Below are 115343 nucleotides of genomic sequence, written 5' to 3'. Positions count from 1 at the left end.
CCTCAAGGACCTTGTCCGCCTCCCCCGGGGTGCGGCAGAAGGGCACCATGACCACCACGTTCGTGAAGCCCAGGTGCTCGCGCACCCGCACCAGGGCGCGGCATTCGAGCTCGAAACCCGCTCGGTAGCGCTCGTCGTAGTAGCGGGAGGCCCCGCGGAAGCCCAGCATGGGGTTCTCCTCGGGCCGCTCGAACCCCTCTCCGCCAAGCAGGTGGGCGTATTCGTTGGACTTGAAGTCGCTCAGGCGCACGATCGCCGGACCCGGGTGGTAGGGGGCGGCCAGCCGGGCAATGCCCTGGGCCAGCGTGTGGACGAAGTATTCGATCGGGTCGGCGAAGCCGGCCGCCAGCTCGCGGATGCGCCGCAGGGCCTCGGCGTCCTGGACGCGTTCGGGGTGGACCAGGGCCATCGGGTGGGCCTTGATCAGGTTGCCGATGATGAATTCCATCCGGGCCAGGCCGACGCCGGCGGCCGGCAGGCGCCACCAGCGGAAGGCGGCCGAGGGGTCGGCGATGTTCACCATCACGTCCGTGCGCGGGTGCGGCAGGGCGCCGAGGTCCACGTCTTCGGTCTCGAAGGCCAGCGCGCCGGCATAGATGCGCCCCCGCTCGCCTTCGGCGCAGGAAAGCGTGATCGCGTCCCCGTCCGCGAGGGCCGCGGTGGCGTTCCCCGTGCCAACGACGGCGGGAACACCCAGTTCGCGGCTGACGATCGCCGCATGGCTGGTGGGGCCGCCATGGTCGGTGACGATGCCGGCGGCCCGGCGCATCACCGGGACCCAGTCGGGGTCCGTCATCTCGGTGACCAGGATGGCGCCGTCGCGGAAGTCCGCGAGGTCGGCCGGGCTGCGGACCAGGCAGACCCCGCCGACCGCGATCGATTCGCCCACCGCGCTGCCGGTGAGCAGCACGGGCCCCTTGCCGGTGAGGTGGTGGACGGTGAACCGGTCCCCGCTCCGGCGCGCCTGGACGGTTTCCGGCCGGGCCTGGACCATAAAGAGTTCGCCCGTGGCGCCGTCCTTCGCCCATTCCAGATCCATCGGGCGGCCGTAGTGCTCCTCGACGGCGACCGCCCAGCGGGCCAGTTGGAGGACCTCCGGCTCGTCGAGGACCTGCGCGCGGCGTTCCTCGGGGCTCGTGGCGACCGTGAGGGTGCTTCCGTCCTCGGCCAGGACCATCTTGCGTTCCTTGCCGCCGATGGCGGCGCCGATGATGGGGGCGGCCTCCGGGCGGGCGAGCAGTGGCTTGAAGACGGTGTAGCGGTCAGGGTCCACGGAGCCCTTCACGACCGTTTCGCCCAGCCCCCAGGCCGCGCTGACCACGACGGTGCGCGGGAACCCGGTGTCCGGGTCGATGGAGAACATCACGCCGGCGGCTCCGACGTCGGAGCGGACCATACGCTGGACTCCCACGGACAGCGCGACGTCGAGGTGGCCGAAACCCTGCGCCTGCCGGTAGCTGATCGCCCGGTCGGTGAAGAGGGAGGCGTAGCAGCGCAGGCAGGCCTGGAGCAGGTCCTCCTCCCCGGTGATGTTCAGGTAGGTTTCCTGCTGGCCGGCGAAGCTGGCGTTCGGCAGGTCCTCGGCGGTGGCGCTGGAGCGGACGGCGACCGCCGGCCGGTCCGCGCCGGCACGCCCGGCCAGGCTGCGGTAGGCCTCGCGGAGGGCGCCGGCCAGGGCCTCCGGTAGCGTGGAGGCAAGGATGAGGCTGCGCAGGGCAGCACCGGTGGCCTGCAGGCCGGCCCGGCCGGCCCGGAGTTCCTCGAGCAGGGCCGCGAGCCGGGGCTCGAGCCCGTTGGCGGCCAGGAAGGTGCGGTAGGCGGCGGCGGTCGTCGCAAAACCGTCCGGAACCCGCACGCCGGCCGTTGCCAGGGTGCGGGTCATCTCCCCCAGGGACGCGTTCTTGCCGCCGACCTGCGCGATGTCGCCGAGCCCGACCTCATCGAACCACAGGATGTGCCGATGCCCCATGCTGTCAGGCTACGCCGCGGAGAGGGCAAAAGCACCGGTTCCGGCGCCGCCCGCCACGGCAGCGGACTTGCCCGAAAAGCCGTGAGTCGCGCCACAGTTCCCGAACGGGGCGTGTGATGTCCATTACATTACGAGCATGGCTGCAGGAATGGACGCGAAACAGGCGGACGCGAACCACGGAAACGGCGGAGCTCCTTCGGCGCGCCCGGACGGCCCGCCGGGCGCGGGGACGGCCCAGAAGCCGCCGCGGCCCGAGATGTCCAGCACGGCCCCGGCCCCCATCCGCGCTTCCCCGCCGCCGCCGCGCGTGGTCCAGGCGATGCGGCTGGCCTGGGTCACCAGCATCGTTGCGGGCGTCGCGGCCTGCCTGGTCGCCTACTTCTCCCGCGATGCCACGCTGGCGCACCTGAAGGGGCTCGTCACCCAGCGTCAGCCCGCCGGGGCCGAAGTGGCGGTGGATGCGCTGGTGTCGACGCTGTTCTGGGTGTGCCTGGGCACGCTCTTGTTCGTTATGGCCCTCCAGGCCCTGCTGGTGAAGGGGATGATGAACCGGCACGGCCGCCTGCGCTGGGCCCTTCTGGCGGTCCTGCCCCTGCACGGGTTCGCGGTCCTCCTGGTGGACGGTTTCCTGGTCCTGCACTCCGCCGCGGGGACGGCCCTGAGCGTGTTGCTGCTGGCGCAGCTAGCGCTGAGCGGGGCGGCGCTGGTCCTGGGTGTGCTGGACGGGGCCAGTGCCTGGTTCCGGGCGAAGTAGGACCCGGGCCGTCCCGGTGTTCCCGGGGGCGGCCTTGGAGGCCAGCAGGGCCAGCGTGGCCTCGCAGCTGCGTATGACAATCCGGTAGTCCTCGACGGCTGCCTGGTCCGCCCGCGGGTTCCCGGCGGCCTTGCGCCACCGGTCCAGGCGCTCCAGGGCCCGGGTGCGCAGTTCCTCGTCCGAGGCGCCCTCCGCCGCCTGCCCGGTCCCGTCCCCCAGCCGGTCCTCCGGCGCGTCGCCGCGTCCGCCGACGAGGCGGCCCGCTTCGGCGGCCAGCCACGGTTCCACGGGGAGCCGTCCGCCGTGGACCTTCGCGGCGATCCGCAGTTCCTGGAAGTCGTGGGCGTTGGCTCGGACGCGTTCGAGCGACTCGGCCAGCCGGATCGTTCCGGCACGCGGGTGCGCGCGGATCAGGGCCTCGATGCCGGCGAGAATCGCGCACGCCTTCAGCCGGGTGCCGTGGGCCACGAAACCGGCGAACATGAGATCCATCAGGTCGGCCAGCCCGCTGCGCCGGGCGAGTTCGCGGGCCAGCGGAAGCGGCCTGCGGATCCCTCCGCGGATCAGCGCGGAGGCCAGCCGGATGCCGAAAAGACCGAACCGTTCCAGGAGAATGGCCCGCAGGTCGGGGCCGATGCCCTCCGGCTCGTCCGCGCGGACAAAACGGTCGGCGGAGAGCAGGAGCCGCTCCCGCGTGGTCCGGTCCAGGCGGGACACTTCCACCAGTGCCTCGAATTCGTCCTTGCGCAGGGTCCGTGCCGCCCGGGCCACCAGCCCGGCAACCGGAACCACGCCCAGGGCGAGGTCACGCAGCGTGCCCTCACGGGCGTACTCCTCGGCGCAGGCGCGCGCGGAGATGAGCGAGTCGATCCGGCCGGCGCCGATCTCGTCGGCCCGGGAGAGCACCACCAGGGCATTGGAGGCGCCGGTGGCGGCCGCGTCCCGCAGCGCACGCAGGTAGTCCAGGTCCGCCTCGCGGGGATGGCGCATGAGGTACACGATCGCGTCGGCGTCCACGGCAACGGCCGCAGGCACCGGAAGACCGGCCATCCCGGCAGGATTGGTGGGGCTGGCCGGATCGGTGGAGTCCGGAGGCGAGGCCGGACCGGGGGTGTCGATCAGCGTCAGGGCGCGCAGCCCTTCCGCCGGCCATTCAATGACCAGCCGATCCACCTCGTGCGCGGCCAGTGAACCCAGGTCCGCAACGAGCCGGCCGTCCTTCCGGTCCAGGCGCAGCGTCCGCGCCTGTCCCGAAACGGAATGCGCCGTGGCCCTCGGGGCGGGCCCATGGCGGTACCACACCACCAGGTGCGGGTGCCGGCAGGCCTCGGCGAGGGCAATCCCCTCCCCCGCGATGGCGTTGAGCAGGGTGGTCTTGCCGGCCTTGGCCATGCCCGCCAGCGCCACCCGCACCGGCTCGCCCAGGCGTTCGGCGTACCCCTGCAGCAACGAGCACGCGGTCGGGTCGTCCCGGTAGACCTCAAGCGTTTCCCGAAGAAGCTCGCCCACGGCCCCGCGGAGGGTCGCGTTCGTGCCCGTCCCGGCCCTGCCGGCCTCGATCATGCCCGTTGCGTTCATGCCTGCCCCCTTCCGGCTTGTTCCGCCGGTGCGGGATCGCCGCCCGCAGCCGCCAAGCGGGCCTCCAGCGCGTCGACGCGCTCCAGCCTGGCCCTGATCCGCCGGATGCGCTCCTCGCGTTCAAGGGCGAAAATATCGGCCGCTTCCTGGGCGGCGTTCGAGGAGTCCGCCAGGGACCGGTGGTGCTCTTCGGCGATGTCCATGAAGTGGTCCCGCGTCTCGCGCTGGACCAGGCGGAGTCTGTCCCTGAGCTGCTTGCCCACCTGGAAGACGACGTCGTCGACGTGCCGGCGCACCAGCGCCTTGGCGTCGGCCTGGCGGCGCTTGAGGCGGGCCCTCCGGTCCTCCTGGTAGGCCCTGGCACCCAGGAGCACTCCGGCGCCGACGGAGATCGGATTGATCAGCGGCATTCCGAACATGGTGGTGAGGAGGCCGAACATCAGGATGCCTCCGTAGGAACCGCGCATGCCGATCAGGACCTTCTGGAAGAACCCGACGTAACCCTGGTCCAGGTCGGGCACATCCGCAACGGGATCAAGCACGCTGCCCGTGTCATCGACCTGCAGTTCCGGCAACGGAACCCCGTCCTCCGCGAAGTGCTCGGCGACCCCGCGGGCCAGCCAAGCCGCCCGGCCGTCGGTCCACACGAAGGTGTCCGAGACCGCCGCCGCCACCCGCTGCTGCAGCCACGCGGAGAACTCCGACCAGACGGGCCCGGGATCGCCCTGATCGATGGACTTTTCGGCATCCCGCTGGATGTGCCGCAGGCGATCGCGAAGGTCGTGTTCGAGATCCGAGATCAGGTCGCCGACGCCGTCGTTGAGCGTTGTCTGCCAGCGGGCCGACCGCCGGCGCAGCTCGTCGGCCCGCTGCTTGGCCGCCTCCAGTTCGGCGAGGCGCCGGGGCGTCGTTGCCGGGTTTTCCAGGGAGTCCAGTTCGGACCGCAGGGACAGCCGAAGGTGCTCGATGACCGATCGCAGGTCCTGGGCCGCCCGGCGGTGCCGGGTGCGTTGGGCCTTCCCCAGGACCTCTTGGCGCAGGTAGGCCACCAGCGGCCCGTACCCGGATTCGGCATGCAGTTCGCTGTCCTGCAGCCGGGCCGCGTGCAGGCGCAATTCGGCGGAAACGGGAAACAGCCGTATGGCCGGATCGATGCGGTCCAAATGGCCCCTGTTCGCGGCCGCCACTTCGCGCCACTGGGGGTAGATGTCGGTCTTGGCCACGACGCAGGCGACGTGGGGCGTCATCTGGAGCCCGTGGCGCAGGAACCTGAGTTCGGACTCCGTCAGTTCCTGTGACGCGTCGGTGACCAGCAGCATCGCGTCCGCGCTGCCCAGGGAAACCAGGGTGGCCAACTCGTGGGCGGAATGCTCGCCGCCCACGCCGGGAGAATCAACCATGACCAGCCCGTCGGCCAGGATTTGGCGCGGGACGGAGACTTCCGCCCCCACCAGCCGCATGCGGTTGCCGGCATTGCCTTTCGCCGACACGTAGGTCCCGATTTCCTCCAGCCCCACCGGCCGGCGCTGGACGGTGGCCCCGCCATCCGCGGACGGGGCACCCTCCTCCGGGACCAGGACGGCTGCGGACGCGGTCTCCCCGTAGCGGACCTCGGTGGGCACGGACGTGGCGACGGCATCGTCGACCGGACAGACGGGCGCGTTGACCAGGGCGTTGACCAGTTGGCTCTTCCCCTGTTTGAACTCCCCGACAACCACCACGCGGATGCTCGTTTCCAGGAGCCTGCGGCGCGTGTTTTCCAGCCGGCGGCGCAGGTCGGGCCGTCCGGCCGGATCCGCCTGGGCGATGCCGTCCTCCAGCAGTTCCACCAGTTCGGCCACGTTTCCTCCTTGCGCTTGCGGACCACCGCCTGTTGGGCCTGTCCGGCGGGCGGATGCTCCACCCGACGGACAGGCCGGGGCCGGCGGGGCCCCGGTTCCCTACGGGGCGTCCGCGTCGTCCGCGTCGGGCAGGTCCACGTCGGTGTCGATGTCGTTGTCCTGCACGACGACGGAATCGTCGATGTCGGTGAACTCGGGTTCGTAACGCTCAACCTCGACATCCACCTTGTTGTCCTCGACCTTCGTGCGCGAGGTGCCCGCGGTGACGGTGTTGCTGCTGCCCGAGGAGTGCACCTCGGTCGAGGAGTCCGTCCTGACGTCGGCCTTGGAGCTGCCGCTGACAGCCGCGGAACCGGCGCCGGAGGAGGACGCGGAATCGTCGCCCGAGGTCGTCACCGATTCGTTGTCGAAGTGTTGGGTGACGTCGCCGTTGGACCAGATGTTCTGGTTGACCGACTGGTCCGTGATGGTGTCGCGGTCGTCCACCTTCGAGGAGTAGTTGTACTCGTTGACGATCTTGGTGATCTGGTCCCTGGCAGCGCCGTAGTCGCCGCCGCCGCCACTGCCGCCGGCGCCACCGCCGCCACCACCGCCCCCTCCGCCGCCGCTGCCACCGCTGCCGCTGCCGCCGCTACTGCCGCCGGCGCCACCGCCACCGCCGCCACCGCCGCCGCCGCCACCACTACCGCTGCCGCCGCCATCCCAGCCGCCACCGCCGCTACCGCCGCCATCCCAGCCACCGCCACCCCAGCCACCGCCACCCCAGCCACCGAGGTCGAAGTCGTTCTCGGGGTCGTTGCCCTTGATGGTGGCATCGTTGCCGCCGGTGTCGTAGTCGCGGTCGAAGGAGACGTCGGAGAAGTCAACGAGGCTCGGCAGGACCGCATCCACGTCGGAGGTGCAGACATTGCCGAGGCCGGCGGCACTAAGGGACCTGTCGGGGTCCTCCTGGAAGGCCGCCACGGCACCTTGGTCCTTGAAAAGGTTCATCATGAAGTCGAGCAGAACGGTCGAAACGTTCGTCATGCGAGGCTCCTTCAGGCCGAAAAGTCTTCGGAATAGCAGGCTGTCGGACGGGTGCCCGGCACCACCAACGTATGCGGACGCGGCCGGACCCACATCGGGACCACTCCCCTATCGGGGAACCCCGGGATAGGGGGTACCCCCTCCCGCAATAGGGGGTGCAATAGGGGACGCCAAGGCTTGACATCCGCCCCTTGCGATGCCCTCCGGAAGGCCCTGCCGGCACCAGGAAAGTCGCCGGGGCAAATCCCGCCGGCGACGCGTGGCGAAGGGGCTCGGCATCAACGGGATCCGGCCTCCGCATCGCCTCCGTCGTTGGTTCCGGCGTCGCTCCCCTCGGTGTCCAGGACCAGGCGGAGCCGGTCCAGCAGTTCGGTGCGCGTGGCCGCCCCAAGCCGGCTGCGGATGCGGGCAATGTGGTGCTCCGCCGTGCGGGGCGAGATGAACATCGTCTCCCCGATCTCGCGGTAGGTCTTGCCCTGCAGGACCAGCCGGGCGACATCCCGCTCGCGGGGGCTGAGCACCCCCTCGGAGGGCGCCGTGTTCGCAGGGGTCGCGGCGGCGGGAGTCTCCGGCCAGGTCGGCGGGCCGGAGGCCTCGGGGCTTCCGCCGGCTGCCGGGCGGACTCCACGGCGCAGTTCGCGGGCGCAGGAGAGCAGCCGGTTCATGTCCCTGCGGTCGTCCACGCGGGCCGCCGCGTGTCCGGCCAGCCGGGCCCCGTCCCAAGCCAGTCCGGCACTGGCCAGTCCGTTCGCGGCGGACACCACGGCGGCGACGTCGGCCTCGCCCGCCAGCACGGCGACCCAGACCTTCCCGGCGGTGGCCAGCCGGGATGCCAGCCGGGACACCGGCCCGTCCTGTGCGGCGGCGCGGACCAGCGCCGCCGCATGCGGGGCAAGGTCCTGCGGGCGCTCGGCGAGGAGCGCGGCCTGCACCGAATACCAGTGCAGCGGGAGCGACCACAGCGGCGGGTCCCCCAGCCGTCCAAGCACGGCCCAGGCTTCCTCCAGCTGCGGCTGCAGCAGGGCGCCGTCGCGCAGCCGGGCGCCCGCGACCGCCAGTTCGCCCAGCGGCAGGAGGCAGTACAGGTCGGCCACGACATGCATCTGGTAGTCGCGCGCCTGGCGCCAGGCATGCACGAGGGCCGGAAGGTCGTCGGTGCGGCGGGCCAGGCCCACCGAGAGCGCGTGAAGGAACAGCTTGTCCCGCGGCGTCACGAGGTGCTCGTCCCTGGTGGCTTCGGCGATGTGGGCCCGGGCCCGCTCCGGGCGGTCCAGCAGCATCTGGGACCAGGCCTGCAGGAGCAGGAGCCGGGGCCGGACAGCCGCGCCGCCTTGGCCGCCCGCCAGGGCGGCGGCAAGGATCGATTCCGCCGTGCCGGGTTTTCCGCAGTGGAAGGCCACCAGGGCGGCCAGCACCGCCGGCTGCTCGGGCAGCGGAGCATGGACACCGGCGGCCGTCAGCGTGTCCGAGGCCCGGACAAGCGCCGAGAGGGCCTCGTGGGACCTGCCTTCCACCGCGTCCAGGCTGCCCTGGCCCATCAGGGCCGACGCCACGGACGGGAGGGTGGGGGATCCTGGCGGCGCCGCGGCCCCCAGCATGGTCCGCGCACCGGCCAGGTCACCGACACCGATCAGGGCAACGGCGGCCAGGGGCGACGATTCCCCCGCCCTGGCCGGCCCGAGCCAACGGTAAACGTCGGCTCCGCGGTTGAGCAGCCCGCGCCGGGACCATACGGCGGCGGCGGCATTGGCCGCCCTTTCCGCGTCCGGGGGGTCTTCCAGGGCCAAGAGGCCGTCAACGGTCCGCCCGGCCCCCTCCAGGTCCCCGTCCGCCAACGCCGCTTGGGCCCGCCGGGCCGCCAGGCGCAGGCCGTCCGCCCCGGCGGCTTTCGCTTCGTCGTACAGTTTCAGCGCGCGGGCGGGATCGGCACCCAAGGCGTCGTCACCGGCTTGCTCCAGGGTCCGGGCCACCCGGATGTCCCGCACGCCGCTGCGGGCCAGGTCTCGGGCCACACCGTCGAGCGCGCATCCGGTGGCCACATAGCCATCCACCAGCGTCCGCTGGAGGCTGCGCAGCCGGAAACGCGGCATCGTACTGATCAGTGCCTGGCGCACCAAGGGGATGAGCCGGCCGTCGGGCAGCAGCAGCCCGGCGGTGCGGGCCTCATCCACCAGTTCGTCGATGGTGTGCCCGGCGAAGTCCGGCCATGGGGGTTCCACCTCGGCGGAGTCGAAGCCTGCGGCCAGCGAGAGGAGCACCTGCCGCAAGCCCGGGTCGACCCTCTGCAGGTCGCGGCCGAGGTGTTGGGCCACGCCGTCCATCCCGTGGGGGTCGAGCAGCACGGCGTTCCCTTCCCTGCGCACGGCCGCCAGCGTTCGGGCAACCAGCCAGGCCATGCCTCCGGTCGTTTCCAGCACGTCGGCCACCAGCGCCGCCGGCACCGGGGCCCCCGTCACGGCCGCGATCCGGGCCTCGACGTCCCCCCGGTCCAGGGGGTCGAGGAGGACCTGTGGCCGGTGCCGCTCCAGGGCCCGCACCAGCTTGTCCAGGGCCGGGGTCAGCGGCGAGCTCCGGTAGGCGATCACGAGGTCGATGTGGTGTCCCTCCACCAACGAATGCAGGCGGCCCAGGTCCGTTTCGCCGAGCCGGTGCGCGTCGTCGACCAACACGGCCGACGGCGCCGCGCGCCCTGCGGGATCCACGTGGCCGTGGTCGCGGCTGACCGGAATGCCGCTGGCGCGGTACGTCTCCTCCAAGCGATCCAGCAGGGCGGTTTTCCCCGAGCCTCCGGCACCCGCGATGCCCACGAGCAGGCGTTCCTTCGGACGTGCGGAAACGTCAGCAAACAGGGTGGCCGCGTGCGTCCGGTCCAGTGGACGGGTGGCGGCCATGGCGTGGATCCTCCGCTCCATGCAGGCTCACGCTCCCGACGGCGAGGCCACGGCGCCGGCTGCCGTCCGCGGCCGGGGCACGGGAATGTAGAGGATGCCCCCGGCCTCCACCGTGGGTGCCCCGGGTGCCAGCAGGCCAAGGTCGTGCGGATGGGGCCGGGCCGCCGTTCCGTGGACCGTCAGGACGCTGGCCACGACGGCCTGCGTGCCGACGCCGGCCCGGAGATGGGCCGCAGCGGCCAAGGCAGCGCCCCGGGCGGTGACGGACGCCGGATCGGCGTCGACGACGACGCCGGCTCCGGCCTCCTCCGCGAGGATCCGTTCCGCCAGCGGGATGCGGGCCGATCCGCCCGTCAGGATGACCGCGGCCAGATCCTCGACGGCGACGTCCGCCGACTGCAGTGCCCTGCCCAGGACGCCCGCGGCCTCCCGCAGGAGGTGTTCGGCCCTGGTTTCGAACTCGGTGCGCGTGAGGGGCACGTGTTCCCGCAGGCCGGGCAGGACCACCTTGACGGAGGCATCGGCGTCGCGGGAGAGCGCCTCCTTGGCTGCGGTGCAGTCGCGCCGAACCTGCCAAAGGGCGGACACCGCCTTGGGATCGTCCATGTTCAGCGCCTCGACCGGTCCGCCCACCGCCTCGAGGACGCGCCTGAACACGACGTCGTCCAATCCGGCACCCAGGTCGCCGCCGTCGGCGCGGCCCCCTGCCTCGAAACCCAGGGTCTCGAATTCCGCCGTGTCGCGGTCCGCGCCCGTGTCCTTGTTCTGGCGCAGTACGTTCTGGCCCAGCACGTTCCGGCGCAGCACGGTGGCTTCGACGCTGCCGCCCAGGTCGCAGACGGCGATGATGCTGCCGGGGTCCAGGGGGTTCCCTGCGGAATGGTGCAGTGCGGCCGCTTCGGGTTCGCTCAGCAGGAAGGCGTGGGCCAGTCCCGTCTCCGCCAGCGCCCGGCGGGCAACCGAGACCCGGTATCCGCCCCATCCGCGCGGATGGGTCAGGGCCACGGCCGCGGCGGGAGCCCCCTCGCGGGCCTCCACGGTGGTGACCACCCACCGGGCCATCGCCGCGAACAACTCCTCCGGCGGCACCAGCGTCTGCCCCACGGCGAGGGGGACCGAATCCCCCAGGCGGGACTTGAAGCCGCGGGCCAGGCGTTCGGGGCATCCCCGACCCGCGGCGGCGGCGGCATCCCCTGCAAGGACGCGACCGTCCTCGGCCAGGAAGAGGGCGCTGGCCGCCCGCGCCGCCTCCGAACCGAGATCCAGCGTGGCGGCGTCCGCTCCGCCACCGATCCGGACGATGGCCGCGCCGGTGGAGCACGCGCCTATGTCAATGCCAAGAACGTACGTCACAATTCCCCCCAAGGAGTGACTTGAAACCACTGCCCACACGAACCTGTTCGGGCGCGCTCAGGCTAGCATCCGATTTCGTGGACCGGAATGGGTGCGTCGCCGCGGCCGGGTTTCGCCGATGCGGGGAATGGCCTCGGGGGGTTACCATCAGGCATGGCCACCAGGCGTGGGGACCGGGGTGCGCCGGTCCATTTCCAGCAGCTGGACCAGTCCAGCCAGCGCCGCCTTATCTACCTCGTGGCGCTGCGGATCGTGGGCCTCGCTGCGCTGATCTTCGCGATCTACTTCCTGATTCCGGTGGGCGGATTCAACGACCCGAATCCTGCGGCCGCCTGGATTCGGCTCGCGGGCCTGGCCGCGGTGTTCCTGGCCGCCATGGTGGTGCAGATGCGCCGGGTGGCCGGTGCCAAGGTCCCGCAGGCCCGCGCGGTGGAGGCCGTGGTCCACGGCGTCCTGTTGTTCGTGTGCCTCTTCGCGCTGTTCTACTTGTCGATGTCGGTCACGGATGCCGCATCCTTCAGCGAACCGCTGAACCGGGTGGATGCACTGTACTTCACGGTCACCACGTTCGCCACCGTCGGCTTCGGGGACATCTCTGCCGTCAGCCAGCTGGCCCGCGCGGTGGTCACTGTCCAGATGTTCGCCGGCCTGGGCCTGCTCTTCCTGGTCGCCAAACTCAGCTTCTACGCCGCCCGCAGGAGTTTGGGCGGCACGCCCTAGGCCGCGGTGAATCGGCGCCCCTTCCGCGGCGCCGATTCACCGCGGCCGCGGTCACTCCGGGGCAAAAGCGGCCCGCAGGGCCTCTTCCTCCTCGTGGCTGAGGTTGGTCTGGATCAGTTCCATCTTGCTGCCGCTGAACGCCTCGGTCACCTTGTCCAGCACCCCTCCGGTCGTCATCACGAACAGGGCGGAGGTGCCGGGCGTGACCTTGTCGCGCACGCCGTTGATGAACGAATCATCGATGCCCACGTCCGTCAGGGCCCCGGCCGTCGCACCGGCCGCCGCGCCCACGGCGGCGCCGAGCAGCGGGACAAAGAAGATCAGGCCGAACAGCAACCCCCAGAACGCCCCGCCCAGGGCCCCCGCGCCGGTCACATTGTGCAGTTGGCGGGTCTTGGGCTTCTTGGCTTCGGGCGCCCAGGAGACGACGGCCGCGTCGCGGACCTCGATCAGCCCTTGGGTCTGCAGGGAGAGCAGGGTCCTTTCCGCCTCTTCGGCCCCGGTTGCGTCCTCAAATTTCCATACCGACAGGGTTGCCATGGTGTGCCTTTCGCTGACCGACCGGATACATCCGGTCCCGACCGAGCCGCACGGCCTTCGCACGGCGCCGAACGGGGCGAGCGTACCCACGCAGGGGGCACCGCAACAAGGCCGGTGCGGCCGGTGGGGGCACGTTGGGGCCGATTTCATCCGCAAAGGATGATGTGGCCCTCCCGGGCCCGCCGAAGCATGTAGTTACCAGCCAATGGTGACGCCCGAGCCGCCGAGAGCCGGCGGGTTGTGCACGACGAGGAGCCTCCGATGCCGAAAATACGCCCGTTCATTGCGGGATCGCTGGCGTTCGGGGCGGCAGCCGCCCTGATCGCGGGTTGCGGCAGTCCCAGCCCGCAAGAGAACGTGTCCCAAGCGTGCACCGCCTCCGAAGCCTTCGGCGCCGCGCTGAAGACCTTCCAGGACACCCTGACCACGGACGCCACCGTCGAAGAGATCCAGGCCGCCCGGGAGGGCGTGCGGGGCACCTACGCGACCCTGGTCAACGAGGTCGGGGACGTCGCCCGCGACCGGATGGCCGAAGTGGAAACCGCCACGAACGAACTGAACGCCGCCGTCGACGCGGTCCCCAGCGACGCCGCGTTGTCGGACGCTTTGGGATCGCTGAAGAACGAGGCAACCGACGTTGTGAACGCACGCAACGACCTCGACAACGCACTCAAGTGCTAGCCCTCCAACCCCCGGCATGTCGGTGTGTCCGACCCCGACCGGTGCAAATTCACTCGCAGCAGGTTTACCCGCATTCAAGAGTTAGGAAGGGATCATGAGTATTTGGGAAGACTTTTGGGACATTGTCTGGTGGTTCATCTGGGTGTTCGCGTTCGTCGCGTACCTGTACGCACTGTTCGCCATTATCAGCGACCTGTTTCGGGACCACACCCTCAACGGGTGGCTGAAGGCCCTGTGGCTGATTTTCCTGGTCTTCGTCCCCTTCCTCACGGCCCTGATCTACCTGATCGCCCGCGGACGCGGCATGGCCGAGCGCTCGGCCAAGGAGATGAAGGCCTACCAGGCCTCGACCGAGGCCTACATCCGGGACGTGGCCGGAGCGAGCCCCAGCGAGGAGATCGGCAAGGCGAAGGCCCTTCTGGACTCCGGAGCCATCACTGCCGAAGACTTCGAGAAGATCAAGAACAAGGCCCTGGCGGCCTGACCGCGCCCCAGCCGAGCCGGACGGGGGGTCCGGTGGGCATGGGGCCCAGCCGGCAGTGGGGTGGCCGTCGCCCAGGCATTCTTCGGGCGACGGCCACCCCACTGCCGCGTGGAGGCTGCGACCTTGTTCGCCGTCTGGCCTGCACCTAGCATGTGGCTCGTGAAGGAAAATTCAGCCTCCGGCTGGTTGTCCGGAACGGAATTGAACGTGCCTCCGTCCGCGGGCACCGTTGGCGCCTTGGCGCGGCCGCGCCTCGACGCCGCCTTCGCCGCGGCCACCGGCTCCCACCGGATCACCGTGGTGGATGCGCCCGCCGGATACGGAAAAACCACGGCGCTGGCCGGCTGGGTCCGCCGCAGCGGCGTGCCGTACGCCTGGCTGGCGGTGGATCGGTTCGATGCCGGCCCGGCCCGGCTATTCCGCCGCGTCGTTGCCTCGCTGCAAGCCGCGGCCGAACGGCTCCCCCTCCCCGACCGCACGTCGCTGCTGGCGCTCGAGCACGACCTCGACCCCGATCCGGCCCGCTCGTACGATCGGGTGCTCGAAACCTTGGGGAACCTCACCGAACCGGTGGTGCTGGTCCTCGACGACCTGCACCTGCCCGGACGGAAAGTGGGCACGGGGATCCTGGGCGTGCTCGCGGTTTCGGGACCGTCCTCCTTGCGGCTGGTGTTCTCCTCCCGCGGCGTCCCTCCCCTTCCGGTGGAACGGATCAGGCACGGGAAGGGCGTCTCGGACCTCCGCATGCCCGACCTGGCTTTCACGCGGGACGAGGCCCGTCAACTGGCCGCCTCGCTCGGCCCGACGGCCACGGGCGACGTCGACGCCCTGTGGAACGAGGCCGCCGGCTGGCCGGTCGCCCTTCACCGGAGCCTCGAGGCGACGGCGCGGATCAGCGGCCCGGGCGCGCGGGCAGCCCCGGACCCGCCGCCTGGCACCGCGTTGACCGGCTATGTTGCCGAGGAGGTGCTCGACCAGTTGCCGCATGCACTGGCGGACTTCGTGCTCCGGGCCACGATCACCGACAGGATCAGCCGCCGGCTCGCCGTCGAATTGTCCGCCAAGCCCGGCGGTGGCCACATGCTCCACGACTGCCTGCGCCGCTCCCTATTCATCGAGGAAAGGGAAGGCCCCGGAGGCGAATCCGCCTACCGGTGGCACCCCCTGTTTGCCTCACAGTGCCGCCACATTCTGGAGGAGCGGGATCCGCTTCTGCATGAATCCCTCCACCGCATCGCCGCCCGGCACCACCAGGACACCGACGTGGTGGCCTGCGTGGCGCACGCGCTGCGGGGCCGGGACCCGTTGCGGGCCGTGGCCGCGCTCGGGGCGCATTGGCTGGAATTCGTCCTCCGCGACGATACGGAGGCCCTCGAGGGGTTGTGCCTGGAACTGCCGTACCCGTGGAGCGACGATGCGGAAATCCTCGCGGTCCGATCGGCCTGCCGCAGCCTCGCCGGCGACGCCGCCTCCGCGGCCGATCTCCTCCGCCGGGCCCAGTCCAGGGCCCACGCCCTGGATGCCGAACGCCACAAACGGTTCCACACCAGTCACGGGCTCTTCGAACTGTTCGTCGGCGAGCGCAGGCCCGATCTGCGTACGGCGGCCGACGCCGGCCGGCGGCTCCTGGATGCCGATTCCGAGGGCATGTGGGCCCTCCAGGCGGCGGGTGTGTTCCTGCTGGGCCAAGCCGAAGTCCGCCTCCAGCGGGACGGCGCGGGAGCCATCCACCTGTTGCGGACGGCGGCGGCGGCCGGCGCGGCCAACCGGCTGGAGGCGGTCGAGGTGTGTTCCTCCGCTGAGCTCGCCCTGGGACTCGCCGTGGCCGGCGACCTCGTGGCGGCGCAGGAGGCTGCCACGCATGCCCTGGAACGGGCCACCATCGTGGGGTGGCAGTCCCAGGGACAGTTGGCCCCGGCGTGGCTTGCCCAAGGCATCGCCGGCTACTGGAGGAACGACGCCGAAGAGGCCGCCGTCCACCTGAGCCGGGGCATCCGCGCCGGCCACGGGGCATTTCCCCTCGGGGCGCTGCTTCGCCTGTACCGGGTGTTGGCCGACTGCACCATTAACGACCCGACCCGTCTCGCCGAGGCCCACGCGGACCTGGAGGCCACGGAAGACTGGGAGGCCCACGGGTTGCCGGGGACCGAACTGCACACCGTCGCGGCGGCCAAGGTTGCCGAGGCCATGGGCGACCTGGACCGGGCGTTGGGCCTGGTCCGGCCGCTGGTCAATGGCGGGACGTCGCCGTTGGTCACCATGCTCGTAACGGAGCTGCTCCGCCGTGGCGGAGAGGGCGCGGCGGCACGGCGCGGCGCCCAGTCCCTGGCCGCCACCCGGGGCACCCCGTACATCGACACCGGCCTGGCGCTGACCGAAGCCCTCCTGGCCGACGCGGCAGGCGACTCGGCCACGGCGCATGAACGGGTGGAGCACGCGGCCGCCGTCGCGGAGCGGCAATCCATCCTGCGTCCGTTCATCGAACGCAGCGCCGACCTCGAAGACCTGCTCACCCGGCACCTGGCGTGGGGCACCGCGCACGAGTCCTTCATTGCCGCACGCACGGCACAACACGGGCACGACCACACCCACCGGCCGCCGTCGTACTGGGCGCTCACGGAACGGGAGCTGGAAGTCCTCACGTACATGCGCTCGATGATGACGGCCGCTGACATCGCCAAGGGCCTGTTCGTGTCCGTGAACACGGTCAAGACGCACCAGCGCTCGATCTACCGCAAGCTCGGCGTCGCCAGCCGGCGCGAGGCCCTGCGCATCGCCGTCGAACGCGGCTTGACGTAGCCGGAGGAGTTTCGCCCAGCCGAAGGAGGCACCGTGTCCGGCCCGCAGCCCCCACGGAGCCGTTCAACGGGAAACCTCCCCTGCCGCTGGCGATGACACTGCCCCACACCCTGCTTCCGATCATCACCTTCTGGGCGGTGATCGGCGGCCTGGGGAGGTTCGGGATCGCCATACTCGCCGGCCTGCTCACCTCGTTCCGCATGATGCGGCTCCCGGCCCCGCAGCCTGCCGGCACGGGCGAAGGGGGTCGGTCCTGGGCTGAGCCCGAGCCGGCGCTAGCCGGGGATCAGCCCGGCGCGGGGACGAACGGGAAGAGGTCCGCCTCCCCGCCCTGCACCACCACGCAGGTGGACTCCGGGATCTCCTGCCACGCCCCCTGCAGGTCGCCCAGCGGCTCGGACACCACGATCCGCGTGTCGTCGGAAAGCCCATGGAGCATCGGGTTGTCCGGGTACTGGACCCTGAGGGTGGCGACGTCGGTGTTGTGGAAGAGCGTGCGGGAGTGGCCCTCGCTCGAGTAGCGGAACGCCCAGGTGGCCTCCCCGTTGGTGGTCGCCACCGTCATCTGCAGCGGGTGCTCGATGCCGTGGCGGCGGCCGGTCCCTTCGATGAGTTCGACGGCGGTGGCCACCGCCGCGCGCGGGTCCTGTTGCAGCCCGAAGGTCAGCGCCAGGTAGAAGAACAGTTCGGAGTCCGTCGATCCCTCGATGAGGGGAAACAGCGCCGGATCGACGGCAAGCGCCAGGTCGCGCTTCACTGTCGGGAAATTGGCGATGAGCCCGTTGTGCATCCACAGCCACCGGCCGTAGCGGAAAGGGTGGCAGTTGGTTTGCTGGACCGCGGTGCCGGTGGTGGCCCGAATGTGGGCGAAGACCCGCTCGGCGGAGGCGTGGGACGAGAGTTCGCGCAGGTTGCGGTCGTGCCAGGCGGGTTCGGTGCTGTAGTACACCCCGGGAATCGGGTCGTTCCCGTACCAGCCAACGCCGAAGCCGTCCCCGTTGGTGGTCTCGACGCCCAGCCGCGAGTGTTTGCTCTGCATCACGAGCGAGTTGACCGGCTTGTACAGGAGATCGTCCAACCCCACCCGTGAACCGGAATATGCGAGCCAGCGACACATGGCATCCTCCTTGTCGTCTGGATGCCATGGGACCACGGACCGCCGCCGCGCGGATCATCCCCCGGGGATGATTCGGCCGGCCAGGCAGGGGTGGCGTGTCGCGTTTTGCCCAACGCCGCCGCCTTGCCGCTAGTGTGGTTCACACAACAAGGGCCCGCCAGGGCGGCATCATGCACGACCGACAGCGCAATGGTTTGGAGAGAGTTCATGGAAGTTTGGCCCGGAGACGCCTATCCCTTGGGGGCGACCTACGACGGCACCGGCACCAACTTCGCCTTGTACAGCGAAGTCGCCGAAGCCGTTCAGTTGTGCCTGTTCGACGACGCGGGCACCGAGACCCGGATCGACCTGAAAGAGGTCGACGGGTACGTCTGGCACTGCTACCTGCCCCAGATCATCCCCGGACAGCGCTACGGCTACCGCGTCCACGGCCCGTACGATCTGGCCCAAGGGCTGCGCTGCAATCCCAACAAGCTGCTGCTGGACCCCTACGCCAAGGCCGTGGAGGGACAGGTCGACTGGGACCAGGCCCTGTTCGGCTACAACTTCGGCGACGAGGACTCCCGCAACGACGACGACTCCGCGCCGCACATGATGCTCGGCGTCGTCGTCAGTCCCTTCTTCGACTGGGCCGGGGACCGCAAGCCGCGCACCCCCTACCACCAGTCGGTCATCTACGAGGCCCACGTCAAGGGCCTGACCGAACTGCACCCCGAGATCCCCGAGGAGCAGCGCGGCACCTACGCCGGCGTCGCCCACCCGGCCGTGATCGCGCACCTGCAGAAGCTCGGCGTGACGGCGATCGAACTGATGCCCGTGCACCAGTTCGTCAACGACTCCACCCTGCAGGACAAGGGGCTCTCCAACTACTGGGGATACAACACGATCGGCTTCTTCGCCCCGCAGAACACCTACTGCTCCACGGGCGACCAGGGCCAGCAGGTCCAGGAATTCAAGGCGATGGTGCGCACGCTGCACCTGGCCGGCATCGAGGTCATCCTCGACGTCGTGTACAACCACACGGCCGAGGGAAACCACCTGGGCCCCACGCTGTCCTTCCGCGGCATCGACAACGCGTCCTACTACCGGCTGACGGATGAGGACAAGAAGTACTACATGGACTACACCGGCACCGGGAACTCGCTGAACGTGCGCAGCCCGCACTCGCTGCAGCTGCTCATGGACTCCCTGCGCTACTGGGTCATGGACATGCACGTGGACGGGTTCCGCTTCGACCTGGCCTCCACGCTGGCCCGCGAGTTCTACGACGTCGACAAGCTCTCCACCTTCTTCGAACTCATCCAGCAGGATCCGGTGGTCTCCCAGGTCAAGCTCATCGCCGAGCCGTGGGACATCGGACCCGGCGGCTACCAGGTGGGCAACTTCCCGCCCCAGTGGACCGAATGGAACGGCAAGTACCGGGACACGGTGCGCGACTTCTGGCGTGGGGTGCCCTCCACCCTGGGCGAGTTCGCCTCCCGCATCACCGGTTCGGCGGACCTCTACGAGCAGTCCGGCCGGCGCCCGGTGGCATCCATCAACTTCGTCACCGCCCACGACGGCTTCACCCTGCGCGACCTGGTCTCCTACAACGAGAAGCACAACGACGCCAACGGCGAGGACAACAACGACGGCGAGTCCCACAACCGCTCCTGGAACTGCGGGGCGGAAGGTCCCACGGACGATCCGGAAGTCCAGGCGCTGCGGGCCCGCCAGCAGCGGAACTTCATCGCCACGCTGCTGCTCTCCCAGGGCGTGCCGATGATCGCCCACGGCGACGAGCTGGGCCGATCCCAGAAGGGCAACAACAACACCTACGCCCACGACTCGGAGCTGAGCTGGATCCACTGGGACGAGGCCGACCAGCCGCTGCTGGAGTTCACCGCCGCGGTCAACAAGCTGCGGGCCGAGCATCCCACCTTCCGCCGCCGCAGGTTCTTCGACGGACGGCCCGTCAAGCACCCCGACGGCGCCAAGCTCCCTGACATCGTCTGGCTCGGGGCCGACGGGAAGGCCATGAAGCCCGACGACTGGGACGCGGACGTGGCCCTGTCGATCGGCGTCTTCCTCAACGGCCAGGGCATCGGCGGAACCGATTCCCGCGGCCAGCGCGTCACCGACCTGAACTTCCTGCTGTTCTTCAACCCCCACCACGAGGACGTCGATTTCAAGCTCCCCACCCGCAAATACGGGGCCAAGTGGGAGCAGGTCATCGACACGGCCGGCACCTACGCGGACTCGCCGCCGGTGGCGGCGGACAGCACGCTCACCGTGCGCGGCCGCTCGATGGTCGTGCTGCGGGCCGAGAACCCGGAAGAGGAACCGGCGCCGGACCACTCCGTCGCAGCGTCCCTCGCGGCGCTTGCGGGAGCGAAGACGCGCGAAACGATGGTCTGACCCGCGCACGCCGCGGGCCGGGGCTGCTGGAATGGAAACAACCGAATCGGGGGATCGAATGCACACGCACGGCAAGACACCGGCCTCGACATACCGGCTGCAGATCAGGCCGTCCTTCACGCTGGACGACGCCGCCGGCCTGGTTCCCTACCTGCGGGATCTGGGCGTGGACTGGCTCTACCTCTCCCCGATCCTTACCGCGGAAAAGGGATCGGACCACGGCTACGACGTCGTTGATCCCGCCACGGTGGACCCGGACCGGGGCGGCCGCGAGGGACTCGTCCGGCTCGCCGCCGCGGCCCACGGCGCGGGCATGGGCCTGCTCGTGGACATCGTGCCCAACCACATGGGGGTCGCCACGCCTCGGGCAAACGGCTGGTGGTGGTCGCTGCTGCGCGAGGGCCGCGGCTCGCGCTACGCCGAGGCCTTCGACGTGGACTGGGACGCGGGAGGCGGCAGGCTGCGCCTGCCCGTTCTCGGCGACGGGGATGACGAAGAGGCCGCGCTGCGGCTGGTGCAGGACGACGCCGGCGGGTTCGAGCTGCACTACTACGACCACGCCTTCCCTGTCGCCCCGGGCACCGCGGCGGCGGGCGACGAGCCCGCCGGCGTCCATGCCCGGCAGCACTACGAGCTGGTGAACTGGCGCCGGGCCGACGCGGAACTGAACTACCGCCGTTTCTTCGGCGTCAACTCGCTGGCCGGGGTGCGCGTGGAGGTGGACTGGGTCTTCGACGAGACCCACGCGCAGATCAAGTCCTGGTTCGACGACGGGCTGGTGGACGGGCTGCGGATCGACCACCCCGACGGCCTCGCGGACCCCGTGGGCTACCTGCGCCGGCTGCATGAACTCACCGGCGGCGCCTACGTGCTCGTGGAGAAGATCCTTGAGCCCGGGGAGAAGCTTCCGCCCGACTGGGACTGCGCGGGAACCACGGGCTACGACGCCCTCGCGGACGTGGACCGGCTGTTCGTGGACCCCGACGGACGCGAGGCGCTCAGCGACGTGGTGCCCGGCGACGTGGTCGCCGGCCCCGCACCGTACCGGCAGATGATCCACGACACCAAGCGCGCCATCGCCGATGGGCTGCTGCACTCCGAGGTCCAGCGGCTCACCCGCCTGGTCCCCGCGGACGCCGGACTGGACCGGTCCGCCGCCGCCGACGCCCTCGCCGAGATCCTCAGTTGCTTCCCCGTCTACCGCAGCTACCTTCCGCACGGACGGGAATACCTGGAGCAGGCCGTGATCGCCGCCCGCGTGCACCGCCCCGACCTCTCCGAGGCGATCACGGTGCTGCACCCGCTGCTGGGGCCGGAGGACGGCGGACCCGCGACCGAACTGGCCGTCCGCTTCCAGCAAACCAGCGGCATGGTCATGGCCAAGGGCGTCGAAGACACCGCCTTCTACCGCTACACGCGGCTGACCTCCCTGAACGAGGTCGGCGCCGACCCTTCCGAGTTCGCGGTGGAACCGTTCGAGCTGCACACCCGCTTCGCCGTGCGCCAGCTCGAGTTCCCCGAGGCAATGACCACCCTGTCCACCCACGACACCAAGCGCTCGGAGGACACCCGCGCGCGCATCAGCGTGCTCAGCGAGGCCGCCGACGCGTGGGCCGAGTTCCTGCCGCGGTTCGAAAGCAAGGTCCCGATCGATGACCTCCCGTTCGCCGACCTGCTCTGGCAGGCCGCGATCGGCGCCTGGCCGCTCAGCCGGGAGCGCTCCCACGCCTACGCCGAGAAGGCAGCCCGCGAGGCCGGCAACAGCACCTGCTGGGCCGATCCGAACACCGAGTTCGAAGCGGGCATGCACGCCGCGATCGACCAGGCCTTCGACGATCCGGCGGTCAACGAGGCGGTCGCCGAGATGGCCGCCCGCCTCACTCCGGCCGGCCGCTCCAATTCGCTGGCCGCCAAGCTGGTCCAGCTGACGATGCCCGGAGTTCCGGACGTCTACCAGGGCACCGAGTTCTGGGACTACTCGCTCGTGGACCCGGACAACCGGCGCCCGGTGGACTTCGCGGCCCGCGCCGCGGCGCTGGCCGAGCTGGACGCCGGCTCCGCGCCGCCGCCGGTTGACGCGGACGGGCGGGCGAAGCTGCTGCTGGTCAGCAGGGCCCTGCGGCTGCGGCGCGACCGCCCCGAGCTGTTCACGGGCTACGAGGCCATCGCGGTGGAGGGGCCCGCCGCACAGCACCTCTTCGGCTTCGACCGGGGCGGGGCCCTCAGCCTGGTGACCCGGCTGCCGCTGCGCCTGCAAGACGGCGGGGGCTGGCAGGACACCGCCGCCCTGCTCGCCCCCGGGTCCTACCGGGACGTGGTCACCGGCCGGCTGCTGCGCAGCGACGGACGGCTGGCCGCCGAGGAGATCTTCGCCGTCTACCCGGCGGCACTGCTGGTCAGGGAGGATGCCTAGCATGGACATTCCCGGCAGGGACACCCGCTTCGATGTCTGGGCCCCGCGCGCCCGCACGGTGCAGCTGGCCGTCGGCGGCGGCCGCCTGCCGATGGAGGAACGCGGCGGAGGGTGGTGGCGGCCCGCCGCCACGGTCCCCGCCGGCCAGATCCCGGTCGGCGAAGCCGACTACGGCTACCTGCTCGACGGCGACGGGACGCCGCTGCCGGACCCGCGCTCGCGCCGCCAGCCGGACGGCGTCCACGGCCTCTCGCGCACCTTCGATCCGTCCGCGCACCGGTGGCAGGACGCCGGATGGGTGTCCCCCGGCCTGGCCGGCGGGGCGATCTATGAGCTGCACGTGGGCACCTTCACCCCGGAGGGGACGCTCGACGCCGCCGCGGCCCGGCTGGGCCACCTCGCGGACCTGGGCGTGCAGCACGTCGAACTGCTGCCGGTGAACGGCTTCAACGGCGTGCACAACTGGGGCTACGACGGCGTGCTCTGGTACACCGTCCACGAGGCCTACGGCGGCCCCGCCGCCTACCAGCGCTTCGTCGACGCGGCCCACCGGCACGGCCTGGGCGTGGTGCAGGACGTCGTCTACAACCATCTGGGCCCCAGCGGCAACTACCTGCCGCGCTTCGGCCCGTACCTCGTGGAGGGCAACGCCAACACCTGGGGCGACGCGCTCAACCTCGACAAGGAGGGATCGGACGAGGTCCGCGCCTACATCGTCGAGAACGCCCTGATGTGGATGCGGGACTACCACGTGGACGGTCTGCGGCTGGACGCCGTCCACGCCTTCCGCGACGAACGCGCGGTGCACCTGCTGGAGGAACTCGCCGCCGCGACCGACGAGCTGTCGGCGAGCACCGGCCGGCCGCTGTTCCTGGTCGCCGAGTCGGACCTGAACAACGACCGGCTGATCCATCCGCGCGACGTCAACGGCCACGGCCTGGCCGGCCAGTGGAGCGACGACTTCCACCACGCGGTGCACTCCAACCTCACCGGCGAGGATGGCGGCTACTACGCGGACTTCGCCTCCGTGGGGGCCCTCGCCAAGGTGCTGCGGGACGGGTTCTTCCACGACGGCAGCTACTCCTCGTTCCGGGGCCGCCACCACGGCCGGCCGGTGAACCACGCCCGCGTCGAACCCCGCCAGCTGGTGGTCTGCACGCAGAACCACGACCAGATCGGCAACCGCGCGGCCGGGGACCGGGTCACCGCCGCCCTGGGCTTCGACCAGCTCGTCCAGGCCGCCGTGCTGAACCTGACCTCGCCGTTCACCCCCATGCTCTTCATGGGCGAGGAGTTCGCCGCCTCGACGCCGTGGGCGTTCTTCACCTCCCATCCCGAGCCCGAGCTGGGCAAGGCCACCGCGGAGGGCCGGCTGCTGGAGTTCGAGCGGATGGGCTGGGACCCGGCCCAGGTGCCGGACCCCCAGGATCCGCAGACGTTCCAACGCTCCAAACTGGACTGGAGGGAGGCCGGGCGCGGCGACCACGCCCGGATGCTCGAGGTCTACCGGCGGCTCCTTGGGCTCCGCGCCGCGGAACCGGACCTCGCCGCGACCCGCTGGCCGGACGCCGTCGAACACGGCGAGGAGGAGCGGTGGCTCTCCTTCCGCCGCGGCTCGCTGGCCGTCCTGTTGAACCTCTCCAGGGACGAGCGGAAGGTCCCGCTGGGCGGCACCGCCGACGAGGTGCTCTTCGGCACCGACGGGGTCAACCACCCCGGACCGGACGGCACGGAACTGGCGCTGCCCCCGGCCGGTGCCGCCATCGTCCGCCTCGGCCGCGACTGAAGGAAGCCCGACCGAGGGAAATGGGCCGAAGCGGGGTCCCGGCCGGCGGCCGGGACCCCGCCGCGCATCAGGCCGGGAAAGGCTCAGGCCCAGAAATCGTCCGACCGGGCGGAATCCTCGGAGAACTCGCGGCCCTCGACGATCTTCCCGTCGTGCAGGACGAACACGATGGCCGTGGCCATGTCCAGGGTCTTGCCGTCGCTTTCGGCATGGGTCTGATGGATCCCCACGGTGTGGTGTTCCCCGCCGAGGACGTCCCGGACGGTCGCCCGAAAGGACCCCTGGGACTGCTCCCCCAGTTCGGCGAAGTAGGCCAGGACTTCATCGCGTCCCAGCTTCGTCCCGGACAGCGCGCCGCTTCCGACGGCATGCCACACCACGTTCTCCGCGAACAGGTCGCGCAGCGCGGACAGGTCGCCCGCGTTGAAGGCCTTATACCCCCGCCGGACCACTTCGGCGTTTTCCGCAGCTCCCATGGTGCGCACCCTTCCGTCGTCCTTGTCGGTCATGCTGGGATAACTTAAGGCTATTCCCGGCCCCAGGGCGTGTCGATGGGACAGCCTCGGCGCGTGGCACGTGGGGAATGGGCGGTCGGAACCGTCGCCGGGGCCGGTCGGAAAATCCGTGGCCCCAGGCCGCGAGGGCTCAGGCCCAGAATTCGTCCGATTTGGCGGGGTCCTCGAAGAACTCCCGGCCCTCGACGACCACGCCGTCCCGCAGGACGAACACGATGACCGTGGCCATGTCCAGGGTCTTGCCGTTGTTTTCGGCGCGGGTCTGCTGGATCCCCACCGTATGGCTGTCCCCGCCGACGACGTCCTGGACGGTCGCCTGGAAGGACCCTTGGGAGCGCGCTCCCAGCTCGCCGAAGTAGGCCATGACCGCGTCGCGCCCCTGCTTCGTCCCGGACAGCGGGCCGTTGCCGGCGGCGTACCAGACCGCGTCCTCCGCGAACAGCTCGCCAAGCGTTGCCAGATCTCCCGCGTTGAAGGCCTCGTACCCCCGCCGGACCACTTCCGCGTTCTCCGCAGCTCCCATGTCGGACACCTCTTCCGTCATCCTTGTCGGTCATGCTTGGACGGTTCAAGGCTATTCCCGGCTCCGGGACGTGTCGATGGGACATCCCCCGGCATTCGGGACCGCGTTCCGGCGGCTCGGCCCGGTGCCCTAGAACACCGGCAGCCCGCCCGTGACCCCCAGGACGGTGCCGCTGACGTAGCTGGCCTCGTCGGGCGAGGCCAGGAAGACGTAGGCGCCGGCGAGTTCGGCGGGCTGGCCGATGCGGCCCAACGGCGTGTCGCGGCCCATCTTCGCCACCGCCTCGGGTTCCTTGGTCGCCGGCTGCAGGGGCGTCCACACCGGTCCGGGGGCCACCGCGTTCACCCGGATGCCCTCGGGCCCCAGCTCGGCGGCGAGGTTCGCGGTCACGTTGTTCAGGGCGGCCTTGGTCGCGGCATAGTCGACCATGGTGACGGAGGGCTGGTAGGCCTGCAACGACGTCGTATTGATGATGCAGTCCCCCCGGCCGAGGTGCGGCAGCGCGGCTCGCGTGGTCCACAGCGTGCCGTAGAGATTGGTGCGCACCGCCCGCTCGAGGTCCTCGGTGCGCAGCCCCTTCAGCCCGGCCTCGCCGCGCGCCCAGTGGTAGCCGGCGTTGTTGACCAGGATGTTCAGCCCGCCCAGCCCCTCCACCGCCCGCTCCACGATGCGTCCGCAGGTCTCCTCGTCGCGCAGGTCGCCGGGGACCAGCACGGCGGTGCGCCCGGCCTCTTCGATCCAGCGTGCGGTGTCGCGGGCATCCTGCTCCTCTTCGGGCAGGTAGTTGAGGGCGACGTCGGCGCCTTCGCGCGCGTAGGCGATCGCCACGGCCCGGCCGATCCCGGAATCCCCTCCGGTCACCAGGGCCTTGAGCCCCGTCAGGCGGCCGCGTCCGGTCCAGGTTTCCTCGCCGTGGTCCGGCACCGGGTCCATGGGCCCGGTCAGGCCCGGCGGCTCCTGCTGCTGGGGGCGCATCCCGCCGTCCTCGGCGGGGAGCCGGGCGGCGCGGCGGGCAACGTCGGACTCTGGCATGGTGCGGCCTTTCCGTGGTCGGGCAGTGCTCGTGTCCCCACCCTACGGAAGCCTGCCGCGCCTGTCAGTTAGCCCGGGTCTCCGCAAAGGGACCTCGGGCGCACTGCCCCGACCCCGCCGGTGCGGCGTAGGGTGGGGCCTGTAGGTCTGGACCGTTTGAACTGCTTGACCACCATTCGAGGAGGAGCCATGACGGACAACCACGGTGCCGGCGACACTCGGGACTTCGAAGATAGGGACTTCGAGGACCCCCTGGCCGACCCCGACGAGGAGGGCGTGGTCCCCGGCGAAGCCCCGCACCAGGACCGGGAGGGCGAGATTCCGGTGGCCGGCAGCGAGGCCCTCGCCGAACGGATCGAGGAAGAGGCCGACGGCGACCGCAATGGGGACGGCGAGCCGGACGGCCCGCAGAACGTCCCCTTCCCCGGGTAGCCGCGCCACGCGCAGGGGGTCTGCGGTTCCGGCCCGCCTCTTCAGCGCTTGGCCTCTCAGCGTTTCGGGGTGAGCCTGACCAGCTCCAGAAGGTCCTCCAACGGCGGCCGGGGACTCCGGTGAAGGACGATGCCCGGCGGAAGCCCGCTGATGGACGCCCGGGGTCCGGAAACATCCAGGATGAGCCGGGTGGTGCCCAGCGGCAGGTTTTCGGTGTGGAGGTCTCCCCACTCCTCGGGCAGGTGGGGGTCCACCCAGACGCCGCCGCGGGGGACATCGGCACCGTAGCTCAACAGGCTCCGGACGATCATCACCGGGGCGGCCGAGGCCCAGGCCTGCGGGGAACAGGACGTCGGATAGGGCACCGGTGCGGGGTACTCGGAGCGGGTGAATCCGCAGAACAGTTCCGGCAGCCGGTTGTCGGTGATCTCGGCGGCCTCCATCAGCGCCACGGCGAGCCGCTGGGCCTCCTTGACGAAGCCGTAGCGCATCAGCCCGGCCACGATCAGGGCGTTGTCGTGCGGCCAGACCGAGCCGTTGTGGTAGCTGACCGGGTTGTAGGCGCCCATGTCGGTCGCCAGCGTGCGCACTCCCCAGCCGGAGAACATCTCCGGGGACATCAGCCGCCTGACAACCGAGGCAGCCTTGTCCCGGTCGACGATCCCTGACCACAGGCAGTGCCCCATGTTGGAGGCGCAGGCGTCCACGGGCCGCTTGTCCCTGTCCAGGGCGATCGCGTAGTAGCCGCGCTCGGGCAGCCAGAAGCGCCGGTTGAATTCCTCCTTCAGCCGGACCGCGCGGTCCCGCAGCTCGGCCGCCAAGGCGAGGTCGCCGGCGTCGTACGCCATCCAGGCGCGGGCGATGTAGGCGCTGTAGACGTAGCCCTGGACCTCGCACAGCGCGATCGGGGCCTCGGCGAGCCGGCCGTCGGCGAAGTTGATGCCGTCCCAGGAATCCTTCCAGCCCTGGTTGACCAGCCCCTGGTCGTTGAGCCGCTCGTACTCGACGAAGCCGTCACCGTCCCGGTCGCCGTAGTCGCGGATCCACTCCAGGGCCCGGTCGGCATTCGGCACCAGGGCCTCGACGGCGTCCGCCGCCACGCCCCAGCGGCCGACCTCGCCCAGCAGGGTCACGAACAGCGGGGTCGCATCGGCGGTGCCGTAGTAGGCCGACTTGCCGCCCAACGCCAGGCCCGTGCCCACCCCGAGCCGGACCTCGTGCAGGATCCGCCCGGGCTGTTCCTCCGTGAGCGGGTCCACCACCTTGCCCTGCCGGCTGGCCAGCGTCTGCAGGGTGCCCAGCGCCAGGGACGGGTTGATGGGGACCAGCATGCAGGAGGCCAGCAGCGAGTCCCGGCCGAAGAGCGCCATGAACCAGGGCGCCCCGGCGGCCACCACCGTCCGGTCCGGATTCTCCGGATCCACGATCCGCAGCGCTCCCATGTCATCATGGCTGCGCTCGATGGTCCGCGTGACCGAGGAACTGCCGAGGCGGGTCGCCGTGATGGAGGCGGTCCAGGCCTGCTGCCGCCGGTCCTGCGGCGTGACGGTGTCCGGTGAATACTCCACGGGAGGCGCCGCCGGCCGGCCGTCCAGCAAGGGCGTAACGGTCACCTGCACGGTCCACTCGCCGTGCGCGGGGATCATGCCGCGGAACAGCAGGCCCTCGGGGCCGACGTCGGCTTCCGGGGCGCGGACGACGACGCCCTTCCGCACGCCCTGCCAGCGGCCCTCGATGGAGACCTCCCCGCGGCCGGAGCGCCGTGCCTGCTCCCACTGCCGGCGGGCACGTCCGTCCTTGACTTCGAACAGGTCGGCGAAATCGGCGTCCACGGACAGCGCGACCACGCACCGCGCCGGCTCGAGGGCGTAGTTGCGGACCGTGATTTCCTCAAGGATCCCGGCGCCGATCAGCCGGCGCCGTTCCACGGTCAGCGGGCTGTCCGCCCGGCCGTCCGCGCGCGCGGCCCTGCCCACGAAGATGCCTTGGTAGGGGGCACGGTTCCAGCCTGCCAGCGGTTCCAGCGGCTTGCCATTGATGGTCAGGCGCCAGTCGGAGACGATCCTGGTGTCCTGGAAGAACACCCCGTGCGGATGGTGGGGAACGATGTCCCCGCTCTGCTGCGAGATGCAGAAGGACGAACCTTCCACCAGCGTTACGGCACCGGCGCCCATGGGACCGGCCGCGTTGTCGGCATTCCATCCGGCCATCGCTGGCTCCCTTGAAGTTCAAGCATCCTTCAGCTTGAAATCTACGCCCCTGCCCGGACCCGCGCCACCATGTTCGTCATCCGCCGCCCGCCGGCGGCTACTTCTCAACGACAAGCTTGTCGGGGGTCCACGAGTGGACCTTCCGGGTAACCGGACCGCCCCCGGGCCCGGGGATCCCGATCCGCGCCTGCCCATTTCCCAGGTCCTCCCACCGGCCCGGAACCGCCTGCCCACGGTCGTCCGGGCCGCTGCCGTGCCAGATGCAGGTACCGTCCGCCCGCAACTCCATGGCGTCCCGCCAGCGGGAGGGCGGGAAGGCGTAGGCGCGGGGGCGGAAAACCATCGTCGAGCCGGTGTCTTCCTCGTGGGAATGCAGCCAGATGCCGAGGAGTTCCGCCGGGGGCCCGCTCACGGCTCGCCCGACCCGGCGCGGGCCGTCATTGCCTGTCCGCCGCTTTGGCCGGCTCGCCGTTCAGCGCGGCGCGGATGCCGTCCAGGAGCGACGTCAACTGCCGGTAGTCCTCGCGGAGCCGTTCGACTTCGTCTCGAAGCGCCTGCAGTTCGCCGTCTCCCGCCTGTCCCGCAGCAGCCGGGGCCGCCTGCGGCGCGGCTTCGGGCCTGGGCGGGACGGCCACTGGAGTCTCCGCCCCGGTGGCGGACAGGGCGAAAACCGGCGCGGTCAGCAAGGAGGCCCGGGCACCCTCCAGACACGCGGCCATCCGCCGCGACTGGCCGGGGGTGAACATGAACATGGCGTCGTCGTCGGTGTAGTCCATGTAATTCATGAACATGTTCCCGTCGGGTCCGTTGTTGCAGCTGAACTGCGGGAACGTCGGCTTGCCGAAGGTGGGGTCGGCCTGGTTGGGCGTGTCGGAGACCAGGTCGCTTCCGCTGCAGGATCCGCGGTCGTCGCCCCAGATGTGCCGCAGGTCCAGCCAGTGGCCCACCTCGTGCGTCGCGGTGCGGCCGAGGTCGAAGGGGGCTTGGGCCGATCCCTCCGTGCCGAAGCACCAGTTCGCGATGACGACGCCGTCGGTGCTGGGAGGGCCGCCGGGGAATTGCGCATATCCGAGGATCGAACGCCCGATCGAGTCCCTGAGGTCGCCGCACACCCAGACGTTGAGGTAGTCGTCGCTGGGCCACGGGTCCGCGCCGCCCGTCGCACTCGACTTGACGTCGTCCCGGTCGGTGCTGAAGGACGGCTTCGTCGATTCGGTTCGGGTGATCCCCTCGGTGGAATTGCCGTCCGGGTCCTGGGACGCCAGCCGGAACTCGATGTTGCAATCGGCCACCCGGTCCTTCCACACGGCCGGCACCTTCGACGCGTCGGCGTTGCCGGCCCGGAAATCCTGGTTGAGGACCTCGAGCTGGCTATGGATCTGCGCCTCGCTGACGTTTTGGGAGGGCTCGTCCGGATGGTGCACCACGTGGACGACCACCGGAATGGTAACCAGGCCGGTCCGCGCCAGGCCGCGCGCCTGGCTCTCATACGCCATGGCCCGGTTCTCGATCAGGGCGCGGCGTTCCTGGTAGGTGATGCTCTCGGTCATCAGCCGGCGGTGCACATCCATGGTTCCGCACAGTTCACGGGTGCGCGGGTTCGTGAGGTCCGGCAGCGGGGTCTCGGTCATCGTAGGTTCTCCTTCACATGGTCGGTCCAGCAATACGGATGTCTCCATCCAGGGCCCGCGCAACGAACAATCCGTTCATCCGCAGGATCTCCAGTGCGAGGTCGATGTCGAGGGTGTCGAGCGTGTCCCGTGCGGTGTGGACGCGGTCGTTCGCCGAGTCGGCTCCCTCGATCGTCAACACGGCCGGGATGCCCAGGTCGATGAAGGGCACGTGGTCGCTGTTGAAAGGGTTGAGGCTGGTCTGGATGGCCAGGGAGGTATGCGTTTGGGCAATGTCGGCGAGCGCGTCGATCACGGCCTGCGAGACGTCGGCGCCCTCAAGCAGCACTGTCGCGGTGCCGGTGTTCAGGCAGGCGATCATGTCCATGTTGATGACGGCGCTGATGCGTGCGCGTTCGGCCGCGGCGAGCCCGCTGACGTAATGGCGGCTGCCGAACAGTCCCTGCTCCTCCCCGCCGAACAGGATGAGCCGCAGGTCGTGCCTTGCCGGCCGGCCGGCGAGCGCCCGGCCGATGGCCAGGACGCCGGCGCTGCCCGACGCGTTGTCGTCGGCACCCGGCGCGGCCGCCGTCGTTCCCTGGAGGTTGACCGAATCCAAGTGCGCGGTGACCAGCACGAGTTCCCGCTCATCGCCCTCCCCCGGGCGGTCTCCGATGAGGTTGCGGGTCGTCCGCCCGCCCACCGCCACGTCTTGGATGTGGGTTGCGTAGCCGAGGCCGGCCAACCGGCCTTGCGCCCACTCAAGGGCGTCGAGGAACTCGGCACTGGTCGAGTGCCGAGTTCGCAGGCGGGCCAGTGTGCCGAGGTCTTCCTCATACGCCGCGCGGGACACCTGGTCGGCCAGGACACCAACCTCCTCCACCGGGGTGGCCGCGTCCCTTGGACGGGCGGCCCGCTGATCGAACACCACCGTGTCGGCGGGAAGGGGGCGGACGGCGTAACAGGACGCGTGGGATCCGGCGACGAGCGAGGACGTATCGGGGTCGACATCGACCACCAGGTAGCGGCCCTTGTCCACGATCACCGCAACGTCGGGATGGTCCTCCTGGAAGAGGCGGCCAAGCTGGGTGACCAGATGCAGGCGCCGCTCCGAACCGAACAGCCGCGCGGCCCCCGCCGTCCTGCCCTCAGCGAGGAATTCTCCTGCCCGGGCAGCGGGGGTTCGCACCACGAGGACGTCGCCGAGCCTGGTCCACCTCGCCTCCGTGGCTACCACCCGGTTCATGACCGTGTCGGGCGCATCCGAGGGGATGTCCAGGACAACCGTCTCCACCGGTTCGTCGTCCTCGTCCTCGACGAACGCCTGCACCAGCGGAACGAGTTCGGGCAGCGTTTCCACCTCGCCGTCCGGCTGGCCCGGCCCGCGCACGTGCACGGCTGCCAGCCCAAGGCGGCGGGCGGCCAGCACGTGGCTCCGGTTCTCGGTAATGAACAGGACGTCGCCGAGGTCCAGCGCGGGGCTGAACTTCGAGGCCGCAGCCCGGAAGATCGCCTCGTCGGGCTTGAACACGCCGACCTCCGTAGACAAGGTGACCCGCTCCGCGACGGGCTCGAAGAACGCTCGGATGCCGAGGTCGTCAAGCAGCCGGTAGTACTGCTGCTGGATGATGGGCACGTCCGACGGCGTTCCGGGCATGTCGAAATCCGACATCAGACCCAACAGTGCGGCCGGTTGGCCTCCGTTGCTGAGTGAATCGATGGCTTGGAGCGTGTCCAGTGCCCCGGGCAGGAGGACACCCTCGCTTTCCAGCGTGTTGCCGAGGTCGAACAAAACGAGTTTCACAACCGACTCTCCCTCTGTCGCCGCCCACCGCAACGGCAAGACCCCTGTAGGCCTGCCTTCGCACCGAGTCTCCATCACTAGCGTTATCTGCGCATTACTGCCCTCTATGCGAGGAGCTCGGCCAGCTTGGCAAGGCTCGCGTCGGTATCGAAGAAGCTGATGTGGTCGCACGCGAGCACATGGACGGCCGGGGCCGGGTTCCGGGAGGGCGGCAGCGCCTGGGCGCTCGTGACTGACACCGCAAGGTCATTGGGCTTCCGGAAGAACACGACATCGACCAACTCGTCGGCCATGCGCTGCGGTGAAAGCCGCTGGAGCAAGCGTGCGAGCTTTCCGTCCGCCTGGACGACATCGATCAGTGACCGGTCCCCGACGATGACGTGGTACCGCGTCGCGGGATCGGGGGCATCTGCCAACTTCTTCAGGAAGGGCGAGCCCTGCTGCATCTGGTCGAGCGCGGTGTCGACCTTTTCGAGGGTGCCGAGTATGGCCGCCAATGCCGTAAGGGGCCAGACCGTTGCAGTCAGGCTGTTCACGGCGAGTGCGAGGGCCACGGTGGCCCACTGCTGCACCGTTGGCCATGGCGAACCGCCGTTCGGCGTGCCCAGGGTCACGAGGCGGTCCACGCCGGCTCCTCCATCGCACTCGATCATGTGCCGTGCCACGAGCCCACCCATCGAATGGGCCACGATGTCGAACCGCTTGCCGTGGCCTGAAGACAGGCCGACGTCGGCAAGCATGGACCTGAGCGAGGCCGCATTTTCCTCGATGGGCGTATCGAGGTTCTCGTAGTCAAAGGTCAGGATGACGTCGTAGCGGGGGCCGATGGGTGCCGCGACGCCACTGAGCAGGGAACTCCTCGCCATTCCCCCGGTGTCGCCAATGATCCCGTGCACGTAGAGCAACACGGATTCGGCCCGGCCCACCGCCTGCCGGATGGCCCCTGATTCCCCCTCGAATGTCACTTCGCCGTCCGCGGCCACTGACGCCATGCGGAGCAGCGGGTAGGCGGGCGGCAAGCCCAAGGCCTTGCCGATCAGCTTGCGGAAGAGGATCCGGATGGAACCAGTCAGGCTGCGTTGGGAGGCCACGGGATCGCACAGGCGCTCCACGACGATCTCGGTGCCGGTCCCGGACCGGCGCGCATAGCCGAGGGGAACGTAGAATTCCCCGTCCCAAGCGAACGGCAGGACATGCTCATCCTGGTCCAGTGACCGGTCCAGGCGCAGCACAAGCGGATGCTCCCTGGTGACCACGCCGGCATCGTCATGCGGATCCAAGGTGACGAGGATGGCGTCCGCCTCAGGCTCGCCTCCACGGGTAGCGACCAGGCCGAACGGCATCACCCCCTCGCCCTGCAGTGCTTCGGGAACGGGTGCCGCGGCCAGATCCCTGGTGGCATCCGGCGCGGCCGTCAGTTGCACGGTCGCGCGCAGGCTCGGGTGCGGGGCCAAGGTGACGCCCGGGGCCACCTGGACGTCCTTGTCCGAGGCGCAGGACACGCCGGCACGGGGACGGACCGCCACCACTTGGATGTCACGCGTATACCAGTCCGCGGTGGCCTCCCCCTCCTCCAGCGGCCGGATGAGGCGGGTACCGACCCGCGTCAGCATACGGTCGAGGCTGGACCGAGGGCCTCGGCCGCGCACGGCGGCACGAGGACCGGCGGAGACTTCCAGGTCCCCTTGCTGAAGGCTTCGCGGGTCGAACGCCTCCGTGCTGACTATCAGTTTCAGCACATCAGTCACCTCGATCAGGCCTTGCTGCCATAGGCTTTCCGGCACCTCCGCCGCCAGATTGATGGGCACCGCATGGCCCGGTTCCAGCTGCTGCGAACCGGCGGGAAGGGCGTTCGTGTAGATGCCGTACGTGTCGGTGAGGTCAAGGAGGGCGACCCAGAGGGTTCGTTGGGACGTGTTCGTCAGGGTGACGGTGAACTTTTGCGGCCGCTGCCCTTTGTCCGCGTCCTTGACGTAGACGAAGCGGTGCAGTCCCTGCACCTCCGCCGCAGGGGCCTCCCCCGGATCGGCCTCAGCGTCGACCGACACCGTTACGGCGTCGTGCGGGAGTTCGGTGGCGCTGTTGCGCAACCCGACCACGCGCGTCCAGGCCGCGACGTGCTCCAGGATGCCGACGGCGTCAGCCGCCTCCGCCGTCCTGGGACACAGGGTCCGCTCGCTGCCGCGCCGAGCGACGGCATAGCCGGATGCGTCGCAACTCACCACGACCTGGGGCTCCTGGGCCGGCCAGGCCTCGGCGACCAACCGCGGTCCCCTCTCGTCGCGCGAGGCCAATGCGTCCCGAAGCTCGGGTGCGCCGTCCCCGCCGTCGATCCGGATCAGCAGCGGCGGCAACGGGCTTGCCGTCACGGTTCCCCGATACGCCAGGGAGGGATCGAGGTCACCGGAGGACACGGATATGGTCGCCTCGCCGGCCCGGACAGCGGTGACGGAGGCCGTGGCTACGGACGTGTCGTCCATGTCGCGGATATCGAGCCAGGTCACTTCATCCCCAACAGGGGCTTCTATGCCATGCATCCGCCCGCCGTCGATGGTCCATCCCATCCCGGTGTGGCTGACGACGAAGTAGGGCGGGAGCGCCGCGACGGCACCGCCCAGGAAGGGCCGGTCGAAGTCTTCTGGAGTCGAGGTTTCAAGTTGCGGGCTCTGGGCGCGTACCGCTTGGTGGACGTTCGCGCTGACCTGCCGGTGGATCTCGCGGTAGGTCGGCGCTCCGCCGGATGTGGACAGCACCGTTTCGAGTGCTGCTGATAGTGCGCCCCGGTCGCGTCCGTTGTGGACCACTTCCTTCGCCGTCTCGTTGGAGCGGCAGCCTGACAGGAGCACGTGGTTGGCCTGCGGCAAGGCCCAGCCGCTGTCCCCCAGCGGTGCCCGATCCGCATCCGGCGTGCGTGCAAAGGAATCGACGTGGGAGGGATCGAAAAGGAAGCTGGACAGCGGCCGCTGCCGCCGGTCGGCGGGGGCGCGGCGTCCCGCTGTTCCGTCCTCCAGGGTTGCTCGGGTGCCGCTGCCCGAATGGCAGCAGTCGAGGACGATGAGCACATGCGGTCCCTTGGCGGCAACCTCCGCGATCAGGGCCGCCAACTCCTTGTCCGCGAGGTCCCACTGCCCCGCCAGCCTGCTGTCGTACAGGACCAGGGTCTCGTCCAGATGGTCCGGCTCCAGGTGCCACCATTCCTGGGGCGCAGGCTCCTGGGAACCATGTCCGCTGTAATAGAAGAGCGCAACGTCGTCCTTCTTGGCCTGGGCCAGGTGCTCGCGGAACCCCGCGAGCACCGCGGCACGTGTGGCCTGTCCGTCAAGCAGGGCGCGGACATGGAGGGTGTCCTCCGATGCCCGGGTAGCCAGCAATTCACCAAACGCGTCGATGTCATTGCGGCATCCCCGGAGTGCAGGGACAGGCGACTGGTAGGCGTCGATGCCTACCAGCAGGGCGTAGATGTTGCTTGGCATGGGTCCTCCTCGGTGACGGGGTTCCTGCCCTAGGCGCCATATTCGGTGATGGGGCCACCCAGGCGATATGACGGGTCACCGAATAGCGCGTAGGCGGCCCACGTGATCCGGTCCTTTTGGTTGTTTTCGCAACTGTGCAGCCGCGCCTGCAGCAGTGCCTCACCCACGCGCTGCTTCTCTTCAATCAGCTGCCGGTAGAACTCGACGGACAAATCTGCGGCCGTGTCGTCGAAGACCGGCCACAGGGACCCCACGCAGGCTTGGGCACCGCCATAGACGAACGCGGAGGCCAGACCCTCTGCGTGAGCGACGGTGCTGCCCGTGGGCCGGCCCGGGGACTGGGGTGCTGTCTTGCTCGACTCGCAGGCGTTGAGGAATACCACCGGATGGCCCTCAAGCAGCCGCTGCACCCTGTCGGCGCGGAAGTGTTCGCCGCTGGACAACAACAGGTAGCTGAATTGGGGCCGCTGCGGATCGTAGCCTGCGTGTCCGGCGTAGTGGATCAGGTCGTAATCTCCGAGGCTGAGCTCATCGGTCAGGCGTCGCGCATTGACCTCGGACCCGGACAGCTTCGTCACCACGGGTTCGGGTTTCATCCCCGCCAAGCGTCGCTGGATCTCCTCGATCTCCCTCTCCGCCTGCACCAAGGGTTCCTCGGACACCGAGTGGATCAACAGCACCTTGCTTCGTGTTTTGCCCCCAGGGATGGGTTCCCGGGTGCGCCGGGGAAAGGTCTGTCCTGCGGGCATTCGGGCAAACATCCGCTTGAGGCACAGGAACCCTTCCCCATCATGGAGGAGCTCCCACGGCAACTCCGGGTTATTGGAGGTGACAGTCAGCGGAAACCCTTCGGTCTCGTCGATCAGGCGCTGCATGGCGTCCGGAATGAGTAGGCTGTACATCCGGCGACCGATTTTCTCCAGTTGTCCCGCGGGGTCGAGTTGGCCCAGGTGTTCCTCGGGCCGGGTGCGGCGCACGTTGCCTGCCCCCGCCGCCGGGGGGTTCGGGGCCGAACGGATCCCGTTCAGGGCGGCCTCCGCGATCGAGTTGATGATCTCCTGAAACTGCTTCTGGTCGGCATCGAAGACCTCCACGTCGTCGTAGAGATTCGTTTCCGGCATGTGCTCGTAGCCGGGCCTGCGAAGGAGCACTTTGTATGGGACGCTCATGCCCTCCACGGGATTGCCGGAGATGAGGAAGAGTTCCGTCCGGCGGGTGCGTTTGTCATCCTTCTTCTCCGCATCGCCAATTACTTTCGCGAGATTCTCGAGATAGGACCCGAGCTTCTTTGCATCCACCACTGTCCGGCTGGCAGGTAGCTCCGAGGTGAACTGCGCTTTCGCCAGCGCCTGCCTGGCGTGCTCCACCGCAACGGCAGCGGTGTCGAAGCGGCCCGCCTGGAATTCTTCCTCGGTCAGCCCAAAATTGACCGATACGCTGGCCAACTCCCTCGCCAGCTCGTCGGTCACCTTGACGCCGAGGCGGCCGGCCTGTCCGACGAGGTTCTCAATCTTCTTGAGGTCGACTCGCAGCGTCCGGTATTCCTCCTTGACCTCCCTCACGTATTCTTCAACCTCCTCCTTCCTCGCCGCGAGGTGCTTTCGGGTCTCACGGGCCACGGCCCATACCGGGTCGTCAAGAAGGCTTTCGAGCTTCGCCATACAGCCTTTGGTCCTGTCCGGTGTTCCGTTTGCCATCTGGGCTATTTGCGTGTCGGCCCTCGTGATGTTTGTGGTCAGGGACTCAATCAGGTGTCGCTCGCCGACGACGGCGGTGAGGCGGGTCTTGTCCATCCAGTCCACCTCCTGCCGCATCTCCTCGACCAGCGCCTTGCACTCGGTCAGCCGCCGTGCCGCGGCCGCAAGGCGAGGAACCGACATTCGGCGGGTGGCGGGAGCGTTCACGGCAGGGCTCCCCGGCGCGCTTCTCCCATCCCCTCCACTTCTTCCGCGAGGTGATCGATCTGTTTCTGCACGAATGCCGGGGTAGCCCCTTGCCCGCCCTCTCTCCTGTCCTCGCCCCATTGCGTGCGCAAGGCCCTGAGATTTTCCTCCTTGATTTGGAGCAATAGGCTCGCGGCCGTCTCTGCTTCCGTGCCTGCTTGCGTCGTGGGATTCCGCAGGCCAAGAACGGTGACCATGGTGTCCTCGACGTGGCTCCGGGGGCGGACAATCGAGCCATCCTCGTGCAGGAAGAGGACGGGCTGTGCCCATTCGTCGCCAATGGACTGCGAGAAGCCGATCTGCTGGGTTCGTCCGGAAGCGACCGCTTGGGACAATGTCGCGCCGGCTGCGAGTGCACCGTAGAGGCCTCCCAGGAATGCCTGGCAGCCCGCGTCGCTAATGATTCCGCGGATGCCGATCACGGCGGGGACAACCGGGGCCAGGTGAGCCGCAAGCCGGTCGGTTTCGCATGCCGCGAGGACCACAAGGCGCAACCGCGGAGTGTCCTCCATCGCCTTGGCCAGTGCCTTGCCCGGAAGCACGGTTGGCGAACCCGGCGTGCCCACCACGAGATCCTGCCACCCCTGCCGAGTCTGCTCCCCCGTCCCCATGATGTGCGCGACCTGCGCTTCACCGGCCTCCAGCGCCTCAAGGATCTGTTCGGGACCCGCATCCGGGATCGTCCGCACATCGGGTGTTTGGGGGAACGCTGCCCTAATGATTCCGGGGTCGCTGTCCTGGTTCACCCCGGTGACGGCCGTTGTCATAACCAGGATCGCCAGGTCGGGTGCCGGCACTGGGGCACCGATCCCGGGCATGGCTTCCTCACCGGAGGCCGGCACGTCGCGCAACACGGACCAGCCCTCCGAGAAAGCGACGTATTCGGAGGACGTCGGGGCCGGGTCCGACAGCAGCTCCCAAGGCAGGGCATGCAAGGCGTATGAGGAACTACGGATCAGGATGTGCAATCCGCGTTGCCGCCCTCGTTCGACCGCCTGCGCCCAGCAACGGCTAAGGGCTCCGGAGAAGAGGTTACTGAAAAGCTGGGTACCGAGCTGGGCGCGTGGGGGCTCGGCCGGATAGATCTTGGAAGTCGGGAACGGCGCGTTGGCGTTACGCCACTCGGGCCGCGCAACGAATTCGCCTGTCATGAGTTCGCCGTCGTCATCAACCTGAGCCGTAACGTCATACCGGTCCGGGCTGCCCTGGACAGGCGTAAACGTCACTACGAGCCGTGCGGGATTCACCCGTCCAGGTGTCACATACTCGGACACATCGTTCTTGAACAACGCCATGCCGGTCTCTCCTCGGCCTCGGCCCATCCCAGCCCCTCCCGGAGACATCTCCGGCCGGGTGGGGAGCGAAGCTACACCGCCAGTGTGTGGCAGTACCGTTACAGGAACGCTACTGCGTTGAAGGCCGGCGGTTAAGGCCTCGAGTTTCGCCTCCCGGCCAATCCTGCCGTTTCCCGACCCCCGACCCTGCCATTGCACACCGCCGGATGTGCCATTGGCGATATGGCTCCTGCGGAGCCCCGTCCGGGAAGGAGAACGGCGGACGGACCTTCGGTTGTGCCTGCCGTGCCAAGTGCAAGGTGGGTGCAAGGTGGTGAGGGGGCCGGGGACGTCTTCCACGTGCCAGTCGCCGTAACGGCGCAGTAACGCCGGCATCGTGTAATGGGACCACCGATTTCGTTGTCCGACGGGAAGATGCAGATGAAGGGTTTTACGCTTACGGGCGAAGGCATAGAAGCGCGGTACAGCGCCGATGACGGCGTGCTCTCGGTCCGGGGCGAGGACCTGCCGGGCACGCGCCGCGAGTTCTCCGGCGGCAATCTGAAAATCTCAACGTCCGAGCTGGGGACGATGCTGACGGGGATTCTCCTCGAGAGTACAAGGGACGTCTCCCAGCTCCGGTTGTCCGTGCTGGTTCCCTCGGGGCTCCGGGGGATCGACGAGGCACCGGTGACCGGGGCGCTGATCATTGTCACCGACCGGACCGAGGCAATGGACACAGGGCCCGACTCCCTGCAGGACTACGACGTTCGCCAGTTGTCCGGGACGATGCAGGACTGAAAGCGGAAGTCGACCCATCCCCCGGCAACGCCGCCGAGGCGTCGAGGAACGACCGCATTTTCGACGACTGCCTTTTCCAGGAGGTAGGGACCGTAGGCTGACCGGAGACGGGGATCGGGGCACCCGGTCCCCGTCTCCGTGCCCTACTTCCGCCGCTGCGCTCCTCCGATGTACCAGATGCGTGCGGTGGCGTCCCGGCTGGCCGTGGCCAGGGCGCGCCCGTCAGGCCGGAAGCATAGTCCGGAGACCCCGCCGTCGTGGTGGACCTGCAGCCGCAGGTCTTCGCCGGCACTGTCCCAGAGCCGGACCGCGCCGTCGCTGCAGCCGGTGGCCAGGATTGTCCCGGCCGGGCTCAGGGCCACCGCCCATACCGCGTCGTCGTGGCGGATCTTGGCCAGTTTCCTGCCGGTGGCGGCCTCCCAGATCCATGCGGTCCGATCATTGCTGCCCGTAACCAATCGGGAACCGTCCCTGCTGAAAGCCGCCCCCGTGGCCGCGAGGTCGTGGCGGATGCGCACCAGCTGGGCACCGCTGCGGGCGTCCCAGATCCGGGTGTCCTCGCTGCCGCCGGCCAGGCGCGTTCCGTCCGGGCTGAAGGCCACCGCGTGAACCGGATTTTCCTGGCGGATGTGCAACAGGTGGGCACCGCTTTGGACATCCCAGATATTGATGTCGTCACTGCCGGTGGCCAGGCGGGTGCCGTCCGGGCTGAACGCCACCGCGTTGACCGCACTGTTGAGCCTGATTCGCAACAGCACGATGCCGGTGCCGGCATCCCAGATCCGGGCGGAACTGCCCCAGCTGCCGGTGGCCAGGCGGGCTCCGTCCGGACTGAACGCCACCGTATTCACCACGGTGTTGTGCCGCAGCCGCAGCAGTTCGGCGCCGGTGCCGGCATCCCAGATCCGGGCGGTCTTGTCCCAGCTGCCAGTGGCCAGGCGGGCTCCGTCCGGACTGAACGCCACCGCATTGACAGCGCTGCCGTGCCGGACCCGCAGCAGCTCGGTGCCGGCTTCCGGGACCCGCTGCGGGGTGGGCACCGGGCGAACCGGACCGCCCCCGACGGCGGGTGGAGGGATTTGGGGGCGGGCCTCGTTGCGCGTTTCCCGGCAGGCGTCGCGGCGCGCTTCGGCGTCCCGAAACGCCGGCGCCGTTTTGAGGATCTCCGCGTAGAGTTGCCCGGCCGCGGCCCGATCGCCGGCTTCCTCCGCCAAACGCCCTTGCTCGTAGAGCAGTTCCAGCCGGGCCCGGGTGGCGAGGCCTCCCGGATTGGCCGCGTTCCGGTCCACCGCAGCCAGCGCCGCGGAAAACTCCAATACGACATCCCAGTTGCCGGCCTCGGCGTGCTTGCGCATGCCCACCTGAAGTTCCGCCACGCGCTGGCGCGTCTCGCAGCGCCTGCGTGCGGTCCCGGCGTCGGCGAACGCCGGATCGGCCTGGGCCAAGGTGTAGCCGCGGATCGCGGTCACCCAGTCGCCGGCGCTCTCCGCTGCTTGTGCGCGCCGGTAGACGGAGGCGAGTTGCTGGCGGTGCCCCGCCGTCTCGCGGAGCGCGGCCGCGTCCCGGAAGCCGGGCTCTTCCGCCAGCAGGCTGTCGAGCAGTTCGATGGCCGTCCCGTACTGGTTCACCTGCAGGGCGGCACCGGCCCGGTCGTACAGGTCCTGCCAGCGGATCCGCTGCTTTTCCTGCCGGGCGGCCTCCGTCGCACGGGCCTCCGCCACCCTCTCATCCGACATCTTGGCATCGGCCGCCGGACCCTCGGTTGCCCGAATCTCCGGCGCGGCGCCCTCCGGCTGCCGTTCCGGCTCACCACTGGACTCGGGGCGTTCCGGCTCACGGGTGTGGAGGGGATCGGTCCGCAGCCTGGCGGCGCCCCGGGGTGGGGTCAACGTAAACAGGCTGGTCTCGCTGCCGCGTACGTACAGCACCGGGGTGACCCATTCCAGCGTTGACCGGGAGTTTCCCGTAATGGAGATCCGCCCGTTGCGGGCGGCCTCATCGATCCTGCGGCCGTTGGCAATTGCGGTGTAAAACCCCTGCGCAAACGCAATGGCCGCCTCGTCGCTGACGGTGAACTGCATGGCCGCCACGGCGCTGACCCCGCTGCGGACCAGCGCGGCGGCGGTGCCGGAAAACAATTCCTCCGTCCCGGACTCACCGCTGGAGCAGGAATTGAGCACCACCAGGCGGGGAACCGGCCGAGCCGCGCTCAGCAGGTACGCCAGGCGGGAGGCCTCCACCATGGCCGCACGGCCATGCGCATCCGTCAAGGCGATCAGGCCTTCCCCGGCACGAACGTCGTAGTCCCCGTGCCCGATGAAATGCACCACGTGCCAAGGTCCCGCCAGCAGTTGCTCGTGGACCCCCGCCCAAGTCGCCTCCGGCGCCCAGACCACCTCCACCAGCCCTGCCGCGATCGGACCATCCAATGCCGTCTCCAGGCGTTCCTTTTCCGCGTCCACGTCCAGGGCCGGAAGGCCGCGCGGGGACGAAACCACACCGAGGATCCGCAGCGGCGGGACGACCCTCAGGGCCCGGGGCGTGTAGTCGGGCGCCGGGATGCGCCGCAGCATCGGCTCATTCCGGCAGAGATACGATTCCGTTTCCGGGTCGAACAGCATCTCCCACGGCAAGGCGGCCAGCTCCGGAGCAGCCAGCCGCAGCACCACCCGCAGCTGGTCACCGGCCTGTTGGGCCGCACCAAGGCTCGCCCGGTATGCCCCGCGCACCGGGCCCGCGAACAGTGCGTCGAACAGCTGCTGTCCAGCCTGCCGCACAGGCTCCTCAGCCAGCGGAACCATCCGGCGCGCCGACACGGCCGAAGCAAGGATCGTCTGCTCCAGGTCGGCCCGCCTGTCCAGCATTTCATCAACGTCCAGGCGGAAGGCGGCCCACGGTTCCCCGCCGGCCCGGGCCTGTATCACCCGCACCATGTACTCATCGCGCCCTGAACCTGGACTGATTTCCAGCTCGATGTCCGTGTTCACACGACCTTCTAACCATCAGCGTTTGAAGTTTTCCCTGCCCTCCCACAGGGACTACGCGAAGGGTGCCGGTTGCCCCCATGTGCCGCGAATTAAGATTGATCCACTGAGATGAGAATCACAAGTCCGGCGGTATCATGCAGGAGTAGCCATGGCATGCCGGGGCGATCCGCCTAACTCGCATGTCCGCGTGCGAGGGAAGGGCACCAAGCCCATGTGTGATGTTCCCAAACGGCAGCTGCGGCCGCTGGTGCGGCCAGCGAGGGTCGCCATCACCGCAGCCACGCTCGCCGCCATAGCTGCGGGATGGATCCTGTCCGGCGTTCTCGGCGTCGTCCTCATGGGCCTCGGTATTGCTGCCTTGGTGGGGGTGGTCCTGATTCCCTCCCTTCGGGAGGTGGAGTTCGGGCTCCCTCCCGGCGCAAGGCTTTCCCGGGCCCTTCAGGACCGTCAGGAAGAGCTTCGGATGGCCTTCGAGAGCCAACATGAGGAACTGTCCCTTTGCGCCCAGTTGCTGTGCGACGATCCCGCACGAGCCTCCGCGCTGCTGGAGGAGGCTTGGGCCCGCACCGCCGCCGTATGGCGGGGCCCCGTGACTGCGCAGATCCGGACTTATGCGCTCTGCGACCTGATCCATCTGATCGGCTCCCCTCAGCACGGGACGGCCGCCAGTCCGGAAGGACCATATCCCGACACCCAGAACGGCGGGGCCCTGCACCCCTTGGCATCGCTGGCCTTCCCTGACCGGGCAGCGGTGGTGCTGCATGAGTTTGCCGACCTCTCGGCGGCACAAATCTCCCGGATCACCGGCCGGTCCAAGGCAGAGGTCAGGGCTGCCGTGGATAATTTCCAGCCTGCCGCAGGCGGACCGGACACGGGCGGGGATCCGCGATGAATGCGCCCTTCCAGCGAACCTTGGCGGCAATCGCCGAGGAACGTTCCCGGGACCATCCCGCGGATGCGGAGCGGGCACTCCAGCGGGGCATGGACCGCTACCGGCGCCGGATTCATCTGGCCTACGGCGTTTGTGTGGCCGCCGCTGTCCTGCTCGTCGGCCTGCTGTTCATGGCGCATCAGTTTGCCCCGGACCCAACACTAAAAGACATCGTCATAAGCGAGGTGCGGGAGCTGCCGCCAAAAGCGGAGGTGCAGCTCACTGCCACTGGCATTTACAGCAATGGCGACCACCGCGAGCTGACGGAGTCCGTCAGGTGGGAGTCAGATAACTCGGCCATCGCCACCGTCGACGCCGCCACTGGCAAGATCACAGGCATGAAGCCCGGGGACGCCACTGTCGCCGCCTCGGCGGACGGAATCACGAGGCAGATACGGATCACGGTGACCGCGGCAAAGCTGGAAGGCATCGAGATCCATGATCCGGGCAAACTGGAGCAGGGCAAGACCCTGTCATTGGTCGCCATGGGCAAATTCAGCGATGACACCGAGAGGAAGCTGGGCGCGGGCGCCGTCAAGTGGGACTCAGACAAGCCGGAAGTTGCCGCAGTTGACCCCAAGACGGGCAAGCTCACTGGAAAAAGCCCCGGAGAAGTCACCATCACCGCATCCGCGGACGGAAAAAAGGACAGCGCTAAAGTCACCGTCACGGCGGCTTCCACTAGGACGCCAACCGGATCGCCAGCCTCCAAGCTCGAGCGCATTGAAATCAGCGGGCCGGGCACTGTGATGGAGGGCCGAACCGCCTCCTACAAAGCTACGGGCATGTACAGCGACGGTTCCCAGAAGGACCTGGCATCCGTCACTTGGGAGTCAAGCGATCCGGCCACAGCCAAAATCGACTCCACCGGAGTCGTTACCGGCGTTGTTTCGGGAGAAGTCACCATCACCGCGTCCCAGAGCGGGGTTACCAGCAAGCCCAAACACATCAGCGTAGCGGCGGCCTCCCCGACGTGCACGCCACTGACCGTTTCCCCGAACGCCTACATTGGCCGGCCGGTCGGCGACGTGAAAGCGGAATTGACCGCCCTCGGCCTAGAGCCAGTCCTTGAGGGCCAGACGAATGAGCAAGCAGAGGCCGGCCTGGTACTGGACGTTGATCCGAAATGCACCACGGATGGTTGGCGAATCACCGTCTACTATTCCTCGGGGCCGGCCGGGCCTCTACCAACCGACCCTTCCACACCCTGGCCTTTACCGACCGCGCCACCCGCGCCCTAGATGGTCCCGAACGCCTACGGGCCTCGAGCTCCAGCGAGGCCGGTGGCGGAGAGGTGGTTCCGTATGGTGTCGCTGGTACCCATCGCGCTCCCGCGCCAGTGTTACCGCAGGAGGCCCGCGGTTCCCCGGCATCAATTCCCGCCGAAGCTGTTGAGAGCGCGTGGTCCGGTTAGGCGCCGGGAGCCCGGTACCCCACCTGCGCGGCCTGCCGCAGGGCCTCCAGCGTTTCCTCGACGCTTAGGAGCACCGTCGTTTCCAGCGAGCCAAGGGCCCCTCCCCCGCTGAGCGCCAGCGCCACCGCGGCCATGGACACGTTGTCGGGGGCCTCCCACAGGGTGAACCCGTCGTGCGCGCCGAAAGCGTACCAGAAGCCGTGGAGCCGCCCACCCACCGACTCGATGTAGGACCGGGCCGCCACCCGGCGGTCCTCGGGGTTGGCGATCATCCGGGCCCAGGTCTCCGGCGTGTAGCTGAATTTCGATAGATACAGCGGCATGGTCTTTCCCTCTCGTTGGCCCAGGACTGCGGGATGCGCGGCTGCCGGCGATCATGGGTTGTGCCTGAGCATGCCCCTTGGTGGACTTCAGTGTGAGCCTCCGGTGGGGGCTTGGCTATGCGCGTTGAGGGGGCAGCCCCGGGCGAGGGTGAGCCACACGGGCCGGCCCCGGCCGGCCGAAGAAGCACTACGTATGAGTACTTCAAGGCCCTGCCCATCGATGGAGCCAGATTGCGCGGCTTCTGGCTCATACACGCTGCGCCCGGTTGCCCAGGCCGGCGGGCAGATCGCCGAATTGTCCCTGCTCCGCGGGCTGGACGACTGCCTGGACAAGCAGGTCACCGCCCCAAGCGGTCCAGAGCCAAGTGATGTGACACGGCCAGGCATTTGCGGCCGCCACCTGGGCCCTTTCAGAAATCGCCCGCTTTGCCGTTCGGCAGTAACGGACAAGTAATGTCCGGCCCCTACGGTAATTCCAGCCGCTGGTCCTGGCAGTGGCTGACGAACGGGAGGTCATCTTCTGTATCAGAAGTTCACCGAGGGGAACGTCCGGGCCACCCCAATGAGCGACCGGCTTTGTACAGATCAGTCTTGGTGTGGGTCCGTGCATGCCTCGCAGAGACCTCGTTTTGGGAGGGCAGCCTGGCAATCTCAAATTTCCGGGTGAGAAGGCTGCGGTGGAAAATGACATTGAGCTGGAAATTGGATCCGGTTCCGGCCCCGGCGACTACACCGTCCGAGTGATCCGGGCCCTGGCGGGCGGGGAGCCATCTGCGACATTCACGCTGGACGTGGACGCCTTGCTGGATCGCCGGGCTGAACTCGAAGACGCCGTTTTGACCTCTGCAATATCAACCCGGCGAACCATTTCACGGGCGGAGAAACCGCTGCGTGAAGTGGGGCAGCAGCTGTTTCAGGCACTATTCACCGGCCCGGTGAACGGAACCTACCGAGCAAGCCTGGGCGCGGCCCAACGCTCCGGTCAGCAACTCAGGGTGGTGCTCCGGCTGACCGCATCCGAACTGGCGGGCCTGCCGTGGGAGATGCTGTTCGACCCGGAAACCGAGTCCTATCTGTGCCGCACAAGGCCCCTGCTGCGGCGCATCCCGGCCTCCGACTACAGTCCCGATCCCCTCGAGGTGGTGCCGCCGCTGCGGATCCTCGGCATCGCCGCCTCACCTCGCGACCTGGGGGCGCTAGATATTGACGCAGAGAAACAGCATCTGGCCCGGGCGCTGGCCGAACCGATCGCCGCAGGGCTGGTCGAACTGGTCTGGGTGCCGCAGGCGACCTGGAGCTCGGTTCAGGCACATCTGCTGGGAGGACCGTGGCATATCGTGCACTTCATCGGGCATGGCGGCTACGACCTCCATGGTCAGGAGGGCCACATTGCCCTAATCTCGGCTTCGGGCCGCTCCGACATGGTGGAATCCTCCCGCCTGGTTGACCTGCTTCGGGAAGCCGACCCAACGCCTCAGCTCGTGGTGCTCAATTCCTGCTCGACCGGTGAAGCCGGAGAGGAGGACCTCTTCTCGGGAACGGCGGCAGCCCTGGTCCGTGGCGGCATCAGCGCCGTGGTGGCCATGCAGTTCGCCGTCAGCGACACGGCCGCCGTCGCCTTCGCCCGGGGCTTCTACGACGCGATTGCCCACGGCCGCGACATCGACAAGGCCGCCGGAAGCGGACGGACCTCCATCCTGGGCCTGGCCTCCCTGGAGTGGGTGACCCCGGTCCTGTATGTCCGCGGCAGCTCCACTCGCCTGTTCACGCTCTCCGGCCGCCCCGTACCCCATAAACCCGGCCCCCCGCCCGGCCCCGAGGTGAATCCCGTGTATCTGGCCCTCGGCGGGATGGCGCTGCTCATCGCCGGGCTGACCAACGGCTGGTTCCATTTCTTCCCGATGTCCGGCCAGCAGGCACAGACCAACTATTCCGTCTACGTATTCGCTCACGCAGCTGCGCTGGCGCTGTTCGTGCTCGCCGGTCTACCCGACGGCTCCCGGACGGGACGGATCATCCTGGGGATTGCAGCCTGCGCTGCCCTGCTCACGATCGGGAACAACACGGTAGCCCTCATGTATACGCTGCGCTTCGTCGAAGTAGCCTGCGGACTCTGGGCGGGCGGGCGGTTGGTTCAGGCCAGGACTCTTACGGGATGGCCAAGATGGCTTCTGCTCTTGCTCTTCGTCTCACTGACCCTTGTGACGGTTCTTGAAATGGTAGTACCGCTTGCCATCTGGACCACTCTGCTCTTCACCGCGGCCGGAGCCCTTTTCGTACTCGCCGCCCTCAGGCTGGCCAAGGGGTGCCCCCGCCCGGTCCGCCTTCGGGTGCTCGGTGCGGTGACGGGAACCGCACTAGCCGTGGTGGCAGCAACCGCAATCATATTGTGGGTACCTGGGACAGCTGGAAAGCCGTAAGGGGAGCAATTACCCTCAAGCAGTTCGGCACTTCTGGCGGCCCCTTTGGTGGCTTGGTATGACGCGAAGATGGGTTGGTTATCAAAGTGCCAACGCTGCGGGAGCCTGGCCGTGGGCGAAGGTGACAGCCCCGACGTCGCTGACGGTGAGCTGCATGGCGGTCCTCCCGAGGGGTCGCCGGGTTCTGCCGGGGACGGGTAGGCGGAACGCCCGGCCGCTGGGTTGGGGTAGGGCCCAACCTGACAGGCGCGCGGGCAGCCCAGACTGAGCCATCGACGACGCTGCCTGGCACCCGCCGGGGAAACAGGCCTTCGACACGGGGGTCCTCCACGCCTATGTCTCTACGACCCCGTAGTGACGGAGTTCAAGGCGCGTGGCACCATCGAGCGCCATCTCGAGAGTCGCCGTAACGTGGGCGGGGAAAAGTCGCACTCGTCCGCCAGGCGCGACGGCCCACGCCTTGGCGCAGGCATCAATACCATCGGCATGAAGATCTTCGTACTCGGGGATCCCTTGTTGGGACCACTGCGACGGGGCCATGGCTTGCCCGCAACTCCGAGAGATACGGCAACCAGCACGCCGTCGTTCGGGCGAAAGGTGCCCGCGAGGCCATCAAAGCCGGGGCAGCTTCGCAGTTCTCACGTGTGGGCGGCATTTGGTCCGGTAATGGCGCGGTAACGCATCCCTCGGATGCTGGGGGTGCAGATCCATCCAGGAAAGGCGACACGATGAGTGGACTTCGAAGCGAATGGACGCCCGAGCAGGTGCAGGAAAACCTCGGCGAGGCAAACGAGAACTTGCCCGAAGCCCGGACCACCGACAGGTTTCCGGTGGCAGGCACGGCAAGTGGAATCGACTTGCAAGCGGGTGAAGAGCCCTACGAAGAGGATGCGGCCGCAGCCGCAGGTCTCGGCACCGAACTCCGGATGCCCGCGGACCCGCCGCGACACCCCACGGATCTGGACGGTGCGTGATGGGCCTCTACTTCAAGAACGGCACCTCGGACACTCTCTTCGTGGCCTACGGGTACCACGCTCCCGGATGCGAGGGCGGCACGAACTGGGCCAAGAAGGGCTGGTACCGCATCGCGCCAGGTGGCACCGCAAAAGCCTTCAGCGGATGGGCCGGGCCCGGCAAATACTTCGTCTTCGCCGAGAACGAGTCCCGCACCAGGGCGTGGTCCGGCCCCTTTTTCACGCAGCTGCCCTCCAGGGCATTCGACTGGTGCTGGAACACGGGCAGCACCGACAGCCGCACACTGGGTCTTCTCAAGATCGAGGTGGGAGTGGGGATCCTGGATCACACCGTCCGCTTTACCTGACGCAGAAGCGCGCGCAAGGCGGTGCGGCGTCGTCCCCTTGATCGTGGGAAGGAGGAGCGCAGGGTGACCGTCATGGCACGTACGTGGGCGCGTGACGGCCGCCCGTGACTGAGCGGACCAATTCGCCCAACAAGCACTTGGAGGGCGTCCTAGTCGAATCGCCCGGCGGGCCCAGCACCGCGACTGCTGGCAGTCTGCGGCCCGGGACGCCGAGTAACAGAGAGAGGGGCCGACGTGCCCAGTCCATTCGTGGGTGAACTCTTCACCTTTGAGAATCCCGATGGCTCCAAAGTGACGCTGCGCGGGTGGGGGAACCAGTTTCAGGCCGTCTTCGAAACCCTGGACGGTTACACGGTCGTCCAAGGGGACAGCGGCTACTACGAGTATGCGAAATTGGCGGACGACGGCGAGACCTTGGTCCCGAGCGGCACGCGAGTCGGTGCGGAGGGCCCGGACACGCTCGCCCTTCCCAAACACGTACGGCTCACCCGAGAAGCCACTCGCCGACATGCCGCCGAGGCCCGGGACGCCATGGGACCCCCGCCGCGATGGATGCAGCGGCGGCAAGAGAACCTCGCCCGCCGGAACGCCCGGTCTGCGGAGGGAGCGGAGGCCGCACCTCCAACGGGCAGCACGACGGGCGACTACCTGGGGCTGGTCCTGCTGGTCGATTTCTCGGACTTCCCGCAGACAATCGGCAAGCAGGAGGTCGATGACTTCTGCAACAAGGCCGGCTACTCCGGATTCGGGAACAACGGGTCGGCCCTGGACTACTTCCGGGACGTCTCCGATGGCAAGCTGCGGTACAGGAACCATGTGGCCGCCTACTACCGGGCCGCCCACCCGCGAACCTACTACACCGATCCGGCGATCGCCTACGGCACGCGCGCCCAGGAGCTGATCCGGGAGGCACTGGACAGCCTCGTCGCGAGCGGGTTCAGCTTTTCCGGGCTGACCGCAGACTCCGGCGGGTTCATCCAGGCGCTCAGCGTGTTCTATGCCGGCGCGCGATCCAACGCATGGTCGCAAGGCCTGTGGCCGCACTCGTGGGCCCTCGCCAGCTCCTACTCCGCCGGGGGTGGACGCCGGTTCTCCGACTACCAGATCACCGATCTCGGCAACCAGTTGACCCTGAGGACGTTCTGCCATGAAAACGGGCACATGATCTGCGACTTCCCGGACCTGTACGACTACGACAAAGTCAACATCGGCAACGGCATTGGCCACTACTCGCTGATGTGCTTCGGCGGATCGGACAAGAACCCCACCCAAGTCGAGGCCTACCTGAAGCATGCCGCGGGATGGGCATCACGAGTCACCACCCTGAACAGCGGGACGACCGCGACCGTCGAGGCGGGCAAGAACGACTTCCTCCTCCATGCCAGGAACGCAGCCGAGTACTTCATCCTGGAGAACCGCCAACAGTCCGGCCGGGACGCGGCGCTGCCCGACGCCGGCCTGGCGATCTGGCACGTCGACGTCAACGGCAACAACAGCCACGAACAGATGACCGCCAGCCAGCACTACGAATGCTCCCTCACGCAGGCGGACAACCGGTTCGATCTCGAGCGCCGGGGCAACAGCGGCGACGCCGAGGACCTCTATGGCGGCGCCGCATCCACCTTCGGTGCGGCGACCGCACCGGCGAGCAAATGGTGGGACGGCAGCGCGTCCGGCCTTGAGATCGAGCAGGTTTCCGCGGTGGGTGCCTCGATGACGGTCAAGACCCGGGCCGCTGGAGGCACCGGAGCACAATGGCACTCCAACGTGGGCGTCGACAGCGTGTTCACCAGCCACCATGGCCAGAACGGCTGGGTGAACCTGGCGGGCTTCGGCTGGCGGAAGATCCAGACCGGCGCTCCCGACGGCGTCACCAACATGTCGGCGGTCTTCGCCCTGGCCCGAGCCAAGAACCTCAAGGTCACCGTCAACATGGACACGGCCACCGTGTTCCAAACCTATCTTTGATCCCCACCCATCACGAGAGAAAGAGACGACCATGTGGACCCTGATCAACCAGATCTACGCCACCCACCACTCCCAGAACGCTTGGGCGATCCTCGCCGTGGACGGGGCCTGGCACAAGGTCCTGCCGAACTCTCCGGACGGCGTGACGAACGTGCTCGTGATCCTCGCCGCCGCGAGGGCCAACGGCAAGCAGGTGTACGTCGTGCTGGATGCGGCAAAGAACATCACCCAGGTCTACCTCTAGCGGACGGGAGTAAGCCGATGTCCAACGACGTCACGATTTCCTTATCCCTCGGCTCTTCAGCGGGCGTTCGCAGTTCCGTCGACGCGAGTGCCGACGCGCCGTCGCCGCTCCCTCTTGACGCGCTGGGAACTCCAGGAGGCAAATCAGGGCTTGGCGCTGACCAGTCCTCGAGCCAGGCGCCCGAACCACTGCCCCTTGACCAGTTGCTCGCCCAGTCGCTCCCCGAATCATCCCAGGAGGATTCGGGGGCGTCCGCGCCGTCGCCGCTTCCGCTCGACGCGCTGGGAACTCCAGGAGGCACGTCGGGGCCTGGTGCTGACCAGTCCTCGAGCCAAGCGCCCGAACCGCTGCCCCTTGACAAGCTGCTCTCCGAATCCTCCCAGGAGGACGCTGCGGGGACCGCACCATCATCGCCGCCCGAAGCGCCGTCCTCGACGGACAACGGGGAGGCCCCGTCTCCCCTGCCGCTCGATGAACTTCAGCGGCTCGCGGAGGGAGAGTCGAAGTGAGTCCCCCGGCGATGAGGAGCGTGAGGAATCCATAGTTGTCCTTGCTGCGGACGCCTCGAGCGCTGCGGTGGCGGAGGTCGACGAGGCCGTTGATGGCTTCGTCGACCTCTGCTGCAGCGTCGTGAGTGTCAGGGCAGCAGTAATGCAGAAGTCACGCACCCGTCCCCAGGCTCAGGCCAGGACCGGAAGCAGGGCGGCAGGCCGCTCGCGGGTTCGGGGCGGGAACCGCGGATCGAGACGCGCTGGAGGTCGTCATGCCGTTGAAGAACTACGGGGTCCTCAAGGGAACCCCCATCAACCGGGTGCTGGGATCGGGCAGCAACCCCCACTACCAGGTCCACGTCGTGGACGACACCACGGACTACCGGCTGGCCGTGAACGTCCAGTCGGCGCTGAGCCCCTCCGAGGTCGAATACCTGGTGGATTCGAATTTCCGCCACCCGTTCCTGCCTCAACTCGAGGCGCTGGACCGGGGCTGGCACCCCCTCGCCTCCCAGCCCGCCGGCCCGGCCTTGGATTACATCCGCTCCAACCTGTTCGACCCGCGCCTGATGGTGCCGTTGCCCTTCAACGTCCCGGGCCCGGACAACGACCTGAACGAGAAGGTGGACCACTACATCCAACGGGCCATGGCCGACGAGGACTCGCTGATCTACGCCTTCGGGGAACCTTGGGGTCCCGAGCCCGGCAAGAAGGACAAGATCTTCGGGTTCCTGCCCGGAAACGGGGTCCACGACATCCACATGAACCAAGGCAACGTCGGCCGCTTCACGGACGACGACGGGGTCTACCAGGACGGCGCGCTTCTGCTGCATTTCCCGCACCAGAACCAGTGGGTGGGCATCTTCCTCAAATTCCAGTCCCAGACCTGGCACACCGACGACGTGACCGGCCACCAGATCAGTCCCCCCGTTAGCGGGCCCCCATCGGATGCCGGCATCGAACCCCGCCCCTTCCAACTCGGCGTCCCCCCGACCCCGGAATCACCCGACGGGGCGGTGCGCATCGTGGCGGCCCTGGCCAACCCCACGGCCTCCCCCGAGGTGGAAACGGTGACCCTGCTGAACACGACCGACCGGACCGTGGAACTCGCGGGCTGGAAGATCCTGGACCGGGACAAGAACGCCATGGGACTCTCCGGTTCCGTCCCGGCCGGGGAGACCGTGCGGGTCACCTTGGCTGCGCCGGTGGTGCTGTCCAACAAGGGGGGCCAGATCACCCTGCTCAACCCCGACGGCCTGCGGGTCGACGGGGTCGCCTACACCGGCCCGGACGCCTCGCTCCCGGGCTTCTCCATCGTCTTCCCCTAGCGAGTCGGCCCACCCAGGCGAGTGAACCACCAGCCTGCCCCAATACAGCTTCGTCGTGTTCGGCCTCGCCGTGGGTACACCCGATCCGGCCCGCCAGAACCACGCGCCTTGCCCGGGCGAGCTGCGGATTGCGCGGCTCGCCGCGAGCCTCGGCATCAACAGGCCCCGTCCTGGAGTTCCGTGCCGGCCAGTAATGCCGTGATAACGGGGGCAGGGGAGCATCTACATCCATCCGGGCCGCCCGCCCGGCCAATATGCACGCGAATTCTGGCCGTTCTCCCGGGAGGCAGCAATGGAACACGATGGCCCGTTCGACGGGTCCTGGAGCTACAGAAGCTTCCGGAACGATCCGGACCTGTCCACGGAATTCAACGCCCTGAGGTTCGGGGCCGGGACCCTGGAACTGGCGACACCGGAGTTCGGCCGCCTGGCCGGCAGCCTCGGCGGCGAGGGCTGGCGCCTGGAGTTGGCCGGAGGATACAGCTACGGCAACCCCTTCACCCTGCGCTTCCAGGGCTCCGGGCAGATCGGCGGCGAGCTGTGGGTCTATGACTATCTGGGCTACCTGATCCCCCTTTGGCCCAGCGGTGTCGACCAGCGGTCCGCCATCGCGGGCTCGGTCATCCGGACGGTTCCGCATTCCGGCGGCCAGGCCAAGGCCGGATTCGTCGCCTCGTTCATCGCCGTCAGGCAATCCTGAACCATATGGAGGACAGCCATGCTGGTCCGCAAGAACGTCCGCTCCCTCACCGCCGCGCAGCGGCAGGCCTTCGTCCACGCGCTGCTGGAGCTGAAGGCCCGGGGAAAGTACGACAGGTTCGTGCACTGGCACCACCACGTCATGCAACCGGCGGTCCTTCCCTCCGAACCCCGCGATGCCAACTACCGCAACGGCGCGCATCGGGGCCCGGCCTTCCTGCCCTGGCACCGAGAATTCCTCTTCCAGCTGGAAACCGAACTGCGCGCCATCGATGCCTCCGTGTCCATCCCCTACTGGGACTGGACCGAGGACACCGCCGACCCGGCCGCCTCGCCCGTCTGGGCCGATGACCTCATGGGCGGCACGGGTGTGGAAGCGGACGAATGGCGGGTGGCGAACGGCCCCTTCGCCCACGCGAACGGCAGGTGGCCGGTCCCCGACTACAGTGCCGAAGGCCTGCCCGGCCCGGGCCTGAAACGCAGCTTCGGACGACTCCTCGACAGTCTTCCGGCGCCCGCAGACCTGCAACTGGCGATGGGCGAGGTCTTCTACGACACCCCGCCCTACAGCCCCAGCCCGTTCACCATCGGGTTCCGGAACCGGATTGAGGGCTTCGTCACCCGGCGCGGCGACAACAGGGTGACCACCACCGGCTCCCAGTTGCACAACCGGGTCCACGTCTGGGTGGGCGGGAACATGCTGCTGATGACCTCCCCCGACGACCCGGTGTTCTTCCTCCACCACTGCTTCATCGACAAGGTCTGGGCCGACTGGCAGGAGGTGCAGAAGATCAACAACCCCGACGGTGCCCCGCACTACGCACCGCTGCAGGACGGACCCCGGGGCCACAACATCGACGACGACCTCCGCCCCGGCGCCCACACCATCCGGCAAGTGCTGGACATCACCGCCCTGGGCTATACCTATGAGCAGCCGCCGGCAGCACCGGACCTGACGGACCTGGCCACGGCCGTCCGGCCGGTCAACAGCCCGTTCTGGGTCGACTGACGTCGTCTGCGGGTCTGACAACGACTTGGCCAAGCAGGTCGCCGCCACGGTCGCACGTTGTGCGGCCCGGTGAGTTCTGTCAGCCGGAACCCAACTCGCGCAGTTCGAGGTACAGCTCCCGGTCAGTTTCCACCTGGACACGGAAGCCGTGGAAACCTTGCGGCGCGATGGTCGCGAAGAAGGCCCCCTCGGCGGTTTCCTTGGGTGACAGCCGGAACTGCGGCGTGTCGCGGCGGCCCTGGAATTCCACCGGCACGGCATGGTCGAAGTCCCGGGTCACGTCCTCTCCCACAGGGCGTCCGGCCATGTCCGTAACCGTGCCGGGGACCAGTCGTGCCGCTAACACCTGGTCGAAATCAGGCTTGGCCGTAATCCGATGGACGAAGTGCAGTTGCCCTGCACGCCCGAAGCAGAGGTAGGCCAGATCCTGGTCCGCCACGTGCCCTGCACCGACATCGAGCTTCTTGAAGTACACGACATTGCGGACCTCGGCAACCGCGCGGGCAATCGGCAGTCCCCCACGCTCGAAGTGACCCCGGTAAATAGTCCCCTCGATCGAGGATCGCTCCGGGCCGTCTCCGCCGGGGTCAAGTTCAGTGATGTGGAACTCTTCGGGCTCGAACGTGTATAGGCCTTGGCCGCCGCTTTCGCGGTCAGCGCTGAGCACCTCGCCCGCGGCTTCATCGAATCCGACTTCGAGGATCACTTGGAAATTATGCGGTCTTTGGAACATCGGCAGATGCGACAGGTAAAGGGCCCCCTCGCCAAACAGCAGCATGCCATGGAGACCCATGGTGCCGTCCCCGCCATGGCCACCGTGCCCGCTGCCGTGCTCGTGCTCGTGCTCGTGCTCGTGCTGCTCAGACATCTCCTGCTTCCTCCTTGTTCGTGTGGGTCGCGTAGACGAATCCGTTGCCTGCCGCTCCGATGAGGCGGTACTGCTGCCAGGCCCGGCGGTCGACCCGACGCGGCAGCCAAGCGGTCTTCAGGACAGGGGCCCCACGACCTCGGGACGCTACAGGTTCGCCTCCAGATACGCCGCGAAGCTTTCCGGCGGCTCCACCAGCGGATGCGGGGACCGGACGGGCACCGGCTCCGTCTGGGGTCGGAAGCCAGCTTCGCAATGGGCGGCAGGTCTCCCGCGACCAATGAGGGACCGCCGGTGTTTCGGTAGCGCATAGGCTCAGCCATGGCTTCGGTTTCCCTTCATCAGAGGTGGATTTCTTCTGCGAGTATTCCGTTGTGGCATTACGGGGCCGTTATCACTTTCAGAAAATCCCCGCCAGAACTGGCGAGACGGACCCGTTGCTTGTCACGGGGTGGCGGGGCCTTCGCGACTTCTGCGGGTTCGTCCTTAAAAGCGGCACGGTCGTTGCAACTCCCCAAACGGCGGGTGTTGCAACGACCGTTGGAACCGGCCTGCCGGGCCGGCCGCATCCGCGGCCGGCCCGGTCGCCCCGGTCAGCGCAGGTCGAAGCGGTCCAGCTCCATGACCTTCGTCCAGGCCGCCACGAAGTCGTTGACGAACTTCTCCTTGGCGTCGTCGCTCGCGTAGACCTCGGCCAGCGCCCGGAGCTGGGAGTTGGAACCGAAGACCAGGTCCACCGGCGTGGCGGTCCACTTCAGTTCGCCGGTGGCGACGTCGCTGATCTCGTAGACGTCCTCCTCCGCCTCCGACGCCTTCCACCGCGTGCCCGGGGAGAGCAGGTTGACGAAGAAGTCGTTCGTGAGGACCTGGGGCCTGTCGGTGAGGATGCCGTGGGCGGAATCGCCGACGTTGGTGCCGAGGGCACGCATGCCGCCGACGAGCGCCGTCATCTCCGGCGCGGAGAGGTCCAACAGGTACGCCTTGTCGAGCAGGAGGGTCTCCGGCTGGAGCTTCCCGCCGGGACGCACGTAGTTGCGGAACCCGTCCGCCCGCGGCTGCAGGTACTGGACCGACTCGACGTCGGTCTGGTCCTGGAAGGCGTCGGCGCGGCCGGGCCGGAACGGCACGGTGACGGCGATGCCGGCGTCGCTCGCTGCCTTCTCCACCGCCGCGCAGCCGCCGAGGACGATCAGGTCTGCCAGCGAGACCTTCTTGCCCCCGTCCTGGGCGGAGTTGAACTGCTGCTGCACCGTCTCGATCGCCTGCAGCGTGGTTGCCAGCTGTTCGGGTTCGTTGACCTCCCAGCCGCGCTGGGGCTCCAATCGGATCCGTGCCCCGTTGGCGCCGCCGCGCCGGTCGGTCTTGCGGAAGGTGGACGCCGCCGCCCAGGCCGTGCCGGCGAGCTGCGAAACGGACAGGCCCGAGTCCAGGAGTTGGGCCTTGAGCGAGTCGATGTCCTGTCCGTCGATCAGTTCGTGGTCGACTGCCGGGATGGGATCCTGCCAGAGTTGGGGCTCGGGGACCCACGGTCCGAGCAGGTGCGGGCCGACGGGGCCCATGTCGCGGTGCAGCAGCTTGTACCAGGCCTTGGCGAACGCGAGCGCGAACTCGTCCGGGTTCTCCAGGAAGCGGCGCGAAATCTCCCCATAGGCGGGGTCGACGCGGAGCGAAAGATCCGTGGTCAGCATCGTCGGCCGGTACTTCTTCTCCGGGTCGTGGGCGTCCGGGATGATCTCGGGCGCCTCCTTGGCCACCCACTGGTGGGCGCCACCGGGGCTCTTGACCAGCTCCCACTCGTACTCAAACAGGATCTCGAAGAAGCGGTTGCTCCATTCGGTCGGCTTGTCCGTCCAGGTCACCTCGAGGCCGGAGGTGATCGTGTCCGGCCCCTTGCCGGTCCCATGGGTGCTGAGCCAGCCCAGGCCCTGCGACTCGTGGCCGGCGGCCTCCGGCTCGGGACCGACGTGCTCATCGGCATCACCGGCGCCGTGGGTCTTGCCGAAGGTGTGGCCGCCGGCGATCAGGGCGACGGTCTCCTCGTCGTTCATCGCCATGCGCTTGAAGGTCTCGCGGATGAACGCCGCGGCCGCGAGCGGGTCCGGATTGCCCATCGGCCCCTCGGGGTTGACGTAGATCAGGCCCATCTCGGTGGAGCCGACCTCCTCCGACATCCGGCCTTCGCCGATGTAGCGTTCGTCGCCGAGCCAGGTGTCCTCGGGCCCCCAGAAGATCTCCTCCGGCTCCCACACGTCCTCGCGGCCGAAGGCGAAGCCGAAGGTCTTGAAGCCCATCGACTCGAGGGCGACGTTGCCCGCGAGGACGAGCAGGTCGGCCCAGGAGAGCTTTTGGCCATACTTCTGCTTCACCGGCCACAGCAGCCGCCGGGCCTTGTCGAGGTTGGCGTTGTCCGGCCAGCTGTTGAGCGGCGCGAACCGCTGGCCGCCGTCCCCCGCACCGCCGCGTCCGTCGTGGACGCGGTAGGTGCCGGCAGCGTGCCAGCTCATCCGGATCATCAGGCCGCCGTAGTGGCCGAAGTCCGCGGGCCACCAGTCCTGGGAGGTGGTCAGAACCTGGATGATGTCCTGCTTGAGCGCCTCGACGTCGAGCGCCTGGAACTCTTCGCTGTAGCTGAACGTGGGGCCGAGCGGGTTGCCCGCCGGGTGGTTGGCGTGGAGCACGGAGAGGTCGAGTTGGTTCGGCCACCAGTCCGCGATGGTCCGCGGCCGGTGCGCCTTGGGCTGCGGCGAGTCGATCGCCGGGTTTTCGCTCTCGCTGCCGTGCGAGGTCACGCTGCCATGGGCCACCGGGCACCCGCCCTCGACTTTGCGGTCCAGGCCCTGGGCGCTTCCGGGGGTGGGGATCGGGGGGTGTTCTTGGCGATCGGTCATGCGCTTCCTTCCCTATGGCCGAGGCCGCAGTCGGACTCGGGCAGCCGGTCTAGCCCTCCTATTTGACCATGACCGGACGGTCGGAGGAGAGCCCCCTGACGGACATGACGGCACCGGCGCGGCCGGAATACCTCGCCGACACAAGCGGTCGCCGCCGGCCCTGATCGGTGCAGGGCCGGCGGCGACCGGGTGGATGGAAGTTACCGGCCCCCGCCGATCACCCCCTTCTCCACGGCCTTGGCGGCCCCGTCCGCTTCCGCCTGGGTCAGCGTCCCGTCCTTCACCGCGGCGTCGAGGCGGGTCTTGAGCGCGGCAGCACGTTCGCTCCGTTCCTCCGCATCGATTTCCTCCAGCGCCGCCTTGACCTTCGCCTCCTCGATGCCCAGCGACTTGGCCAGCGAAGCGGCAAGTGCCGCTTCCCGCGCCGAGCGGTCGGGCCTCTGCCCCGAATCGGTTCCGTCGGCGGGCTTGTTGGCCGCCCTGAAGGCCTCCAGCGCTTCGGTCACCTTGGCTTCGTCCACGCCCAGCTTCGATGCCAGGTCCGCCGCGCGGTCCCCGAATCCCCGGTGGCCGTGGCCTCCCCTGCCCGCGTTGTCACCGTTCGCTGGCTGGTCGGCAGCCGCGCTGGACGATGGGGACGGGGTCGAGGTGGTGGCGGCAGAGGCCATTCCGGCGACTACAACCCCGATTCCCAGGGCCAAGGCAGTGGTGGCCGCGCCGGCCGCGATCTTTGTCTTCCCGTTCATGGGTCCTGTCCTCAATCAGCCGCGGTTCCGGCTGCTTTGTCGAGCCGGTCAACCGTTGGTACGGATCCAGCTTCGGGCGCGCAGGTAGGACCAGCCTGTTTCGCTGCTGTGAAAAATCCATGGCCACCCGCCGCTTGCCGAAGAGGTGATCGACGCGGCGGCCCGGGTCAGGGCTTCCTACGCCTCGTCCGCGCGGGCCGGAGCCGGCATGGCGACGACGGCGACGACGGTGAGGGCGGCACTGATCAGCACCGCCAGGAAAACGGCTGCGGAGGCCGACGCAATTGTGTCCGGGTTCGTGCCGCCGTTCGGCGTTCCGGCGTAGACCGCGTTCGCCACGGCGCCGAAAACGGCAACGCCGAGGGCGCTGCCGATCGACCGCGCGAAGAGGTTGGTGCCGGTGACCACTCCGCGCTCGTTCCACTCCACGCTCGTCTGGGCGGCGATCAGGCTCGGGGTGGCGACAAGCCCGAGTCCGAGTCCGACGACAAAGCAGCTGGCCGCGACCAGCATGACGTTGGGCGTGGAGGCGGTGGCGAAGAGGATCGCGGCACCGATGACCGTGACCGTGATGCCGATCAGGGCCGTGGACCGGAACCCGATCCGAAGGTAGAGGCGGCCCGATTGCGAGGCGCTGATCGGCCAGCCGAGGGTCAGGGCCGCGAGCGCGAGGCCAGCGAGGATCGGGGAGGTTGACAGCGTGCCCTCGAGGAACGTGGGGACGTAGGACGTGAGGCCAAGCATGACGGCTCCGACGCCGAAGGAGATCAGGGCCGTCGTTGCGAGCAGCCGCCGCGACGCGATCCACGGAGGCAGTATCGGCTCGGCCGCCCGCCGTTCGACGAAGAGGAACACCGCGAACAGGACGGCTCCGAGCGCGAACACCGCAATGCTGATGGGTGAATCCCAGGCCCATGCCTGCCCTCCCTGGAGTGCCCCGAGGATGATCAGGCTGAGCGAGACCGTCAGAAGGGCCGCTCCGAGGTAGTCCACGCGGTGCCTGGTGCGCTCGATCTCCTCGTGGAAGGTACGGATGAGCATCCACCCCGCCAGGAGGCACAGCGGCACATTCACGAAGAAGATCCCGCGCCAGAGGCCCAGGGAGGCAAACACGCCCCCGAGCGTAGGCCCGACGACGGAGGAGACCGCCCACACGCTCGCAAGATAGCCCTGCACCTTCGAGCGTTCCGCCAGGGAATATATGTCGCCGGCGATGGTGACGGCCATCGGCTGGACGGCTCCCGCACCGAGGCCCTGCACCACGCGGAACGCGATAAGGGCCGGCATGCTCCAAGCGAACCCGCACAGGATCGACCCGAGCAGGAAGAGGCCGATGCCGGTGAGGATGATCGGCTTGCGGCCGGCCATGTCGCAGAGCTTCGCGTAGACGGGTACCGAGACGGCCTGGGCCAGCAGGTAGGCGGAGAAGAGCCATGGGAAGGACGAGAAGCCGCCGATCTCCTCCACGATCGAGGGCACCGCCGTCGCGACGATGGTCGCGTCGATGGCAACGAGGCCCGTCGACAGCATCAGGGCAATGAGGATGGGTCCGCGCTTGGAGCGGAACCCCACTCCCTCGGCTACAGCCGTCATGACGGCACCTCGTTCCAATCGGCATCCAAAACTTGTTGCGCGCAGAACCACCTCGCCGGGTCCGGCACCCGGTACCGGCCGGCATTTTCACGGGGGTGGCCTCGGGGCTTGGCGCGACGAGTGTTGAGGGCCGCGCCTCCATATCGTAACCACTGTCCCGTTCCCCCACCGGCCGGGGCACGCCGCTGCCCGTCCACGGACTGCCCGCCCTCATATACTGTGGGCATGCCGATCACACTCCCCCACCGGGGCCTCCACGCCCAGCAGTCCGCCGTCGAGCCGTGCGGGGGCGTCCTGTGAGCGGCGGTCTCGTCGCCCTGCTGGACGACGTGGCAGCCTTGGCCCGCATAGCGGCAGCCTCGGTGGACGACGTCGCCGCCGGAGCCGCCAAGGCAGGGGCCAAGGCCGCCGGCGTGGTGATCGACGACGCCGCCGTCACCCCCCAGTACGTGTCCGGGGCGGACCCGTCCCGCGAACTGCCGATGATCAAGCGGATCTTCTGGGGATCGCTCCGGAACAAGCTGTTGTTCATCCTGCCGGCGCTGCTGCTCATCAGTACCTTCATCCCGGGGGTTATCCCGTTCATCCTCATGCTGGGCGGCACCTACCTCTGCTACGAGGGTGCCGAGAAGGTCTGGCACAAGCTCCGCGGCCACCACGAGGCCGAACAGGCGCCCGCGGTCGAACGGGGCCCGCTGGCGGAGGCCAAAGTCACCAAGGGCGCGATCACGACCGACTTCATCCTGTCCTGCGAGATCATGGTCATCTCGCTGAACGAAGTGGCAGACGAGTCCCTGTGGGTCCGGGCGCTCATCCTGGTCGTCGTGGCGATCGCGATCACGGTGCTGGTGTACGGCGCCGTCGCACTGATCGTCAAGATGGACGACATCGGGCTGCACCTGACCACCAAGGACTCCGCGGGCTCGCAACGCTTTGGCGAACTGCTGGTCAAGGGCATGCCCGCCGTGCTGGCCGCGATCACCCTCGTCGGGACGATCGCCATGCTGTGGGTGGGCGGCCACATCATGCTCCAGGGGGCGTATGACCTCGGCTGGCACGCTCCGTACGACCTGGTCCACGTCCTTGAGGCCCCGTTCCACGGGATCCCGGTGGTGGGCGGCCTTCTGAGCTGGCTCGTGAACACCCTGTGCTCGGCCGTCCTTGGACTCGCCTGGGGGCTCGCCGTCATGGCCATCCTGCACCCGCTGCTCAAGGTGCTGCCGTTCGGCAAGAAGAAGGGCGGGCACGAAGAGGGCGACGTCCGCGCCGCCCTCGCCGGCTATCGGCGGCCCGAACGCGACGCCGATCAGGCCGTCTAGCTCCTCCCGGAACCGACGTCCGGGGGATCCGTGCACAAAGTGCACGCACTGAACGCAGAAAAGGCCCCGGTCCCTTGATTCACAAGGGACCGGGGCCTGCTCGTGCCCGAGGTGGGACTCGAACCCACACGATTTTCATCGCCGCATTTTGAGTGCGGTGCGTCTGCCAATTCCGCCACTCGGGCCTGCCATGTTGCGCAACAAAACCCCGTTCAGCGGGGAATCGGCGCACAACTGACCAGACTCCGCACACGTCACACTGCGGAGCTGCGCTGAACCACTGTACATGCCAGTAGGCTGAATACGGAAACACCGCACCACGCCCGCACCCGGGCAGCACAGGAGAAACCCAATGACGGAATCCCCCGCCGCGCCCCGCCCCGCCCGCCGCGTTGTGGTCGCCGAGGACGAAACCCTGATCCGGCTGGACATCGTGGAAATCCTGGAAGGAGAGGGCTACGACGTCGTCGCCGAGGCTGACAACGGCGAGAAGGCCGTGGCACTGGCCCGCGAACACAAGCCGGACCTGGTCCTGATGGACGTGAAGATGCCGGTCATGGACGGCATCACCGCCGCCGAGGCCATCGTGAAGGAGCGCATCGCCCCGGTGGTGCTGCTGACCGCGTTCAGCCAGCGCGAACTGGTCGAGCGGGCCCGCGAGGCCGGCGCCATGGCGTACGTGGTCAAGCCCTTCACCCCGAACGACCTGATCCCGGCCATCGAGATCGCCGTTTCCCGCCACGAGGAGCTGCTGGCGCTGGAAACGGAGGTGGGGGACCTGCAGGAGCAGTTCGCCACCCGCAAGCTGGTCGAGCGCGCCAAGAGCGTGCTGACCACCCGGATGGGCCTGACCGAGCCCGAGGCCTTCCGCTGGATCCAGAAGACCTCCATGGACCGTCGCCTGAGCATGCGCGAGGTCGCCGAAACGATCATCAGCCAGGTCAAATAGGGGCCCTGAAACGGGCCCGCCAAATAGGGCCCCGAAGCAGCCCGCGAACGACGGCGGCGGCCACCTTCCGGTGGCCGCCGCCGTCATGTGCGGTAAGTGCCGGGCAGCCGGGCTAGCCCCGCTCCCCCCGCATGCGCTGGACCATCTCCTCCAGCTCTTCCTCGCGCGTCCGGTAGGGCCCGACCTTTTCGCGGTCCGGCGTCTGGTGGCCCTCCAGCAGCTGGCCCGCGTCGGCCAGGTCGCCCACGCGGTGGATGCGCAGGCTGTTGGTGGACCCGGCAACCCCTGGAGGGGAGCCGGCGACCACGCACACCAGGTCGTTGACCTCCGCCAGGCCGGACTGCAGCAGTTCCCGGTCGACCTGGGCGGTCATCTTGTCCGAGTGGTCCGCGTACTCCACCAGCCTGGGCTGGACGCCCCAGAACAGCGTCATGATGTTGTAGGTGTGCTTCGTCGGGGTGAAGGCCAGCACCGGCTTGCGCGGGCGCAGCCGGGACAGGCGGCGGGCGGAGTCGCCGGACTGGGTGAACGCCGCGATGTACTTGGCGTCCAGTTCGTCGGAGATCTCCACGGCCGCGCGCGTGATCGCCCCGCCGCGGGTCTTCGGCCGCGAGCCCAGCGGCGGGATGCGCGGCATCCCCTCGGCCTCGGTGGCCTCGATGATGCTGGCCATGGTCTTCACGGTCTCGATCGGGTATTTGCCCACGCTCGTCTCGCCCGAAAGCATCACCGCGTCCGCCCCGTCCAGCACGGCATTGGCGCAGTCCGAGGCCTCGGCGCGGGTGGGCGTCGGGGACTCGATCATGGACTCGAGCACCTGGGTGGCCACGATGACCGGCTTGGCCCAGCGGCGGGCCATCTCGATGGCCCGCTTCTGGACCAGCGGCACCTGCTCCAACGGCAGCTCCACGCCGAGGTCGCCGCGGGCGACCATGATCGCGTCGAACGCGTCGATGATCTCCGGCAGCGCCGCCACGGCCTGCGGCTTCTCGATCTTGGCGATCACCGGCAGGCGCAGGCCCTCCTCGTCCATGATCTGGTGGACGCGGCCGATGTCGGTGGCGTTGCGCACGAAGGACAGCGCGATCATGTCGACGCCGGCTCGGATGGCCCAGCGCAGGTCGTGCTCGTCCTTCTCGCTCAGGGCCGGGACGTTGACGGCGACCCCGGGAAGGTTGATGCCCTTGTTGTTGGAGACCTCCCCGCCCACCACCACCTCGGTGAGGACCCGGGGACCATCGACCTCCAGCGCCCGCAGGGAGACCTTGCCGTCGTTGATGAGCAGGGTGTCGCCGGGGGCGACGTCCTGCGGCAGTCCCTTGAACGTGGTCGAGCAGATCTCGCGGGTGCCCGGGATGTCCTCGGTGGTGATGGTGAAGCGGTCCCCGGCCTTTAGCGTGTGGGGGCCGTCGCTGAACCTGCCCAGCCGGATCTTGGGCCCCTGCAGGTCGGCGAACACGCCGACCGGCCGTCCCAGTTCCTCGGCGGCCTGGCGCACGTTCGCCAGCGTCTGCGCATGGAGTGAATGTTCGCCGTGGCTCATGTTGAGCCGGGCGACGTCGACGCCCGCGGCGAGCACCGCCAGCGTCTTCTCGTAGCTTCCGATGGCAGGGCCGAAAGTGGCCACAATCTTTGCGCGTCTCACCGTCCCAGCCTAGTACGGATGGGCCCCGCGCAAGGCTCCCGCCACCGAAGACCACACCGCGGGCTCCGTCCGGCCCGGAATGTTAAGCGGCGAAGGCACCTGCCTAGGACAAGTCCTGGTGCAGGTGCCTTCGCCACTGGATACACAGGGGGCTGGCCCCCGGGACACCCTACAGCGGGTTGATGGACCGGTCCGTCGGGGCGACCGGCGCCGGCAGGCGGGTATCGCCCATCAGGTAGCGGTCGACGGCGGCGGCCGCCGCACGTCCCTCGGCGATGGCCCACACGATCAGCGACTGGCCGCGGCCGGCGTCGCCGGCGACGAACACGCCCGGCGTGGCGGTCATGTAGTAGCCGTCGCGGACCACGTTGCCGCGGTTGTCGAACCCGATGCCGGCCTGCTCGGCCATGCCGGCCGGTTCCGGGCCGGTGAAGCCCAGGGCCAGGAAGACCAGGTCCGCGGGGATGACGCGCTCGGTGCCGGCCTTGGGCACGCGGCGGCCGTCCTGCAGGTACTCGGTCTCGGCGACGCGGATGCCGGTCACCTTTCCGTCCTCGCCGACGAACTCGACGGTGGAGGCGAGGTAGGTGCGCTCGCCGCCCTCCTCGTGCGCGCTGGCGACCTCGAAGAGGTTCGGGAACATCGGCCACGGCTGGCTCTGCGGGCGCTCCGACGGCGGCTGCTTGCCGATGGCCAGGGTCGTCACGGACGCGGCCTGCTGGCGGTGGGCGGTGCCGATGCAGTCGGCGCCGGTGTCGCCGCCGCCGAGGATCACCACGTGCTTGCCCTTGGCGTCGATCTGGTCCGCGACCTCCTCGCCGGCGACGACGCGGTTGCCCTGCACCAGGTACTCCATGGCGAAGTGCACGCCGTCGAGCTCGCGGCCCGGGATGGGCAGGTCGCGCGGGACGGTGGCGCCGGTGGCGACCACGACGGCGTCGTAGCGGCGGCGCAGCTGGTCCCAGGAGATGTCCTTGCCCAGTTCCACGTTGGTGCGGAAGCGGGTGCCCTCGGCCTTCATCTGGTCCAGGCGGCGCTCCAGCACGGACTTCTCCATCTTGAAGTCCGGGATGCCGTAGCGCAGCAGGCCGCCGATGCGGTCATCACGCTCGTACACCGCCACGGTGTGGCCGGCGCGGGTCAGCTGCTGGGCGGCGGCCAGCCCGGCCGGGCCGGAGCCGACGACGGCGATCGTCTGGTCGGTGTGCCGGTGCGGCAGGACCGGGGCCACGCTGCCGTCCTCGAACGCCTGGTCGGCGATCGAGACCTCGATCTGCTTGATCGTCACCGCGGGCTGGTTGATGCCCAGCACGCAGGAGGACTCGCAGGGCGCGGGGCAGAGCCGGCCGGTGAACTCGGGGAAGTTGTTGGTCGCGTGGAGGCGGTCGCTGGCCTCCCCCATGCGGTCCTTCCAGACCAGGTCGTTCCACTCCGGGATGAGGTTGCCCAGCGGGCAGCCCTGGTGGCAGAACGGGACGCCGCAGTCCATGCAGCGGCTCGCCTGCTTGGCCAGGGTGCCCTGCTCCTGGCGCTCGTAGACCTCTTTCCAGTCCATGATGCGCACCGGGACGGGCCGGCGCGGCTGCGTCTGGCGTTCGCGTACGTTCAGGAATCCACGGGGATCAGCCACGGGTCGCCTCCAAAATGCGGTTCCAGACGGTGTCGCCGTCCAGGTCAAGTCCTTCTGCCTCGGCCTCCGCGCGGGTGCGCAGAACGGCCGCGTAATCGCGCGGGAGCACCTTGGTGATGCGCGCGGCGGTGTCCTGGAAGTCCAGGAGCAGCTGGGCGGCCAGCGCGGAGCCGGTCTCCTCGCCGTGGCGGGCCAGCAGCCCGCGCACCAGTTCGATGTCCTCGCCCGGCAGCGGCTGCAGCAGCAGTTCGCCCGCCTCGAGGGCCTGGAGGTTCACGGAGGTGCGCACCAGGTCCAGCACGTAGGCGATGCCGCCGGACATGCCGGCGCCGAAGTTGCGCCCGGTGGGGCCCAGGATCAGCGCGGTGCCGCCGGTCATGTACTCCAGGCCGTGGTCGCCGATGCCTTCGACGACGGCGGTCGCGCCGGAGTTGCGCACCAGGAAGCGTTCGCCCACCTGGCCGCGCAGGAACATCTCGCCGCTGGTCGCCCCGTAGCCGATCACGTTGCCGGCGATGACGTTGCGCTCGGCGACGATCGGGCTGTTGCGGTGCGGACGGACGATGATGCGGCCGCCGGAAAGGCCCTTGCCGACGTAGTCGTTGGACTCGCCGAACAGGCGCAGCGTGATGCCGGCCGGCAGGAAGGCGCCCAGGGACTGGCCGGCCTGGCCGGTCAGCGTGACGTCGATCGTGTCGGTGGCCAGCGTCTCGATGCCGAAGCGGCGGGTGACCTCGTGCCCGAGCATGGTGCCCACGGAACGGTCGGTGTTCACCACGTCCAGGCTGATGCGCACCGGCTGGCGGCTTTCCAGCGCGTCGGAGCTCATCTCGATCAGCTTGTTGTCGAAGTGCAGCTCCAGCTCGTGGTTCTGCGTGGTGAGGTTGCGCAGCGGCGCCTCCCCGCCCTCGAACGTGGCGAAGATCGGCTCCAGGTTCAGGCCCTCGGACTTCCAGTGGTCGATCGCCGGCTGCCGGTCCAGCACCTCGGCGTGGCCGATGGCCTCGTCGAGGGTGCGGAAACCCAGCTGCGCCAGGTACTCGCGCACCTCCTCGGCCAGGAACTCGAAGAAGTTCACCACGAACTCCGGCTTGCCGGAGAAGCGGGCGCGCAGCTCGGGGTTCTGCGTGGCGACGCCGACCGGGCAGGTGTCCAGGTGGCAGACGCGCATCATGATGCAGCCCTCGACCACCAGCGGGGCGGTGGCGAAGCCGTACTCCTCGGCGCCCAGCAGGGCGGCGATGACGACGTCGCGGCCGGTCTTCAGCTGGCCGTCGACCTGGACCACCACGCGGTCGCGCAGCCCGTTGAGCATCAGCGTCTGCTGGGTCTCGGCCAGGCCGAGCTCCCACGGCGCGCCGGCGTGCTTGAGCGAGTTCAGCGGCGAGGCGCCGGTGCCGCCGTCGTGGCCGGAAACCAGCACGACGTCGGCCTTCGCCTTGGTCACGCCGGCCGCCACCGTGCCGATGCCGACCTCGGAGACCAGTTTGACGTGGACGCGGGCACGCGGGTTGGCGCGCTTGGCGTCGTAGATCAGCTGCGCCAGGTCCTCGATCGAGTAGATGTCGTGGTGCGGCGGCGGGGAGATCAGTCCCACGCCCGGGGTGGAGTGGCGGGTGCGGGCCACCCACGGGTAGACCTTCTGGGCCATCAGCTGGCCGCCCTCGCCGGGCTTGGCGCCCTGGGCCATCTTCAGCTGGATGTCCTCGGCGTTGGTCAGGTACAGGCTCGTGACGCCGAAGCGTCCCGAAGCGATCTGCTTGATCGCCGAGCGGCGCTCCGGATCCAGCAGGCGCTCCACGTCCTCTCCGCCCTCGCCGGTGTTGGACTTCGCGCCCAGCCGGTTCATGGCGATCGCGAGCGTCTCGTGCGCCTCCTTGGAGATCGAGCCGTAGCTCATGGCACCGGTGGAGAAGCGCTTGACGATCGAGGAGACCGGCTCGACCTCCTCGATCGGCACGGCCGGGCGCATCCCGTCCTTGAAGCCGATCAGGCCGCGCAGCGTCATCAGGTCCTTCGCCTGGTCGTCGACGCCCTTGGTGTAGGCCTTGAAGATGTCGTACCGGCGCTCGCGCGTGGCGTGCTGCAGGCGGAACACCGTCTCCGGGTTGAACAGGTGCGGCGGGCCTTCGCGGCGCCACTGGTACTCGCCGCCGGTTTCGAGGGCGCGGTGCGGCTCGGGGTTGCTGTCCGCCGGGTAGGCGGAGTCGTGGCGGGCCGCGGCCTCGGCCGCCAGCACGTCCAGCCCGACGCCGCCCATCTGGGACTGGGCGCCGGTGAAGTACTGGTCGACGAGTTGCTGGGACAGGCCCAGCGCCTCGAAGGTCTGCGCACCGCAGTAGGAGGAGACCGTGGAAATGCCCATCTTGGACATGATCTTCAGGACGCCCTTGCCGAGGCCCTTGATCAGGTTGTAGTGGGCCTTCTCGGCGGTGATGTCGCCCAGCTCGCCCTTGCTGGCCATGTCCTCGACGGTTTCCAGGGCCAGGTAGGGGTTGATGGCCGCGGCGCCGAAGCCGATCAGCACCGCGACGTGGTGGACCTCGCGGACGTCGCCGGCCTCCACGATCAGGGAGGTCTTGGTGCGGTTGGCGCTCCTGAGCAGGTGGTGGTGGACCGCGCTGGTCAACAGCAGGGACGGGATGGGGGCCCACTGCGCGTTGGAGTCGCGGTCGGAGAGCACGATGTACTGCACGCCGCGGTTGATCGCCGCGGACACCTTCTCGCAGATCTCCTGCAGGCGCAGGCGCAGTTCCTCGGCGCCGCCGGCCGGGCGGTACAGGCCGCGAACCTTCAGGGCCGCCTTGGTGCCCTCGGAGGTCTGGATGTTGGCGATCTTGGCCAGTTCGTCATTGGTGATGACCGGGAACTCCAGGCCCACCTGGCTGGCGGTCACCTGGCCGAGGTCCAGCAGGTTGCCGTTCGGGCCGATCGAGGTGTGCATGGACGTCACGAGTTCCTCGCGGATGGCGTCCAGCGGCGGGTTGGTCACCTGGGCGAACGACTGCACGAAGTAGTCGAAGAGCAGGCGCGGGCGCTTGGAGAGCACGGCGATCGGGGTGTCCGACCCCATGGCGCCCAGCGGCTCGGCCCCGTTCTTGGCCATCGGGGCCAGCAGGATGCGCAGTTCCTCGGTGGTGTAGCCGAAGGTGCGCTGGCGCTGCTGGATGGAGGCGGAGTTGTGCACCACGTGCTCGCGCTCCGGCAGGTCCGCCAGCTTGATGAGGTTCCGGTCCAGCCACTCCTGCCAGGGGTTGGCGGCGGCGATGTTGGCCTTGATCTCGGCGTCCTCGATGATGCGGCCGGCCTCGGTGTCCACCAGGAACATCTTGCCCGGGGAGACGCGGCCCTTGCGGACGATCTTCTCCGGAGCGATGTCCACGACGCCGACCTCGGAGGCCATCACGACCAGGCCGTCGTCGGTGACCCAGAAGCGGGCCGGGCGCAGGCCATTGCGGTCGAGCACGGCGCCGACCTGCTTGCCGTCGGTGAAGGACACGGCGGCCGGGCCGTCCCACGGCTCCATCAGCATGGAGTGGTACTGGTAGAAGGCGCGGCGGGCGGGGTCCATGGTGGCGTGGTTTTCCCACGCCTCCGGGACCATCATGGCGATCGCGTGCGTGATTGGGCGGCCGGAAAGCATCAGCAGCTCGGCAACCTCGTCGAAGGACGCGGAGTCGGAGGCACCCGGGGTGCAGATCGGGAAGAGCTCCTCCGGGACCTCGCCGAGCACCGGACCGGCCAGCTGGGACTGGCGGGCGCGCATCCAGTTGCGGTTGCCCTTGACGGTGTTGATCTCGCCGTTGTGCGCGATGGTGCGGAACGGCTGGGCCAGCGGCCAGGACGGGAAGGTGTTCGTGGAGAAGCGCGAGTGGACGATGCCCAGGCGCGTCTTGAAGCGCGGGTCGGACAGGTCCGGGTAGAACGGCTCCAGCTGCGCAGTGGTCAGCATGCCCTTGTAGACCAGGGTCTGGGAAGACAGCGACGGGAAGTAGACGCCGTGCTTGTTCTGGGTGCGCTTGCGCACGCGGAAGGCGCGGGCGTCGAGGTCCTCGACGGCACCGTCGGCGGGGGCCAGGAAGACCTGGACGAAGCGCGGCATGCAGGCACGGGACATGGCGCCGACGATGTCGGCGTTCACGGGGACCTCGCGCCAGCCGAGGACCGTCAGGGACTCCTGCTCGGCGATGTCCGCGATGCCGGCGCGCGCGGCGGCCTCGGATTCCTCGTCGTCGGGCAGGTAGGCGGTTCCGACGGCGTAGGAGCCGGCCGGGGGAAGGTCGAAGTCGACGACGGAGCGCAGGAATTCGTCCGGAACCTGGGTCAGCAGTCCGGCGCCGTCGCCGGTGCCTTCGTCCGCGCCCACGGCGCCGCGGTGCTCCAGGCGGCGCAGGGCGGTCAGGGCGGCATCAACGATGTCGTGGCCGGGCTCGCCGCGCAGGGTGGCAACGACGGCAAGGCCGCAGGCGTCCTTCTCGTTTTCCGGGCTGTACAGGCCCGACGCTTCAGGCAGATGGGCGAAGCGGGTAAAGGGCGAGACGATTTCGTCGCCGGCTCCCCGCGAAGCAGTCCGCTGGTCTCCAGTCAGTGACATGGCGTCCTTTCTCCGTGTTGGTGCTTATCGGAGGGGACGGCGTTGGCCCCGAGGAATCCGGTGCCGTCACCGGCGCGGATCCTTCAATCGTGCACCCGTCGCCTCCGGGCCGGTTTGTCGCGGCCGAAGGATACGGGCCGCCAGTATCGCGCCGGTCTCAGCGGCGGATCCACGTGGCGGGGTCCACTTCATTGTGTGTGTAGCCGCCCCGAGGTGGTGGGTCGGGGCCGGACTGTTTCTGTAGTCCGGCATGTGAATATGGTCGGGGCCGGACGACGTCGAATCAATAGAACACAATATCATTGCGGCCGGGACCCGCCCGCGCCGAGGGGTGCTTTTTTACGCTTCCACGGGAAAATGTGTCAGCGGTGTTTCGCAGGTGAACGACGGGTTAAATGCGAATCACGGGGTCCAGTGTGACAGTGAGGGGACCATTGCGGGTCCCCTTGTGACGAACGCCACAGGCCGGCGGCGGGACGCGGCCCCGGGACCCTCAGGGCAGGTCCAGCCGGTGCGCGCGCGCGACCGACTCGACCCGGGGGTCATCGGCCGCGACCGTCAGGTCCGCCTCGGTCGCTTCGGCCGTGAACATCTCCTCGTCGACCCGGGTACGCACCCGGAAACCGGCCGGAACGTACCCGCCCGTGTTCACCTTCACGATGACGCGCACGACCGCGTCCCCCTCCGCGGGCGGCCTTTGCTCCGCCTGCCGGGCGTCGTGGTGGGAATCGTCGCGATGGGGGTCGTCGTCGAACCGCAGGACCTTCGGCACGCATCCAGCTTACGCCGGGTCCGCCGCGGGGCCAGAGCACCAGAAACCAGGGCAGCAGGAAGACCAGGGCGGCAGGAAGCTAGAGCAGCGCGATCATTCCCGCGGCCCAGACCCGTCCTGCCCCGTACCGGTCGTCCCAGGCTGCCCCGACGGGCGGATCGGAACGGGCGGCCTGGACCGCCATCGACCTGATTTCGGCGGCGGTGAGCGAGCGGTTTTGCGCGGCAGCTTCGGCCAGCAGCAGGGCCACGCAGCCGGTGACCGCCGGACTGGCCATGCTGGTGCCCGACATCCGGGTGCTTCCCGTCACCGACCGGGACGCGGCGGCCCGGACGTTGTGGCCCGGCGCGGAGACCTCCGGTTTCTGCCGGCCGTCCCGGGTGGGCCCGGCGCTGGAAAACCAGGACAGCGGCAGGGCCGGCTTGTGGGCGTCGTAGGAACCGACCACGATCGTGTTGTGCCCGCAGGAGATCGAGCCGATGGTGTGGGTGTTGTCCAGCGGCGCCTCGAACGTCGACTGGCCCTTGTCGTCGCGCTCGATCCAGGCATGGAACGGGACGGGGTCCCCGGTGGTGGAGGTGAGCCGGAGGACCCACCGGCCCGGGGAGACGCTGGGCGCGACGAAAACGCCGATCGTGTTGTCCCCGTTGTTGGGATCGGACAGCCGGTTGGCCGCAAAGAGGACCACCTGGCCCCCTTGGGATGCGGTGCCGCTCTCCCCCGGTTCGAGGTTGCCCACGCTCAGGCCCTCGGGCGAGACCAGTTCCAGCCGCAGCGCGGCGCTTCCCGGGTACCAGAGTTCCAGTTCGTTCTGGGTCCGGTCGCCGGGGGCCACCACCCAGGCCAGGTCGTGGGAGCCGGCCGCCGGGACGGTCCCGGCGGCGTGGATGCCGTCTTCATGGGAATTGGAGGCGGCAATGCAGACCGAACGGTTCGGCGCCTGGGCCAGCAGGCGGTCGATGCCCTGTTCGACCAGGGTCGATCCGTCATGGGGCCCGCCGTTGGTGCCCAGGCTGACGTTGACGGCGCACGGCGTGGACCCGGCCTCCCGGAAGATGAAGGCCAGCGCCTCGAGCAGCTGGACCGAATCGCCGAAGTTGCTTCCGACCACCTGCGAACCGCTCCACGGGATGTCGCTGTTGGCGACGTCGACGAAGATGAGCCGGGCCTGGGGGGCCACTCCGGGAATTCCGGTCCCTGCGCCGTTGCCTGCCGCAATGTCCATCACGTGGGTGCCGTGGGCGGGTTCGGCGGGGTCCAGCCAGTAGTCCAGGGCGGCGTAGGGATCCCCCGCGCCCAGGAGCGCGGCATCGATGGCCGCCGCCGAATGGACGGCGCCGTAGGCGAAGCCCGGTTCTCCCTGCCCCCTGGCGTTCTGGTCCCACAGCTTGCCGATCCGGGTACCGCCGCCGGCCTCCCGGAAGTTCCGGTGCGCAAAGTCGCAGCCGGTGTCGACGATTCCGACCACGACGCCCTGGCCTCCGTGGGGGTTGCCGGGCGGCAGGTCCTCGGGCCTGGCGTGGATCTCGCCGACGGTGGCCTGCAGCTCCCGCGAGAGGCGTTGCGCCGCCTTGAGGCTGAGGACGAAGCCCCGGCTGCGCACGTGGTCGAGCCTCTGCACGGGTATGCGCGCCGTCACGATGGCGGTTCCGTCCGCGGCGATTCCTCCCACGACCACGCCGGGAGTCACCTCGGACAGGGCCTCGAACCGCGCGACGTCGCTGACCTTGGCGATGACCGCGACCTCGTCCGCGACGGTGCTGGCGGTGGCCGGCTTGGACTGTCCGTGCTGGCGCCAGGCCAGCAGCCGCTGCAGGCGCACGTCCATGTCCACCGGCGCCGCACCGCCGGGACCGCTGAGCGGGGTGAAGCACAGGGGTGCGGGGTCCAGGGGTGCAGGGTCTCGCGGAGTGGCATCATCGGGTACGGGTTCGGAGTGGGGACCGCGGACCATGGCGTGTCAGTTCCTTCGGGGGTGGAGGCACCGGCGCCTCCGGACGGCGTGGCGGCGGACGGGGTATCGGCGGACTGTGTATCGGCAGACAGGGCCTTGGGATTCCTTCCGGCTGGTCACTACGGTCCTCCTCGGCGATCGGGTGCGTCAAACATGCCCCTTCCCCTATCACCCCATTGTTATTGCGCCGTTACCGGCGGCCGGCGGCCGGTTAAAGGCGAACCGCGGGCCCCGTTTCAACGGGACCCGCGGCGCGTGCGGGGGAAGAGGGAGCGAGGCGGCGCGAGCGCGGCGCGTGCCGGACCCTACGGCCGGGCCGTCCCGCTTCCGGGGTTGTCGGCGGCGGCCTCGGGGCGGGCCGGGGTGTCCCCTGCCGCCGGCTCCGCGCCCTCGGCGGTGGCGTTCTTTCCCTCCGCCGGTGACGTTTCCGCCGGCGACGTTTTGGCAGGGGAGGCTTCCACCGCCGGTGCCTTCTCCGGGGAGGCTTCGGCCGGGGCGGCTCCAGTCGGGGCGGCCGCTGCGGCGGCCTCCACCGGACGGCGGCCGGGGAGGTAGATCTCCTCGAGTCCGCGCCCGCGGTATCGGACCAGGCAGAAGACCAGGGCCGCGAGCGAAACGATGATCAGCAGGATGCTGGTCCACACGTTCAGGCGCTGGGTCACCCCCAGGAGGGTGATCCATTCGGCGTCGTCGATGCGCAGGGACTCGATCCAGACGCGCCCGATCGTGTAGTAGGCCACGTAGGCCCACAGCATGGCGCCGTGGCGGAGCCGGAACCGCCGGTCGATCAGCAGCAGCAGCGCGACGCCGAACAGGTTCCAGAGGCATTCGTAGAGGAACGTCGGGTGGAACAGGGTGCCGGCGGCGACGCTGGCCGGGAAGTTCGGACTGGTCGCGTCGATCTCAAGGCCCCACGGGAGCGTGGTGGGGGCACCGAAGAGCTCCTGGTTGAACCAGTTGCCCCAGCGGCCGATCGCCTGGGCCAGCAGCACCCCTGGCGCGGCGGCGTCGGCGAAGGCGCTCAGCCGCACGCCCGCCCGCCGGCAGCCGATCCACGCGCCGACGGCACCGAGCGCGACCGCACCCCAGATGCCGAGGCCTCCGCGCCAGATCTGCCAGGTCAGCGTCAGGTCGCCGGTGCCGTCGAAGCCCGGGCCGAAGTACGCGTCCGGGGAGGAGAAGATGTGGTACAGCCGGCCACCGATGATGCCGAACGGGATCGCCCAGATGACGATGTCCCAGACCACCCCCTCCGGGCCGCCCTTGGCCTTCCAGCGCCGGTTGGTCAGCCACAGGGCCGCCGCGATGCCGGCCAGGATGCACAGCGCGTAGGCGTGGATCGTCAGCGGCCCCAGGGTGATCTTGGACCATTCGGGGGGCGGGCTGGGGATCGAGGCCTGCACCTGCAGGGACAGCTGGGCGGCGGCTCCGGTGACGGCGGCCAGGCTCATGCCCCGGCCTTCGCCCGGCCGGACAGCTCGGCGGCGAGGCGGCCCACGGCCTCCACCCCGCCGTCGCGCAGGGCGGCCACCAGCGCGGTGCCGACGATCACGCCGTCGGCGTAGGAGCCGATCTCCCGCACGTGCTCGGCTCTGGAGACGCCCAGGCCCACGCAGGCGCGCTCGGCGCCGGCGGCGTGGGCCGCGGCCACCACGGACTCCGCGGCGGAGGAGACCTGGTCGCGGGCGCCGGTGACGCCCATGACGGACACGCAGTAAACGAAGCCGCGGCTGGCCTCGACGGTGGCCTTCATGCGCTCGGGGGTGGAGCTGGGGGCCACCAGGAAAACGCGGTCCAGCCCGTACCTGTCGGAGACCTCGAACCACTCGGCGGCCTCGTCCGGAATCAGGTCCGGGGTGATCAGGCCCGCGCCGCCGGCCTCGGCGAGGCGGCGGGCGAACTCGTCGACGCCGAGGCGCATGACCGGGTTCCAGTAGGTCATGACCAGGACGGCGGCGTCGCAGCGCTCGGTGATGCCGCGGACGACGTCGAAGACCTGGGCGACGCGGAAGCCGTCGGCGAGGGCCTGCACGGTGGCGGCCTGGATGACGGAGCCGTCCATCACCGGGTCCGAGTAGGGGATGCCGACCTCGATGATGTCGGCGCCGTTCTCGGCCATGGCGACGGCGGCGTCGATGGTGGTCTGCACGTCGGGGAACCCTGCGGGCAGGTAGCACACCAGGGCCGGGCGGCCCTCGGCGCGGGCGCGTTCGATCGCTGCTGCGGACTTGCTCTGCATTAGTGCTCCAGACCTTCCGGGTTCTCGACGAGGTTGAACCACTCGGCGGCGGTTGCCACGTCCTTGTCTCCGCGGCCGGAGAGGTTGACGATGATGATGGTTTCCTCCGGCACGGCGCCGGCCTCCACCTTGCGCTTGGCCAGGCGCAGCGCGCCGGCCAGGGCGTGGGAGGACTCGATGGCGGGGATGATGCCCTCGGTGCGGCACAGCAGGCGGAACGCGTCCATGGCCTCGGTGTCGGTGACCGGCTCGTACTTCACGCGGCCGATGTCGGAGAGGTAGGAGTGCTCCGGACCCACGCCCGGGTAGTCCAAGCCGGCGGAGATGGAGTGGGACTCGATGGTCTGCCCGTCCTCGTCCTGCATCAGGTAGGAGCGGGCGCCGTGCAGCACGCCCGGGCGGCCCAGGGTGATGGTGGCGGCGTGGCGCGGGGTGTCCACGCCCTCCCCCCCGGCCTCGAAGCCGTACAGCTCCACGGACGGGTCGTCGAGGAATCCGTGGAAGATGCCGATCGCGTTGGATCCGCCGCCGATGCAGGCGCACACCGCATCGGGCAGCCGGCCGGTCTGGGCCAGGATCTGCTCGCGGGCCTCCTCGCCGATGACCTCGTGGAAGTAGCGGACCATCGCCGGGAACGGGTGGGCGCCGGCGGCGGTGCCGAGCAGGTAGTGGGTGTTTTCGACGTTGGCGACCCAGTCGCGCAGCGCCTCGTTGATGGCGTCCTTGAGGGTGCGCGAACCCGCGGTGACCGGGACCACCGTGGCGCCAAGCAGTTCCATGCGGGCCACGTTCAGCGCCTGCCGGCGGGTGTCCTCCTCGCCCATGTAGACCACGCATTCCATGCCGAACAGCGCGGCGGCGGTGGCGCTGGCCACGCCGTGCTGGCCGGCGCCGGTCTCGGCGATCAGGCGGGTCTTGCCCATGCGCTTGGCCAGCAGGGCCTGGCCCAGGACGTTGTTGATCTTGTGCGATCCGGTGTGGTTCAGGTCCTCGCGCTTGAGGAAGATGCGCACGCCCGCGGCGTGCTCGGAGAAGCGCTTGGCCTCGGTCAGCAGGGAGGGCCGGCCGGAGTAGTTCCGGTTGAGGTCCCGGATCTGGGCCACGAACTCGGGGTCGTCCTTGGCCGCGGCGAAGGTGGCCTCAAGTTCGTCCAGTGCCGCGATGAGGGACTCCGGCATCCAGCGGCCGCCGTACTCCCCGAAGTACGGTCCGGGGGCGTTGCGCAGGCTGGTGCCGCCGGCCAGGAAGGCGTCGGCCGCGTCCTTCCCCTGCTCGGGCTGCTGGGCTGGGGTCTCGGTCATGGGCCGTCCTGTCTTGCTGGAAGGGGCTGCTTGCTGGAAGGTGCCGGTTGCCCGAAGGTCCGGTTGCCGGATGGTTCCGCGGTACGGGTGCGCCCCGGAACCATCCGCGGTCAGGCGGTGCGCGCCGGGCGGGCGGCGGTGCCTGCCCCGATGAAGGCGCGCAGGGCGCCGACGGGGTCGTTGTCCTTGACGAGGGCCTCGCCGACCAGGATGGCGTCGGCGCCGTGCGAGCCGTACTCGGCCACGTCGGCGGCGTCGCGGACGCCCGATTCGGCGATGATGACCGCCGACTCAGGGATCCGCCCGGCGAGCCGGGCGAAGTTCCCGCGGTCCACGTCGAGGGTCTTGAGGTTGCGCACGTTGACCCCGATGATGCGGGCGCCGGCGGCGACGGCCCGGTCGACCTCCTCCTCGGTGTGCGTCTCCACGAGGGCCTCCATGCCCAGTTCGCGGGTCAGCGCGAGGAACGAGGCGAGCGTCGCGTCGTCGAGCGCGGCCACGATCAGCAGGACCAGGTCCGCGCCGTGGGCGCGCGCTTCCCAGATCTGGTAGGCATCGACCGTGAAGTCCTTGCGCAGCAGCGGGATCTCGACGGCGGCGCGCACCGCGTCGAAGTCCGCCAGCGAGCCGCCGAAGCGGCGCTGCTCGGTGAGCACGGAGATCACGGAGGCCCCGCCCTCCACGTAGCGGGCGGCCAGCGCGGCCGGTTCCGGGATCTCGGCCAGCGCGCCCTTGGAGGGGCTCTTGCGCTTGACCTCGGAGATCACGCGCAGGACGGTGTCGCGGCCGGTGCCGTCCGGGGTGCCGCCAAGGGCCGCGAACGCGTCGCGTGCCGGGGCGGCGGCCAGGGCGCGCTCGCGGATCTCCACGTCGCCCAGCGCCTCGCGGCGCTGCTGGAGGTCTTCGCGGACCCCGACGATGATGTCGTCGAGTACCGTCACCCCTAGTGTTCCTTGGACTTGGTCTTGCTGCCGCCGACGCCGTAGCCGGCGGCCTTCAGGGCGCCGCCGACAACGAGGCCGAGGACGATCACGGCGACGCCGCCGAGCAGGACCGGGAGGTTCGCCAGGGTGTAGCCGACGCAGCCGATCAGGGTGCCCACCAGCATAACGGCGACGGCGCTCCAGGCGGCGATGCTGTTGCCGTGGCCGGCCGGCTCGGCATGCATCGGGTCGATGGCCGGGGCGTTGTTCGCGGCGGTGTTGGTTGCCATGGTCGGGGTACTCCTCATCACGTCGTTGGCCCGGGACGTACGCCCCGGGCAGAACTTCTTTACATTCTGCCACTGATTCCGCGGCCGGACCGCCATTCGGCGGCCCGTCGCGGGTCAGCCCGTGGGGTCCTCGCCGCGGGACAGGCTGTCCCATCCGTCGATCTCGTCCAGCCGCTCCGAATCCGGGGCCTGTCCTGCGCTTTTGGGCTGGGCACCACTGTCGGACTGGGCACCACCGTCAGGCTGCGCGGCGTCGGACGCCGCAGTGTTGTTGGAAGCCGCAGCGTTGGAAGCCGCAGTGCCGGAGGCCGCCGGAGCGGCCGCATACTTGCGGCTGCCCTTCCAGCCGCGGCCGGCAACGAAGAGCACCACGCCGACCAGGGCCATCCACACGCCGGCGGCGGCGGCGATCCACGGCCACACCAGGACGGTGTACGTGCCGGCGACGGCGGGCATGCCGGTGGCGGTGCCGACGGCCCCGGCCGCCGCGCCCTGCGGGTCCAGGACCACGCCCACGGAGGCGGCCGTGATGCCGGCCCCGGCGGCCACGAGCAGCACGGCGATGATGCGCCGGGCCACGGGGCCGGCGATCGCGGCGGCGACGGCGCCGGCCAGGGCGACAACGGCGAGGGCCGCCACCGCGGTGGCCGCGTCGGATCCTGCGACGTCGATCTGGGGGATGCGCACGGACGCGGCGTCGGGGACCACGCGGATCCAGGTCCGGGTGGTGGTGGCCAGGGCGGCCACCGCTCCCAGCAGCGCGGCGGCGAGCACGTTGCGGCGGGAGGCCAGGGGGCGGGCCCCGCCGTTGCCTGCGGGAGGGCTGCTCACGGAGTGGCCCCGGCCGCCGGACGCATGCTGGATGCGGCCCAGACGGCGCGCATCGGGGCGGCGGACTTGTTGACCGTCTCCAGCGCCTCCGCGTCCAGGTCCGAGTCGGCGACGATGCCGCCGCCGGCCTGCACGTAGGCGCGCCCGTCCTTGAGCAGGGCCGAGCGGATGGCGATGGCCATGTCCATGTCCCCGGCGAAGTCCAGGTAGCCGACCACGCCGCCGTAGACGCCGCGGCGCTGCGGCTCGACCTCGTCGAGCAGGCGCAGGGCGCGCGGCTTCGGGGCCCCGGAGAGGGTTCCGGCCGGGAACGTCGCGGCGAGCACGTCGTAGGCGGTGGCGTCCCCGCGCAGGTGGCCCACGACGTTGGACACCAGGTGCATGATGTGGCTGAAGCGCTCCACCTCCATGAACTGGGTGACCTCGACGGAGCCGGGCACGCACACCTTGGAGAGGTCGTTGCGGGCCAGGTCCACCAGCATCAGGTGCTCGGCCTTTTCCTTCTCGTCGGCCAGCAGGCTGTGCTCGTGCGCCTGGTCCTCGTCGTGGGTGGCCCCGCGCGGGCGGGAGCCGGCGATCGGGTGGGTGACCACGTCGCGCCCGTTGACGGTGACCAGCGCCTCCGGCGACGAGCCCACGATCGAGTAGCTGCCGCCGTCGGCGTCCTCGAGCGTAAACAGGTACATGTAGGGGCTGGGGTTGGTGGCGCGCAGGATGCGGTAGACATCCAGCGGATCCGCGTCGGTTTCCAGCTCGAAGCGGCGGGAGATCACCACCTGGAAGACCTCGCCGTCGACGATCGCCTCCTTGCCGCGCAGCACCGCCTGCCGGTAGGAGCCTTCGTCCCAGCTGTGGGTCACCGCCGCCATGAGTTCGTCGGCGGGAATGTCGGTGCCGGAGTAGGTGGAGACGCGGCCCTCGGCCGGGCCCTCCAGCGCCTCGAGCATGTTCTGCACGCGCTCCACGGCGTGGAAGTAGGCGCCGTCGACGCCGGCCTCCAGGCCGTTCTGGTTGATCGCGTTGGAGATGAGCGTGACGGTGCCGTCGGTGTTGTCGTGCACCACCATGTCCCCGACCAGGTTCATGGCCAGCTCGGGCATGCCGAGGTCGTCGTGCGGCGGGTTGGGCAGCTTCTCCCAGCGGCGCACGGCCTCCCAGCCGACGAACCCGACCATGCCGGAGGTGAACGGCGGCAGGCCCTCGAGCGGTTCGGTGCGCAGCATCGCAACGGTCTCCCGCAGCACCTCCACGGGGTTGCCCGTGGTGGGCAGCCCGGCCGGCGGGGTGCCCAGCCAGTGGGCCTCCCCGTTGCGGGTGGTCAGCGTGGCCGGCGCCCCGGTGCCGATGAAGGAGTAGCGGCTCCACACTCCGCCCGCGGCGGCGCTTTCCATCAGGAACGTTCCGGGCCGGCCTGCCGCCAGCCGGGTGTACAGGGCGATGGGGGTCAGCGAATCCGCCAGGACGCGGATCGAGACGGGGATGACGCGGCGGGTGCGGGCAAGTTCGCGGAATCCCTCGAGCGTGGGGGTGACGACCCCGAGTGCATGCATAGGTGGCGGCTCTCTTGGTTTGACTCTGTCGTGGCGTTTGGCGCTGTCTTGGTTTGACCCTGCCGTGGCTGACACGGTGGGGGCAGGGCGGGGGCCGGGCGCGTCGGCCCGGCGGGGCGGCTAGGCCTCGGGCGTGCCGACGGCGGCGTCCAGGTCGCGGCCGTCGAAGCAGGTCCGGGTGCCGGTGTGGCAGGCGGCGCCGACCTGGTCCACGCGCACCAGCAGGGCGTCGCCGTCGCAGTCCAGCGCCACGGACTTGACCAGCTGGATGTGTCCGGAGGTGTCGCCCTTGCGCCAGTATTCCTGCCGCGAGCGCGAGTAGAAGGTGACGCGCCCGGTGGTGAGGGTCCGATGCAGGGCCTCCTCGTCCATCCAGCCGAGCATAAGCACCTCCCCGGTGTCGTGCTGCTGGCAGACGGCGGCCACGAGGCCGGCCGCGTCCTTCTTGAGGCGGGCGGCGATCCGCGGGTCCAGTGCCGAAGCAGGGGCGGCCGGATCGGTGGCGGGGGCTGGGTATTCGGACATCGCTAGCAAGTCTAGTGCGTCGGGCACCACCCCGGGTGCGATGCGTGCTAGGTTGCCAGCGTGAAGCGTTTCGTGCACCCTTCCCGCGAAGTCCTGGCCGAGGTGCTCCTGGCCGCCGGCCCCGACGAGCCGACCCTGTGCGCCGGCTGGCAGACCCGCCACCTCGCCGCGCACCTGGTGCTGCGCGAGCACAGCCCGCTGGCCGCGGGGATCGTCGCCAAGCCGCTGGCCGCCCGGTTCGAGCGCGCGGTCGAGGAGCTGGCAGCGGAGTCGGCCGGCACGGCGCCGTACGCGGCCCTGGTGGAGCGCTTCCGTTCCGGTCCGCCGCGCTGGTCCCCCTTGGCGCTTCCCCGCGTGGACAACGCCGCCAACCTGGTGGAGTTCTTCGTGCACACCGAGGACGTGCGCCGGGCCGGTGAGCGCTGGGCCCCGCGGGTGCTGGACAACGACTATTCGGAGGCGCTGTGGCACTCCCTGGTGCGCGGCTCCCGCCTGCTCTACCGGCGCAGTCCGGTGGGGATCATCCTGGTCCGGCCCGACGGGGTGCGGCACGTGGCCAAGCGCGCGGCCTCGGCCGTGGCGGTCACCGGGGAGCCGTCCGAGCTGCTGATGCACGCGTTCGGCCGGCGCGGCCACGCGCTGGTCACCTTCGAGGGAACCGCTGACGCCATCGCGCGGCTGGCCGCCGAGGGGCAGGGCACGAAGGACCAGGGCACGAAGGGGCACGACGCCGGCCGGCGGGGTTCTGACGGGCAGGGCAGCACCGCGGGCCCCCGCCACCGCAAGGGCTAGCCGTATTGGGCCAGCACCGTCCGCCGATACAGCTGACGGCTAGGGGGTCAGCTCCCGGGTGCGGTAGTGGTACTGCGTGGCGGTGCTGAACCCCAGCGAGTGGGAGAGCAGGATCGCCCCGACGCGGGTCTCGCGCACCTGCAGCCACACGCCGGCCAGCCCGCGCCGGGCGGCGTCGGAGAGCAGCGCCTCCAGGACCAGCCGGGCGTAGCCGTGGCGGCGGGTATCGGTGCGGGTCACCGCGCAGGAGAGGCCGCCGTACCCGTCGACCAGGGCCATCCGGGCGATCGACTCGGTGTGCCCGTCCACGCGCAGGGACGCGTACACGGCCGGCGCGCCCACCAGGATCCGGCGCAGCACGGCCTGCTCCTCCGTGGTGTACGGGCCTTCCTCCTGCAGGTAGACCCCGAGCCATTCGGGGTCCGGTTCCGCGGCCAGTTCCACGCGCACGTCCGACTCGGCGTCGGCGAAGCGCTGGAGCTCGTCCCCGTCCATGATCTGGACCAGGGTGGGGCTTCCGGCCCGGTAGCCCTTGGTCGCGAGGCGTTCGTCCAGGTCGGCGGGCTGCGTCACGGGGCTGATCTGGAAGGACGCGTCCAGCCAGCGTTCGGCGCTGCGGCGTTCGACCTCGGCCACGGCGGCGTCCAGGTCCTCCGGGGCGGCGAGCGGCAGCACCGAGTTGGCGCGCTGGGTGACCCCCGCGGCGAAGCGCAGGGTCCAGCCGTCCACGGCGCCGCGCTCGATCGAGGGCCAGGCCTCGGCCATCAGGCGGTGCAGGTAGGTGGGGTCAGCGAACAGGGAAACCAGCCTCCTTGATGGCCTGCTTCACCCTCGCAATCATGTCCACGGGTCCGAAGTGGAAGATGGATGCGGCGAGCACGGCGTCGGCACCGGCGGCGATGGCCGGCGGGAAGTCCTCGGGCTTGCCGGCGCCGCCGGAGGCGATCAGCGGGACCTTCACCGCGGCGCGGACGGCACGGATCATGTCCAGGTCGAAGCCTTCCTTGGTGCCGTCGGCGTCGATGGAGTTCAGCAGGATTTCCCCCACGCCGCGCTCGGCGGCCTCCTTCGCCCAGGCCACGGCATCGATGCCGGTGCCGGTGCGGCCGCCGTGGGTGGTGACCTCGAAGCCCGACGGGCAGCCCGGGTCGGTGGTGCGGCGCGCGTCCACGGACAGCACCAGCACCTGGGAGCCGAAGCGTTCGGTGATCTCGTTGATGACCTCCGGGCGGGCGACCGCCGCGGTGTTGATCGAGGCCTTGTCGGCCCCGGCGCGCAGCAGCCGGTCGACGTCGGAGGCCGCGCGGACGCCGCCGCCGACGGTCAGCGGGATGAAGACCTCCTCGGCCGTCTGCGAGACCACGTCGAACGTGGTCTCGCGGTTGCCCGAGGATGCGGTCACGTCGAGGAAGGTGAGTTCGTCGGCGCCGGCGGCGTTGTAGCGCTTGGCCAGTTCCACGGGATCGCCGGCGTCGCGCAGGCCCTCGAAGTTGATGCCCTTGACCACGCGGCCGGCGTCGACGTCGAGGCAGGGGATGACGCGGATCGCGACAGTCATGTGCGGCTCCTTAGATGCGGCAGGCGTGGATCGTGCTGACCAGGATGGCGCGGGCGCCCAGGTCGTAGAGGTCGTCCATGACGCGGTTGGTGGTGCTCTTGCGCACCATCGAGCGCACCGCGACCCAGTCGGAGTCCTTCAGCGGGGACACGGTCGGGGACTCGAGCCCCGGGGTGATCGCGCAGGCGGCCTCGACGAGCTCGCGCGGCACGTCGTAGTCGACCATCACGTACTGGCGGGCCACCAGGACGCCCTGCAGACGGCGCAGCAGTACGTCCAGCCCGGCGGGGGCCTGACCGGCGCGGCCGATCACTACGGCCTCGGAACGCAGGATCGGCTCCCCGAAGATCTCCATGCCGGCGGCCTTGAGCGTGTTGCCGGTCTCCACGACGTCGGCGATCGCGTCGGCGACGCCCAGGCGCACGGAGGACTCAACGGCGCCGTCCAGGCGGACCACCTTGGCGTCGATCCCGCGCTCGGCCAGGTAGCCGCGCAGCAGGCCGTCGTAGCTGGTGGCGATGCGGCGGCCGGCGAGCTCGGCGACGGAGGAGAAGTCGCCGACGGGGCCGGCGAAGCGGAAGGTGGAGGCCCCGATGCCCAGCGGCAGCCGTTCCTCGACGTCCCCGTTGACCTCGGCGTCCATGTACAGGTCGCGGCCGGTGATGCCCACGTCCAGGATGCCGCGGCCGACGTACACGGCGATGTCGCGGGGGCGCAGGTAGAAGAATTCGATCTCGTTGTCCGGGTCCACCAGGACCAGCTCGCGGTTGTCACGGCGCTGGCGGTATCCGGCCTCGGTCAGCATGGCGGAGGCGGCTTCGGACAGGGAGCCCTTGTTGGGCACGGCTACTCGCAGCATGGTGCGGCTCTTTTCTGGTTCTGAAGGGATGCGGGGCAGGACGTGGACAGGCGAAAGCCGCCGGAGCTCGATGGCGCAGGCGGCTAGAGGTGCTTGTAGACGTCCTGCAGGCTCAGGCCCTTGGCCAGCATCAGAACCTGCAGGTGGTAAAGCAGTTGGGAGATTTCCTCGGCCGCGGCCTCGTCGGACTCGTACTCGGCCGCCATCCAGACCTCCGCGGCTTCCTCGACGATCTTCTTGCCGATGCCGTGGACCCCCGAATCGAGTTCCGCGACGGTGCGGGAGCCCGCCGGGCGGGCCTCGGCCTTTTCGGCCAGTTCGGAGAAGAGGGTGTCAAAGCTTTTCACCATCCAAGGGTATCCGTTGGCCCCGCGGCGGTGGGCAACGCCCCCCGCATTGTGACGAAGCACACCCCGCCGGGGCCGGAGATGACGGCGGCCACCCACGAACGGCGGCGCGGCTCCTTCCCTGCGGAAGGCGCCGCGCCGCCGTCATCCGGCCGGGCTCTCTTAGCGGCCGGCCAGCACCAGTGCGGTCTGCAGCGCCGCGGCCATGGCCTCGTGGCCCTTGTCCTCGGCGGACCCGGCGCCGTCGTTGTAGTCGGCCAGGCCCGCGCGGTCCAGCGCCTGGTGCTCGGTGTCGCAGGTGAGCAGCCCGAAGCCGACCGGGGTGCCGGTCCTTACGGAGACGTCGGTGAGCCCGGCGGTGGCGCCCTGGCAGACGAAGTCGAAGTGCGGGGTCCCGCCGCGGATAACGACGCCGAGCGCGACGACGGCGTCGTAGGCGGGGGCCAGCCTGGCGGCGGCGATCGGCAGCTCGAACGCGCCCGGCACCCGCACCACCTCGGGGGTGGCGATGCCGGCGTCGGCGGCGGCGCGCAGCGCGCCGGCAACCAGCCCGTCCATGACCTCCTGGTGCCAGCTGGCGGCGACGACCACTGCCTTCAGGCCGGACTCGCCGGCCGCCGCGAGTTCTGCTGCGCCGACGGAGGGTGCTCCGTGTCCACTCATGTTTTCCGTCTCTCCTTATTCGGGGGTGCCGGCGCCGAAGGCGGCCGGGTCGATGCTGTGGCTCATGCGCTCGATCTTGGTGCGCAGGTAGCGCTCGTTTTCGGGGCGCGCGCCGATGGTGCTGGGGATCAGCTCCTCCACCTGGATGCCGGCCTGGCCGAGCCACCGGCTCTTGAGCGGGTTGTGGGTGATCAGGCGGATCCGCTCCAGGCCCAGGCTGTGCAGGATCGCCGCGGCCGCGTCGTACCGGCGCGCGTCCACGGGCAGCCCGAGCTGCTCGTTGGCCTCGACGGTGTCCGCTCCGCCGTCCTGCAGGGCGTAGGCGCGCATCTTGTTGGCCAGGCCGATCCCGCGGCCCTCGTGCCCGCGCAGGTAGACCACCGTGCCGCCCTCGGCGGCAATGGCCTTGAGCGCGGATTCCAGCTGCTCGCCGCAGTCGCAGCGGTAGGAGCCGAAGATGTCCCCGGTGAGGCATTCGGAGTGCAGGCGCACCAGCGGGGCCTCATGCACCGAGGGCATGGACAGGGTGAAGTGCTCGTCGCCGCTGGCCCGGTCGGTCCACGCCTGCACGGCGAAGGTGCCGTGCGGGGTGGGCAGCTGCACCACGGGCCCGCCCACGACGGCGGCCGGCGCCGTCGGCTCCGGGGCGCGGGCGCCGGAACCGGTCAGGTGGGCCGCCAGGTCCTCGATGCTGACCAGCGGGATCTCCCACTGGTCGGCGAACTCGCGCAGCGCCGGCAGCCGCATCATGGTGCCGTCGTCGTGGACGAGTTCGGCGATCACGCCCACCGGCTCCAGGCCGGCCAACTGGCACAGGTCCACCGAGGCCTCGGTGTGTCCGCGGCGGGCCAGCACGCCGCCCTCGACCGCACGCAGCGGGAAGATGTGGCCCGGGCGGGTGATGTGGGCGGAGTTGGAGTCCGGGTCCGCAAGCAGGCGCGCGGTGACCGCGCGGTCTGCGCCGCTGATGCCCGTGCTCACGCCGGAGGCGGCGTCGCAGGAGACGGTGTAGGCGGTGCCCTTGGCGTCCTGGTTGTTCGTCACCATCGGCGGCAGGCCCAGGGCGTCGGCGTGGCCGCCGGGCATCGGGCAGCAGATGACCCCGGAGGTGTAGCGCACCGTCCAGCCCATGAGTTCGGGAGTGGCGAATTCGGCGGCGAAGATGATGTCGCCTTCGTTTTCGCGGTCCTCGTCGTCGACGACGACGACGGGGCGGCCGGCGGCGATGGCCGCGATGGCGTCTTCGATCGGGTCCAGCAGGCTCATCGTGCATCCTCTCCGGCAAAGGCGGCCAGCCGTTCGGCGTACTTGGCCATAACGTCCACTTCCAGGTTGACGGGGTCGCCCGGGGCGCGCAGGCCCATGACGGTCTCGCGCAGGGTGGTCGGGATCAGTCCGACCTCGAACCACTGCTCCGGGTCGGAGGCCGGGGAGACGTCGGTGACGGTCAGCGAGGTGCCGTCGATGGCGATCGATCCCTTCCGGGCCACGTAGCGGGCCAGGTCGCGCGGGATGGAGAAGCGCAGGCGCTCCCAGTTGCCCAGGTCCTCGCGCTCGATCAGGGCGCCGATGCCGTCCACGTGGCCCTGGACGACGTGGCCGTCCAGGCGGCCGCCGGCGGGGACGCAGCGTTCAAGGTTGACGGTGTCGCCGACCTGGAGCGCTCCCGTGGTGGAGTGGCGCAGGGTCTCCCCCATGACGTCGATCTCGACGCTGTCCCCCTCGAAGGAGATCGCGGTGAGGCAGACGCCGTTGACGGCGATGGAGCCGCCCAGGCCCAAATCCGCCGCGTGCCTGGGGGCGGAGACGGTGAGGACGACGGCGTCGCCCTCGCCGGCGGGGCGGATCGCTTCGACGCGGCCGAGGCCGGTGATGATGCCGGTGAACATGGTGCTCAGTTCCTTTCTTCCGCGCGGGTGGGCGCGTTGTGCGCCGGGGCGGGCGCTGGTTCGAGGTGGAGTGCGACGTCGTCGCCGAGGCGCTGGTGCGCGGGACCGCCCGCGTCGTCCAGCCGCCAGCGGCGGGCGTCGGCGAGGGTGCCGATGCCGAGGTCCCCGACGGCGGGCCGGCCCGCGCCGAGGAAAAGCGGAGCCTGGTACAGCCAGACCTCGTCGACGAGGTCCGCGGCCAGGAAGGCGGTGGCGATGGCGGCGCCGCCCTCGATCATGACGTGGTCGGTGCCGTCCGCGGCCAGGGCCGCCAGGGCCTCGGACGGGTCGTGGGTGGCCAGTTGGGTCCAGTTTCCGTCCCCGCGCACGGCGGCGTCCGCGGGAACTTCGCGCCGGCCCATGACCACGCGGCGGGGCTGCCGCGCCGCCGCGGTGCCGTCGGCGTTGCGGGCCGTCAGGCGCGGGTTGTCGGCGAGCACGGTGCCGGTGCCGGCGAGGATGGCATCGGCCCGGGCGCGCACGCCGTGGCTGTGGTCGCGGGCGGCGGGGCCGGTGATCCACTGGCTGGTGCCGTCGGCGGCGGCGATGCGCCCGTCCAGGGTCTGAGCCAGGTGGAGGGTGGTGAAGGGCCGCTGCGCGGCGCGGGCGGCGAACCAGCGGTGGTTCAGTTCGCGGGCGCGCTCCCCCAGCAGGCCGGAGGCGACCTCGGTGCCGCGGGCGGCGAGGAACTCGGCTCCGCCGCCGGCCCGGTCGGTGCCGTCGGCCGTGGCGTAGACGACGCGGCCGATCCCCGCGGCGGCGATCGCCCCGGCGCAGGGGCCGGTGCGGCCGGTGTGGTTGCAGGGCTCGAGGGTGACGGCCATGGTCAGCAGGGCCGCCTCGGCGGGGTCCACGGGGCCGAGGGCGTCCAGCGCGGCGGCCTCGGCGTGCGGGGTTCCGGCGCCGCGGTGGTGCCCGACGGCGCGCACGGTGCCGTCTGGTCCGAGCACCACGGCGCCGACCAGCGGGTTGGCGCCGCGCACGCCGCGGCCGGCCTCGGCCAGGGCCAGTTCCATGGCGGAGCGCTCGGCGTCGGTGAAGGTGGCGCCGCTTCCGGCGGCGGGTGCGGGGGCGTGGCCGGCGGGCATCAGCGCACCGTCCGGAAAGCGCGGACCCGTGGCGTACCGGCGGATGGACCGGCGCACAGGCCGGTCAGGGCCGCCGTGGTGGCGGTAGTGGTGTTGACTTCAATGAGCCACCGCAGGGATTTCAATCGTTCCTCCTCGTGAGCCGCGGCGGCTCCGGGGGTTACGACAGTGCGGCGGATCCGGCCGGGCATCCCCAAAAGGATGCGCCGAACCGGCTGAGCTACCCTGTACGTGCTTCTCCCATCCAGACTTTACTGTCGGTACCGGAATTCCACCGGCTCAGCCGTGGTGCCGAGGGCACCGCGGGTCGCGGACTATCACCGCCGGTTCGGAATTTCACCGACCCCGGAGCACGTTCTGTAGTTGTACATTCATTCAACCACATGTTCGGTCGCAGCCAGAGTTGCCTGTGCCACATTGCGCAACGTTTCCACCGCCGCCGCGGGATCCTCGGTGCCGTAGACGCTGGAGCCGGCCACGAACACGTCGGCCCCGGCCTCGGCGGCGCGCAGGATCGTGTCCCGGGTGATGCCGCCGTCGACCTGCAGGGCGATCGGCAGGCCGGTTCCGTCGATCGCGGCCCGCGCCCGGCGGATCTTCGGCAGCACGAGGTCCAGGAACGCCTGGCCGCCGAAGCCCGGTTCCACGGTCATCAGCAGCAGCATGTCCAGTTCCGGCAGCATGTCCAGGTACGGTTCCACCGGGGTGGCCGGGCGCAGGGCCAGGGACGCCTTCGCGCCGCGGGCACGCAGTTCGCGGGCCAGCTTCACCGGCGCCGCCGAGGCCTCCGCGTGGAAGGTCACCGACGCGGCTCCCGCGTCGGCGTAGCCCGGGGCCCAGCGGTCCACGTCGGAGATCATCAGGTGCACGTCCAGCGGCACCGGGCTGACCTGTCCGATGCGCTCGACGACCGGCAGCCCCAGGGTCAGGTTCGGGACGAAGTGGTTGTCCATCACGTCGACGTGCACGGCGTCGGCGGTGTCGATCCGGTGCAGTTCGGCCTCGAGATTGGCGAAGTCGGCCGAGAGGATGCTGGGGTGGACGCGGCAGGAACGCATAAATCAGTCCTTCGTGGCAGGGCGGCCGGCGGCCCCCTTGGTGAGCAGGGCAAGGAACATGGCGTCGGTGCGGTGCACGTGCGGCCACAGCTGGACGGTGTTTCCCAGTGCCGCGTCTCCGTCTCCCGGACGGGCGGCGTCGAGCGGGTGCGCGGCGCCGAGGGTGCCGAGGGTGCCGTCCAGGCAGGCGGCGTCCGCCGCGGCCCCGGTGTCCAGCAGGCGTGCGTCGGGGTTGCGCTTGAGCACGTCTTCGACGACGGCGCGCGTTTCGGCCGGGTGCGGCGAGCAGGTGACGTAGGCGACGACGCCGCCGGGGCGCAGCGCGGACAGCGCGGCATCCAGCAGCTCGCCCTGCAGGATGGTCAGTTCGGCGACGTCCTTCGGCGACTTGCGCCAGCGGGATTCGGGGCGGCGGCGCAGGGCGCCGAGGCCGCTGCAGGGGGCGTCGACCATGATGCGGTCGAAGCGCCCGGCGTTGGCGGCGTTGCCGTAGTCCCGTCCGTCCTCGACGGTCAGGATCCAGTGGTCCTCCGGAACGGCGTGGAGCGCTTTGCGGACCAGTTCGGCGCGGTGCGGTGTCGGTTCGTTGGCGGTCAGCGTGGCGCCGCGGCCGGCGGCGATGGCGGCCAGCAGGGTGGCCTTGCCTCCGGGACCGGCGCAGAGGTCCAGCCACACGGAGTCGCGCCCGCCTTCGGGCAGGGCGACATCGGCCAGCGCCCGGGCCACGAGCTGGGAACCGGCGTCCTGGACGCGGGTGGTGCCGGCCCGCACGGAGTCCAGCCGGGACACGTCCCCGCCGGCGTAGTAGGCCGAACCCGGAACCAGGGTGCCCGGCTCCGCGCCCTGCGCGAGCGCCTCGTCGAGGGATCCCAGGCCCGGGAGGGCGACCAGGTTGACCACCGGGGCCTGGTTGTCGGCGGCGAGCAGGTCCTCGATCTCCTCCGCGCGGCGGCCGTGGGCGGCCAGCGACTGGCGCAGCGCGCGGACGATCCACTCCGGGTGGCTGTGCTCGAGCGCGGAGCGGGACACGTCGTCGTCCAGGCCCTGGAGCAGCTCGGCGACCCATTCGTCGCGGTCGCGGGCGGCAACCTTGCGCAGCACCGCGTTGATCAGCCCCGAGGGGCCGGCACCGATGACGGCACGGGCCAGGCCCACGGTTTCGTCCAGGGCCGCATGGGTGGGCACGCGCATGGACAGCAGCTGGTGGGTGCCCAGGCGCAGGGCGTCGAGCACCGCCCCGTCGAGCTGGTCCAGCGGCCGGTCCACGCAGCGGGCCAGCACCGCATCGTAGAGGCCCTGCTCGCGGAGGGCGCCGTAGGCCAGTTCGGTGGCGAAGCCGGCGTCGCGCTTGTCCAGCCGGTTCTCGCGGATGCGCGCCGGGAGCACCAGGTTCGCGTAGGCGTCCTCCTCGGCCACCGCGCGCAGGACCTCGAAGGCGGTCAGGCGGGCGGGGTCGGCCCGGCGCTTGCGCTGGGAGGGGGCGGCGACGCTGAACCGGCGCTCCCCCGAGGCTCCGCGGTTGCGCTGGCGTCCCTGTTCGTTGCGGCGCTCGCCACTGTTTCCGCTGTTTCCGCGTTCGCTCATGCGAACACCACCTTCGTTTCGCCGCCGAGCCCGCGGGCCCAGTCGGAAGCATCCATCGTCTTCTTGCCGGCCGGCTGGACGGTGCCCAGTTCCACCGGATGGGATCCCGTGCCCACCAGCACGCGCGGGCGCTTGCCCGACAGGACCGCCACGTGGCCCGGTTCCAGCGTGTCCGCGTCCGTGCGGGGCTGGACGGGACCGAGCTTGAAGCGCTGGCCTTCCAGGGTGGTCCACGCCCCGGGCTCGGGGGTGGTGCCGTTGATCCGGCGGCGCACGGCCAGGGCGGGACCGTTCCAGTCGACGCGGCCGTCCTCGAGGCCCAGCTTGGGGGCCAGCGACACGTCACCGGCCTGCGGCACCGCCACCAGCTTTCCTGCATCGATGCCGGCCAGGGTCTGCGAGAGCAGCACGGAACCGCTCTGCGCCAGCCGGGCCAGGAGCGCTCCGGCGGTGTCGTCGGGGCCGACGGCCTCGGTCAGTTGGCCGTAGACGGGCCCGGTGTCCAGCCCCTCCTCCAGCAGGAACGTGACGGCACCGGTGACGTCGTCGCCGTGGATCACGGCGTGCTGGACGGGGGCGGCGCCGCGCCAGGCGGGCAGCAGGGAGAAGTGCAGGTTGATCCAGCCGTGGCGCGGGATCCCCAGCGCGGCCGGCGGGACCAGTCCGCCGTAGGCGACGATCGCGGCCACGTCGGGGCCGGCGGCGCGGATGGCCTCCTGCGCGGCGGCGTCGATGCGGTTGGCCCGGATGACGGGCAGGCCCAGTTCCGCGGCGCGCGCAGCGACCGGCGAGGGCGTCAGCACGCGCTTGCGGCCCACCGGGGCGTCCTTGCGGGTCAGCACGGCCACCACGTCGAAGCCGTCCGCGACGAGGCGGTCCAGCGACGGTACGGCCACCTCGGGCGTTCCGGCGAAGAGGACCCTCACAGGCTGGTTCCGAACGCGGAGCCCAGGCTCTTGGCGCGGGTCGCGACGGTGGTCTCGGCCACGCGGTTGTATCCGGCGTTGCGGATGCGGCGCAAGGCGTCCTTCTTGTTCTCGCCCTGGAGGCGATCGATGTAGAGAATGCCGTCCAAGTGGTCGGTTTCATGCTGCAGGCACCGGGCCAGGAAGCCCTCGCCCTCGACCACCACGGGGTTGCCGTCGACGTCGACGCCGGTGGCGCGGGTCCAGCGCCGGCGCGGCACCGGGTAGCCCAGGCCCGGAATGGACAGGCAGCCCTCGATGCGGTCCTCCTGGAAGTCCTCGCTCAGTTCCAGCACCGGGTTCACGATGTGTCCGCGCCGGCCCTCGATCTGGAAGGTGAACACGCGCAGGCCGACCCCGACCTGCGGGGCGGCCAGTCCGGCGCCCTCCACGTTCTCCATGGTCTCGTCCATGTCGCGGACCAGCTTGCGCAGTTCGGGACCGAAATCGGTCACTTCTTCGGCCCGCGTGCGAAGGACCGGGTCCCCCACGATGCGGATTCCCAGGACGGCCATGGGCTGAGCTCCCCTCCCGCCGGCGGGGCCGGCAATGTGCTGTGGATTCCTTTGGCGCCGCCCCGTGGCCGGGAGCGGGCATTCAGCCATTCTACTGCGGGGGCACCGGCCGGCACCCCAACCGGCCGGCTCCCTCAGGTTGCCGGCACCGGCGGCGGGCCAACCGGGCGCAGCGGCACGCCGGCCTCCTGCACCTTCAGCCCGGAGGCCCACACCTGCCGCAGGGCCCAGAAGCGGCTCCAGTAGGCGGGCAGGACGGCGGGGTCCACCATCATCGGCCGGACCTCGGTTTCGCCGATCGCCACTCCGAGCAGCATCGGGTCCGCGCCGTAGGGCCAGGGTTCCCAGGTCCCGGCCTGGGGATCGACCAGCATCTCCTCCGCCTTGCATCCGGCGGCCAACTGCATCACCACCTTCGGATCCAACGCCTTGACCCTTCCCTCGCGGTCGGTGCCCTTGGTCTTGTAATCGATCAGGCACACCCGCCCGCCGATCTCCGCCACCAGGTCCAAGGTCCCCGCGTAGCCGACCGCGTGGTTCCACACCGTGACCTCGGCGGCCAGCGGGACCACGCGATAGGTCTCCCACCACTGGTCGAAGCGGGCCGCGAAGGCCCCCTCCCCGTGCTCCTCCAGGGCCGCACGCGCCGCCCCGGCCTCGTCGGGCCGGCCCAGCGCGGCCAGCGCGACCTGTTCGCAGTAGTGGTGCACGCGGTCCCCGCGCGCGGCCGCGGCGTCGCGGAAGGCGTCGGCGGCCCCCGAGGCCTCGCGGGCGACGGCGCGCAGCTTGGCCGGGTCCCCCACGGCGGCGGCCAGGCGCTGGTCCTGCACGACGGCGGTCGCGGCCATGTGCCCGATCCACCCGCCCATGCCCGCGTCTGCCTGGCCGATGACGTTGGTGATGGAGGGAACCTCCGGTGTGCCGCCGAGGCGGCGCGAGTACATGCGCCCGTAGGGGGTCTGGTGGGCCAGGGCGGGGGAAGTCATGCCCACGATTCTGGCATGCCTCCCCGACCGCTTGGCCCCGTTTCCGCGCTGACCTGCGGGAGCACGTGGGGACCGGCTGCGGCGGGCGGAACGTGCCCGCGGCCGGGCCGGGCGCGTCCGGTTTTGCACTTCGACGATTCGTCGTATAGAGTCTTCACTCGTTGGAACGCACCGAAGCGGCTCGGAAACGAAGCGCAGAAGGTTGCCGAAACCACACGCGGACATAGCTCAGTTGGCTAGAGCGCCACCTTGCCAAGGTGGAGGTCGCGGGTTCGAATCCCGTTGTCCGCTCGCAAGTCACTGAATGTGGCCGGTTCGCCGGTCCAGCCGGGAACGGGTCACCGTTTCAGGTCACGGTGGGGTGGCCGAGAGGCGAGGCAGCGGCCTGCAAAGCCGTATACGCGGGTTCGAATCCCGTCCCCACCTCGCATAAGGTATGCTTGCAGCCTTGAATGAAGCGGTCCGGGCAACATGCTTGGGCGGACCGCCTTCACAGGCGCGATTGGCGCAGCGGTAGCGCGCTTCCCTGACACGGAAGAGGTCACTGGTTCGATCCCAGTATCGCGCACGGAGAATCCCCTGCGGGGAGTTCCCTTGCGGACACAACTCCAAATGCGGACATAGCTCAGTTGGCTAGAGCGCCACCTTGCCAAGGTGGAGGTCGCGGGTTCGAATCCCGTTGTCCGCTCCAAGGACATGCAGGCCCCCGGCCGGCATCGAATTGACGGCCTGCACGGCTGCTCCAGGGCAGCCCACACGGCAGGCGCGATTGGCGCAGCGGTAGCGCGCTTCCCTGACACGGAAGAGGTCACTGGTTCGATCCCAGTATCGCGCACGGAGAATCCCCCACGCGGGGAAATCCACTTGCGGACATAGCTCAGTTGGCTAGAGCGCCACCTTGCCAAGGTGGAGGTCGCGGGTTCGAATCCCGTTGTCCGCTCCATTGCTTCCTCGAAGCACACGCGAAAGGCCCCCGGTTTACCGGGGGCCTTTCGCGTGTGCGCCGTTCCTTTTGGACTTCGCCGTCGGCGAACGCCCCTGCCAATCCCTTGGCACCCCCTGTCGTCGCCGCGCGCGGGCCTCTACCATGGATGGCGGACGGGAGCGTTCACGGCTCCCCGGACGGAAAGGAGGTGCCTGTTGTCTATTTTTGACGAGCTCAAGGGCAAGGCTGAAGGGCTCAAGGACAAGGCCGCCGAGGTGACGCGTGAAAGCGCAGACCAGGCACATGGTGTTGTTGACAACGCCGGCAACGTCGTCGATGAAAGGACCGGCGGCAAGTTCGCCGAACACATCGACAAGGGCCAGGATGCCGCTCACGGCCTTCTGGACAAGGTCGACAGCGACGACGAAGGCACCACCGCAACACCGCCGGCACAGCCGACACCACCGGCCTAGTCCGCGGGTCTTCCGACAGCAGGGCTTTCGGGCCCCCCAGAGCACGGCAAGCAGGTGCCGGTCCCGCCGTGAGGCGGCACCGGCACCTGTCGTCGTTTCGGAACCGCTACAGGGCTACTTCGCCCTTCTGGCCCTCGCGGGCCAGCGCGGTCAGGCGCGAGACCGCGCGGAAGTACTTCTTCATGTAGCCGCCGGCCATCATCTCCGGGGTGAACAGCTCGCTGAACGGCTTGCCGCTGGCCACGATCGGGACGTCCTTGTCGTACAGGCGGTCCGCCAGCACCACAAAGCGCAGCGCAACGGCCTGTTCGGTGATGGTGTCCACGTTGTGCAGCACCAGCGCGTCGACGCCGGAGATCAGCTGGCGGTAACGGCTCGGGTGCACGCCGGCCAGGTGCTTGACCAGGTCGCCGAAGTGGTCAACGGCCAGGACCTGGCCGTCGTAGCGGGAGCGCGCGAAGTCCAGCAGGTCGGCGTCGGCCACCGGCTCCGGGGCGGCCGGCAGGCCGCGGTGGCGGAAATCCTCGCCGTCGATGCGCACCACGTCGAACTGGTCCGATAGAACCTTGATCTCGCGCTGGAAGTCGACGGCGGCGAAGCGGCCGTCGCCGAGCGAACCGGGCAGCGTGTTGGAGGTGGCGGCGATCTTCACCCCGGCGTCGGCGAGTTCGCGCATCAGCCGCGACATCAGGACGGTGTCGCCCGGATCGTCGAGCTCGAACTCGTCGATGCAGATCAGCTTGTACCCGCTGAGCACCTCGACCGTCTTGCGGAAGGACAGCGCGCCGACGAGGTTGGTGTACTCCACGAACGTGCCGATGGCCTTCGGGCCGGGGGCGGCGTGCCACAGCGAGGACAGCAGGTGGGTCTTGCCCACGCCGAAGCCCCCGTCCAGGTAGATGCCGGCACGCTTGGCCTTGGACTTGCCGAAGAGCTTGCCGAACAGTCCCCCCTCGGACTGTCCCACCCGTGAGGCGAAGGTGCGCAGCAGGTGCACCGCCTCGGCCTGGGAGGGCTGCTTCGGGTCCGGACGGTAGCTGTCGAAGGAGACTTCGTCGAAGCGCGGCGACGGGTGGAATCCGGCAAGAAGGTCGTCGATGGACACGTGGGGCGTCCGCTGGGTGAGGTGCTGGATCGTGGCCACGGTTGAGCGTCGGTTCCTTCGCGTGCGGGGGCATGGTGGGGTGCGGGGGCGCCCGGCGCCCCGCACCACCTTACGCCTCCGCATGCCCGCGCGCTGAACCGGGACATCCCGCATGACGGCGCGACATCCTGCCACCGTGGACCCTCGCCCGCTAGCGCCTACCGGGCTCCCCGTTCGCGGCCTGCCCCACACGCTTCGCGCGCGGGGAACCCTGGCCACTCTCTTAACTCGCTTCGCTCGCCGCGGGCCCCTCGCCCGTTAGGCTGGGAATGAATCTTCCCGACTCCCGCTTGAGGACTTACATGAGCATTGCCACCGATCCGCACGCCAAGTTCGCCGCCTACGCCCATCCCGAACGGCTGGTGTCCACCGACTGGCTGGCCGCCCGCCTCGGCGAGCCGGGGCTGGCGGTCGTCGAATCCGACGAGGACATCCTGCTTTACGAGACCGGCCACATCCCGGGCGCGGTCAAGATCGACTGGCACACCGACCTGAATGACGAGGTCACCCGCGACTACGTGGACGGCGCTGGGTTCGCGCGGCTGATGTCCGCCAAAGGCATCGACCGCGACTCCACGGTGGTCATCTACGGCGACAAGAGCAACTGGTGGGCGGCCTACGCGCTCTGGGTGTTCACCCTCTTCGGCCACCAGGACGTGCGCCTGCTCGACGGCGGCCGCGACAAGTGGATCGCCGAGGGACGCGACCTGACCCGCGAGAAGCCTGCCCCGGCTCCCACTGACTACCCGGTGGTGGAACGCGACGATGCGCCCATCCGTGCGTTCCTGCCGGACGTGCTGGAGCACCTGGGCAAGCCGCTGATCGACGTCCGCTCCCCCGAGGAGTACACCGGCGAGCGGACCCACATGCCCGCCTACCCGGAGGAGGGCGCCCTGCGCGGCGGCCACATCCCCACCGCGGCGTCCGTGCCGTGGGCGCGGGCGGCCGCCGAGGACGGCACCTTCCGCAATCGGGCCGAGCTGGAGGCCATCTACCTGGACGGCGCCGGCCTGGCCGAGGGCGACGAGGTCATCGCCTACTGCCGCATCGGCGAACGCTCCAGCCACACCTGGTTCGTGCTGACCCACCTGCTCGGCGTCGGAAACGTGCGCAACTACGACGGCTCCTGGACCGAGTGGGGCAACGCGGTGCGGGTGCCGATCGCCAAGGGGACCGAGCGCGGCGAGGCGCCGGCGGGGCGTGCCCGATGAGCACCCTGCCGCAGGCGCTGGCCGAGATCGTCGAGGACTTCGCCGCGCTGGAGGAGGCGCAGCGCCTGGAACTGCTGCTCGAGTTCTCCGACGGGCTGCCAGAGCTGCCCGCCCGCTTCGCCGACCATCCCGAGCTGCTCGAGCAGGTCGCCGAATGCCAGTCCCCCATCTTCCTTGCCCTTGAGGTGGACCCCGACGGCGAACGGGCGGTGCACCTGTTCTTCTCCGCCCCGCCGGAGGCCCCGACCACCCGCGGCTTCGCCTCGGTCCTGCACGAGGGCCTGGACGGGGCTCCCGCGCAGGCCGTGCTGGAGGTTCCGGACGATATGCCGAACCTGCTGGGCCTCACCCGGGCCATCACCCCGCTGCGCATGCGGGGGATGTCCGGCATGCTGGCCCGGATCAAGCGCCAGGTCCGCGAGGCGCTGGCCGCCGGGACGGCCTAGGTGGCCAAGAAGTCCGCGGCGAAGGGCGGCACGCCGGCGACGGCCCTGCTGGACAGGACCGGCACGCCCTATCGGCTGCACGCCTACGGGCACGATCCGGCCGCCGCGTCGTTCGGGCTCGAGGCTGCCGCGGCGCTCGGGGTGGAGCCGGCGTCCGTGTTCAAGACGCTGCTGGTGGCCACGGGCCTGCCCGGCGCCGAGGCCCTGGCCGTCGGCGTCGTTCCGGTGGACCGCTCGCTGGACCTGAAGGCGATGGCCGCGGCGCTGGGCGTGAAAAAGGTGGAGATGGCCGACCCCGCCGCGGCCGAGCGCCGTACCGGCTACGTGGTGGGCGGAATTTCGCCGCTCGGCCAGCGCAACCCGTCCCGCACGGTGCTGGACGCCTCGGCGTTCGCCCTGGACACGGTGTACGTCTCCGGAGGCCGCCGCGGCCTGGACATCGAGCTGGCCCCGGCGGACCTTTCGGCGCTCACCCAAGCGGTTTCCGCGCCGATCGCCTCCACCTAGAGCCCGGGCACGACGACGGTTGGGCCTCGGCGTCAGGCGCGGCCGGGGTGCGGGGCGCGCATGACGCCGCCGAGCCACGCTGCGACGGTGCGGTTCCAGTGCTCGGGGTCCACGTTCCATTCGCGGGTGTGGCGGGCCTGGGTGAAGCGTTCGAAGGTGACCATGGCCGGGTTCAGCTCCGCAAGCTCGGCGGAGGGGCCCACCGGGACGAAGTCGTCGTCCTCGCTGTGGATGATCAGCGTGGGCACCAGCAGCTGGTCCGCCTTGGCCACCCAGTTCAGCTCCCTCAGGTCCACCGGGGAGGCCAGCCCGGTAACCCAGCGCCCTGCCCGGTTGGAGAGCATCCACTGGCCGAAGCGGCCCGCGAGTTCGGGGATCCGGTTGACGCGGGCCTGGTGGGTAAGCACGTCCATCCAGTTGACCACCGGCCCGTCCAGGACCAGGGCCTGCAGCCGCGTGCGGTGCGCGGTGAGTTCGGCGACCTGCAGGCAGACCGCACCACCCATGGACCAGCCGAAGAGGACGATGTCCCTGGCGCCGTGGCCCACCGCGTAGTCGATCGCGGCCTCCACGTCGCGCCATTCGGTGCTGCCGAGCCCGTAGCGGCCGTCGACGGCGTCGGGAGCCAGGCCGTCATTGCGGTAGGAGACGAGCAGGCTGGTCAGCCCCAGTTCGTGGGCCACCGGCAGGGCCCGCAGCCCTTCACGCCGGTTGGCGCCGCGCCCGTGGACCATGATGGCCCACGTGGAGGCCGCGGTGCCCCCGGGGATCAGCCAGGCCGGCGCGATGCCGCCCTCCACCGGAATGCCGACCTCCTGCGCCGCGAATCCCAGATCGGCGGGCGTCTCGAAGGCGACGCCGGACCACCAGCCGCGCACGGCGGCGGGAAGGTTGCCGGCGTGGACGTGGTCGACGCGGCGGGCGATGGTTCCCTCGGCGGGGCTGAAGGAGGTGATGGCGCCGATGCGCGCATGCCCGCGCCCGCCGTCGAAGAAGAGCGAATAGGTGCCGGGGACGGTCGTTTCGGAGTTGGCCGGCAGGATGACCTCCAGCCCGTCGGCGGTGCGGGTCACCGCCAGGATGGACAGGTCCTCCTCGTGGACCTTGGCGGGGGTGACGACCTGCCGGGCGAAGTAGCCGGCGAGCGCCGACATGCTGCCGGCCAGCAGGGATCCGGCCACGGCCCCGGCGCCGGCACCGAGCACGGCCCAGCGCAGCAGGGGCGCCGTTCCGGCGGGCAGGGACGCGTCGTTGTTGCGCATGGTCCCATCATCCCAACTCATGCTGCCGATGCCGAATCGGCGGCGTGTCCGCGGCGGCCCCGGGAGATGCCTCCCTGAAACCCCCTTTTCGGGAATGACCGGGGGCTCCCGCTCGTTGTGGGTGACGTGAGCGAATTCCAGGAGAACCTGCCCCAGACCGATGCCCCCGCCGGCCCCGCCGCCAAGACGGACGAGGAATGGCGGCGCGAACTGACCCCGGAGGAGTTCCAGGTGCTGCGCCGGGCCGGCACCGAGCGGCCCTACACCGGCGAGTACTGGGACACCCACCAGAAGGGTGTCTACGCCTGCCGCGCCTGCGGTGCCGAACTGTTCACCAGCGCGGAGAAGTTCGACTCGCACTGCGGCTGGCCCTCCTTCTGGGCGCCGCTGGCGGAGGGGACGGTGCGGTACCTGCACGACACCACGCTGGGCATGCGCCGGATCGAGGTGCGGTGCGCCTCCTGCGACTCGCACCTGGGCCATGTGTTCGAGGGCGAGGGCTACGCGACCCCCACCGACCAGCGCTTCTGCATCAACTCCATTTCCCTGCGCCTGCGCCCCTCCGACGACTAGACCCGCACGATGACCGAACACCACGAGACTCCCCAACCCGACACCAAGGACTGGACCTGGGTGCTGGAGCGCGCCTGCCCCGGGTGCGGAACGGATGCGACCTCCATGGCGCCGGGCGAGGTGGCCGTTGCCATCCGCTCCGCGCTCCCCCGCTGGGGCGCCGCACTGTCCCGCCCCGATGCGCGGGTCCGGCCGCGGCCGGCCGTGTGGAGCACGCTGGAGTACGGGGCGCACGTGCGCGACGTGTTCCGGGTGTTCCACCACCGGCTGGACCTGATGCTCACGCGGGAGGACCCGGAGTTCCCCAACTGGGACCAGGACGCGACGGCGGTGGAGAACCGCTACGCGGACCAGGACCCGCGGACCGTGGCCACGCAGCTGGCCGCATCCGGCCGCGGGCTGGCCGACGCGTTCGACTCGGTCCTGGGCCGGGACCTGGAGCGCCCGGGACGGCGGAGCGACGGCTCCGGTTTCACGGTGGTCACGCTGGCGCGCTATGCCTGGCACGACGTGGCCCACCACCTGCACGACGTCCACGCCTGACGCGCCCCGGCGAGCGCAACCGCGCACCGCTCTTCCTTGGCCGCGCAAGCCCTCAAGAGAAAGAGTTCCTGTTGCTCACCGAGTATTTCGGCAAGCAATAATGCTGTTTGCCTAGGCTGGAGCCACCGAACCGGGGCCCGCGCGGCCCTCCCTCCTCCGGGGCCGGTGGGGCGCCAGCGGCGCCCGTGCCGGCGCCCGGACGCCCATGGAAAGCAGGTGCCCATGTCCCCCACCCGAACTGCACGCCCCGACGCCGAGCCCGCGGATGCCGCGAACCTCGTCGCCCTTCCCGCCTGGCGCTCCCTGAAGGAGGCCGCCACCGCCCTGCAGGGACTGCAGGCGAAGGACGGGTCGGTGCCGGAACCGGCGGACCACGTGCGCGCGGCCGCCCTGGTGGACACGATCGTCGCTTCCGTCGCCGCGCTGTCCCCCCTGTTCCCGCACGACGCCCGGTACCTGGACCTGGTGGCGGCGGACCTGCGGCGCTGGAGCGGGAGCGGCTTCGGCGTTCCCGACTTCCTGGATTCCCTGGTGGCCTTCCAGCCGCAGCTGCACCGCACCAACGGGCTGCGCCACCTGGTGCTCTTCCCGATGTACACGCAGAACGGCTCCGCGAACCGCTACGTCGAGGCCGTCCTCGTGGAAACCATCTGGCCGGACTTCATCGCGGCCCTGGAGGCCGGGCCCTACACGAACCCGCTCTTCGTGCCGCTGCGCTTCCTGGACTTCACGCCCGGCTACGACACCAACTCGGCGGTGCTCTTCCCCGAGTCGGTGTCCATCCGCGAAACCCCCACCTTCACCTGGGGCGCCATCTTCCAGGACCGGGAAGCTGCACGCTTCCGCCGCGTCCTGGCCGCGGCGGCGGAAACCACCCGGCTCGACCTGCCGGCCGGGTCGGCGGCCCTGCTCGAGGACCAGGCCCTGGCCGAGGAGACGTTCGTGATGTGGGACCTCATCCACGACCGCACCCACATGCGCGGGGACCTGCCGTTCGACCCGTTCATGATCAAGCAGCGCATGCCCTACTTCCTGTACGCGCTGGAGGAACTGCGCTGCGACCTGACCGCGTACCGCGAATGCATCGAGATCGCCGCCGACACCCACGCGGATCCGCAGGCGCGCACCCACGCGGCGCTGGTCCAGCAGGCCATCGTCTTCGACCGGATCTTCCGCTTCGCGATCACCGGCACCCGGGTGCGCAACTACGACGGCCTTGGGGGGCAGTTGCTCTTTGCCTGGATGCATCAGCACGGGGTGCTGCACTGGACGGACAGCCGGCTGTCCATCGACTGGGCCGAGGTTCCCGGCGTCGTGGCCGCGCTCGGAGACGCGATCGACGAGCTGTACTGGCGCTCCATCGACCGCCCGAAGCTGGCCCACTGGCTGGCCGCCTACGAACTGGTCTCCGCCACCGTCACCCCGCACCCGGCCTCGGCCTGGGCGCGCGGCAAGGACGCGCTGCCGCTGGCCGGACCGCTCGGCGCGCTCACCGACCAGGTCCTGGACGACGAGTTCCCGCTGTCGATGTTCTACGAGGCGCTGGAGAAGAAGATGCGCCCGGTGATCGAGTCCACCGTCGGGATCACCGGCGCGTCCGCTCCGGCGCGGGGCTAGAATCGCCCCATGACGGACCTCACCGGAGCCCCGGCGGCCGGGGCCACTGTCCTGGTCGCCGGGGCCACTTCCGCGTCCGGCGTCGCCACGGCGCTCGCCCTGCACGACGCCGGCGCGACCGTCCTGGCGGCCGGCACCGACGCCGGGCGGCTGGACGCCCGGCTGCCCTTCGCCCACGGGCGCTACGCCGTGGACCTGGCCGACCCGGACGCCGTGGACGGCCTGGCCCGGCGGCTGCGCGACGAGCACGGCCCGCTGGACGGGCTGGTCCACCTGGTCGGCGGCTGGCGCGGCGGCGGCGGCCTGGCCGGGCAGAACGACGCCGATTGGGCGTTCCTGCACCGGAACATCGTGGCGACCCTGCGCAACACCACGCGGGCCTTCCACGAGGACCTCGCCGCCTCCGCCCGCGGCCGGCTCGCGATCGTCTCCGCCACCGCGGTCGACTCCCCCACCGCCTCCACGGCCAACTACGCGTCCGCCAAGGCCGCCGCGGAGACCTGGACCCGGGCCGTCGCCGCCGCCTTCCGGGCGGCCCAATCCGGAAGCAAGGCGGACCCGGCGCCGCAGCGGTCGGCCGCCGTCGTGTTCGTCGTCAAGGCGCTGGTGGACGACGCGGCCCGCGCCGCCGACCCCGGAAATGCGTTCGCCGGGTACACCGACGTCGCAGACCTGGCCGCCGCCGTCGTGCGCCTCTTCGGAAGCGACGCCGCCACCCTGAACGGAGCCCGGCTGCCCCTGCTGCCCACTCCCTGAGCCCGGCCCACGGCCTCCGCTCCCCCATCCCCCATCCCCCGAAAGGACCCCATGAGCACCTCCCTGCACGCCCCCTCGGCAGCAAACGATCCGGCAGCGCATGATCCGTCAGCGCACGATCCCTCCGTCCTGCACGACCCGTCGGTGCGGGGCTTCGCTTCGGACAACTACTCGGGGGTGCACCCGGAGGTCCTGGCCGCGCTGGCCGCGGCCAACGGGGGCCACCAGGTCTCCTACGGCGAAGACGCCTACACGGCGCAGCTGCAGGAGGTGGTCGCCGAGCACTTCGGGGCCGGCGCGGAGGCGTTCCCCGTGTTCAACGGCACGGGCGCGAACGTGACGGCCCTGCAGTCCATGCTGCCGCGCTGGGGCGCGGTGGTGTGCGCGGCGAGCGCCCACATCAACGTGGACGAGAACGGCGCCCCGGAGCGGGTGGGCGGGATGAAGCTGCTCTCCGTTCCCACCGAGGACGGCAAGCTGACCCCCGAACTGATCGACCGCGAGGCCTGGGGCTGGGGGGACGAGCACCGGGCCCAGCCGCTGGCGGTGTCCATCACCCAGTCCACCGAACTGGGCACGCTCTACACCGCTGCGGAGATCCGGGCGATCGCCGACCACGCGCACTCCCTGGGGATGAAGGTGCACGTGGACGGGGCGCGGCTGTCCAACGCGGCGGCGGCGCTGGGGACCCGCTTCCGGGACTTCACCACGGAGGCCGGCGTGGACGTGGTCAGCCTGGGAGGCACCAAGAACGGGCTGATGTTCGGGGAGGCGGTGGTGGTCCTGGACCCGCGGGCCACCGAGGGGCTGAAGTACCTGCGCAAGATGAACATGCAGCTGGCCTCGAAGATGCGCTTCGTCTCGGCCCAGCTGGTGGCGCTCTACGGCAGCGACCTGTGGCTGCGCTCGGCCTCCCACGCCAACGCGATGGCGGCGCGGCTGCGCCAGGCCGTGGACGCGACCGACGGCGTGCGCGCGGTGCGTCCGACCCAGGCCAATGCGGTGTTCGCGACGCTGCCGACGGACGTGGCTGACCGGCTGCGCGAACGGTTCCGTTTCTACGACTGGGACCGGGATGCCGGGGAGGTGCGGTGGATGTGCTCCTTCGACACCACCGAGGCCGACGTGGACGCGTTCGCCGCGGCGTTGCGGGAGGAAATGGCCCGTTGACAGGCGGCGGCGTGGCGCCCGGCGTGTCGAAGTTCGGGGGTCGGCGGCACCGGCGCGGCCGCGGCCTACACTCGGGATTGTGAACCCCATCGGCGACCTGACGCAGGTTCCCCCAGATTTCCAGACGGCGCTCTCTGCCCTGCGCCGGGCGCAAAGCCGCCCCGAGGTGAGGTTGGCCGAGATCCCGGCGCCGGCGCGTCTGGCCCCGTTCGCGGTGGCCCTCTCAGCGGACGTCCGTGAACGCCCGCACCGCCGGCAGCAGGGCCCGCAGCTGGTGGGGCCACGGGAAGCGGCGCAGGCCGCCGAGGAGCCGGCGCTGGCCACCGGCAGGTTCGTGCTGCTCTACGATCCTGACGAGTCCGCGCTCTGGAACGGAAACTTCCGCATCGTCACCTACATGCGGGCGCAGCTCGAGCCGGACATGGGCAACGACGCGATGCTCGGGTCGGTGGCCTGGACGTGGCTGGTGGAGGCGCTGGAGGACCACGGGGCGCACTACAGCGATGCCGGGGGCACCGCAACGCGCGTGCTCTCCGAAAGCTTCGGCAGCCTGGACGCCCGCGAGGACAACATCGACATCGAACTGCGCGCCTCCTGGACCCCGCGCGAGGCCGACATCCGCGCCCATCTGGAGGCCTGGGGCGACATGCTCTGCGCCTTCGCGGGCCTGCCGCCGCTGCCGGCGGAGGTCACGCACCTGCCCCGGCTGGGGCGGTCCTGATCCGTACACCCAGGGACGCGCCGGCGACCCTTCCGGCCGCCGGCGGGCGAATGGGCCGCGAGTCGAACTAGAATGTCCCTATCATGACCCCATCGAATGCCAGCGCCGTGCAGACCCAGGACTCCGCAGCAGCAGAGGAGGTGCGGGAACCGGTCCCGCTGGACGAACCACGCGACGGGGTCCCCCTGGTGATCAACACCGCCTCCGGCCTGCGCCGGGCCGCCGCGGCCCTTGCCGCCGGAACCGGCCCCGCGGCCGTCGACGCCGAACGCGCCTCCGGCTTCCGCTACGGACAGCGCGCTTTCCTGGTCCAGGTCCGCCGCGAAGGCGCCGGGACCTGGCTGGTCGACCCCGAGCCCTTCCCCGACCTGGTCCCCCTCAACGACGCCCTCTCCGGGGTCGAATGGATCCTGCACGCCTCCACCCAGGACCTTCCGTGCCTGGCGGAGGTCGGCATGCGCCCGGACCGCCTCTTCGACACCGAGCTGGCCGCCCGGCTGGCCGGCCTGCCGCGCGTGGGCCTGGCCGCCGTCGTCGAGTCCCTGCTGGGCCTGCGCCTGGCCAAGGAGCACTCCGCCGCCGACTGGTCCACCCGGCCGCTGCCCGAACCGTGGCTGCGCTACGCGGCGCTCGACGTCGAGGTCCTCGCCGAGCTGCGCACCGAGCTGGTCCGCCTGCTGGAGGACTCCGGCAAACTGGGGTTCGCCGAGGAGGAGTTCGAAGCCATCCGCAGCGCACCGCCGGCCGGCCCCAAGACCGACCCCTGGCGGCGGACCTCGGGGCTGCACCAGCTGCGGGACCGGCGCCACCTGGAGGCGGTGCGCCTGCTCTGGGAGGAGCGCGAGGCCCTGGCCGAGAACCGCGACGTCGCCCCCGGACGCCTGATCCCGGACTCCGCCCTGGTCGCCGCCGCGAAGGCGATGCCCGTCTCCGTCCCGGCCTTGCTGAAGACCCCCGGGTTCCACGGGCGCGCCGCCGCCAAGGAGGCGCCGCGCTGGCTGCGCTGCCTTGCCGCCGCCCGCACGGCCACCGACCTGCCCCCGCTGCATCTGCCGTCCTCCTCCCCGCCCCCGCCGCGCGTCTGGGCCGAAAAGGACCCGGCGGCCGCGGCGCGCCTGAACACCGCCAAGCCGCGCATCGCGCGCGCCGCCGAGGCCCTGGACATGCCCACGGAGAACCTCCTCACCCCCGACTACCTGCGCAGGATCTGCTGGCGCCCGCCGACGCCGATCGACCCGGACACCGTCGCCGCGACGCTCGCCTCGCTGGGGGCCCGCCCGTGGCAGGTGCGCGTCGCCGCGCCGGTCCTCACCGTCGCGTTCCTGGATCCCGATCCCGCCTAGCCTTTCCCCTACTCCGGGGACCGGGCCGGGAACGCTTGCCACGAAAGTTACTCCACAGTAGCGTTTGGTGCGGACCACAATCCCGCCGACAAAGGAGTCCTGCGGTGACCGCTTCCCCCATTCGGCCCGATGGCAGGCGGCCGGGGCCCGCCCGGCGCCCGGTCCGCGACGTCGTCTTCGTCGACGGCGTCCGCACCCCGTTCGGCAAGGCCGGAGAGGCCGGCTACTACCACGGCACGCGCGCCGACGACCTGGTGGTCAAGTGCCTGCGCGACCTACTGCGCCGCAACCCCTCGCTGCCCCCGGAGCGCATCGAGGAGGTCGCGGTCGCCGCGACCACGCAGTCAGGTGACCAGGGCCTGACCATCGGCCGTTCCGCGGCCCTGCTGGCGGGACTGCCGCGCTCGGTGCCCGGCTACGCGATCGACCGCATGTGCGCCGGGGCGATGACGGCGGTGACCACCGTCGCGGGGGCCATCGCCTTCGGGGCCTGCGAGGTCGCCATCGCCGGCGGCGTCGAGCACATGGGCCACCACCCGATCGGTGCCGGGGCGGACCCCAACCCGCGCTTCCTGTCCGAGCGGCTGGTGGATCCGGCAGCCCTGAACATGGGCAGCACCGCCGAAAACCTCCATGACCGCTTCCCCGCCATCACCCGCGAGCGCGCCGACCGCTACGCCGCGGCCAGCCAGGCCAAGCTGGCCGCCGCCTACGCCGCCGGGCACATCCAGCCGGACCTGGTCCCGGTCGCCACGCGCCGCTCCGGCGAGGGCTGGGCGCTGCGCACCGTCGACGAGCCCCCGCGCCCGGGCACCACCGTGGCGGACCTCGCCGGCCTGCGCACCCCCTTCCGCGCCCACGGGCGCGTCACCGCGGGCAACGCGGCGGGCCTGAACGACGGCGCGACGGCGGCCCTGCTCGCGTCCGCGGACGCGGCCGGGGAGCTGGGGCTTGCCGTGCGCATGCGTCTGGTGTCCTTCGCCTTCGCCGGGGTCGAACCCGAGGTGATGGGCCTCGGCCCGGTCCCCTCCACGGAGAAGGCCCTGGCCCAGGCCGGTCTGGACATCGGGGACATCGGCCTGATCGAGATCAACGAGGCCTTCGCCGTCCAGGTGCTCTCCTTCCTGGACCACTTCGGGCTTGCCGACGACGACCCGCGGGTGAACCGCTACGGCGGCGCGATCGCCGTCGGGCACCCGCTCGCCTCCTCGGGCGTGCGCCTGATGACCCAGCTGGCCCGCCAGTTCGGGCAGGACCCCACGGTCCGCTACGGGCTGACCACGATGTGCGTGGGCCTGGGCATGGGCGGCACCGTCGTCTGGGAGAACCCCCACCATCCCGACTACGGAAAGGACGGGTGGGCATGACCGCTCAGACCCGGCACCCCCAGACCCCGCACACCAGCCCCGCCGGCGAGGACACCTTCGCCCGCTTCGGCCCGCTCACCGCGCTGGTCCCTGACGAGGTGGTGACCCACACGCTGGCCACCGACGTCCCGCTGCCGGACGGGCGCACGCTGGCCCTGCTCACCCTGGACAACGATCTGGACCACTCCCGCCCCACCACGCTTGGCCCCGCCACGCTCATCGAGCTCGGCAAGGCCCTTCAGGCCCAGCGCGGGCGCGCCGCGGCCGGGGAGATCGCGGCCCTGGCCGTCACCGGCAAGCCGTACTTCCTGGCCGCCGGCGCCGACCTCTCCGCCGTGGGGAACCTGCGGGACCCGGAGCACTGCCGGCTCATGGCCGAACTCGGACACGAGGCCTACGGCCTGCTCGCCGACCTCGGCGTGCCCACCTTCGCTTTCATCAACGGCGTCGCCCTGGGCGGCGGCCTGGAACTCGCCCTGGCCTGCACCTATCGGACCGTGTCCGCCGCCGCCAGCGGGATCGGCCTGCCGGAGGCGTTCCTCGGGCTGGTCCCCGGGTGGGGCGGGGTCCACCGGCTGCCCCGCCTGGTCGGCCCCGAGGCCGCCCTGGCGGTGATGGTCGAGAACCCCCTGGCCAACAACCGCACCCTCGACGGTCCCGCCGCGCACCGGCTCGGGATCGCCGACGCGCTCTTCGGCTCCGCGGACTTCCTGGAGTGCTCCACCGCCTGGGCCGCGTCCGTGCTGGACGGCACCGCCGCCGTCGAACGCGCCCACGCGGTGGACCCGGCGGATCCGGCCGTGGCCGCGCGCTGGGCCGCGGCCGCGGCCGCGGCGCGCGCCTTCGTGGAGGCGAAGACCTCCAACGCCGCGCCCGCCCCGGCCAAGGTGATCGAGCTCGTTGAGGCCGGCCGGGACCTCACCGGGCGCGAATCGGCGGAGCTGGAGTGCCGGGCCCTGACCGAGCTGATGCGTTCCCCGCAGTTCCACGACACCGTCTACGCGTTCCTGGACCTGGTCCAGAAGCGCTCCAAGCGCCCCGCCGGCGCCCCGGACCGGAGGCTGGCGCGGCCGGTGACGAAGGTCGGCGTCGTCGGCGCCGGGCTGATGGCCGGGCAACTGGCCCTGCTGTTCGCCAAGGCGCTGAAGGTGCCGGTGGTGATCACCGACATCGACCAGGCCCGCGTGGACCAGGGCCTGGCGCGCATCCAGGCGGAGATCGCCACGCTGGAGGCCAAGGGCAGGCTCTCCTCCGACGCGGCCAACCGCACCCGGGCCCTGGTCACCGGTTCGGTGTCCAGGGAGGGGTTCGCCGACGCCGACGTCGTCATCGAAGCGGTGTTCGAGGACCTGGCGGTGAAGCGGCGTGTCTTCGCCGAGGTGGAGGCGGTGGTCTCCCCCGCCTGCGTGCTGGCCACCAATACGTCCTCGCTCTCGGTCACGGACATGGCGGCCGGCCTGGCGCACCCGGAGCGTGTGGTCGGCTTCCACTTCTTCAACCCGGTGGCGGCGATGCCGCTGGTGGAGATCGTGCGCGCCCCGCACACCTCCGAGGAGGTGCTCGCCACCGCGTTCGGCCTGGCCGGACAACTGCGCAAGACGGCGGTGCTGGTGAAGGACGCGCCGGCCTTTGTGGCCAACCGCATCCTGCTGCGCCTGATGGGCGAGGTCCAGAACGCGTTCGACGACGGCACGCCCGCCGAGGTCGCCGACAACGCCCTGCGCCCGATGGGCCTGCCCATGTCCCCGTTCACGCTGCTGGCGATGGTGGGGATCCCGGTGGCCCAGCACGTGACCGAGTCCCTGCACGCGGCCTTCGGGGACCGTTTCCGCGTCTCGGCGAACCTGCAGGCGCTCGTCGACGCCGGCGTGCGCGGGCTGTGGGAGACCGACGCCGACGGGGCGCGGTCCATCCCGGCCTCCACCTTGGCGCTGCTGGCCTTCGGCGACAGTCCCAGCACCGCGGAGGAACTGCTGGCACGGACCCAGGACGCGCTGGCCGAGGAGATCGGCCTGATGCTGGCCGAGGGCGTGGTGGCCGGCCCGGAGGAGATCGACCTGTGCATGATCCTCGGCGCCGGCTGGCCGATGCACCTGGGCGGGATCACCCCGTACCTGGACCGGGTGGGCGCCTCCGAGCGGGTCAACGGGCACAGGTTCCACCCTGAACGATGAGCAGCGGGCGGTAGGGCCCGGAGCGGTGAGTCGGGGGCCGGTCCCCTACTGCGGTGCCAGCGCCCGGAAGGGACCCAGCTCGACGTTCGCGATCCCCTCGGCCAGCTCCCCGTCCTCCAGCTCGCAGGCGGCGAAGGCCGACTGGAGCAGTTCGGCGTCCAGGCCCTCGCCGGTCAGGGCCAGCACGGTTTCGGCGGCCTCGCCGTGGTCCTGCCACGTGCCGGACGCGACGATGCGCAGCCGGGGTCCGGCCCCCTGGACCGCGATCTTCAGCGTCGGGCACCCGCCCAGCCACAGCTGTCCGCGCGTCCACAGCGCCGAGCGGGAGAGCTCCTGCAGCAGGTGGTAGATCCGGCCGGGGTGGAGGGGGCGGTCCGAGCGGAGCGTCACGGTGGTGAACGTTGTGCCGGCAGACGTTGTTCCGTTGCGGGCGGCAGGGCGGGCCGCACCCGGCGTGGTGCGCTGCGCGGCCTCCTCCCGGTCGAAGCTGCCCAGCGCGGACACCGGGCCCGGGGCGTTCACGAGGGCGTGCGGCGCCAGTTCGCGCAGCAGGTCCAGTCCGCGCTCCGAGGCGGTCCGGTAGTCGGCGGCCCCGCGGTCCCCCAGGAGGGCCCACACCCCATCGTCGGCGCCGAGGACGGTGTCCGCGTGGGACAGCGCGGCGGTTACGAATTCCCCGCTGCCGGTGCAGGGGGCGCCCTCCGGCAGCAGCCCCGCGCTGTGCAGCAGGTAGGGGGAGGTGATGAGCTGCTCGACTTCGGACGGGTCGATCGCCAGCGCCACCGAATCGACCGCCACGGGATCCCCGGCGGCACGCCTTTCAAGGACGCGCTGGGCCTTCACGCTGGAGGCTCCTGGCGGCAGCCCGAGCAGCGCGTGCTCCTGCCCCGCGTCGGCCAGCGACGCCAGCACGAGGGCCGCATCGGCGGCAGCGGTGCAGGCCAGGCAGGCGTGGTCCAGGGCCAGCGTCCGGGTTGCCGGCGCGTGCCCGGGGCGGAAGAGTTCGGCGGCGAGCGTGCCGGCGTGGAGCAGGTCGTAGCGCAGCACGACGGCGTCCGGGACGGACGCGCACAGGCCACCCAGGGCGGCATCGCGCACGCGGGTCGAAAGTGAGGAGAGGAGGGTGACGAACACGAGGTTCCTTTCCGGCGGGCTGGGACCCGCGCGTTCCTGGGTAGCTCCAGCATATTTACGCACCACGGGCATTTCCTAATAGGCATAGCCATGCCTCAGTCGGCCGATGGGGACCGCGTGCGGTTCGGCGCACGTCGGACCCCGGTTGGGTGTTTCGGCATGAGATGCAACACGCCGTAACGTTGGCTCCCCCGCAGCCGGCCCGGCCCGCCCGAGGGGCGGCGCGTCCCGCCTGCCGGGCTCACAGGAGGGTCTGCAAGAATGCTTGCATGGACAACCTTTCCTCCCCAGCCCGCCCCTGCGGATTCCCCAACGCCGTTACCCGCAGCGCCGTCACCCGCCGTGCCGTGCTGGGCGGCGTCACTGCCGTCGGCGCCGTCGCCGGACTGAGCGCCTGCGTGGATCCCTCGACCGTCGAGGCCTCCTCGACCCCGGCCACCCCGGCGGCCAGCGGCGAGGGGACGGTGGCCGCGACCGCCGCGGAGCTGGCGGTCGGGTCGTCGCTGTCGGTGAAGATCGGCGAGCGGACCTACCTGCTGTTCCGCCCCGCCGAGGCCTCCGTGCTGGCGTACCGCGCGGTCTGCACCCACGCCGGGTGCGAGGTCAGCGTCGGCGAGGGGGAATTCGTGTGCCACTGCCACGGCTCCCACTTCACCCGCGAGACCGGGGATGTGACCGCCGGGCCGGCACGGGGCCCGCTGGAAAAGTTCAGGGCGGAAATCTCCGGCGAGGACGTGCTGGTTTACCTCTAGCGCGCGGGGCAGTCTCTGTGCTGCCGCCCTCTAGGCAGCCGAGGCCGGCGGGTCGACAATGGCGTGCATGAACGCATCCATCGTCCCCAGCCGGCGGGCCGTGCTCGGCGGCGGCCTGTTGGCCGGCGCGGCGACGGCGCTGGTGGCCTGCGGCTCCGGGACTTCCGCCGAGCCCGCCGCCCCGGCCTCGGGAACCGGCACCGTCGCGACCACCACGGCGCACCTTCCCGTCGGCGCGGCGGCCCAGGTGAAGGTCAGCGGCAAGGAATACCTGCTGTTCCGGCCCGCCGAAGACAAGGTCCTGGCCTATACCGCGGTGTGCACGCACAAAGGCTGCACCGTGGGCATCGGCACCGACGATTTCGCCTGCCCCTGCCACGGCTCCCGCTTCAGCCGCGAGGACGGTTCGGCCACGCACGGACCGGCCGAGAAGCCGCTGGCCCGCTTCCCGGCGAAGGTCGACGGCAACAACATCCTGATCTACCTCTAAGGCTCGCCTCCGGACGAGCGGGTTCCCGCGCGGCCCGGAGGGCACCCCGCACTCCATGTCGTCTAGAACAGCGCAACTTTCCGCGGCGCCGGGAAGATCCCCTCCAGCGCGGCCTCGTCCTCCGGGGTCGGGACCCAGCCTGCCGCGGCGGCGTTCTCGCGCACCTGCTCCGGGCGCGTGGCTCCGGCGATGACGCTGGGGACGGTGGGCCGCGAGGCCAGCCACGAGAACGCGACCTGCACCTCCGTCAGCCCGCGTTCGCGCGCGAAATCGCCGAAGGCCCGCAACTGCTCGAAGTTGGCCCCCTCCAGCGTGTAGACGCGCGAGTTGACCTGCAGCCGGCTGCCCTTGGGGGCGGTGCCGCCGGAGTACTTGCCGGTGAGCAGGCCGCTGGCCAGCGGGAAGTAGGGCAGCACGCCCAGCCCGTAGGCTTCGGCGGCCGGAGTCACCTCCAGCTCGGCCCGCCGGTCCAGCAGGTTGTAGTGGCTCTGGCTGGAAATGAAGCGGGTGCCGCCCTGCGCCCGCGCGGTGAACTCGGCTTCGGCGATCTGCCAGCCGGCGCGGTTGGAATGCCCGACGTAGCGCACCTTCCCGACCCGGACCAGGTCGTCCAGCGCGGCGAGCGTCTCCTCGATCGGCGTGAGCGGGTCCGGGGTGTGGAACTGGTAGAGGTCGATGTAGTCCGTGCCCAGCCGGCGCAGCGAGGCCTCGGCCGCGGCCACGATGTAGCGGCGGGAACCGCGCGCGCCGAAGTCCCGCCCGTTCGCGCCGCGCATGTTGGACCCGAACTTGGTGGCCACCACGACGTCGTCGCGCCGGGCCCCGAGCGCCCTGCCCAGCAGGGTCTCGGACAGGCCCGGTTCGGCGCCGTAGCTGTCGGCCGTGTCGAAGAGGGTCAAGCCGGCGTCGAGCGCGGCGTGCACAACGGCGTCCGCCCCTTCCTGCGTCAGGGAGGCGGCTCCGGGGCGGCCCAGGGTGTTGCAGCCCAGGCCCACGGCGGAAACGGTCAGTCCCGAGGCGCCCAGGCGCCGGTAGTCCATGTCAGTCATGGCTGCCAAGCTACCCACGCGGCGGCCGGCTCCGGGAGGGAAACGTTCCGCAGGGCGGGCAACCTCCCGGAACCGTGCCGCGAAGTCCGGAAGCCGCGGGGGCTAGAACAGGGCGACCTTCGGAGCCTTCGGGAAGATCTCCTCCAGCGCGGCCTCGTCCTCGGCGGTGGGGACCCAGCCTGCCGCAGCGGAGTTCTCGCGGACCTGTTCCGGGCGCGTGGCGCCGGCGATGACGCTGGCGACGGAGCGGCGCGAGGCCAGCCACGAGAACGCGACCTGCACCTCCGACAGCCCGCGTTCGCGCGCGAAATCGCCGAAGGCCCGCAACTGGTCAAGGTCCGCCCGGTCAAGGAGGTTGGTCCGCGAATGGGTCAGGCGGCTGCCCTCGGGTGCGGTGCCGCCGGAGTACTTGCCCGTGAGCAGGCCGTTCGCGAGCGGGAAGTAGGGCAGCACGCCCAGCCCGTAGGCTTCCGCGGCCGGAGTCACCTCCAGCTCGGCCCGCCGGTCCAGCAGGTTGTAGTGGCTCTGGCTGGAGATGAAGCGGGTGGTCCCGTGGGCGCGGGCGGTGAATTCGGCCTCGGCGATCTGCCATCCGGCGCGGTTGGAGTGGCCAACGTAGCGCACCTTGCCGGCCCGGACCAGGTCGTCCAGCGCGGCGAGCGTCTCCTCGATGGGCGTGCGCGGGTCCGGGGTGTGGAACTGGTAGAGGTCGATGTAGTCCGTGCCCAGTCGGCGCAGGGAGGCTTCCGCTGCGGCCACGATGTAGCGGCGGGAACCGCGGGCGCCGAAGTCCCGCCCGTTGGCCCCCTGCATGTCCATGCCGAACTTGGTGGCCACGACGACGTCGTCGCGCCGGGCCCCGAGCGCCTTGCCGAGGCGGTTCTCGGAGAGGCCGGGTTCGGCACCGTAGCTGTCGGCGGTGTCGAAGAGGGTCACGCCGGCGTCGATCGCGGCGTGCACGACGGCGTCCGTCCCCTCCTGCGTGAAGGTGGCAGTTCCGGTGCGGCCCAGGTTGTTGCAGCCCAGGCCCACGGCGGAAACGGTCAGTCCAGAGGCGCCCAGGCGCCGAAAGTCCATGTCAGTCACCCGTCCACGCTACACCCGGTGGGTTGGCCGCCGGCGGAACGGCACCGCCCGGCTGACGGTTGTGGCGGTGTGCAATCCGCGACGGGGCGGATGATTTCCGCTTGGCCGGCAGCCTGACAGTCATTGCCCTCCCCGTCCACTCTCCTTCTGCGCCAGCGCTCCCCTGCTCCACGCCGGCACCAACCGGCGCTCCTGTCACCGGGGATGCTTAAGTAGTCTCCGCAAAACTTGGGTAGAACAGATATACGAATTACTGATAACCATATCGAATAGGAATACTATTCTTGGGTCATGGAGACTGCACCCCACTCCCGACCGCCGGCCGGGCACCGTCCGCAGGCAGCGGATCCTGCGCCGGAGCCGTGGGCCGAGGAGCTGGCGGAGCTGGAACTGGTGGAGCCGGCGGTGGAGCCGTGGCGGCCCGGACCGCTGCCCCTGTCCGCGGCCATCGAGCGGCTGGTCCTGCTCGAACGCTTCCGGGCGATGCTGGACGCCGAGGCCGTCGGGCTCCGCGTCCGGGTGCTGACCGCCTACCGGGA

Annotated in this window: 94 protein-coding genes, 7 tRNA genes and 1 riboswitch (1 of these 102 running past the window's edge); of the genes, 45 read left to right on the top strand and 56 right to left on the bottom strand. The window is 70.2% G+C overall.

Annotation, left to right across the window (positions count from 1 at the left end):
• Positions 1-1969, bottom strand: partial view of a phosphoenolpyruvate synthase gene (ppsA, locus tag ABD912_RS13730; protein WP_345151544.1) — the 5' portion only. 410 nt of this gene lie to the left of the window's left edge; only the first 1969 of its 2379 coding nucleotides appear in the window; its start codon is at positions 1967-1969; the stop codon falls past the left edge of the window.
• A gap of 136 nt (positions 1970-2105) precedes the next feature.
• Between ppsA and ABD912_RS13725 the strand changes: the two genes are divergently transcribed.
• Positions 2106-2723, top strand: a complete 618-nt coding sequence (locus ABD912_RS13725) for a hypothetical protein (RefSeq protein ID WP_345151543.1) — start codon at positions 2106-2108, stop codon at positions 2721-2723.
• Here ABD912_RS13725 and ABD912_RS13720 read toward each other — a convergent pair.
• The 5 genes from ABD912_RS13720 to ABD912_RS13700 all read right to left on the bottom strand — a co-directional run bounded on the left by ABD912_RS13720 (position 2652) and on the right by ABD912_RS13700 (position 11412).
• Positions 2652-4301: a GTP-binding protein gene (locus tag ABD912_RS13720; protein WP_345151542.1), complete on the bottom strand. Its 1650-nt coding sequence runs from the start codon at positions 4299-4301 to the stop codon at positions 2652-2654. The two genes, ABD912_RS13725 and ABD912_RS13720, sit on opposite strands and share 72 nt — an antisense overlap.
• Entirely contained in the window at positions 4298-6142 is a 1845-nt protein-coding gene (locus ABD912_RS13715) for a dynamin family protein (protein ID WP_345151541.1), read from the bottom strand. The genes ABD912_RS13720 and ABD912_RS13715 overlap by 4 nt, the downstream gene beginning before the upstream one ends.
• Positions 6143-6241: 99 nt before the next feature.
• The gene (locus ABD912_RS13710) at positions 6242-7168 is read right to left on the bottom strand and encodes an IniB N-terminal domain-containing protein (protein WP_345151539.1); all 927 of its coding nucleotides are present in this window, start codon (positions 7166-7168) and stop codon (positions 6242-6244) included.
• 278 nt (positions 7169-7446) lie between these two features.
• Entirely contained in the window at positions 7447-10059 is a 2613-nt protein-coding gene (locus ABD912_RS13705; protein WP_345151537.1) for a LuxR C-terminal-related transcriptional regulator, read from the bottom strand.
• Between the two features lie 27 nt (positions 10060-10086).
• Entirely contained in the window at positions 10087-11412 is a 1326-nt protein-coding gene (locus ABD912_RS13700; protein WP_345151535.1) for an Hsp70 family protein, read from the bottom strand.
• 153 nt (positions 11413-11565) lie between these two features.
• Here ABD912_RS13700 and ABD912_RS13695 point away from each other — a divergent pair, with 153 nt between their 5' ends.
• A complete protein-coding gene (locus ABD912_RS13695; RefSeq protein WP_345151534.1) occupies positions 11566-12132 on the top strand; it encodes a potassium channel family protein in 567 nt (188 codons plus the stop codon).
• Positions 12133-12183: 51 nt separating this feature from the next.
• On the opposite strand, the gene ABD912_RS13690 is transcribed toward ABD912_RS13695, so the two are convergent.
• Entirely contained in the window at positions 12184-12672 is a 489-nt protein-coding gene (locus ABD912_RS13690) for a DUF1269 domain-containing protein (RefSeq protein WP_345151533.1), read from the bottom strand.
• Positions 12673-12933: 261 nt separating this feature from the next.
• Here ABD912_RS13690 and ABD912_RS13685 point away from each other — a divergent pair, with 261 nt between their 5' ends.
• The 3 genes from ABD912_RS13685 (at position 12934) to ABD912_RS13675 (ending at position 16636) form a co-directional block, all read left to right on the top strand.
• The gene (locus ABD912_RS13685) at positions 12934-13353 is read left to right on the top strand and encodes a hypothetical protein (protein WP_345151532.1); all 420 of its coding nucleotides are present in this window, start codon (positions 12934-12936) and stop codon (positions 13351-13353) included.
• Between the two features lie 94 nt (positions 13354-13447).
• The gene (locus tag ABD912_RS13680; RefSeq protein WP_345151531.1) at positions 13448-13837 is read left to right on the top strand and encodes an SHOCT domain-containing protein; all 390 of its coding nucleotides are present in this window, start codon (positions 13448-13450) and stop codon (positions 13835-13837) included.
• 159 nt (positions 13838-13996) lie between these two features.
• On the top strand, positions 13997-16636 hold the full coding sequence (locus tag ABD912_RS13675; protein WP_345151529.1) for a LuxR C-terminal-related transcriptional regulator: 2640 nt from the start codon (positions 13997-13999) through the stop codon (positions 16634-16636).
• Between the two features lie 286 nt (positions 16637-16922).
• On the opposite strand, the gene ABD912_RS13670 is transcribed toward ABD912_RS13675, so the two are convergent.
• On the bottom strand, positions 16923-17753 hold the full coding sequence (locus tag ABD912_RS13670) for a class II glutamine amidotransferase (RefSeq protein ID WP_345151528.1): 831 nt from the start codon (positions 17751-17753) through the stop codon (positions 16923-16925).
• A gap of 207 nt (positions 17754-17960) precedes the next feature.
• Between ABD912_RS13670 and glgX the strand changes: the two genes are divergently transcribed.
• From glgX to treZ, 3 genes are read left to right on the top strand one after another with little or no spacing between them, the layout of a single operon-like run.
• On the top strand, positions 17961-20150 hold the full coding sequence (gene glgX, locus ABD912_RS13665) for a glycogen debranching protein GlgX (RefSeq protein ID WP_345151527.1): 2190 nt from the start codon (positions 17961-17963) through the stop codon (positions 20148-20150).
• 31 nt (positions 20151-20181) lie between these two features.
• The gene (gene treY, locus ABD912_RS13660) at positions 20182-22563 is read left to right on the top strand and encodes a malto-oligosyltrehalose synthase (protein WP_345151524.1); all 2382 of its coding nucleotides are present in this window, start codon (positions 20182-20184) and stop codon (positions 22561-22563) included.
• A 1-nt stretch (position 22564) separates the two neighbouring features.
• The gene (gene treZ / locus ABD912_RS13655) at positions 22565-24349 is read left to right on the top strand and encodes a malto-oligosyltrehalose trehalohydrolase (protein WP_345151522.1); all 1785 of its coding nucleotides are present in this window, start codon (positions 22565-22567) and stop codon (positions 24347-24349) included.
• An 83-nt stretch (positions 24350-24432) separates the two neighbouring features.
• Here the strand turns inward: treZ and ABD912_RS13650 are convergent, their stop codons facing one another.
• The 3 genes from ABD912_RS13650 to ABD912_RS13640 form a co-directional block, all read right to left on the bottom strand.
• Positions 24433-24858: a nuclear transport factor 2 family protein gene (locus tag ABD912_RS13650; protein ID WP_345151521.1), complete on the bottom strand. Its 426-nt coding sequence runs from the start codon at positions 24856-24858 to the stop codon at positions 24433-24435.
• Positions 24859-24994: 136 nt separating this feature from the next.
• Positions 24995-25387: a nuclear transport factor 2 family protein gene (locus tag ABD912_RS13645; protein WP_345151979.1), complete on the bottom strand. Its 393-nt coding sequence runs from the start codon at positions 25385-25387 to the stop codon at positions 24995-24997.
• A gap of 129 nt (positions 25388-25516) precedes the next feature.
• Positions 25517-26419: an SDR family oxidoreductase gene (locus tag ABD912_RS13640; RefSeq protein ID WP_345151519.1), complete on the bottom strand. Its 903-nt coding sequence runs from the start codon at positions 26417-26419 to the stop codon at positions 25517-25519.
• Between the two features lie 189 nt (positions 26420-26608).
• On the opposite strand from ABD912_RS13640, the gene ABD912_RS13635 reads away from it, so the two are divergent.
• Complete coding sequence (locus ABD912_RS13635; RefSeq protein ID WP_345151518.1) at positions 26609-26851, top strand: hypothetical protein; 243 nt, start codon at positions 26609-26611, stop codon at positions 26849-26851.
• A gap of 56 nt (positions 26852-26907) precedes the next feature.
• Here ABD912_RS13635 and ABD912_RS13630 read toward each other — a convergent pair whose 3' ends face one another.
• From ABD912_RS13630 to ABD912_RS13600, 7 genes are all read right to left on the bottom strand, one after another.
• Positions 26908-29061 carry an amylo-alpha-1,6-glucosidase gene (locus ABD912_RS13630; RefSeq protein WP_345151517.1) on the bottom strand — a complete coding sequence of 718 codons (2154 nt, stop codon included), beginning with the start codon at positions 29059-29061 and terminating at the stop codon, positions 26908-26910.
• A 97-nt stretch (positions 29062-29158) separates the two neighbouring features.
• On the bottom strand, positions 29159-29473 hold the full coding sequence (locus ABD912_RS13625; RefSeq protein WP_345151515.1) for a hypothetical protein: 315 nt from the start codon (positions 29471-29473) through the stop codon (positions 29159-29161).
• Between the two features lie 25 nt (positions 29474-29498).
• Positions 29499-30692 carry a zinc metalloprotease gene (locus ABD912_RS13620; protein ID WP_345151514.1) on the bottom strand — a complete coding sequence of 398 codons (1194 nt, stop codon included), beginning with the start codon at positions 30690-30692 and terminating at the stop codon, positions 29499-29501.
• Between the two features lie 13 nt (positions 30693-30705).
• Positions 30706-32475: a M20/M25/M40 family metallo-hydrolase gene (locus ABD912_RS13615; protein WP_345151513.1), complete on the bottom strand. Its 1770-nt coding sequence runs from the start codon at positions 32473-32475 to the stop codon at positions 30706-30708.
• Between the two features lie 104 nt (positions 32476-32579).
• Complete coding sequence (locus ABD912_RS13610) at positions 32580-35948, bottom strand: caspase family protein (RefSeq protein ID WP_345151512.1); 3369 nt, start codon at positions 35946-35948, stop codon at positions 32580-32582.
• Positions 35949-35977: 29 nt separating this feature from the next.
• Positions 35978-37852, bottom strand: a complete 1875-nt coding sequence (locus ABD912_RS13605; RefSeq protein WP_345151511.1) for a CHAT domain-containing protein — start codon at positions 37850-37852, stop codon at positions 35978-35980.
• The gene (locus ABD912_RS13600; RefSeq protein ID WP_345151510.1) at positions 37849-39186 is read right to left on the bottom strand and encodes a CHAT domain-containing protein; all 1338 of its coding nucleotides are present in this window, start codon (positions 39184-39186) and stop codon (positions 37849-37851) included. The genes ABD912_RS13605 and ABD912_RS13600 overlap by 4 nt, the downstream gene beginning before the upstream one ends.
• A gap of 420 nt (positions 39187-39606) precedes the next feature.
• Between ABD912_RS13600 and ABD912_RS13595 the strand changes: the two genes are divergently transcribed.
• Entirely contained in the window at positions 39607-39966 is a 360-nt protein-coding gene (locus ABD912_RS13595; RefSeq protein WP_345151509.1) for a hypothetical protein, read from the top strand.
• Between the two features lie 143 nt (positions 39967-40109).
• Here the strand turns inward: ABD912_RS13595 and ABD912_RS13590 are convergent, their stop codons facing one another.
• Complete coding sequence (locus ABD912_RS13590; protein WP_345151507.1) at positions 40110-42953, bottom strand: CHAT domain-containing protein; 2844 nt, start codon at positions 42951-42953, stop codon at positions 40110-40112.
• Positions 42954-43101: 148 nt separating this feature from the next.
• Here ABD912_RS13590 and ABD912_RS13585 point away from each other — a divergent pair, with 148 nt between their 5' ends.
• Together ABD912_RS13585 and ABD912_RS13580 are read left to right on the top strand one after the other, a co-directional pair.
• A complete protein-coding gene (locus tag ABD912_RS13585; protein WP_345151505.1) occupies positions 43102-43845 on the top strand; it encodes a SigE family RNA polymerase sigma factor in 744 nt (247 codons plus the stop codon).
• Positions 43842-45125, top strand: coding sequence for an Ig-like domain-containing protein (locus ABD912_RS13580; protein ID WP_345151503.1), 1284 nt, complete (start codon positions 43842-43844; stop codon positions 45123-45125). Before ABD912_RS13585 ends, ABD912_RS13580 begins: the two co-directional genes overlap by 4 nt.
• A 169-nt stretch (positions 45126-45294) precedes the next feature.
• On the opposite strand, the gene ABD912_RS13575 is transcribed toward ABD912_RS13580, so the two are convergent.
• Positions 45295-45621: a GYD domain-containing protein gene (locus tag ABD912_RS13575; protein ID WP_345151498.1), complete on the bottom strand. Its 327-nt coding sequence runs from the start codon at positions 45619-45621 to the stop codon at positions 45295-45297.
• Between the two features lie 677 nt (positions 45622-46298).
• Here ABD912_RS13575 and ABD912_RS13570 point away from each other — a divergent pair.
• The 8 genes from ABD912_RS13570 to ABD912_RS13535 all read left to right on the top strand — a co-directional run bounded on the left by ABD912_RS13570 (position 46299) and on the right by ABD912_RS13535 (position 55101).
• Positions 46299-48041 (top strand): CHAT domain-containing protein, encoded by a 1743-nt coding sequence (locus ABD912_RS13570; RefSeq protein WP_345151496.1) that lies wholly within the window; start codon positions 46299-46301, stop codon positions 48039-48041.
• A gap of 728 nt (positions 48042-48769) precedes the next feature.
• On the top strand, positions 48770-49015 hold the full coding sequence (locus ABD912_RS13565) for a hypothetical protein (protein WP_345151494.1): 246 nt from the start codon (positions 48770-48772) through the stop codon (positions 49013-49015).
• Entirely contained in the window at positions 49015-49362 is a 348-nt protein-coding gene (locus tag ABD912_RS13560) for a DUF1036 domain-containing protein (protein ID WP_345151492.1), read from the top strand. Before ABD912_RS13565 ends, ABD912_RS13560 begins: the two co-directional genes overlap by 1 nt.
• A 234-nt stretch (positions 49363-49596) precedes the next feature.
• Positions 49597-51330 (top strand): M6 family metalloprotease domain-containing protein, encoded by a 1734-nt coding sequence (locus tag ABD912_RS13555; RefSeq protein WP_345151490.1) that lies wholly within the window; start codon positions 49597-49599, stop codon positions 51328-51330.
• A gap of 31 nt (positions 51331-51361) precedes the next feature.
• Complete coding sequence (locus ABD912_RS13550) at positions 51362-51574, top strand: hypothetical protein (protein ID WP_345151488.1); 213 nt, start codon at positions 51362-51364, stop codon at positions 51572-51574.
• 763 nt (positions 51575-52337) lie between these two features.
• On the top strand, positions 52338-53393 hold the full coding sequence (locus ABD912_RS13545) for a DUF2278 family protein (protein WP_345151486.1): 1056 nt from the start codon (positions 52338-52340) through the stop codon (positions 53391-53393).
• Positions 53394-53685: 292 nt separating this feature from the next.
• The gene (locus ABD912_RS13540) at positions 53686-54093 is read left to right on the top strand and encodes a hypothetical protein (protein ID WP_345151485.1); all 408 of its coding nucleotides are present in this window, start codon (positions 53686-53688) and stop codon (positions 54091-54093) included.
• 18 nt (positions 54094-54111) lie between these two features.
• Positions 54112-55101 (top strand): tyrosinase family protein, encoded by a 990-nt coding sequence (locus ABD912_RS13535; protein ID WP_345151484.1) that lies wholly within the window; start codon positions 54112-54114, stop codon positions 55099-55101.
• Between the two features lie 79 nt (positions 55102-55180).
• Here the strand turns inward: ABD912_RS13535 and ABD912_RS13530 are convergent, their stop codons facing one another.
• The 4 genes from ABD912_RS13530 to ABD912_RS13515 form a co-directional block, all read right to left on the bottom strand.
• Positions 55181-55969, bottom strand: a complete 789-nt coding sequence (locus tag ABD912_RS13530) for a hypothetical protein (protein WP_345151482.1) — start codon at positions 55967-55969, stop codon at positions 55181-55183.
• A gap of 593 nt (positions 55970-56562) precedes the next feature.
• A complete protein-coding gene (katG, locus tag ABD912_RS13525) occupies positions 56563-58857 on the bottom strand; it encodes a catalase/peroxidase HPI (protein WP_345151481.1) in 2295 nt (764 codons plus the stop codon).
• A gap of 200 nt (positions 58858-59057) precedes the next feature.
• Entirely contained in the window at positions 59058-59603 is a 546-nt protein-coding gene (locus tag ABD912_RS13520; RefSeq protein WP_345151480.1) for a hypothetical protein, read from the bottom strand.
• 177 nt (positions 59604-59780) lie between these two features.
• Positions 59781-61196, bottom strand: coding sequence for an MFS transporter (locus ABD912_RS13515; protein ID WP_345151479.1), 1416 nt, complete (start codon positions 61194-61196; stop codon positions 59781-59783).
• 296 nt (positions 61197-61492) lie between these two features.
• Here ABD912_RS13515 and ABD912_RS13510 point away from each other — a divergent pair, with 296 nt between their 5' ends.
• Positions 61493-62515: a DUF808 domain-containing protein gene (locus tag ABD912_RS13510; protein ID WP_345151477.1), complete on the top strand. Its 1023-nt coding sequence runs from the start codon at positions 61493-61495 to the stop codon at positions 62513-62515.
• Positions 62516-62618: 103 nt separating this feature from the next.
• Here the strand turns inward: ABD912_RS13510 and ABD912_RS13505 are convergent.
• Positions 62619-62700: transfer RNA gene (locus ABD912_RS13505), tRNA-Leu, on the bottom strand.
• A gap of 167 nt (positions 62701-62867) precedes the next feature.
• On the opposite strand from ABD912_RS13505, the gene ABD912_RS13500 reads away from it, so the two are divergent.
• Positions 62868-63464, top strand: a complete 597-nt coding sequence (locus ABD912_RS13500) for an ANTAR domain-containing response regulator (protein WP_345151476.1) — start codon at positions 62868-62870, stop codon at positions 63462-63464.
• 112 nt (positions 63465-63576) lie between these two features.
• Here the strand turns inward: ABD912_RS13500 and pyk are convergent, their stop codons facing one another.
• From pyk to hisI, 13 genes are all read right to left on the bottom strand, one after another.
• Complete coding sequence (gene pyk / locus ABD912_RS13495) at positions 63577-65109, bottom strand: pyruvate kinase (protein WP_345151474.1); 1533 nt, start codon at positions 65107-65109, stop codon at positions 63577-63579.
• Positions 65110-65278: 169 nt separating this feature from the next.
• Positions 65279-66739 carry a glutamate synthase subunit beta gene (locus ABD912_RS13490; protein WP_345151473.1) on the bottom strand — a complete coding sequence of 487 codons (1461 nt, stop codon included), beginning with the start codon at positions 66737-66739 and terminating at the stop codon, positions 65279-65281.
• Positions 66732-71333 carry a glutamate synthase large subunit gene (gltB, locus tag ABD912_RS13485; RefSeq protein WP_345151471.1) on the bottom strand — a complete coding sequence of 1534 codons (4602 nt, stop codon included), beginning with the start codon at positions 71331-71333 and terminating at the stop codon, positions 66732-66734. Before gltB ends, ABD912_RS13490 begins: the two co-directional genes overlap by 8 nt.
• Before the next feature lie 493 nt (positions 71334-71826).
• Positions 71827-72105, bottom strand: a complete 279-nt coding sequence (locus ABD912_RS13480) for a hypothetical protein (protein WP_345151469.1) — start codon at positions 72103-72105, stop codon at positions 71827-71829.
• Positions 72106-72184: 79 nt separating this feature from the next.
• Positions 72185-74059, bottom strand: coding sequence for a S8 family serine peptidase (locus ABD912_RS13475; protein WP_345151468.1), 1875 nt, complete (start codon positions 74057-74059; stop codon positions 72185-72187).
• Between the two features lie 305 nt (positions 74060-74364).
• Positions 74365-75510, bottom strand: a complete 1146-nt coding sequence (gene lgt / locus ABD912_RS13470; protein ID WP_345151467.1) for a prolipoprotein diacylglyceryl transferase — start codon at positions 75508-75510, stop codon at positions 74365-74367.
• Positions 75507-76298 (bottom strand): tryptophan synthase subunit alpha, encoded by a 792-nt coding sequence (gene trpA, locus ABD912_RS13465; RefSeq protein WP_345151466.1) that lies wholly within the window; start codon positions 76296-76298, stop codon positions 75507-75509. Before trpA ends, lgt begins: the two co-directional genes overlap by 4 nt.
• Positions 76298-77599 carry a tryptophan synthase subunit beta gene (gene trpB / locus ABD912_RS13460; RefSeq protein WP_345151465.1) on the bottom strand — a complete coding sequence of 434 codons (1302 nt, stop codon included), beginning with the start codon at positions 77597-77599 and terminating at the stop codon, positions 76298-76300. Before trpB ends, trpA begins: the two co-directional genes overlap by 1 nt.
• A gap of 110 nt (positions 77600-77709) precedes the next feature.
• Positions 77710-78540: an indole-3-glycerol phosphate synthase TrpC gene (trpC, locus tag ABD912_RS13455; RefSeq protein ID WP_345151463.1), complete on the bottom strand. Its 831-nt coding sequence runs from the start codon at positions 78538-78540 to the stop codon at positions 77710-77712.
• A gap of 2 nt (positions 78541-78542) precedes the next feature.
• Positions 78543-78812, bottom strand: a complete 270-nt coding sequence (locus ABD912_RS13450; protein ID WP_345151461.1) for an HGxxPAAW family protein — start codon at positions 78810-78812, stop codon at positions 78543-78545.
• A gap of 114 nt (positions 78813-78926) precedes the next feature.
• Positions 78927-79643, bottom strand: coding sequence for a Trp biosynthesis-associated membrane protein (locus tag ABD912_RS13445; protein WP_345151460.1), 717 nt, complete (start codon positions 79641-79643; stop codon positions 78927-78929).
• Positions 79640-81193 (bottom strand): anthranilate synthase component I, encoded by a 1554-nt coding sequence (locus ABD912_RS13440; protein WP_345151458.1) that lies wholly within the window; start codon positions 81191-81193, stop codon positions 79640-79642. Before ABD912_RS13440 ends, ABD912_RS13445 begins: the two co-directional genes overlap by 4 nt.
• 120 nt (positions 81194-81313) lie before the next feature.
• On the bottom strand, positions 81314-81718 hold the full coding sequence (hisI, locus tag ABD912_RS13435; RefSeq protein WP_345151457.1) for a phosphoribosyl-AMP cyclohydrolase: 405 nt from the start codon (positions 81716-81718) through the stop codon (positions 81314-81316).
• Positions 81719-81778: 60 nt separating this feature from the next.
• On the opposite strand from hisI, the gene ABD912_RS13430 reads away from it, so the two are divergent.
• A complete protein-coding gene (locus ABD912_RS13430) occupies positions 81779-82510 on the top strand; it encodes a TIGR03085 family metal-binding protein (protein WP_345151455.1) in 732 nt (243 codons plus the stop codon).
• A 39-nt stretch (positions 82511-82549) separates the two neighbouring features.
• On the opposite strand, the gene ABD912_RS13425 is transcribed toward ABD912_RS13430, so the two are convergent.
• From ABD912_RS13425 to ABD912_RS13365, 13 genes are all read right to left on the bottom strand, one after another.
• Positions 82550-83275: a GNAT family N-acetyltransferase gene (locus ABD912_RS13425; protein WP_345151454.1), complete on the bottom strand. Its 726-nt coding sequence runs from the start codon at positions 83273-83275 to the stop codon at positions 82550-82552.
• 22 nt (positions 83276-83297) lie between these two features.
• Positions 83298-84068 carry an imidazole glycerol phosphate synthase subunit HisF gene (hisF, locus tag ABD912_RS13420; protein ID WP_345151453.1) on the bottom strand — a complete coding sequence of 257 codons (771 nt, stop codon included), beginning with the start codon at positions 84066-84068 and terminating at the stop codon, positions 83298-83300.
• Between the two features lie 10 nt (positions 84069-84078).
• Positions 84079-84927 carry an ATP phosphoribosyltransferase gene (hisG, locus tag ABD912_RS13415; RefSeq protein ID WP_345151452.1) on the bottom strand — a complete coding sequence of 283 codons (849 nt, stop codon included), beginning with the start codon at positions 84925-84927 and terminating at the stop codon, positions 84079-84081.
• 83 nt (positions 84928-85010) lie between these two features.
• Positions 85011-85274, bottom strand: coding sequence for a phosphoribosyl-ATP diphosphatase (locus tag ABD912_RS13410; protein ID WP_149957073.1), 264 nt, complete (start codon positions 85272-85274; stop codon positions 85011-85013).
• A 162-nt stretch (positions 85275-85436) separates the two neighbouring features.
• Positions 85437-85937 carry a 6,7-dimethyl-8-ribityllumazine synthase gene (gene ribH, locus ABD912_RS13405; protein WP_345151448.1) on the bottom strand — a complete coding sequence of 167 codons (501 nt, stop codon included), beginning with the start codon at positions 85935-85937 and terminating at the stop codon, positions 85437-85439.
• A gap of 15 nt (positions 85938-85952) precedes the next feature.
• Positions 85953-87203, bottom strand: coding sequence for a 3,4-dihydroxy-2-butanone-4-phosphate synthase (ribB, locus tag ABD912_RS13400; RefSeq protein ID WP_345151446.1), 1251 nt, complete (start codon positions 87201-87203; stop codon positions 85953-85955).
• Positions 87200-87826, bottom strand: a complete 627-nt coding sequence (locus ABD912_RS13395) for a riboflavin synthase (protein WP_345151444.1) — start codon at positions 87824-87826, stop codon at positions 87200-87202. The genes ribB and ABD912_RS13395 overlap by 4 nt, the downstream gene beginning before the upstream one ends.
• A 5-nt stretch (positions 87827-87831) precedes the next feature.
• Positions 87832-88953, bottom strand: a complete 1122-nt coding sequence (ribD, locus tag ABD912_RS13390) for a bifunctional diaminohydroxyphosphoribosylaminopyrimidine deaminase/5-amino-6-(5-phosphoribosylamino)uracil reductase RibD (protein ID WP_345151442.1) — start codon at positions 88951-88953, stop codon at positions 87832-87834.
• A 228-nt stretch (positions 88954-89181) separates the two neighbouring features.
• A riboswitch (FMN riboswitch) is annotated at positions 89182-89310 on the bottom strand.
• Between the two features lie 14 nt (positions 89311-89324).
• On the bottom strand, positions 89325-90011 hold the full coding sequence (gene rpe, locus ABD912_RS13385; protein WP_345151440.1) for a ribulose-phosphate 3-epimerase: 687 nt from the start codon (positions 90009-90011) through the stop codon (positions 89325-89327).
• A gap of 3 nt (positions 90012-90014) precedes the next feature.
• Positions 90015-91595 carry an RsmB/NOP family class I SAM-dependent RNA methyltransferase gene (locus tag ABD912_RS13380; RefSeq protein ID WP_345151438.1) on the bottom strand — a complete coding sequence of 527 codons (1581 nt, stop codon included), beginning with the start codon at positions 91593-91595 and terminating at the stop codon, positions 90015-90017.
• Complete coding sequence (fmt, locus tag ABD912_RS13375; RefSeq protein WP_345151436.1) at positions 91592-92521, bottom strand: methionyl-tRNA formyltransferase; 930 nt, start codon at positions 92519-92521, stop codon at positions 91592-91594. Before fmt ends, ABD912_RS13380 begins: the two co-directional genes overlap by 4 nt.
• Complete coding sequence (def, locus tag ABD912_RS13370; RefSeq protein WP_345151434.1) at positions 92518-93075, bottom strand: peptide deformylase; 558 nt, start codon at positions 93073-93075, stop codon at positions 92518-92520. Before def ends, fmt begins: the two co-directional genes overlap by 4 nt.
• Positions 93076-93209: 134 nt before the next feature.
• The gene (locus ABD912_RS13365) at positions 93210-94061 is read right to left on the bottom strand and encodes a cytochrome (RefSeq protein WP_345151432.1); all 852 of its coding nucleotides are present in this window, start codon (positions 94059-94061) and stop codon (positions 93210-93212) included.
• Positions 94062-94278: 217 nt separating this feature from the next.
• Here ABD912_RS13365 and ABD912_RS13360 point away from each other — a divergent pair.
• The 7 genes from ABD912_RS13360 (at position 94279) to ABD912_RS13330 (ending at position 95459) form a co-directional block, all read left to right on the top strand.
• A tRNA-Gly gene (locus tag ABD912_RS13360) sits at positions 94279-94352 on the top strand.
• A gap of 64 nt (positions 94353-94416) precedes the next feature.
• A tRNA-Cys gene (locus ABD912_RS13355) sits at positions 94417-94487 on the top strand.
• Positions 94488-94557: 70 nt separating this feature from the next.
• Positions 94558-94629, top strand: a tRNA-Val gene (locus tag ABD912_RS13350).
• A 46-nt stretch (positions 94630-94675) separates the two neighbouring features.
• Positions 94676-94752, top strand: a tRNA-Gly gene (locus ABD912_RS13345).
• Between the two features lie 72 nt (positions 94753-94824).
• Positions 94825-94896: transfer RNA gene (locus ABD912_RS13340), tRNA-Val, on the top strand.
• Positions 94897-94927: 31 nt separating this feature from the next.
• Positions 94928-95004: transfer RNA gene (locus ABD912_RS13335), tRNA-Gly, on the top strand.
• A gap of 197 nt (positions 95005-95201) precedes the next feature.
• Entirely contained in the window at positions 95202-95459 is a 258-nt protein-coding gene (locus tag ABD912_RS13330; protein ID WP_345151430.1) for an antitoxin, read from the top strand.
• A 106-nt stretch (positions 95460-95565) separates the two neighbouring features.
• On the opposite strand, the gene zapE is transcribed toward ABD912_RS13330, so the two are convergent.
• Positions 95566-96603: a cell division protein ZapE gene (gene zapE, locus ABD912_RS13325; protein ID WP_345151429.1), complete on the bottom strand. Its 1038-nt coding sequence runs from the start codon at positions 96601-96603 to the stop codon at positions 95566-95568.
• 302 nt (positions 96604-96905) lie between these two features.
• On the opposite strand from zapE, the gene ABD912_RS13320 reads away from it, so the two are divergent.
• From ABD912_RS13320 to ybaK, 3 genes are read left to right on the top strand one after another with little or no spacing between them, the layout of a single operon-like run.
• Entirely contained in the window at positions 96906-97814 is a 909-nt protein-coding gene (locus tag ABD912_RS13320) for a sulfurtransferase (protein WP_345151428.1), read from the top strand.
• On the top strand, positions 97811-98260 hold the full coding sequence (locus ABD912_RS13315) for a SufE family protein (RefSeq protein ID WP_345151426.1): 450 nt from the start codon (positions 97811-97813) through the stop codon (positions 98258-98260). The genes ABD912_RS13320 and ABD912_RS13315 overlap by 4 nt, the downstream gene beginning before the upstream one ends.
• Positions 98261-98767 (top strand): Cys-tRNA(Pro) deacylase, encoded by a 507-nt coding sequence (ybaK, locus tag ABD912_RS13310; RefSeq protein ID WP_345151425.1) that lies wholly within the window; start codon positions 98261-98263, stop codon positions 98765-98767.
• A 32-nt stretch (positions 98768-98799) separates the two neighbouring features.
• Here the strand turns inward: ybaK and ABD912_RS13305 are convergent, their stop codons facing one another.
• Positions 98800-100029, bottom strand: coding sequence for an alpha/beta hydrolase (locus ABD912_RS13305; protein WP_345151424.1), 1230 nt, complete (start codon positions 100027-100029; stop codon positions 98800-98802).
• Between the two features lie 147 nt (positions 100030-100176).
• Between ABD912_RS13305 and msrB the strand changes: the two genes are divergently transcribed.
• The 9 genes from msrB (at position 100177) to ABD912_RS13260 (ending at position 110293) form a co-directional block, all read left to right on the top strand.
• Positions 100177-100602, top strand: coding sequence for a peptide-methionine (R)-S-oxide reductase MsrB (gene msrB / locus ABD912_RS13300; RefSeq protein ID WP_425548078.1), 426 nt, complete (start codon positions 100177-100179; stop codon positions 100600-100602).
• Positions 100603-100611: 9 nt separating this feature from the next.
• The gene (locus ABD912_RS13295) at positions 100612-101145 is read left to right on the top strand and encodes a DinB family protein (RefSeq protein ID WP_345151420.1); all 534 of its coding nucleotides are present in this window, start codon (positions 100612-100614) and stop codon (positions 101143-101145) included.
• A gap of 222 nt (positions 101146-101367) precedes the next feature.
• A complete protein-coding gene (locus ABD912_RS13290; protein WP_345151419.1) occupies positions 101368-102762 on the top strand; it encodes a DUF6421 family protein in 1395 nt (464 codons plus the stop codon).
• Positions 102763-102771: 9 nt separating this feature from the next.
• Positions 102772-103518, top strand: coding sequence for an SDR family NAD(P)-dependent oxidoreductase (locus ABD912_RS13285; protein ID WP_345151418.1), 747 nt, complete (start codon positions 102772-102774; stop codon positions 103516-103518).
• A gap of 51 nt (positions 103519-103569) precedes the next feature.
• Complete coding sequence (locus ABD912_RS13280) at positions 103570-104688, top strand: threonine aldolase family protein (protein WP_345151417.1); 1119 nt, start codon at positions 103570-103572, stop codon at positions 104686-104688.
• Between the two features lie 88 nt (positions 104689-104776).
• Positions 104777-105409, top strand: coding sequence for a DUF3000 domain-containing protein (locus tag ABD912_RS13275; RefSeq protein ID WP_345151977.1), 633 nt, complete (start codon positions 104777-104779; stop codon positions 105407-105409).
• 83 nt (positions 105410-105492) lie between these two features.
• The gene (locus ABD912_RS13270; RefSeq protein WP_345151416.1) at positions 105493-106752 is read left to right on the top strand and encodes an HRDC domain-containing protein; all 1260 of its coding nucleotides are present in this window, start codon (positions 105493-105495) and stop codon (positions 106750-106752) included.
• Between the two features lie 104 nt (positions 106753-106856).
• On the top strand, positions 106857-108119 hold the full coding sequence (locus ABD912_RS13265) for a thiolase family protein (RefSeq protein ID WP_345151415.1): 1263 nt from the start codon (positions 106857-106859) through the stop codon (positions 108117-108119).
• The gene (locus tag ABD912_RS13260; protein WP_345151414.1) at positions 108116-110293 is read left to right on the top strand and encodes a 3-hydroxyacyl-CoA dehydrogenase NAD-binding domain-containing protein; all 2178 of its coding nucleotides are present in this window, start codon (positions 108116-108118) and stop codon (positions 110291-110293) included. Before ABD912_RS13265 ends, ABD912_RS13260 begins: the two co-directional genes overlap by 4 nt.
• 45 nt (positions 110294-110338) lie before the next feature.
• Here ABD912_RS13260 and ABD912_RS13255 read toward each other — a convergent pair whose 3' ends face one another.
• A complete protein-coding gene (locus ABD912_RS13255) occupies positions 110339-111427 on the bottom strand; it encodes a GTP-binding protein (protein ID WP_345151413.1) in 1089 nt (362 codons plus the stop codon).
• Between the two features lie 269 nt (positions 111428-111696).
• Between ABD912_RS13255 and ABD912_RS13250 the strand changes: the two genes are divergently transcribed.
• On the top strand, positions 111697-112179 hold the full coding sequence (locus ABD912_RS13250) for a Rieske (2Fe-2S) protein (protein WP_345151412.1): 483 nt from the start codon (positions 111697-111699) through the stop codon (positions 112177-112179).
• A 67-nt stretch (positions 112180-112246) separates the two neighbouring features.
• The gene (locus ABD912_RS13245; protein ID WP_345151410.1) at positions 112247-112669 is read left to right on the top strand and encodes a QcrA and Rieske domain-containing protein; all 423 of its coding nucleotides are present in this window, start codon (positions 112247-112249) and stop codon (positions 112667-112669) included.
• A gap of 62 nt (positions 112670-112731) precedes the next feature.
• On the opposite strand, the gene ABD912_RS13240 is transcribed toward ABD912_RS13245, so the two are convergent.
• Both ABD912_RS13240 and ABD912_RS13235 read right to left on the bottom strand, forming a co-directional pair.
• Positions 112732-113709 carry an aldo/keto reductase gene (locus ABD912_RS13240; RefSeq protein WP_425548077.1) on the bottom strand — a complete coding sequence of 326 codons (978 nt, stop codon included), beginning with the start codon at positions 113707-113709 and terminating at the stop codon, positions 112732-112734.
• A 111-nt stretch (positions 113710-113820) separates the two neighbouring features.
• Positions 113821-114795, bottom strand: coding sequence for an aldo/keto reductase (locus ABD912_RS13235; RefSeq protein WP_345151975.1), 975 nt, complete (start codon positions 114793-114795; stop codon positions 113821-113823).
• A gap of 300 nt (positions 114796-115095) precedes the next feature.
• On the opposite strand from ABD912_RS13235, the gene ABD912_RS13230 reads away from it, so the two are divergent.
• The coding region (locus ABD912_RS13230; RefSeq protein ID WP_345151408.1) for a hypothetical protein at positions 115096-115343 on the top strand (248 nt) is incomplete at its 3' end.

This window comes from Arthrobacter ginkgonis, from assembly GCF_039540195.1.
GTDB classification, from domain to species: domain Bacteria; phylum Actinomycetota; class Actinomycetes; order Actinomycetales; family Micrococcaceae; genus Zafaria; species Zafaria ginkgonis.
The sequence above is the reverse complement of the archived record's forward strand: the minus strand, read 5'-3'. Positions and strand labels throughout refer to the sequence as shown.

What these genes read in the sequence shown, in the direction of transcription:
- trpA (WP_345151466.1), bottom strand. Translation starts at nt 76,298, where the DNA reads ATGCAGAGCAAGTCCGCAGCAGCGATCGAACGCGCCCGCGCCGAGGGC.
- hisG (WP_345151452.1), bottom strand. Translation starts at nt 84,927, where the DNA reads ATGCTGCGAGTAGCCGTGCCCAACAAGGGCTCCCTGTCCGAAGCCGCC.
- ABD912_RS13295 (WP_345151420.1), top strand. Translation starts at nt 100,612, where the DNA reads ATGACCGAACACCACGAGACTCCCCAACCCGACACCAAGGACTGGACC.
- ABD912_RS13610 (WP_345151512.1), bottom strand. Translation starts at nt 35,948, where the DNA reads ATGCCAAGCAACATCTACGCCCTGCTGGTAGGCATCGACGCCTACCAG.
- katG (WP_345151481.1), bottom strand. Translation starts at nt 58,857, where the DNA reads ATGACCGATCGCCAAGAACACCCCCCGATCCCCACCCCCGGAAGCGCC.
- ABD912_RS13500 (WP_345151476.1), top strand. Translation starts at nt 62,868, where the DNA reads ATGACGGAATCCCCCGCCGCGCCCCGCCCCGCCCGCCGCGTTGTGGTC.
- ABD912_RS13245 (WP_345151410.1), top strand. Translation starts at nt 112,247, where the DNA reads ATGAACGCATCCATCGTCCCCAGCCGGCGGGCCGTGCTCGGCGGCGGC.
- ABD912_RS13425 (WP_345151454.1), bottom strand. Translation starts at nt 83,275, where the DNA reads ATGGCCGAGGCCTGGCCCTCGATCGAGCGCGGCGCCGTGGACGGCTGG.
- ribB (WP_345151446.1), bottom strand. Translation starts at nt 87,203, where the DNA reads ATGAGCCTGCTGGACCCGATCGAAGACGCCATCGCGGCCATCGCCGCC.
- treY (WP_345151524.1), top strand. Translation starts at nt 20,182, where the DNA reads ATGGAAACAACCGAATCGGGGGATCGAATGCACACGCACGGCAAGACA.
- ABD912_RS13600 (WP_345151510.1), bottom strand. Translation starts at nt 39,186, where the DNA reads ATGGCGTTGTTCAAGAACGATGTGTCCGAGTATGTGACACCTGGACGG.
- ABD912_RS13270 (WP_345151416.1), top strand. Translation starts at nt 105,493, where the DNA reads ATGACCCCATCGAATGCCAGCGCCGTGCAGACCCAGGACTCCGCAGCA.
- hisI (WP_345151457.1), bottom strand. Translation starts at nt 81,718, where the DNA reads ATGTCCGAATACCCAGCCCCCGCCACCGATCCGGCCGCCCCTGCTTCG.
- ABD912_RS13395 (WP_345151444.1), bottom strand. Translation starts at nt 87,826, where the DNA reads ATGTTCACCGGCATCATCACCGGCCTCGGCCGCGTCGAAGCGATCCGC.
- ABD912_RS13635 (WP_345151518.1), top strand. Translation starts at nt 26,609, where the DNA reads ATGACGGACAACCACGGTGCCGGCGACACTCGGGACTTCGAAGATAGG.
- rpe (WP_345151440.1), bottom strand. Translation starts at nt 90,011, where the DNA reads ATGCGTTCCTGCCGCGTCCACCCCAGCATCCTCTCGGCCGACTTCGCC.
- glgX (WP_345151527.1), top strand. Translation starts at nt 17,961, where the DNA reads ATGGAAGTTTGGCCCGGAGACGCCTATCCCTTGGGGGCGACCTACGAC.
- ABD912_RS13550 (WP_345151488.1), top strand. Translation starts at nt 51,362, where the DNA reads ATGTGGACCCTGATCAACCAGATCTACGCCACCCACCACTCCCAGAAC.
- gltB (WP_345151471.1), bottom strand. Translation starts at nt 71,333, where the DNA reads ATGTCACTGACTGGAGACCAGCGGACTGCTTCGCGGGGAGCCGGCGAC.
- ABD912_RS13240 (WP_425548077.1), bottom strand. Translation starts at nt 113,709, where the DNA reads ATGGACTACCGGCGCCTGGGCGCCTCGGGACTGACCGTTTCCGCCGTG.
- ABD912_RS13630 (WP_345151517.1), bottom strand. Translation starts at nt 29,061, where the DNA reads ATGGCCGGATGGAATGCCGACAACGCGGCCGGTCCCATGGGCGCCGGT.
- ABD912_RS13260 (WP_345151414.1), top strand. Translation starts at nt 108,116, where the DNA reads ATGACCGCTCAGACCCGGCACCCCCAGACCCCGCACACCAGCCCCGCC.
- ABD912_RS13565 (WP_345151494.1), top strand. Translation starts at nt 48,770, where the DNA reads ATGAGTGGACTTCGAAGCGAATGGACGCCCGAGCAGGTGCAGGAAAAC.
- ABD912_RS13670 (WP_345151528.1), bottom strand. Translation starts at nt 17,753, where the DNA reads ATGTGTCGCTGGCTCGCATATTCCGGTTCACGGGTGGGGTTGGACGAT.
- ABD912_RS13515 (WP_345151479.1), bottom strand. Translation starts at nt 61,196, where the DNA reads ATGACGGCTGTAGCCGAGGGAGTGGGGTTCCGCTCCAAGCGCGGACCC.
- ABD912_RS13285 (WP_345151418.1), top strand. Translation starts at nt 102,772, where the DNA reads ATGACGGACCTCACCGGAGCCCCGGCGGCCGGGGCCACTGTCCTGGTC.
- ABD912_RS13440 (WP_345151458.1), bottom strand. Translation starts at nt 81,193, where the DNA reads ATGCATGCACTCGGGGTCGTCACCCCCACGCTCGAGGGATTCCGCGAA.
- ABD912_RS13250 (WP_345151412.1), top strand. Translation starts at nt 111,697, where the DNA reads ATGGACAACCTTTCCTCCCCAGCCCGCCCCTGCGGATTCCCCAACGCC.
- ABD912_RS13280 (WP_345151417.1), top strand. Translation starts at nt 103,570, where the DNA reads ATGAGCACCTCCCTGCACGCCCCCTCGGCAGCAAACGATCCGGCAGCG.
- ABD912_RS13365 (WP_345151432.1), bottom strand. Translation starts at nt 94,061, where the DNA reads ATGACTTCCCCCGCCCTGGCCCACCAGACCCCCTACGGGCGCATGTAC.
- ribD (WP_345151442.1), bottom strand. Translation starts at nt 88,953, where the DNA reads ATGCCCGCCGGCCACGCCCCCGCACCCGCCGCCGGAAGCGGCGCCACC.
- treZ (WP_345151522.1), top strand. Translation starts at nt 22,565, where the DNA reads ATGGACATTCCCGGCAGGGACACCCGCTTCGATGTCTGGGCCCCGCGC.
- ABD912_RS13690 (WP_345151533.1), bottom strand. Translation starts at nt 12,672, where the DNA reads ATGGCAACCCTGTCGGTATGGAAATTTGAGGACGCAACCGGGGCCGAA.
- ABD912_RS13290 (WP_345151419.1), top strand. Translation starts at nt 101,368, where the DNA reads ATGTCCCCCACCCGAACTGCACGCCCCGACGCCGAGCCCGCGGATGCC.
- ABD912_RS13680 (WP_345151531.1), top strand. Translation starts at nt 13,448, where the DNA reads ATGAGTATTTGGGAAGACTTTTGGGACATTGTCTGGTGGTTCATCTGG.
- ABD912_RS13720 (WP_345151542.1), bottom strand. Translation starts at nt 4,301, where the DNA reads ATGAACGCAACGGGCATGATCGAGGCCGGCAGGGCCGGGACGGGCACG.
- ABD912_RS13235 (WP_345151975.1), bottom strand. Translation starts at nt 114,795, where the DNA reads ATGGACTTTCGGCGCCTGGGCGCCTCTGGACTGACCGTTTCCGCCGTG.
- ABD912_RS13725 (WP_345151543.1), top strand. Translation starts at nt 2,106, where the DNA reads ATGGCTGCAGGAATGGACGCGAAACAGGCGGACGCGAACCACGGAAAC.
- hisF (WP_345151453.1), bottom strand. Translation starts at nt 84,068, where the DNA reads ATGACTGTCGCGATCCGCGTCATCCCCTGCCTCGACGTCGACGCCGGC.
- ABD912_RS13695 (WP_345151534.1), top strand. Translation starts at nt 11,566, where the DNA reads ATGGCCACCAGGCGTGGGGACCGGGGTGCGCCGGTCCATTTCCAGCAG.
- ABD912_RS13580 (WP_345151503.1), top strand. Translation starts at nt 43,842, where the DNA reads ATGAATGCGCCCTTCCAGCGAACCTTGGCGGCAATCGCCGAGGAACGT.
- trpB (WP_345151465.1), bottom strand. Translation starts at nt 77,599, where the DNA reads ATGACCGAGACCCCAGCCCAGCAGCCCGAGCAGGGGAAGGACGCGGCC.
- ABD912_RS13475 (WP_345151468.1), bottom strand. Translation starts at nt 74,059, where the DNA reads ATGGTCCGCGGTCCCCACTCCGAACCCGTACCCGATGATGCCACTCCG.
- ABD912_RS13380 (WP_345151438.1), bottom strand. Translation starts at nt 91,595, where the DNA reads ATGAGCGAACGCGGAAACAGCGGAAACAGTGGCGAGCGCCGCAACGAA.
- ABD912_RS13320 (WP_345151428.1), top strand. Translation starts at nt 96,906, where the DNA reads ATGAGCATTGCCACCGATCCGCACGCCAAGTTCGCCGCCTACGCCCAT.
- ABD912_RS13710 (WP_345151539.1), bottom strand. Translation starts at nt 7,168, where the DNA reads ATGACGAACGTTTCGACCGTTCTGCTCGACTTCATGATGAACCTTTTC.
- ABD912_RS13620 (WP_345151514.1), bottom strand. Translation starts at nt 30,692, where the DNA reads ATGACCGAGACCCCGCTGCCGGACCTCACGAACCCGCGCACCCGTGAA.
- ABD912_RS13530 (WP_345151482.1), bottom strand. Translation starts at nt 55,969, where the DNA reads ATGTCTGAGCAGCACGAGCACGAGCACGAGCACGAGCACGGCAGCGGG.
- ABD912_RS13315 (WP_345151426.1), top strand. Translation starts at nt 97,811, where the DNA reads ATGAGCACCCTGCCGCAGGCGCTGGCCGAGATCGTCGAGGACTTCGCC.
- ABD912_RS13575 (WP_345151498.1), bottom strand. Translation starts at nt 45,621, where the DNA reads ATGCCGCTGTATCTATCGAAATTCAGCTACACGCCGGAGACCTGGGCC.
- ABD912_RS13560 (WP_345151492.1), top strand. Translation starts at nt 49,015, where the DNA reads ATGGGCCTCTACTTCAAGAACGGCACCTCGGACACTCTCTTCGTGGCC.
- ABD912_RS13585 (WP_345151505.1), top strand. Translation starts at nt 43,102, where the DNA reads ATGGCATGCCGGGGCGATCCGCCTAACTCGCATGTCCGCGTGCGAGGG.
- ABD912_RS13650 (WP_345151521.1), bottom strand. Translation starts at nt 24,858, where the DNA reads ATGACCGACAAGGACGACGGAAGGGTGCGCACCATGGGAGCTGCGGAA.
- ABD912_RS13685 (WP_345151532.1), top strand. Translation starts at nt 12,934, where the DNA reads ATGCCGAAAATACGCCCGTTCATTGCGGGATCGCTGGCGTTCGGGGCG.
- def (WP_345151434.1), bottom strand. Translation starts at nt 93,075, where the DNA reads ATGGCCGTCCTGGGAATCCGCATCGTGGGGGACCCGGTCCTTCGCACG.
- ABD912_RS13305 (WP_345151424.1), bottom strand. Translation starts at nt 100,029, where the DNA reads ATGCGCAACAACGACGCGTCCCTGCCCGCCGGAACGGCGCCCCTGCTG.
- ABD912_RS13595 (WP_345151509.1), top strand. Translation starts at nt 39,607, where the DNA reads ATGAAGGGTTTTACGCTTACGGGCGAAGGCATAGAAGCGCGGTACAGC.
- lgt (WP_345151467.1), bottom strand. Translation starts at nt 75,510, where the DNA reads ATGAGCCTGGCCGCCGTCACCGGAGCCGCCGCCCAGCTGTCCCTGCAG.
- ABD912_RS13520 (WP_345151480.1), bottom strand. Translation starts at nt 59,603, where the DNA reads ATGAACGGGAAGACAAAGATCGCGGCCGGCGCGGCCACCACTGCCTTG.
- ABD912_RS13640 (WP_345151519.1), bottom strand. Translation starts at nt 26,419, where the DNA reads ATGCCAGAGTCCGACGTTGCCCGCCGCGCCGCCCGGCTCCCCGCCGAG.
- ABD912_RS13450 (WP_345151461.1), bottom strand. Translation starts at nt 78,812, where the DNA reads ATGGCAACCAACACCGCCGCGAACAACGCCCCGGCCATCGACCCGATG.
- ABD912_RS13535 (WP_345151484.1), top strand. Translation starts at nt 54,112, where the DNA reads ATGCTGGTCCGCAAGAACGTCCGCTCCCTCACCGCCGCGCAGCGGCAG.
- ABD912_RS13645 (WP_345151979.1), bottom strand. Translation starts at nt 25,387, where the DNA reads ATGGGAGCTGCGGAGAACGCGGAAGTGGTCCGGCGGGGGTACGAGGCC.
- ABD912_RS13545 (WP_345151486.1), top strand. Translation starts at nt 52,338, where the DNA reads ATGCCGTTGAAGAACTACGGGGTCCTCAAGGGAACCCCCATCAACCGG.
- ribH (WP_345151448.1), bottom strand. Translation starts at nt 85,937, where the DNA reads ATGAGTGGACACGGAGCACCCTCCGTCGGCGCAGCAGAACTCGCGGCG.
- ABD912_RS13540 (WP_345151485.1), top strand. Translation starts at nt 53,686, where the DNA reads ATGGAACACGATGGCCCGTTCGACGGGTCCTGGAGCTACAGAAGCTTC.
- ABD912_RS13705 (WP_345151537.1), bottom strand. Translation starts at nt 10,059, where the DNA reads ATGGCCGCCACCCGTCCACTGGACCGGACGCACGCGGCCACCCTGTTT.